Genomic DNA, 113,031 nt, shown 5'->3' with positions numbered 1-113,031 from the left:
TCGCATACAGCTCCTCCCGGAGCAGCAGCTCGCCGGCAACGTGACTGTGCTTTTCGGGAAACGGCGAAATAAACGCCAAATCGATTTCACCCTTCATGACGTCCCGGATCAGACTATTGTATGTTCCCTGCCGCAACCGAAATTTAACCTTCGGATGGTTTTTGCGAAAATGTGCAATCACGGTCGGAAGCAAGTATATACCCAGACTGTGGGGGAAGCCTACACGAATTTCTCCGTGCTCCGGGTCCAAATATTCATGAATTTCATTCACTGCGCGTTCAAGGTCCGTAAGCACAGCTTCGATTCGGCTTAAGAAAAGCTTCCCTACCGCGGTAATCTGCAGATTGCGTCCTTTTTGCACAAACAGCTGTACACCAAGCTCCTCCTCGAGTTGGCGGATTTGCCGGCTGACCGCCGATTGGGCTACATGCAGCTCTTCGGCTGCTTGCGTCACATGCTGTTTACGCGCCACCTTTACAAAATACTGCAGCTGTCTGAGTTCCACGTTGTGTTTCCTCCCGTATCCTAACTTTAATGCATATTGTTATTGGACAAGTTCTCTTATAAAAGCTTATAATATATTACGGTGGAATACCAATCATTCTCAATCCTTGAAGGAGGCCCCTGTATATATGGCACAAGCGACACTGAAAGGCAATCCGATTACGTTAGTCGGAACACAAGTCAAAGTTGGCGACAAAGCTCCTGACTTCACTGTGAATAAGAATCTGCTCGAAACCGCATCTCTGGCCGATTATGCAGGCAAGGTGAAGCTGATCAGCGTAGTTCCTTCCCTTGACACCGGCGTATGCGATGCGCAAACCCGCCGCTTCAACGAAGAAGCAGCGAAGCTTGGCGACAACGTAGTCGTGCTTACGATCAGCGTAGACCTGCCGTTTGCCCAATCCCGCTGGTGCGGTGCTGCCGGAATCGACAAAGTGATTACGCTCTCCGATTACAAAAACCACTCTTTCGGCAAAAATTACGGCGTATTGATCGATGAGCTTCGCCTGCTGATGAGATCCATATTCGTCATTGACGCCAACGACACGATCCAATACGTCGAGTACCTGAGCGAGATGACGGATCACCCGAACTACGAAGCGGCCATTGAAGCCGTTAAAAAATTGGTTTAATCCATTATCCGGATTGAGCGATGCTCATTTCAGACTTGTACTATAACTGATTCACAAAAAAACAGCGTGGTGCCAAAACAGGACTCCACGCTGTTTTTTTACATTCAGTTGTCTATTTTATAAGCGGCCAGCCGCTTATCTATATGTTTATATAAATCGAGGATCGTACGATAATTGGAGCCTAGATCCCCAAGAGATCCGCGGGATGCCGAATAAATATCAACAGCGGTTTTGAGCGGGTTGATACCGAACAGGGTCAGCGTGATGTCCTGTGTTCTTCCGGTGATGGTTTTACGCTCAACCACAATCTCCCCTACGCTGCGTACTTCATGAAGAAGCTTATACCCGTTTAGCTTTTTTAACAAGTTGATGATCTCATCCCAGGCCTGATCCATGGAGATTTTATAATAGCGGGTCTTTAAAGCCGGATCCTTCGCTTTCTCTCCTGTTGTCTCATGACTGCGGATGAATCCGACTAAGGTTCGCTTTAACAAAGCATTCCCTCCTTAATGAAGTAACAATTACAATGAAACACTATCTTTAATCATATCATTGTTTCCCTTGAAGAGAAAGAGGGGAATTCACAAATTATTCATATTTATGACCTCTGCTGCATGATCGAACGAATGACGGAGGATGCGGCTCCAAGAGCGCAGCTGTCTTCACCGAGCCGGGAATACCGGACTTGGACCTGATACGAACGGACATAGGAATATCGCGTTGAGAGAACCTCCTGCACTTGATCATTGATCCATGGACCGTATTCACTCATGGCATTGCCGACAACAATCATTTGCGGATTGAGCGCATGCATCATATTCCCGATGCCAATGCCCAGGTATATTCCCGCCTCGCGGATGGCCGACAGTGCGTCAGGATCCTTTTCTCTCAACTTGCGCAAAATCCTGTCCGTAATCCCGGGCGCGTATTGCAAATTCAGCTTGTCGGCTACCGCCCGTTCAGACGCATACCGTTCCCAGCAGCCCCGATTGCCGCAGGAGCAAGGCAAACCATTGGCTTCAATCGTCGTATGCCCTACTTCTCCGGCCAGGCCCCCGCTTCCCCGAAACAGCTCGCCTCCCGATATAAACCCTGCTCCAATACCGCCGGCAATACTTAAATACAGCATATCTCCGGCATGGCTATCGGCACCGGCTCCAAATTCGTGCTCTCCTAATGCGGCCAAATTCGCTTCATTGTCGAGAATCACCGGAAGTTGAAGCCGTGCTTCCATTTCTTCCTTCCAGCTCAGCCCTTTCCAACCGGTATGCGGCATAAATACAATGCGTCCGGAAGGATACTCCACAAATCCATGAACGCCGATCCCTGCTCCGACGAGCCCTAACGGCGTCTCAGGAAGCGCCTGTCTTTCCTTTTTTATGACTGCTACAATCTGCTCGAATAACTGGTCGGGATCGGAGGGGAAACCGCTCGTGCCCGTGTGGGAACGATATGGATGCACCGACTTGCGAATAATCGTCCCCTGCATATCGGTAACAATCAGCAGGATGTTGGTCATCCGTAAATCCAGTCCGATCACGCATCCCGCGCTGCGGTTCAGTTCAAGCATCATCGGCTTCCGCCCTCCGCTGGATTCACCGGTACCGGTCTCCACGACCCAGTGCTCCGCGATCAATTCCTCCACCAGAGCTGAAACCGTTGCCCTCGTCAGTTTTGTACTTTTGGCCAAATCCGCTCGCGAAAGCGGAGCGTGCCTTCGAATCAGATCCAGAAGCGTTGATTTGTTTAGCGTTTTAAGAAATGTACTATCACCAGAAACCGGTCCCTGCTTCAAATCCAGTCACCTTCCGAGCTGTGTCATTCGCTAACATTGTACCGCAAAATCAATGGATTTTCATCTGAAGCCACCGGAAAGTGTGCAGGATTTTACCGTTCCTCTGCGAATATATATAATCATATTTGTTTATCCGATAAACAAAGTCTGAAAGGCCGATAGCACTGTAATCCACAGATGGGGTGAGCGCATTGACTTATTATTTGGGGATCGATCTCGGCACGTCCGCGGTCAAATGTATTCTGGTGGACAATCACGGCGCCGTCAAGGCGGGCAGAAGCGTGGAATACCCGCTTTTTCAGCCGCAGCCGGGTTGGGCGGAGCAGGAGCCGGAGGATTGGTGGAACGGCACAGCCGTTTGCATCCGTGCACTGCTAAATGAAAGCGGGGTAAACGGGAATCAAATTGCAGGCATCGGTCTGTCCGGACAAATGCACGGCTCGGTATTTCTTGACCGCCGGCTTCGCCCAATCCGTCCCGCCCTGTTATGGTGTGACCAAAGAACGGAGGCAGAATGCCGGTGGATAGAACAAACGATCGGCAGAGATGAGCTTTCCAGACTTACAGGCAACCGGGCGCTAACCGGTTTTACGGCACCCAAGGCCGTATGGCTGCGGAATCACGAGCCGGAACATTACAAACGAACGGCACATTTAATGCTGCCCAAAGATTACGTGCGTCTCAAGCTGACCGGAGCCTTCGGCATGGACCTCGCCGACGCCAGCGGGACGCTGCTGCTGAATGTGGCCGAGCGCCGTTGGTCGAGCGAACTGCTCCAACGGCTGGACCTGCCGGAGGAATGGCTTCCTCCGCTCTACGAAAGCAATGAGGTGGCCGGGTATGTTCAGCCTGACGCTGCGGAAGCGACAGGCCTTGTCCCGGGCATACCAGTAGTGGCAGGCGGCGGCGACCAAGCCTGCGGCGCTGTCGGCGTCGGGGCGGTACAAAGCGGCATCGCTTCCGTTGCGCTGGGCACATCAGGCGTCGTCTTCGTCCATGACGATACTTATCAAGCGGATTCGGAGTGCCGTCTTCACACCTTCTGTCATGGAGTGCCCGGAAAGTGGCATCGAATGGGCGTTATGCTCTCCGCGGGGGGATCGTTCCAATGGTGGAAAAACCACTTTGCCTGCGAGGAGCTGGAGCAAGCGAAGGCGGAAGGACGGGACGTATATGAATATTTGACCGCTCTGGCGGAAACCGCTCCTCCCGGAAGCGAAGGACTGCTCTTTATGCCCTATTTAACCGGCGAACGGACCCCTTATGCCGATGCCAAAGCGCGAGGGGGGTTCATTGGCCTCAACCTGCGTCACTCCAAAGCTCATCTGACCCGAACGATTTTGGAAGGCATCACCTTCGGTTTGCGCGACTCCATGGAGCTGATCAAGGCATCTGGAATCGAAATCAGACAGCTGCGTGTGAACGGCGGCGGGGCAAGAAGCCGTTTCTGGAGACAGATGATTGCAGATATTTTCGGGCTGCCCGTCGTTACTGTGAACTCAACGGACGGTCCGGCTTACGGAGCCGCGCTCATGGCTGCTTCCGGAGTCCTTGGCCGGGATATCCCGTCATTATGCGGGGAATGGATTGACATAGAGGACCTCATCGAGCCCGATGCTTCAAGCTCTCAGCGCTACGACGCTTATTACAAGATCTACCGATCTTTATACGGTACGTTGAAGCAGACGATGCATCAATTAACGAATCTGGCCGCACGGCCATGAATGAACGAACCCGGCATTCAAACGATGCCGGGTTGTTGTTTGTTATATGTAGCTTATTAAAACGATGTTAAGTTGGCACCTTCCCAGTCTTTCAGGAACCGCTCAATACCAGTATCCGTCAGAGGGTGCTTGACCATCTGTTGAATCACTTTATAAGGTACGGTCGCGATGTCCGCACCGAGCAGAGCCGCATCGATGACATGCGTTGTCGTACGAACGCTGGCTGTAATGATCTCGGATTCAATACCGTGTACGGCAAAAATCTGGCTGATTTCCTTAATCAAATTCATACCTACCTGGTTGATATCATCCAAACGTCCGACAAACGGAGAAACATACGTTGCCCCTGCGCGTGCTGCCAACAAGGCTTGCGGAGAGCTGAAGATGAGCGTAACGTTCGTTTTGATGCCGAGTTCACTGAAGCGCTTGGTCGCTTTCAAACCTTCTTCTGTCATCGGCACTTTCACTACTATACTTTCTCCAAGTGCAGCGAGCTTTTTGCCCTGCTCCACCATTTCATCAGCTTGGAGGCTGATCACTTCTGCGCTGATCGGGAGATCGCCGACGATGGAGATAATTTCTTTAATCGTCTCGAAGAAATCTCTGCCTTCTTTAGCGATGAGTGAAGGATTCGTTGTTACTCCGGCGATGACGCCGAGTTCATGAGCTTTACGGATCTCTTCTACATTAGCGGTATCAATAAACAGCTTCATCTCCAAAAATCCTCTCTTCACATTTTTTTACGCTTACACAAGTGCACAAAAAAAACCCGCAATGCCGTCCGATTTTCTTGTTTCAAACCCGCTCTCGCAGGTGGGTGTCCGCAGAATCGGTTTTGAAGTCCCTTTTCGAGGGCATGTCAGCCGCGATTCTATGTAGGTCTCCCTAGAAACAGTCATTGGTTCAAAACAACTGAAAACCGAAACGCACATCGCAGGATTTTGTTGTAGTCTTATTATAGTGCACTTCAAGCGGAAAGTAAACCTGTTGCGTTTTTATCTTTGTGGAATCGGCGGGACATTATGGCTTTCCATTCTTACCTTGGTAATCCCCCTCTTCGATCGCTCCCGATTCACTAGGCCTCTGGCCTCTCTCCATCCGGGTCTCGGACTCCTGTTCCGCTCCTCCTTGCTTTCTATCCGCCTTTTCCTCATCCTGATCCGCAATCTCCTGCTGTTTTTCCTGCAGTTTGCCGAAAATTAGGTTGAAGTGCCAAAACGATACGATCGCGATGAAGCTCCCCATAAAAAACGGAATCAAAAACGTGAATATCGCGAAACTGACGTACAGGATGATGACGTTCAGCACCATCATCGATAACGAACGGATCGGATTGCCGATCGTGATCAGGATCGCATTTTTTACAATCTGAAACCATTTCATGTGCAAATGGGTCATGATGGAGAAAAAATGGAACAGCGAGATCATCAGAACCACTGTGAGCGATAATACCAGGAAGCGCAAAACTCCAAAGACTCCCGTTTGGCTGCCGTAAAACCGGAAGTTCGTGTACAAGATTACGCCGAGCAGTATATAGATGAATCCGCCGAGCATGCTCTGCAGGAAATTTTCTTTGTAACCGCGGAAAAAGGTTTTTAGCAGAGGAACATCCTCTTCACCTGTAAGCCACTTTCGGGCCACCGTGAACATGGCCGCTGTCGAAGGAAAAATCGTAAAGGGAGAAACGACCGCCATGAGAAAAAGGGTTTGCACTACCTGATCGCCCGTCTGCGATTGCAGCAGGACAAGCCCAAGCAAAAAGAAAGGGATGGCGCATATGACCCAAAGGATGTTAATGACCGAAAGACGCATGATCCACTCGGAAATGCGGTAAAACCCACCCATCATTCCACGAAACTCCAAAATTATGCCCTCCTTCATAATACAACAACTATTATAGCTTAATTCTCACTTTCAAGACAGACATCTATACCCAATACCTCAACGAACGGGTCTATAAAACCGGGAGCTAAATACTTGACGCTTCGATAAAAAAAGCAAGCACGCTACTGCCTGCGCGCTTGCTTTCATTCCATTATACCAAACTTCCCTCATTCGAACGGTTGGAAGGACGGGAATAGCCTTTTTGATCACGGCCGTCCGAACGTCCGCGATAATCGCGGTTATCGCGGTATCCGCCATCCTCACGGCGTCCGCGTCCATTCCGGTCACGATCGTAAGGCCTGTCGTTCCTGCGGGCACCGCCGGCCGTTCCGTAAGGACCTGCCGGTTTGCGGCCGTAGCTGCGAACATCCGGTCTTCTCTTTTTGGCGCGAATCGGATCCTCCGGAGTAAGCTCAATGGCTACATCCTTCTTCTCTCCGGTCAACAGCTTCAGCGCGGCCGCAAGCAAATGTACGGAGTCATGCTGCTCCAGAAGAGAAATCGCAAGGCCCTTGTATTCGTTATGCTCTTCTTGCTGCAGCACATCGAGCACGCGCTCAGCCGTCAATTTTTGCTTGCCTTCAATGGCTTCAGCCAAGCTCGGCATCGGCTTGCGGGTTATGCGGTGACGCGTAATTTTCTCGATGAAGTACAAGTGGTCGATCTCACGCGGTGTAACGAACGTGTAGGCAACGCCTTCTTTGCCCGCGCGACCGGTACGGCCGATACGGTGTACATAGCTTTCCGGATCCTGGGGCAGGTCGAAGTTGATGACATGCGTTACACCGGATACGTCCAAGCCGCGAGCGGCTACATCCGTTGCTACGAGAACGTCGATACTGCCGTCCCGGAACTTGCGCATCACATTATCGCGCTGGTTCTGGGACAAGTCGCCATGAAGTCCTTCTGCCGTATAGCCGCGCTTCTGCAGCGCTTCGGAGAGCTCGTCGACACGACGCTTGGTCCGGCCGAAAATGATCGCAAGATCCGGAGCTTCCATATCCAGCAAGCGGCAAAGCGCTTCGAATTTCTGACGCTCATGCAGCTCGATATATGCTTGATCGATCAGCGGAGCACTGACTTGCTTTGGAATGACGGATACGTGTTCAGGGTTCTTTAGGAACTGATCGGCCAGCCTGCGAATATTGGCCGGCATCGTGGCGGAGAACAGCATCGTGTTGCGCTCTTCGGGAACCAATTTGAGAATCGATTGGATATCATCCATGAAGCCCATGTCGAGCATTTCGTCCGCTTCGTCCAGAATAACGGTCTGCACATCATCAAGCTTAATCGTCTTGCGGTTAATATGATCAAGCAGCCGTCCTGGCGTACCGATGATAATTTGCGGCTTTTTGCGCAGTGCGCGGATTTGCTTTACGATATCCTGACCGCCGTAAATAGGAAGAGAGCGAATCCCTTTGAAGCGTCCCAGCTTCTCGATTTCTTCCGCTACTTGAATCGCTAGCTCACGTGTAGGGCACATGATGAGCGCTACGATGCGGTCTTCTTTTACATCGATTTTGTTTACGAGCGGAATACCGAATGCAGCGGTTTTTCCTGTTCCCGTTTGGGCTTGGCCAATCAGGTCGCGGCCTTCCAACGCTACTGGAATGGCTTTCTCTTGAATCGGTGTCGACTCCTCAAAGCCCATTTCCGTAATGGCGCGCAGCACCTTTGGCTCTAAGCCGAATTCACTAAATGTTTTCAAAAATTTCAATCTCCTTTGTACTAGGGTTCTTTTATTTGTCTATACCCTTAAGTGCGACTCCTATCTTTGCTTTATTTATCTCTTCATAAAACACTTTTCAAACGTGTCAGAAATGAACAGTTACGCCGTACTTAAGAATATCTTTAGTATTATACCACACCCAACATCCATATACCAGATAACTTCAAATTGAAACCCAAAAACATCAAATATCGTATATAATATTATAATGATGCTAAAGTCTTCGTGTTAAACCGTAAAAGGAGCGAAACACCCATGTCCATCTGGAAAAGAGTTGGTTCGATCATAAAAGGCAGCAAACCACAGCCGGAAGCGAAGCCGTCCAATCCTTTCGAGGATACTCAAGTGGGCGATATCGTAAACGTAGATTTAGAGGAATATGTCGTTTCCGGAAAAACCGTCTATTTCGACAGAGGATTCCCGCCGCACCGGTTTGCTTATTATTTGCAGAACGGCAAGCATATTTCCTGCCTCCTTGTGGAAAAAGGAAGAATCTATGAATGTTTCTTGTGTGAATTTGTGGAAGGATCGCTGGACGATCCCAATGACGTTCCGACCCGGCTTGATATCGGAGCCGAAAGCCTCTTTGAATTGGAGCATCATCGCAGCGATACGGTGAGGACAGAAGGCAATACGGATTTCCGCGGCAACGATCAGGTGCTGTTCTGGCGTTATATCGGAACGGGAGACCGTTATTTCTTCCTGCAATGGCAAGACGGCAAATACGTCGCCATGGAAGGTGCGCCCACTCCGGGCAGTCAAATTCAATTTTTGAAAGGCTCAAAGTAACCAGGCGAAAGCAAGTATAAATGAAGCTTTATGCAGGAGGTGACGGAACATGATGAGCAGGATATCCAAATGGCTTGCCGTCGTACTGGTATTTGCACTGCTGGCCGGCTGCGGGGATGCAAGCAATTATATAAAAGAGAATTATTCCTTAATTGATGTTCAAGGTCAAGGAAAAAGCACGGCCAAAATCTATTCTGTAGAAGGCAAGAATGTTCCGACTGTCGCCAAAGAACTCGCAGATCAAGAACCCCCTTTGGAAATCAGCAAAGAAGATGAGAACCAGATGTTCCTGGTCTACGACAACAAGATCATCAACATACAAAAAGACAAAGAAAACGAGAATACCACGCTGGTGCAGTTAGATTCCATAGAGTATGCGAAGGAACATTACGACTCTTCCTTCCTCCAGGGCTATGTGGCCGCCAGCCTGCTGCAGTCGCTGTTTGGCTCCGTCTGGTCCGGCGATAGCGGCGGCTATAGAGGCTACACGTCTACCAAACGGTACGAGGATTACGGCAAGCACCAAAGCGCTCCCCCCCCTTCTTCAACCACCGCACCTTCGACCAGTGAGCGTAAAGGCACCTTTACCACCTCGCCGTCCAAATCGGTGTCAGGAAGCAGCCAGTCGATCAGACGTAATGACGGTTCAACGAAAAATTATAAAACGCCTTCCCGCATCACCGGTTCGAAACCAAGTACAAGCATCCGCTCCGGTTCCTTTAAGAGAAGATAGCCGGAACGGAAACCAATCCAAGGGGCTGTCTCATAAGTAGTATCAAAACTACTGAGAAACAACCATAGTTTACAAATAAGCCAACGATTTAGTGAAAAAGAGCGAGTTTGGTGGTCAGATTCCCACCCCTACTCGCTCTTTTTCCTTCGTTGTTGCCCATTTGAGCAGATTATGGGCAAGGGAAAGCCACCCGACCTCCAGGCTCACTTTAGGCAAGCCGCGAAGCAGGAAACGCCGGAAGCTCCGGTTGCTTTTCATTTGTCCAAACACACTCTCGGGTTCAATCATACGACGAACGGAAAGCTTGTATCCTTCTTCACTTTGGAGCAGCTCTCGTGCCTGACCGCCAGGATAATGCCAAGTGTCGCTGGCTTCATCATATGACCAGTTGTCCACCTTGCTGATGTCCTGTTTTGGGACGGACCCTTTTTGGGATATACTACATGAAGAACTTAGGGAGGTACGCTCATGCTCTATTTCCAACGGTCCGTCATAGGCTCCGTGCTCATCTGTGTGCTCGGCTCCGCTTTAATCGCTGCCAGCTTTAATTTGTTTCTGATTCCCCATCAGCTGCTCAGCGGCGGAATCTCCGGTATTTCCATGATCGTAGGCTATTTTACAGGGCTTCATATCTCCCTCTTGTATTTTGTTTTCAATCTGCCTATGCTGATATGGGGCTTACTTACTGTTGGCCGTAAATTTATCATTCTCAGCGTGATTTCAGTTATCCTGACCTCCTGGTTCATGCACATGATTCCGGTTGCGGAAGTCAGTCGGGATATCATTATGTCTTCGGTCACCGGAGGCGTTCTTATCGGCTTAGGTTCAGGTTTATCCATGTGGGCGGGCGGATCAACCGGCGGCTTCGATATTTTGGGCTCCATCCTCACGCGCAAACGCGATTTTCCTCTGGGTACCTTTCTATTCGGGCTTAACGGCCTGGTCATTTTGGCCCTCGGATATTTCAAGAACGACTGGGATCTGGCCCTTTATTCCATGCTGTCCATCTATATCACGGGCAGAATGATCGATACAATCCATATCCGGCATCTGAAAGTGACGGTATTTATCGTAACCCGCAAAAAGAATCTGCTCCTGAAAAAAATGCAAAAGCTTCAGCGGGGCGTTACCGTTATCAATACGGAAGGATCCTATACAAAGGACCCTCAGCATATGCTAATGACGGTAACCACCCGGTATGAGCTGTACGACCTTCAAGGCCTGATCAGGCAGTGGGATCCGCAAGCGTTCGTGAATATTACGGAAACAGTAAATGTCATGGGTCTTTTCCGCCGGTAGCCCCGGGCTCATTCAACAATTGGCGGACTGATGCCAAATTTGGCATAAATAAACCAAGATTTTTTGTTTTGATTATGTTATAATATGAGCGTAATTTCATATCTTTTCACCGGCCTTACCTGTATTGCTCGTAAGTCGCACTTGCTCTCTTCAACACTAGATGATGACGGGAAGGGTGATGCTTGTGGAAACAGTAAAGTTGGCGACTATTGTTATGAAATTAACGCCTGATTTATATCCTACTTTAAAGAAACACGAGCTTGAATCAGAGATTGTCCTGCGCAATGGCCTGGCCGCTCTTGAAGCGGAGGATGCAATGGAAATTATTCAATACAGCATTTCTGAACATCAAAAAGACGCCTATCTTCATTAAGATAGGCGTTTTAATCTGTCGCAGCGACGCAAAAATGTTGTCTTTTCGTAATAATTGACCGTTCCTGCCGGCTTCATTTTCATGTTATGCTCGTGGTATGCTGTAGTAGAAAAAGTTTTCCGGAGGTGTTTACAATGGGCGCTTTGTCACCCATGCATATTCTATTGATAGTTCTCGTCGCTTTGCTTCTGTTTGGGCCGAACAAGCTTCCAGAGCTCGGACGCAGCTTCGGCCGCATGTTTCGGGAGTTTAAAGATGCTACGAACGGAAACAGCGGCAACAGCAGCGAAGCCATACATGATACGGAGCCGACCAAGAAAGAACTGACCGCTTCCAACGAAAAACCATCCGCTAATTAAGCTGGATGGTTTTTTTGCGATAATAAACATGGGTGCCAAGCAGCAAAATCGCGGCGATGCAAGTCATTCCCGCTCCGAACATATACATGCCCGCCCCGCTCCATTCATCCTTAATCCAACCTCCGACAAATCCTCCGGTAATGCCGGCCAACCCCAGAAATACCATGGAAAGCATGGATTGTCCCGTGGACTGCAGTTCAGGAGGAACCAGCCGAACCGCATACTGTACCGCTACAATCCAAAATACGGCAAAGGTGATGGAGTGCGTCACTTGAAGAACCATCAGCATGAGCGGATCCGTAATCCAACCGTAAGCCAGCCAACGGAGCGTGTACAATATGGCCACAATACCGAGAAGTGCAAGCTCGTGAAACTTGTGCATATAACGGCTTAACAGCGCGAACGTAGGGATTTCGCTGAAGGCGGCCAAGGCCCACGCCCAGCCCGCCATCGCATTCGTTGCCCCCAAATCTTTGAGATACAGCACGAACATGACGTCGTTCATCCGGTGCGGTACGGTTAGAATAAACACAAGCAGCAGAAACCAAAGAAAATGGCCGTTCCGAAACATGCTGGTAAAGGAACGGAACGATACCCGCGGCGCAGGGCTTCGTTCATCCTTTAAGAAAAGTAAAAGCACGAGCGGCAGCATCCAAATGCTCCAGTATAAATAAGGAATATTCTGAAGTCCGCCCAGCGCCTGCAGAATAAACCCGCTGGAGACGGCCAGCAGCGTAAAGCCTATGGATCCCCATAATCGGATCGAGCCGTAACTGGCCCCCGCCTGCACCGCAGACTTGATTGTTAACGTATCCAGCAGCGGTACCGACGACAGCATGAAAAAGTAAAGCAGCAGCATGAACAACAAAGCAAACGAATAGCCGGTCGTTGTAAAGATGCCTACGCTGGACAAAAGGGTCATCCCCCAAAGCCCGAATATAATCAGCTTCAGCGTCTGATAGCGGTCACTTAAATAGCCCCATATCGGTTGGGCGAAGATGGAGACGAAAGGCCCGATCATCATCAGCAGCCCGATTTGGGAAGAGGAGTATCCTCTGCCTTCGAAGTAAATGGGCAAGAACGGCATAAGCACCGCGCTGGTGGCATAGTATGAAAAGTTAAGTCCCCGCAGCATCCGCAGTTGATTCTTCATCCGATATCGATCCTTTTTACTCTAGTTTCTTGCGGGTTGGTCCTTCCAATCAACAACATACTTCAAAACTCTCTATCCGAATGACCTGCTATTCTATTATAATATCAGAATAAACTACAAATATATAGAATAACTGCCAAAGAGAGACAAGAAAATGGAATTATTGCTGGCCGCGTTTCTCCTCGCCTGGGGGGGTGTCAGCGCTGAACATCCGAATATGACGTTCGAACAGCTGGCGCAAGCATCTCTTGATTCGAAAAAACGCCGTTGTACAGCAGATACCGTCAAACGGCAGCCCCGAAAACCGATTGAGGCCGGTAAACAAGCAGGACCCTCAACCAGATGCTCCCAAGGTTAAGGGCGTCTACGCAACCGCTCACAGCGCCGGCGGTTCCCGGTTACATTCACTGCTGGAGCTGATGGATCGTACGGAACTCAATGCACTGGTAGTCGATGTAAAGGACGATTGGGGCTATATCACATATAACACCGGAAACCCGGATTTGCTTGCCATGGACACAACCAAGAACATTATTCGCGATATGCCTGCACTTATTAATTTGCGAAGTATGCCAGAGAACAGCTCAACCCGTTAGGCGTCCGCGTATCCGCAGATATATTCGGCTATGCCGCATCCGTGCCTGCTGCCGAAGGGATCGGCCAGGATTTTCAAAAAATATCGGAGCAGGTAGATGTCATTTGCCCGATGATTTATAGAGCAAATCCGCGCACTAAAGGATAACGGCATTGAAGAGTTTCTTCTATGGAACGCTGTGAACTCTTACACGCAGGGTGTAGAATACCAATAACAGGCAGGCCCGACTTCGTATATACCGGAATCGGGCCTTCACCGTTTGAATAACAGCTATCCGTTGGCCGCCCCGCTCCTGCCGATATTAGGAATTTGCCAATCGATCGGCGACCTGCCGATGGTTTGGAGGAACTCATTGGCCTTTGAATACGGACGGCTTCCGAAAAAACCGCGGTGAGAGGATAACGGACTCGGATGAACCGAACGTAGAATGCAGTGGCGTTTTTCCGTAATCAGCTCCAATTTTTTTTGGGCATGGCTTCCCCAAAGAATGAAGACTACCGGTTCCTCCCTCTCGTTCAGAAGGCGAATCACCTGATCTGTGAATGATTCCCAGCCCTTTCCTTTATGCGAGTTGGCCTCTCCGGCCCGCACGGTCAGCACCGTGTTGAGCAGCAGCACTCCCTGCTCCGCCCAACGAACCAAATAACCGTTATCCGGAATGGGGCAGCCCAAATCGCTTTGCAGCTCCTTGAACATGTTCTGCAGGGACGGCGGTGCGGGAACTCCCGGCTTGACGGAGAAGCTGAGGCCATGGGCCTGTCCGGGTCCATGGTACGGGTCTTGTCCCAAAATAACAACTTTCGTATCTGCATATGACGTATAATGAAGCGCATTAAAAATGTCGTACATGTTTGGATACACGGTATGCGAAGCATATTCCTGTTTTAAAAAATGCTTCAGCCTGATGTAGTAAGGTTTTTGGAACTCGTTTTCGAGCAGGTCCGCCCAATCGTTTTTCAGAATGACGCCCACCGACGCACGCCTCCTTTTATTTGAAATCATGATCAGACCGGACGAAATGATGCGCAAGCAGCAGCTTCCAGGCACTTGAACGTGACGCGCTTTCCTTGCAAGCGTTCACCGCAATCCGCTACAATGTAGCTGGATGCTGTTCATCTTTACTTGATGCAGCAAAGATGAGGGGTGATTCTTATGCTGGCTGTGGGTACAAGAGCTCCGTCTTTTTCGGCGGACAGTACACAAGGTGAGATTCGACTGGAGGAGACATTGGGCAAGCGTCCGATTGTTCTCATTTTTTATCCGAAGGACCATACGCCCATATGTACAAAGCAGCTGTGCGCTGTCCGCGACTCTAAAGAGCAGTACGCCAAATATGATGCGCTGGTGCTCGGGATCAACTCCGGGTTCCTGGAGGAGCACCGACAGTTCGCCAACAAATTTATGTACGACTTTCCGCTGGTTGCCGACAAAGGAGCCAACATTCAAAAGCTGTACGACGTCGGACACACCCTGTTTGGTCTTCTCGGTCAACAGCGCACCGTCTATGTCATCGGCCGCAACGGAACCATCGTGTACGCCATGAAAGGCAACCGCCCCACCGCCGAAATATTGAAGGCGCTGGAGGAGCATCGATAATTGTTGAAAAAATAGGCATTCTCTCCCCTTCAAAAGGAGTGAGAATGCTTATATTTTCTCCCTTATTACTGAGACAACCGTTTAGCCAATTCATAAAGCTCCATGTTGAATTGTTTTTTGGAGTTTACTACCAGATCGATATCGGTTACCGTAAGCTCTCCCTTGATGATGCCGCACGCTTTACCGGAGACGCCCTCCAGCAGCTTGCGCACTGCAAAATCGCCGAGGTTGCTCGCCAAAATCCGGTCGTTATGCGTCGGCGTACCGCCTCTTTGAATATGGCCAAGCACGGTCACACGCGGTTCGATGCCGTTGCGCTTCGTAATTTCCGCGGCAATATCTTCCCCTTTTCCTACCCCTTCGGCAACAATAATGATACTGTGGCGCTTGCCCATTTTGAAATTTTCGGACATCCGGTTCGCGATCTCATCCAGATCATACGGAACCTCCGGCACCAGAATGGTCTCCGCCCCGCTGGCAAGTCCCGAGTACAATGCGATATCTCCGCAATGGCGGCCCATGACTTCAACGACGGAAGATCGTTCATGGGAACTCATGGTGTCGCGGATCTTGTTGATCGCGTCCACGACAATGCTGACGGCCGTATCGAAGCCGATCGTAAAATCGGTAAAAGGAATGTCGTTGTCAATCGTGCCCGGCAAGCCCATCGTTTTGATCCCGAGCTTGTTGAGCTTGTTTGCCCCTTGATAGGAGCCGTCCCCGCCGATGACAACCAGACCGTCGATGCCCCGCTTGCGCAGGTTCTCCGCGCCGAGCTGCTGCCCTTCCGGCGTCAGAAACTCCTTACAGCGGGCCGTCTGCAGAATCGTTCCCCCGCGTTGAATAATGTCACCCACGCTACGCAGGTCCATCTCGCGAATATCGTCGTTAATCAGGCCGGCATAGCCGCGCTGAACGGCGAATACCTCCAGCCCGTGATACAGGCCGCTGCGAACGACAGCGCGAACGGCCGCGTTCATCCCTTGCGAATCCCCTCCGCTTGTAAGTACTGCGATTTTTTTTACCGACATGATGATTCCTCCTTGTTGATAAAGCACACCATTAATTATCGTTGGAATTACGAGTTTTTGCGAATCCAAATGCTGTTAACGAGGAAAAACATCCGCATCAGCGGACTGTCCTTCATCAACTGCCGGGAAACCCGTTTGACCTGCCGCTGCTTTCTGACCTTCGGATCGGACAAGTAAAGCGCAAGCAGCCCTTCGATGATCATCCGGTGAAATGCGGCATGCTCCAGCCTCTCCGATGTGCGTTTGGCCTCCTTCACAATCAGTGCAATCCGCTCAACGGTCTTGTCCATATTGTCATAATAGCTGCAAAAATTAAGATCCCCGCCAATCGCGTCTTCTTCCTGGTCGATCAAATAATCAAGCAAAATATGCAGTCCGCAAATATACGGAAAATAAGCGACATGGATGTTCCGCACGGTTTCCGGACTAAGTTCGGGCTCGGATGCCGCCAGGAACAGCACAAAAACGCCGAGAGTGGATCCCGTCGCAGCGGCAAATTCATTCCATCCTATAGAGGGATAGCGTTCCCGGTGCATCTCCCACCAAGACAGCAGCGCATCCTCGCGCAAAGGCTTGGCCATATGCTTGTAAACTTGCAGATCGCAATACAAGCTGACGAGTTCCCGAACGGAAGAAGCCGCCGGCGCATAGGACGGAAGCATGCGAATGCTGGCCTGGCATGTTTTGACAAGCTCATTCAGGTAGTTTCCGTCTTCCTGCTCCTTATGAAATTCGTAATAGTCGTGCAGCGGCGCGGACGGATCCACCGCATCCAGCATTGATTGATGCAGCCGACGGAAATCCTCCGGATCGAGCGATGTGCTCCGGTCGCACAAATTGTCCAAATAATCGCTGATCGTTTGAAAAGCGGCGATGAGCGGAATGAGTATATGCCGCATCGACAGGTTCGCCGCCGCATATACGGCTCCGCCTTCACAGTGAAACTGCTTTGAGGTTAAGCTGTTAATCGCCTGCTTGCGCAGCTCCGCATCCGGGATCTGTTCCGCCTTGGAACGCCAATGATCCAGCTGTTCCCGGACAGCGGGAAGAACGTGGCGATAAACGCGAAGCATAAGCTGCAACGGGCTTCTGGGAACTTGAGGATTGCGGTTCAAGAAAATCAGAATAACTCCCTTTCGCCGCCACTGAACGCATAACCATGCCGGAGGAGCTTACGCATTTCGATCCATTGAATATGCTTCAGCAGCTCCTCTCCCCGCTCGTCGTTAGCCTTCGTGACTTGATACTCCACCAGATCCGTGAACCGAACCGGATCATAGCCGCTTGCCGATAACCATTGTTCAAACTGCTGCTTGAGCGCCGCGCTTTGGATATCCTCCAAACCCGTTTGTCTTATATACGCGAACGCTTCTTTGGCCACATCATCATATACCGGATGAGCACCCGCCATGCGAAACCAGTATTTCGCATTGCTGTAATCCCCTTCCATCCGATGCATGATCGCGTGCCAATAGCTTCCGGTCGGCGTATCGATATCCTGAGAAATGGCGTGCGACGGTTCCAAACTTTCGTTAAACAAGTGCAAGCCCGCTTTAACGGAAAGCGCATAGGATCGGCGTTCGCCTTCGAATCCGTCCACGGAGAGCTTCGTTATCTTGACATCCGTCAAATCGTCAAGCTCCTCCGTCGGATACAGCGAAGGCTTGTGAGCCGTCAGCTTCGCTGCAAGCTTGTATAAGCTTTCGGTCCAGGTCAAGCTTCTTACCTCCTCTATCAATCAGCGAATGGAATCTATTAGTGATGAGCCGCTCCCACGGCCATGTCCTGATGAACCCGAAACCATAAATGAAGCTCATTGATCGTACTGGCCAGATCTGCAATTTCAGTATTCAGGCGGCAGGAAACCGCAAAATTATCTTCTACGTTAAGCTGATCCTGTCTGGCGATGATCATCGTCTCCAGCCGCTTGATCCGATCCGGGATCATTCCCCGGATTTCCTCCCAGCGAAGAAGAATCTCCGCCTGCTCCTGCTCGCTGTAATCTTCAAAATTTTTCTCCAGGTGAGGCAGCGGTATACCTATCCTCTCATCCATAATAAAAGAGTAAGACATTTCTGTTCCACCTTTCTGTTCCGGATCACCGCAAAAGGCGCTGACAGCTTATCTATATTAATGTATCACGAACGCTTCACTGCTTCCAGTAGGAAAACAAATTTTTCTCCCCTGCCGGTCCGGTTCATGGTATAATGTGTGACATGTGAAAAGAGGGAGCCCGTCATGAACGCATCGGAACAAACTCGCATCACGTTTCGTCAGCTGCTTGCCTTCTTCCTTCCGCTAGGATTTTCGGCGAGCTTGGTTACCATATCCCATGTCATCATTAACAGCACATTGGCGCGATCTTCCCATCCGGAGATCATCATTTCCGCCTACGCTTTGCCGATGAGCATACTAGGCATTACCGAAAAACCCGCCGTTTTGCTGCGTCAAACCTGCTCAGCCCTCGTCCGCGACAGACAATCGTTTCGGGCGATGTCGCTTGTGGGCTTTTATGTGCTTGGCTCGGTTTCTCTCATCGGTCTTCTCATCAGCTACACCTCTATCGGTCCGTGGGTGTTCGTGCATTTGTTCGGAGCAGAGGAAAGCATGATCGCCCCGATGGTCGACGTGTACCGGGTGCTGATGTTCGTCAGTATTTTTTCGGGCATCCGCTGTATTTATCACGGAATCATCATCTATAACATGCGGACGAAATGGCTTACGATCGGAATGCTGATCCGTTTGGCCGGCATGTACTCGCTCTCGCTGTATTTTATTAAAACCGGGGTTACGAGCGCTACGGTCGGTGCGATCATCTTCCTCACCGGGATGATCATTGAAGCGGCCGTCAGTTACTGGGAAGGCCGGTCGCTGCTGCGCAGCGTCATTCCGGAGAAGCATCCCGGGCATTCCATCGAGAAATCTTCGCAAGTATTCGGATTCTACAAGCCGTTAATGTACTCTTCGTTTATTGCGGTGATCTCCATCCCCGCCATCAATGCGTTTCTCGGCAAAACGACGGATATTCAGCTGTCCATAGCAGCCTTTGCCATCGCAGCCAGCCTGACGCAGCTCGTACAAAGTTTTTTTACTTACGTGCACCAGCTAGTTCTGAATTTTTACCGCAAGGATCCGGAGTCTGTGCTTCGCTTCACACTGATGATCTCGTTGATTCCCGGCCTGCTGATTGCCGTAATGTCCTATACGCCTGCCGGTCCTTGGTTTATGGAGCATGTGATGGGAGTGAACGAGAGGTTGCTGGAGGCGAGTCTTGCTACGCTCCGTGTGTTTATGATCATGACCTTGATTTTCCCTTGGCTGGATTACGGGAACGGACTGCTGATGCTGCGCAGCCAAACGAAGGTGATGGTTTGGTCTCAGGCTGCAAACGTGTGCGCCACCCTGCTGGCTTTATTTCTGTGCATCGCTTTTAGTCCCGGCTGGAACGGGATGATCGGCGCCTTGGCGCAGTCGCTCGGCACAGCCGCAGAAGCCGCCGTAGTCTGGTTCGTCATCCGGGAGACGGCCAAAATGGAGGGTAAAATCCCCGGACCGCCGCTTTCTGCCGCAGGAAACACAAAAGAATTGAGTGAAAATGCATGAGTGAGCGATTAATCAGAGGTAATGCTGCAACGCTTTGCTGCTTTACCTTCTCTATATATACGACGGTTGCCGTTATTACTTCTTATTTTCCGCTTTACTTTTTGTCCAAGGGATTCTCAACGGTCCAAATTGGCCTCTTGTATTCTGTCGGCCCGATGCTCGGTATCGTGTCCAACCTATTCTGGGGCATGGTGAGCGACCGATGGCAAACGGTGAAAAAAATAGTCATCCTGGTTCTGATCGGACAATGGCTTACCGCGGCTTTCATCTTCCGCACCGATGCGTTCGGTCTTCTGATGGTACTGATGGGGAGCTTTTATTTTTTTCAATCCCCGATGAGCTCGTTGAACGATAGCCAAATTCTGCTGACGATCAAAAACACCGGAAAGAGCTATGCTTCCTTCCGCGTTTGGGGTTCGATCGGCTTTGCCGCCGCTGCACTGGTCTTCGGCAAGCTGTTGAAAGACTTCGGCATAGAGCTGACGGCTGTATTGATGATGATAACGATCGGCTGCTCCCTTCTTTTATCCTTGATGCTGAAGGACGCCCGCCAGACGGGTTATAAGAAACCGGATTTCTCCGGACTCGTGCCGATTGTCACCTCCCGCTCGTTTCTCGCGTTCCTGCTCACGGTCCTCGTAATCTCCGTGGCACACCGGATGAATGACGGCTTTCTGGCCCTCTATCTTGAACGCCTTGGCGCCGATCAGACCATCGTCGGATGGTCCTGGATGGTTTCGGCCGTGAGCGAAATCCCTATATTCTTTTGGCTTAGCAAGCATGGCCATAAATACAAGGAGCTGCCTCTGCTCATCATTTGCTGCCTCGTATACTTGGCCCGCTTTTTATTGATGAGCGTTATAGACAACCCGCTGTGGGTTATCGGGATTCAATTCATGCACTCCGTCTCCTTCGGGATCTTTCTGTTCACCGTCATCCGCTATATTCAAAGCGTGGTGCCCGACCAGTTTCGTGCCAGCGGCCAGGCGCTGTTCGCCATCACCTGGTCCGGGCTGGCCGGTTTAATTAGCGGTGCTTTGGGCGGAACCGTCTTTAACTCCTGGGGACCGCACGCCATGTACGCCTTGGCGTCGGCATTGGCTTTTGCCGCGATGCTGGGTTTCCTGGGGCTTCACCTTCGAACCAGAGGGCGTACGGCCCTTCATGAGTTGGAACAGGGTCCCTCCTGATGGAGGGACGACCGCACCTGTCGGCAAAAGAGAAAGGCGAGCTTAAAGGCGGGCGCCGCATTGTGCAGATCGGCATGGAAACGATGGAGAAGACGGATCGTCTCCGGGATCGGCGAAGGCGAAACCGTTGAGTTGTCTTTTCCTCTGACGAACGGTATAATAAGGGATAATTTAGTACCAAGTACTAAGCAGTAAGCTGACGGCTTGCCATACGGAGAGGATGAACCATACATGACTGACGACATCATGACACTGCCCTATCAGGATTTCAAATCGATCCTGCTGGATCGACGCAGCATTCGCAAATTTACCGAGCAACCGGTTTCGATTGAAGATATTCGCGACATCATCGATTGTGCCAGATACGCCCCGAGCGATACGAACTCGCAAACCTGGGAATTTATCGCCGTTATGAATCGAAATAAAATTAAAGAAATCGAACGGATGACCTGGGAGCAGCTGCACCTCAAAGCCGCAGAAGCCGAACGGCGGGGACTTTCCAGGGAAGCGCGGCTGCTGACCAAATCCTTCGGACCTTATGCGACTGCTTTCGCCGATGCCCCGGTGCTGATTATCTGCTTGGCTACGCCCTACAACTCCAAGTTCCGCGAGCGGATTTTCGATCCGATCCAATTGGTTGATGACGCGATATGGGAAGAAGAAGGTATCAAGAGCAGCTGCTTGGCCGCACAAAACCTGATGCTCGCCGCACATGCCCGCGGACTTGCCACATGCCCAATGACCGGCCCCGTCCTGCTCGCCGGCGAGCAGCTTCGCGCTTACCTGGATATTCGCCCGGAGTGCCAGATCAATATGGTCATCGCGCTCGGGCATCCGGCAGAGCGTCCTGCACGGCTCGCGCGTAAAGAAATTGACGATATTCTTCGTATTGTGGAGTAATATCAACAGCAGCTTTTGCGGTAATCGAGTAGAAGAGGGCGACTAACCCCCGTCCTCTCACCTATGAAAACATGCAAATCCCTTGTTCAAAAAATATGTATTATGAGGGAATGCTCATCTGAAAATTCCTCTAAATTTTCAATCATGCTGAATAGCTCATCCATGGAAGCATCGTACTCCGCGGCTTGCTTTTGCATCTTCTTAAGCTTTCTCTCCAGCAAGTCCTTCCGCAGATCCCTATATTCCTCTTGCCTAACCAACACAGCCCATATGATGTGCAGTAACTTGCGAGCCGTTGCTACAATCGCAATCTTATGCCCTTTCTTCTCCTTCAACCCTAAGTAAAAAGCACGTAATTTCCCCTTGCTCTGAATGGCTCGCTGCGCGCATTGTACCAGAATCCATCGCAGTGTTGCTCGGCCCTCTTTCGTTATGTTCCCCGTATAACGCGTTTTTCCGGATTGATGAACGGATGGCACAAGTCCGGCATAGCATGCTGGCTTCTTTGGAGAAAGAAATCTTGTCACATCCCCAATTTCTGCAAGGATGGTTAAAGCACTCAACACCGATATGCCCGGTATACCCATAAGTAAGGGTACATTAGGGTTTTTCTTGGCCCTTGCAAACCAATCTGCTTCTAATGCGTTCATTTCTTGTTGGACAAAATCCAATAACTTCAGTGATGAACATAAAACGATTTGTTCCATTGCCGGCAGCGAAACCTTGATTTAGCAAAAAGAGCGGTTCTTGGATTTATTCCAAGAACCGCTCTTATCGGCTTGTTGTTGTGGCACTAACCTATAAGAAAACTACCTGCACATGAAAGGAGCCACCGCAAAGCAGCGGTACGTTTTCTTGTGAAATCAAGGAGCAAGTACTAGAAGCCAGTCATTTGATTTCCAGAGAAACATTATATCATGCTAACCCGTAAAGGGTAGTTATAGTTTAGTGTTAAGCTTACAGCTTTTGAACGTTAGCCGCTTGAGGACCACGGTTTCCTTCAACGATTTCGAATTCAACGGATTGGCCTTCTTCCAATGTTTTGAAGCCTTCGCCTTGGATTGCGGAGAAGTGAACGAATACATCGTCGCCGCCTTCTACTTGAATGAATCCGTAGCCTTTTTCTGCGTTAAACCATTTTACTGTACCTTTCAATGAAAACAACCTCCTAGATGTATCGCCATCAAGGGCGAATGGTTCAATTATAGCACCCTTATAAGGATAAATCAACACAATGAAATTTATTCGAAATCGCTTTTTTGTATACGCAATAACTGGTTCGATCCGGGGATGAATGGAAGCGATGAAGGCATCAAAGTTAGCTTCTGCTCCTCCCCTTCCAGCTCTTTTAAAAGGCATTTAAGGAAAGGATACCTCTCCCACCCGAGTGTGACTAGCGGATACAAACGAATCTCACCGCCCGGACGGCAAACGCGAAGCATCTCCTTTATCGCCTCCAGATGAAAATCATAATCAAACTGCTCGTGATACAAAAACAAGAAGTGGCTGCACAGCACAAGTCCCTGTGAATTGTCCTCCACCGGCAGCTTCGGGAGCATCCCTGCCATATAATTTTTCTTGCCGCGGGCCTTGTAGTCTTCAATAAAGCGGCCGAGCGACGCTTCACGCATGGATCTGTGATTCCTGAGACTTCCGTAATACGTCCAGTCGCAAACCCTCTCCAGCCCGGCAAGCTTGTGAGTAGAAACCTGAATTTCCTTCTTTCCGTGTTCAAACAGCTCTTCAGGCGTCATGGCGTACAAGGGATCGACTGCGGCCGCTTCCCACCCGCGATCTGCCGCCTCAGCCACAAAGGATGAAGCCCCTGCGGCAATATCCAGGATAGGGCCGGCCCCAAGCACCTCTTCATCCAGTGAGAACATGCGCTCATATTCCACATAGGAACGGCATGTCATGGCAACGCCTGCTTGTTCGTACTTTCTTGCTTCTCCACTCATCTCAAAATCCACTCTCCTCATCTGTTCCGGATACGCTTCAGCGTCGGACGGAGGGCCGGCGCTGAAGCGTATCCGGAATTATATCATACACCAACAAAAAGCGTCATTGTTTCTTTTCCTTGATTTTCCCTTACAGCTAAGGTATCATTTCGCGCATAGACGGTGTTCAAATATATCATAATAGAACGGAGCTCTTGAAAATGATCAAAAAACACACAATTTACAAGAAGGACAAATGGAATATGATGACGGTAGAGGTTAACGGAAAGCAGCTGATCCTGCGGGAAATATCCGAAGATTGGGGAGAAGAATGCCACACATTCCTGAGCCGTCCGGAGATGATGAGCTGGGTTCACGAGCGATTCCCCAAAGACCGTTTTCAAGGCACGGAAGAAGAGTATGAGGCTTTAATCGAGGCTTTCCGTCAAATATAATTCCATAAACGTTACGACATGAAACCGACAAAATTAGGCTTGACTTGCAGCTTGTCCACTCGTTATAATGAGGGCAATTACATAAGGATGTCCTCCAAAGGGGAGTAGCTGTCACAATAAAGTCGTCAGTTCGGGTTTTTGATAAACCCCGGCTTTATTGGCAACGAAACGTTGTTAGCAAGACCTTTACCGTATCGGTAGAGGTCATTTTTGTGTAAAAATCATTTGGATGAAGGAGTGGTATTTAAAAATGGACTTCCTTACACTGGATTATTTCATCAAATTGTTCAACATCATCTTGATCGATTTGGTGCTCGCCGGGGACAACGCCATTGTTATCGCATTGGCCGCCCGAAATTTACCGAAAGAACATCAGAAGAAAGCGATCATTTGGGGAACCGTAGGCGCCGTTATCATACGGATCGCCGCTACGTTGGCCGTTGTTTGGCTCCTGCAGCTGCCTTTCCTCCTGCTCATCGGAGGCGTACTGCTGGTATGGATCGCGTATAAACTGCTCGTGGATGAAAAGGAGCATAACATCGAAGCGAAGCCTCAGCTCTGGCCCGCTATCCGAACCATCATTATCGCCGACGCAGTCATGGGCTTTGACAATGTCATCGCCGTGGCAGGCGCAGCCCACGGCAGCTTCGATCTGGTAATCATCGGATTGATCGTCAGTGTCCCTATCATGGTTTGGGGCAGCACGCTGTTCATTCGTTTGGTCGAAAAATTCCCTGTTATTATTACGATCGGTGCCGGGGTGCTCGCGTACACTGCAGGTTCCATGCTGACGGGGGATCCTTTTGTCAAAGGCTGGTTTGATGAAAATCCTGTAATGAAGTGGGCATTCATCGCCATTGTCGTCATCGGCGTCATTCTCGCCGGTTACTTAAAGAAGCTGTCAAAAAACTTCATTTCCATCAATGAACAAGGACAACTGACCATCCCTGACAGTATAAAAAATGAAGCTCAAATCGAGGCTAATGACAGCTTTGAAGCAAAAGTCGATGATCAAGGCCGCATCGTATTGGTGAAAGTCGCCAAATCCGAGGGCTGACCAATAAAACAATCCGGCGGTATTCTCGCCGGGTTGTTTATTTTTTTCCAATGAAAACCATCGTCTTCGGGCGTATTATATTTTCGCATCCTGCAGCCGACTCTCCCCTTCCTGATTTCAGGTATATCTTGCCTATGGAAACGCAGGAATTTCAACCTTTGTGGCGAAACTACTTAGCAAGAGGTGATTCTGTTGAGCAATGCGGCATCCGTTGTTACGTTTATGATCTTGTCCTTTTCTTTGGCACTCGTATTAATCATGAAAAGAGATACGCTGCCCCCCGGAGTGAAACGTCCTCTGGCGATCATCGCACTGGTGCTGGTTTCTTTTTCCTTCGTGCTGATGATATTCAGCTTTTTTGCCGCCCCCGCTTAGAGGCATTAGACTTCCTTCCATGATTTTCATATACTAATATTTAGGCCTCGCTCCGGTCATACTAAGGAATGCTTTCCAGACCAACCCCTATTTTCCATGGAGCGTGAGCAAATTTGAGAATCATGCCTTTGCTGCTGTGCGGCATGCTGTTGTCCGGCTTGCTGAGCGCATCCGCGATGCAGACGGATGCAGCGGCCAAACCATATCATATGACAAGGAGGGCTCCCATGAATCAACTGCCAAAGCGTAAGGACGTAGCCTTGGAACACCGCTGGAACCTGGAAGACCTTTTTCCAAATCAACAGGCTTGGGATAAGGAGTATCAACTGGTCAAGGATGACCTGAAAGAAATCGGGCGTTTTGAAGGTAAGCTTAACGACCCGGCTGCGATAAAAAAATGCTTCGAGCTGGAGGACAAAATTTCCCTACATACCGAACGACTGTATGTATACGCCAACATGAAGCACCATGAAGATATGGCGGATCCTACATATCAGGCCTTATCCGATAAATCCAAAAAATTAAGCGTCGAAGCCAACGAAGCCATGTCGTTTATTTCCCCGGAAATTTTGAGCCTGACAGACGAACAGCTGCATAAGCTCGTCGAAAACCCAGAGCTTTCCTTTTATAAGCGCACGCTGGAGGAGATGATCCGCCAAAAGCAGCATGTGCTCAGTAAAACAGAAGAAGCGCTGCTCGCCCAAGTAGGCAATCTTTCGCAGGCTCCGGGAACCATCTTCGGCATGCTGAATAACGCCGACTTAAAATTCCCCAAGGTAAAAAATGAGCACGGCGAAGAAATCGAACTGACACATGGAAGATATATTCAGTTCCTCGAAAGCAAAGACCGCGAGGTCCGCAAGCAGGCTTTTGAAGCGATGTATTCCACTTACGCTAAGCAAAAAAATACCCTTGCCGCTACGTTGGCCGCGAACGTGACCAAGAACATCTTTTATGCGAAGGCGCGCAAATACCCTTCCACGCTGGAGATGTCCCTCTTCGGCGATAATATCAAAAAGGAAGTTTATACGAACCTGATCGACGCCATCCACGAATCGCTGCCTTTGATGTACCGTTACATGGAGCTGCGCAAAAAGCTGCTGAAAGTGGACGAATTGCACATGTACGATTTGTTCGCTCCGCTCGTCGACGAGTACAAAATGGATATTACGTTTCCGGAAGCGAAGCAAATGGTCAAAGAAAGCTTGAAGCCTCTAGGCGACGATTATCTGGGCATCCTGCAGGAAGGCTTCGACAACCGCTGGATCGATATTTACGAGAATGAAGGCAAGCGCAACGGCGCCTACAGCTGGGGAGCTTACGGGACCCATCCATATGTGCTGCTGAATCATAAAGACAATCTCAACAGCATGTTTACATTGACGCATGAAATGGGTCATGCGCTTCATTCGTATTTATCCGATGTCAACCAGCCTTACCGTTACGCGCAATATACGATTTTCCTGGCGGAGGTCGCCTCTACGCTTAACGAAGCGCTGCTGATGGACTATATGTTGAAAAAGTCGACGGACAAAAAGGAAAAAATGTACCTGCTTACCTACTATATGGACCAATTCCGGACGACTGTCTTCCGCCAGACGATGTTTGCCGAATTCGAGAAAATCATTCACGAAAAAGCGGAGCAAGGCGAATCGTTAACGCCTCAGCTACTCAGCCAAATTTACTACGATCTGAATGTGCTGTATTACGGCAAAGGCATGGTCGTAGACCAGGATATCGAGATGGAATGGGCGCGGATTCCGCATTTCTACAACAGCTTCTATGTGTATAAATACGCTACAGGATTCTCCGCAGCCACCAGCTTCGCCAAACAAATTCTGGAGGAAGGCGAGCCGGCGGTGCAGCGCTACATCGGTTTTCTGAAAAGCGGCGGCAGCGACTATTCGATTAACATTTTAAAACGGGCCGGCGTGGATATGTCCTCTCCGGAGCCAATCAAGCAAGCCATGAGCGTATTTAAAGAGCTGCTCGAACAAATGGAGGCACTGGCGAAATAACCATGCGCCGCAGGCTGAGACCGGTTCTCCCGGCTCAGCTTTTTTAAGCCTTATTATAGACACTCATGTAAAGGGGAGGGACTATGAAAGCACAGTGGTTTCTCATGTTCATACTTATTTTTGCCCTGATTACCGCCGTATTTGCAGTGATTAACGTAGAGCCGGTTCAGGTTAATTTTTTGTTCACGCAAGCGGATATCCCTCTCATATTGGTGATTATCGGCTCCACTTTTCTCGGAGGACTGATTGCCCTTTTTATCGGATTCATGAGACAGTTCAAGCTGCAGCGGACCATCAAGCAATTGGAGAAGCGGCTCGCAGAATCCGGGAACGGACAAGCCCCGGAGGAATGGAAGGACTCATCTTTATCCCCGGGGGATCGTGAAATCGTTCTCCCAAAGGAATCGCTCAACCCAAATTCCGAGGATTTTAAATCGTAAAAATCAAGTTTTAGTCAAATGCATTTGAAAATGAGCATTTTTCAACATTCCTCATTGAACTGAATGACGGCATTCATTAATATAGTACTATTAGCAGGGCGAAAGTCCTATACTATGAAGGAAGGATGCCGTCATCATGGATTTTCAATGGGCGGAAATTCAGGAAAAAGAGTTATTGGCCAGCTCATTTCACCAATCGGCTTTAAGTATGGCCCTTGTATCTGCTGATGGCTTTTTTATTCATGTGAATTCTTCATTTTGCTCACTTCTCGGATATGCGGAGGAAGAATTGTCCGATAAACCATGGAAATCGGTCATTCATCCCGATGACCGCGATCTCCTGTATTCGTTCCTGTCGGACAGTCCTGCCAACGATCGGTCGTTGAAGCAGCATGAAATCAGATATATCTGCCGAAATGGTGAAACCTTGTGGACTTGCGTCAGCATTTCTCAGATTACACCGTCCAACGGCATCCGTCCTTTATATTTCAAGCTGGTTCAGGATGTGACGGAGCGCAAACGCAAGGAGGACGACGCCAAGCAGGCTTGGAACGCCTTACTCGAAAGCGAACGAATGTACCGGATGATTGCCGATCATTCCACGGACATGATTTCAAAGCACGACAGGTCGGGCAGGTTCTTGTACGTCTCTCCCGCCTGCCGCAAGCTTCTCGGGTATGAACCCGAAGAACTGGTCGGCATCATCGCTTACGAGATGCTTCACCCGGAGGATCTGGATGCCGTTCCCCAACCGCAAGACATCGTCGATGGCCGTTCCGATATTGTCCTTTTTTCATATCGTTTCCGCCGTAAGGACGGCAGCTATGTCTGGTTTGAAACCACCGGAAGTATCCTGAGAGGCGACGACGGGGAGTTTAAAGAAGCGCTGTGCACTTCCCGGGACATCTCTGCCAGAAAAAAATTGGAGCATCAGCTGCTTCAAACGAACGAATTGCTGCAGCAAATATCCAATATCGATGCATTGACCGGTGTGGCCAACCGAAGAAGATTCGATGAATGCTACGCGCTGGAATGGCGGCAGGCCCTTCGCTTCTCTACTCCGCTAACCGTCATACTAATCGATATCGACTATTTCAAAAAGTACAACGACACCTATGGGCACCAAAAGGGAGACCTTTGTCTGCAGCAAGTAGCCAATGCGCTGCGTGCGGCTGTCAAGCGTCCCGGCGATATCATTGCCAGATACGGCGGTGAAGAATTTGTCATCGTGCTTCCTTTTACGGATAAGCGCGGGGCACAGACGGTGGCCGAACAATTGCGCAGAGAAGTGGAAAGCCTGTCCATTCCTCACAGGCAATCCGATGTATCCCCCGTGGTGACAGCCAGCTTGGGAACGGCGACGGTCATTCCTACTCTGGAGATGACCAGCCACGAGCTCCTCCTGCAAGCGGACAAGGCGTTGTACCAGGCCAAAAAAGACGGACGAAACCGGGTCAAAACCTATGAACCCTCCTAAACGCAGCTGCGCCCTTTTCTTTATTGAAGAAAAGGGCGTTTTTATATTGAAACAAATCGGGTGTGGTTTGCGTCAGTAGAGTTGAAAGCAAATCATGGAAATACATAAAAACGAATGGAGGGACTTATGTGAGAAAAACAACCCTGCTCTCATGCATGGTCGCGCTCACGCTGCTTGCTTCTAGCGTACCGGCTCAACAAATGCAGGCCGAAACGGAAAAGACGGTCGGCTTGAGCTTGAACGGAGAATCGGTCCGTTTCTCGATCCAACCCCGCTTGATCCAAAACACGCTGATGGTACCGCTGCGGGAGCTTTCGGAAGCTCTGGGTGTCACGGTGCAGTGGAACGAACGCGAACGGACGGCGATAGCCAGCAAAGGAGAGCGAAACATTAAGCTGAGCCTGGACAGCAACCAGGCGTATCGCGGCAGCACACCCGTAACGCTGGACGCGGCACCGGTATCGGATAACGGCTATATGCTTGTGCCGCTCCGTTTTTTCAGTGAATCTTTTGATTTTAATGTGTATTGGGATGGCGCCAACCGATCGGTGGACATCGTGGACGCGGACAAAAGCCTGCCCACGGTCGGATCGCTCGAACGAATGGAGGAGCTGCTGAAGGATTCCGCTGCGGTCCATGGCGGCATGCGTTTAATGGTTACCGATAAATTGGCTTCACAATCCGGTGCCGCCAAAACACCAACCAGTGAATCCGCCTCTACGGCTCCGACGTTTTCTGCAGCCCCCTCGCACTCCGGTACTAATGTACAGGTGGAAGGCGTGGATGAGGCGGATATCATCAAGACGGACGGCAAATACATTTATCAGGTAAACCGTGACCGGGTGATCGTATCCCAGGCCTACCCTGCCGATAGTATGAGCGTCGTCAGTACGGTGTACTGGGCCGACCCCCAATTTTACCCGCAGGAAATTTATGTCGACGGCAAGCATCTCGTGGTGATCGGCAATACCCATTATCCGATAAACGATAAGATAAAACCGTCTAATTCGGCCGCGCCGGCTGCGAGCGATCCCTCCACCCCGGTCAGCAGTCCGGCGGTGGATGCCCCAGCGACAAAAAGTATCAAGGTCGCGCCCGTACCCGAGTTTATAGAGCGAAAAAAAATGATCTGGCCCGCGCCTCAACGTTTCACCACCAAGGCGATCGTATATGAGCTGGGCGACCGTACGGAAATGAAACCTGTCCGAGAAACGGAACTCGAGGGAAATTACATTTCGTCGCGTAAAATCGGCGATTCGCTTTACATCGTCACCAACAAAGGGATGGATACGTATTGGCTTATGGACAAACAGATCAGCCCTGCGGAAAAGAAAGCGGCCCTCTCCACACCGGCTTACCGTGACTCTGCGGCCGGGGACTCGTTTATCACCATCGGCTACGAGGACATTCGATATTTCCCGAAAGCGGTGGAGCCGAATTATTTGCTCGTCGGCGGACTCAACCTCAGCAAGCCGGAGCAAAAAATGCAGGTGACCAGCTATCTCGGTTCCGGCCAATATGTGTATGCATCGCAAAACAATCTGTATATTACAGTGAATGAATACGAACCCGTTAAAGAAGAACCTGAACAATCGTCAAAGGCGGTTCCCGGAATCGGGCAGGAAATTATGCCGATCCGGCCGGTACCGGTCGAAACGAGCAGCGTCATTTATAAATTTGGCATGGATAACGGCACGGTCAAGTACCTCGGACGCGGCAAAGTGCCCGGACACCCGCTGAATCAATTTTCCATGGATGAACACGACGGCTATTTCCGCATCGCAACCACCAAGGGAGACATGTGGCGCGACGATGAATTTACTTCAAAGAACAATATGTATGTTTTGAACGAAACGATGAATGTCGTAGGCAAAGTGGAAGATCTGGCCCCAGGCGAGCGCATTTACTCCGTACGTTATGCCGGAAGCCGGGCTTATATGGTTACCTTCAAGAACGTCGATCCTCTGTTTGTTATCGATTTGAAGGATCCTCAGGCGCCCAAAGTGCTGGGTCAGCTCAAAATACCGGGCTACAGCGATTATTTGCACCCCTATGACGAGAACCATATCATTGGCTTCGGCAAGGACGCCGTAGTAGTGGACAACAAAAACGGTTCCGGTTTCGAAGGCGGTCCTACTGCATATTATCAAGGCATGAAGCTGGCGCTGTTCGACGTATCGGATGTCGCCCATCCGAAAGAGCTGTTCAAAGAGTCGATCGGCGGCCGGGGCACGCATTCGGAGCTGCTGAACAATCATAAAGCCCTGCTGTTCTCCAAAGAGAAAAATTTGCTCGCTTTTCCGGTGACGGTTATGGAGGTCAAAGACAAATCCTCCGGCGGTGCTCCCGCAGATGCGACAAAATACGGCGAGTTCACGTTCCAGGGTGCATACGTCTACGGGCTGGATCTGCAAAATGGCTTCCAGCTTCGGGGCAGGATTACCCATTTGAGCGATGAAGACCTGCAAAAGGCCGGGCGTGAATGGTACAGCAGCGACCGCAACGTCGAACGGCTGCTCTATATCGGCGATACCCTGTATACCGCTTCGCCGGATATGCTGAAAGCAAACGATTTGTCCACGTTAACCGAAATCGGATCGCTCAAGCTCCCTCCATGGAAGCCGCGCCAATAACGGGCTTGGCAGCGGCTTCCTCATCGGGTACAATTACAAGTGTCAAATCCTATATGGAGGTAAGCCTATTTATATGGTAAACACCATCATTACCATCTCCGTCATTATTGCATTGGTTGTTTCGGGACTAACGATCTACGTTACTTACAAAGCCTATTCACGCAAACAAGACTAAACAATCCAATGCCACATGGCCAAGGCGATCAGACCTCCGAACGCGGAACTTAGGGCGTTAACCGTATCGTTGGTCATCAGCGCATGCCCACGGATTCGAACCGCCGCTGCCTCGCAGTGGCGGTTTTTTTCGATCTCTTTGCCGCACACCCGGCAGCGGTACATGACTTGGCAAACCGCACCAAACCAGGAGTCCGCCAACGACCCGGCCAAACCGCCGAGCAGGCCGATGAAGCACAAGGCCGCTGCGGACGGGAGAGGCCCTTGCGGCGACAGCAGCAGGAGCGGCCAAGCTGCGGCTCCGATGAACAGCCCGCCGGCCGCCGAGGCGGCGAGCCCAAGCGGTGTCACGCCACCGGATGTCCCGGGCTCTACGGTGCGCAGGCTGACGATGGACCTGGGAGCCGAGCGGCTGACGCCGCCGATTTCCGTTGCCCAAGTGTCGGCGGTAACCGTTGCCATGACACCGACAAAAGCGGCCCACCAGAGCGGGTGCGGAAACAACCAATATCCGATGCACAGCGCAAGCCCCAGCCCGCCGTTAGCCCAAACCTGTCCTGCATCACGCCTCCCCGATTTGGCATAGCCGCTTTCCGCGGCCTCTTTTCTTCGGCTTTTCCATTTGGACCATGCCGATGAGGTAATAAAAAAGGCAATCAGCGTCCCAAACCAGGGAAGGCTTCCTAACGCATACATCAAGGTGCCAAGCAGTACAGCCGCCGCCAGGCCTGAAATCGTCAGCGACTTTTTCCAATAGGCCGCTCCTGCGATAAGCAAACTCCCGGCAAGTCCAACCAGCAGATCCGCCATTTGTACTTCAACTCCTCTTCCTGAATAAAAAACACATTCGATCAATGTTTGACAGCAGCTTTTCTTGCGAAAAGGAATATTCCCGTCGAAGTCCTTTCAAGGATGCCGGATCATCATCCCGGTTTTACTTAGCGCTTGACTGAACTTACTCATTGTGCAGCATCAAGAAAACCCGGCCGCCGGCCGGGCAATTCTCTAGACGGGTGGGTATGGGGCCAATGATGCTGCTGTGGAATCACTACAGCTTCAAAAGAGGCTCGTTAAAATCTCCTGCCCCGTAAGAAGACGGTAGTAGCAGGTGGATCTAGGGACTTCGCCGATCTTAAGAACCGTCCGAACCGGGTATGTTTCCCCTCCCAATCCAGCGATGGGCTACTTTGAGTCGGGTGATCTCTTCTCACCCAACAGTTTTTTCATCGCTTGCTCGTATTTCTTCTGCACGTCCAGGGTCTCTTTGGCCAATAGTTCTGCTGGCTGTTTCTTTTTTGCCAAGTCAGCTTCCACCTCATCCCACTATTGACGTACCCATTTCTGAAGCCGGAGATCGCCGACCACGTTTCTGCCTACCACACGCCGGCCACTGCGTTGAAAATCAGTCTTATGGAGCGTCTTTTTTCATATGTACGGATTCATATGTACGGATCTATCATGTTCTGCTGCAGACTTTCTTTTGTGCCGATCCTGGGCCGGTTTGTATTTTCCTCATGGCCATTCTTTTGTTTACTCACCGGAAACAGGTTCTCCGGACTCGGCCGTACCTCCCGGATTGGTTTGGTTACCGGTTTGCCCGGATTCGCCCACATTCGGTGTCCCGCCGGGTTTGACGGGATGATTTGTTTTTGCCGGTTCATCTGAATTAGGATTCGCGTTCGATTTCGACGTTCCGTTCGATTTCGACGCTTCACCCGGTTTGGTCGTTCCGTTCAATTTCGGCGTTTCATTCCGATTCGCTGTGCTTCCGGATTTGGCTGATTCGCTTTGCTTTGCAGTATTGCTATCGGATTTGTTGCCCGGGTCCGCCTTGCTTCCCGATCGAACAGCCTGATTGGATTCTGCCGGCTTCTTGGTCTCGTTCACCGATGACTTCACTGCCGCCTGCCCCGTTGACGGTCGGGATGCTGCCGTAACCCGCCCTTCCTCATCAACCTGGGCATTAACCGAAATAGCAGTCAATTTGTCGAACAGCTTGCGGCCTTCCTCCTTTACCATACGGATTGGTTGAGCCCATTTGGTCAAGATAGGCACAAGCTGCAAATCGCAGCTTCCTTCTTTCGAGCAGGACGCTTCCAGTATCATACTTTCCCACGTAGCCGAATTTGCGTTGGTCGTAAAAATAAAGTTGCCGAGGCTGTACGCAATCCACTTGCCCTTATACTGCTCGAAGCCCTGCAATACATGCGGATGGCTCGCGATAACCAGATCCGCACCTTGATCGATATACTGTCTGGCCAGATCGGTTTGCACCTTGATCGGTCGGTGATTTCGTTCTTCTCCCCAATGGGCGATGACGACAACGAGGTCGGCCTCTTCCCTGGCTTTGGCGATCGCCTGAAGCGGCAGCTTTGTCGTATAGGTTTCAGCAAGCCCCGGCTTGTTTTTACCCGCATACCAGCTTGCGGAATGAATCACCCGGCTGAACCCGAGAAACGCGATGTTCATTCCGTTATGCTCCATGATGACGTGACGGTACGCTTCTTCGCTGTCTCTTCCGGCCCCGACCCGCCTGATCCCCTCCGCATCCAGGTAATCCAAAGTATCGAGGAGACCCTCCACCCCATAGTCCATGCTGTGGTTGTTCGCCAAATTGACGAGATCCACCCCTGCTTTCCTGAGCTCGGAAAGGGCCAACGGCGACGAACGGTAAGCATAGGTCTTATCCTCCGGCGTGCCTCTGGTCGTAATGGGCGTCTCCAGATTGGCGACGGCAATATCCGCCTTCTCCAGATAGGAACGAACATATTTGAACGGATAATCATATCCGTGCTGCTTCAGGAGAGCCTCCACTTTACCCGCGAACATCACATCGCCGACAAAGGACATGTTCACACGATCCGCTGCTTTATCGTTACCTGGTGCGATATTCGCCTGTTCGTTTTCATTCACCGCCGGCGGCTTGTCCGCATCATCCTGCCGCGGCTGAACTCCTGCGCTAGGAGCTGGCGGCGTTTTGGCTCCTGACGCCGCTTCACCTTCCACCATACCATGAGGCCGATCAAGCTCCTGCATTAAATAGGCGAAGGCACCTATCGTCAAAACTGTCAACAAAGCGATCTTCAACCATAACATGCGATTCATTTTTTTCTCTTTAAGACGCTTATGTTTTTCTGTACGTGATCTAATCGCAACCTACCCCTTTTTCCTCCCAACTGCCGGCAACCTCCGTGTACCATTATACCAAAAGGCCCTCCCCCGGTCATGGGCAATTGTACCAAAAATATGTTGCCGTTCCCCGCTGCCTTCTGGTATGATAGATATCCTTTCGATTTTCAGACTTACTCACCCCGAGCGGACTTAGGCATGATTGCACGAACCCATTCACTTCTCCACTGCCGTTACCAGTTGGAGAGAGTTTGAAACCTTGGAGGTGCCTATGCTTTTTCCCGTATTGGTTAAAAAAGCGTTCTCGCGAAACCTGCAGTACCGTTCCTCGCATGCGATCAATACCGTCGCGAGCGCCATGTTCGGTCTTATTTACGTTTCCATCTGGAAAGGAATCGGCGAGCCCGCGGGGATGAACGGCTACAGCCTGCAAAATGTCATCCATTATGTTGCGTTCAATCAGGCGGTATTGTGGATCACCTTGTTCATCACCAACGGACTTGGCATCGAACGTTCCGTTCGCAGCGGACATATCGCCCTGGACCTGATGCGCCCGGTTCATCTTTTCTATCAGTTGATGGGGCGGGAATGGGGACAAATCGGCTATCAGCTGATATACAAAACGGTGCCCATCTACTTCATCTATATCTGGACGATCGGTCTGCCCGTCCCTACAGACGCGGCAACATGGATCTTTACATTAACGTCGCTGGCATCCGCCTCTTATATGAACATCTGCATCAACTACCTCATCGGCGTCACGGCGCTTTGGACCACCGAGTCCAACTGGCTGTATTGGGTCCATTTTTCCGTCTCTTCCGTCCTCTCCGGCTTTCTGGTCCCGATCGAATGGCTACCCGACTGGCTTTCGCGGATAAGCGCTTGGACCCCATATCCCTATATGCAGCACGTTCCAAGCAAAATCTATTTAGGCCTCGCTCCCCCCTCCACCATGTGTGGCGGTTTTTTGTGGTGCTCGTTGCTTACGGCGCTTTGTTTGGCAGCCACCGCGTTCGTTCGGCGCAAAGTGGAGGTGCAGGGCGGATGAACACGCTTCGAATGTATGTTCTGCTAATTAGAGCAAGCATCCGCAGCCGAATGCAGTACAAATTCAACTTCTGGCTGTCTACGCTGCTGGCCGCTGTAGTCAATGCGACCGATTTTTTACTGATTTCGATCATTTTATGGAAGTTCGATAACATCCAAGAATGGTCCCTGTACGATATCGGCTATCTGTATTCCACCATACTGCTGTCCAAGGCGCTCTATCGCAGCTTTGCCAACGATGTGCACCATCTGGAAAAATATTTGGTGTCGGGCGACCTCGACGGCCTGCTGATCCGACCGGTCCCCGTTCTGCTCGCGCTGATGTCGCAAAACTTCCGGCCCATGTTCGGCGAGTGCATCCAGGGTGGGATCATTCTGACGCTTTGCTTAAGCCACATGATGAGCATAGGGCAAGTCACATGGCTGGCGGTTCCTTTAACGCTGCTCATTCTTGTCACCGGAGCGGCCCTGCTGTTCGCGATCGGACTTGGCACCGCCACCTTCGGCTTTTGGATTACACGCATCAGCGACCTTCAAAATCTGACGGAAGACGCCGCCCGAACCGCCGTTCAGTACCCGATGGATCTGTACCCGCTTTGGCTGCGAACCGTTCTGCTTACGCTCATTCCCGTAGGAATGGCCAACTACATTCCCGCACTGTATGTGCTGAGAGGGGAATTCGGCTGGTGGCTGCTGCCCGGCGTCATGCTGTTTACCGTTGTTTTTCTGGGGCTTATGCTGCGTTTCTGGAAGCTCGGCCTTACCCGCTATCAAAGCACGGGAAGCTGATGCAAGCCTGCATCCTTCCATAAATATAGAGAGGAGCTGCCGTTTGAATGATCGAAGTGAGAAATTTGCATAAAAGCTTTCGGCTCCCCCCGAACCATCCAAGCAGGTGGGAGCGGTTGAAGTCGGTACTCTCCGGGGCGGGTGCGGAAAAAATAGCCGTCCGCGAGATTAACTTCACCATAGAGCAAGGCGAATTTGTCGGATATATCGGACCGAACGGCGCCGGCAAATCGACCACCATCAAAATGCTGGCGGGTGTCCTTCATCCCTCCTCCGGGGAAGTCCGCATCGGCGGACTTAATCCCCATAAGGACCGGCGGCGGGTAGCCTCCCGGATCGGCGTCGTATTCGGACAACGCAGCCAGCTGTGGTGGGATCTGCCCGTTCGCGATTCGTTCGATATTCTTGCCGCAATGTACCGCATTGACCCGCGCCGTAAAGCAAAGACGCTTGGCGAGCTGGACGAGCTTCTCGAGCTGCGCGATTTGATGGACGTCCCTGTTCGCAAGCTGTCCCTCGGCCAACGGATGCGTGCCGATCTGGCCGCCGCCCTGCTTCATGAGCCCGAATTGCTGTTTCTGGACGAACCGACGATCGGGCTGGATATTCTGGCCAAGCGAAATATCCGCAAGCTGCTGTCCACCGTTAACCGGGAGCTGGGAAAAACGGTGCTGCTCACGACTCACGATATGGATGACATCGAGCAGTTATGCAGCCGTGTGATGGTCATTAACCACGGGTCGCTCGTTTATGACGGAACGATCGGTCAGCTCCGCGAACGTATCGGGCTTCCTACCCTCCTTCAGGTTACCTTCACCTCGGAAGCGGACGTTCCGGGCCCGGATGCGTTACCCGAATTCAGCATCGCAAAGACGAGCGGCCGCGGGCTTGCGATTCATTTCAACCGGCGGGATATCCCTGCGATGGAAGTGCTCCGGAAGCTGGAATCGTTCGGTACGATCATCGACGTTCATATGGAGGAGCCTGATTTTGAAGAAGTGATTCATCAAATATACTAGCCCGGTATGTGGTATAATGAAAAACATATGAAAAAATGGAATAACAGGAGGCCATGGGTGACAATGGACAAAATCGCAGTCATTTCAGACATCCACGGTAACCTGGAGGCATTGGAAGCTGTTGTGCGGGACATCCGCTGCCGCGAGATCCGGCGCATCATTTGTCTTGGCGATCTGGTCGGCAAAGGCCCTCAGCCTTGTGAGGTGGTGGATCGGATTCGCGAGCTTTGCGAAGTGACGGTGCTGGGCAATTGGGAACACGGAATCAACCAGCCTCAGGATAAGGAATCCGGCTTGTGGCAGCAGGAACGGCTTGGAGCGGAACGGCTCCGTTATTTGCGGGAGCTGCCTTTTTTCGTGGATCTTCGGATGAGCGGCAGGCGTATCCGGCTGCTGCACGCTTCCGCGAAAAGCGTCTATCATCGCGTACCGCAAAAAGCGGACAAGAAAGAAAAGCTGGCGATGTTCGAGAACACCGAGCATACCGGAGGATTCCTGGGAACGGAGCATACGCCGGATGTGATCGGCTACGGGGACATTCACATCCCGTTCATGCAGACGCTCAAATCCAAACAAAGCAAAGGACTTTTGCTGTTCAATACGGGCAGCGTCGGCGCTCCCTACGACGGACTGGCGCAGGCCAGCTACGTGATTCTGGAGGGTGTGGCGGACCTTATGGAGGAAGCCCCGTTCTCCGTACAATCCGTACGCGTCCCTTACGATATCGAGAAAGCCGTCGCTATCGCAGAGCAGGTCGGACTGCCTGAGCTGGAGCGGTTCCGTTATGAACAGACAACCGGCCTGGAACGTTGAAGCGCTGTAAGTTATCCATCCAAGCAAGGAAAGAAGGAACCTTTTTTGGAACGTTGGAAAATCAACTTAATCGTACTCTGGTTTGGACAATTCATGGTCATGTCCGGCATGACCATGATTATTCCGTTCCTGCCCCTATACATACAGGAAATGGGAATTCACGATCCGCATGAAGTGGCCGTGTGGGCGGGCTTGATCTTCGCCGCCAACTTTGTCTCATCGTTTATTTTTCAGCCGATCTGGGGAGGACTTGCCGACCGGTTCGGACGAAAGGTCATGCTCCTTAGGTCAGGCTTCGGCATGGCTTTTGTCATGATGTTCATGGGCATGGCCGCTACGCCTCTGCATTTGCTGCTGCTTCGTTTGGCTAACGGCGTTATATCGGGCTTTATGCCGGCCGCCGTCGCGTTGGTATCCGCGAATACGCCCCGTGAACGGATGGGCTTCGCCATGGGTACTTTGCAATCCGGCAGCGTGGCGGGCACGATTCTCGGACCTTTGTTTGGGGGAGTATTGGCGGAATGGGTCGGCTTTCGCCCCATTTTTTACATCACCGGGGGATTGTTGTTCGCCGCTTCCGTGCTCGCCGCGTTCTTGGTAAAAGAAAAATTCGACATCGAGCAAGCCAAAACCAGGCCAAAAATGTCGGTGTTCAGCGGGTTTCGCGAGCTGATCCGGATCCGCCAGCTGCCGGCTCTGTATTCCGTTACCTTCCTGATCCAGTTTTCGATTCTTAGCTCGATGCCGCTGATTCCCTTGTTCGTACAAGAGCTCCACGGCAGCGGCCAGCTGCTGGCCTTTTATGCCGGACTTGTCGGTTCGGTGACCGGCTTTTCGAACATGATCGCATCACCGCTGCTGGGCAGACTGGGGGACCGGCTGGGATCGCAGCGCATTCTGGCGATCGCTTTGATCGGGACGGGTCTGGCCTTTATTCCCCAGGCCTTTGTCACCAACATCTGGCAGCTGCTCGCCTCGCGTTTCCTGTTGGGCGTTTTTATGGGAGGGCTTCTCCCTTCCGTGCAGACCTTAATACGCCAGTATACACCAAGCGGCATGGAAAGCCGGGCCTATAGCTTTAATACGAGCTCCCTGGCTTTGGGCAATATGCTCGGACCGGTCATCGGGGGAGCCGTATCGGGGTTGATCGGCATCCGGGGAATCTTCATGACGGCCGCCGTACTGCTGCTGCTAAACGCTTTATGGGTCAGGCTCTCTCTATTCCCGAGAAATCAAGTGCAGAAAACAGGTTCGTAGCTTATCGCTAATAAAGGGCATCCCATTCGGGTATGAATGAGGATGCCCTTCAGATATGAAACCTGACGAGGAATGTACAGCAAAACAGCCTGTTACCCCATAGAGGTACCAGGCTGTTTCATTTAAGACTTTAGCAGCGCCGGATGAGCTCGGCCAGCAACGCGGTGCGCAGCGGTATCTCGTCAATCCGGACGTATTCATCCGGAGAATGGGCAAAGTCGCCTCTTGCGCCCAAACCGTCCAGCGTCGGTGTGCCGACGGCGGCGGTGAAGTTTCCGTCACTCACACCGCCGGTATGCGTCTCCGCCAGTTCGATTCCGTGATCCGTCCGGGCGATTTCCTGCGCCAAGGCGAACAGGGCCGCCGTACGGTCGGTACGTTCCATCGGAGGGCGCATCATCCGGCCGGTAAGCGTAAGCCGGGCTTGAGGGAGCGCCGGAATAAGCCGGGCAAGCTCCGCTTCGATGCGCTCCGCTTCGGCTGAGGTAGCCACGCGCACATCGATTTCTCCTTCAGCATGCTCCGCAACGACATTGCTCCCGATACCGCCCCGGATCACGCCGACGTTCACCGTAGTCCCCCGCGAAAGGTCCGTAAGCGCATGAAGACGCTGAATCTGACAAGCCAGCTCATGAATGGCAGATACACCTTTCTCCGGATTTACCCCGGCATGCGCCGAGATGCCCTGTACCGCAAGCTTATAGCGTCCGCTGCCTTTGCGGGACGTCTTGAGCGCACCGCTTGGCTCCATCGGCGGCTCCAATACGAAAGCGACAGCCGACAGTTTCGCCTGCTCCTCGATCAAAGCACGGGACGTCGGACTTCCCAGCTCTTCGTCGCTGTTCATGAGCAGTACGACTTTCTTATCCTCCGGAAACCGTCCGGAGTCCAACAGCGCTTTAAGTGCGAATATGGCCTGCAGCAAACCGGCCTTCATATCGTAAACGCCGGGACCGTAGGCTCGCCCGTCCTCGATGCGGAACGGCCTTCGGGCAGCTTCTCCCAGCGGCCAAACGGTATCGTAATGACCCAACAGAAGAATCTGTTTTTCCCCGCTTCCGACTTCGCACAAAAGGCGGTCGCCATACGTTTCGTTCGGAACCCGAATGACCCTGCCTCCGGTCAGCCGTTGAAATTGACGCGTAAACCAGTCGGCCATCAAATCGTTCTGCCGCTTGTCTGTAGACGGCGAATCGATATTCACACTCTCCTCCAGCAATCGGAGAATGTCAGGCATATACCCTTCAATTTGTTCTTTTATTGTCTGTAACTTCACCAAAGCAGCATCTCCGTTAGTGCGAATGCGATTTCGAACCGAACAGCCGGTCCAAACCATACACACGTTCCAATAAAATAATAAATACAAGACTTAATAAAATGACGACCGATGAAATCGAGGCTACAAGCGGGTCAAGTGTTTCCTGCATGTAGCTGAATATCGCCATCGGGAGCGTTGTCGTCGTCGGTGAGACCAGAAAGAGAGACACCGTGACATTGTCAAAGGAGGTCAAGAAGGCGAAAATCGCTCCCGATAAAATAGCCGGTTTAATGATCGGCATCGTAATATCCCAAAAGACGTTGATCGGCTTCGCGCCCAGAATGTATGCGGCACGCTCCAGGGTATAATCGAAGGAGCTGAGTCCTGTCAGCACCAGGCGCACGACATAGGGAATCGAAATTAAGATATGCGCCAACAGGAGGCCGGTGAAGGTGCCCGCCAGTCCGATCCTCGTGAAGAAGAGCAAAGCCGCAATGCCGATGATCAGCGCCGGCACGGTAAGCGGCGACAGCAAAAGTCCGTTAATGACGTCTTTTCCGGGAAACTTGTACTTATGCAAGGCTAGACCGGCAATCGTTCCAATCAAGGTTGAAAGCACAGCCGAAAGTGCCGCAAGCTGCAGACTGAACCAGAAGGATTCGACAAATTCGGGGCGGTCGAATATTCTTTCATACCAGTCCAAAGAAAAACCGACCGGCGGAAAAGAAAGATACTTTGCCGACGTTAAAGAGGTTGGAATAATGATCAGCAGCGGCGAGATCACAAACAAAACGACGAAAAAGGTGATGACTCCCAGCGGAGTGATTCGTTTGATCATGAAGAAAACACCTCTTTATACCGCTTTGTCTCCATAAGCCGGGTAAACAAAGTGACAAGCGCAATCGTCGATCCGAGCAGCAGGAACGCAAGCGCAGCACCGAGCGGCCAGTTCATCTGAGCCATAATTTTCTCATAGGCGATCACAGGCAGTACCTTGACGGACGTACCGCCCATCAGAGCAGGTGTCACAAATGAGCTCATCGACAAGCTGAACACGAGAGTCGTTCCCGCCATGATGCCGGGCAGCGTGAGCGGAAGCGTCACAGTAAAGAATGTGCGCAATTTGCCGGCGCCGAGAATTCCGGCCGCCTTATACAGCGATTCGTCGATCTGATACATGCTGGTGGCGATCGCCAGAATCATGTAAACGATCAGCGAATCGGTCAAGCCGATGACAACGCCAAGCTCGTTATACAGCAGCTTGATCGGCTGATCGATCAGACCGAGCTGCATGAGCGTGTTGTTAATCCAGCCCTTTTCCCCCAGAATGATGACCCAGCCGAAGTTTCGGATGACTACGCTGATCAAGTGAGGGGAGATGATCAGGAACGTGATCAAACCGCGCATTTTGCCCGAGCACTTAGCCATATACATGGCGACCGGATAGCCTAAAATGAGACAAGCCAATACCGTCAGCAGCCCCAATTTGACCGTTCTCCACAAAATTTGCAGATAATAGGGATCCTGGACAAGGAGCGCATAATTCTCGAATGAAAATTGTCCGTCACCATCCTGGAAGCTGAGCATAAGAATATACAGCATCGGCAGCAGGAATACGCCTGCCACGACGGCAAGGCTCGGGGCAAGAAGGAAAGCGGCCGAACGCACAGAGGACAAAGCGCCTTTACCCATGAGCCTCATTCCCCTTTCCCGGGAATACGAATACATCCTCCGGCTTCCACTGCAAGTTCACTGTATCGCCGGCCGTCCATATACGGTTCTGGCTGTCCGAAGGCATCCGCACATGGATGACCGTATTCCCGAGCAGGACTTCACTTTCCGCGTAGGAACCCAGGAACGAGATCTGGCCTATGCGTCCCTGTGCTTCATTGCGACTTTCCGCCTGCAAGCCTCCCCCTGTACCTGTAGAAAAGGCAATTTTCTCCGGACGCACATAGATCGATACCGCCTCTCCGGACTGGAATGTCCGGCCTTTAAATGACGCACGAAGCGCTAGTCCTTCATTGGTCCTCAGAACGATTCCATCTCTCTCCGAAGCCGATATGACGGTACCGTTCAACCGGTTCGATTTGCCAATAAAGGTATGAACGAACTCTGATGCAGGCAAATTGTAAATATCCCACGGGCTGCCGATTTGCTCCACTTTACCGTGGTCCAGTACAACGATCCGGTTCGACAGGTACATCGCTTCCTCCTGATCGTGCGTTACGAAAATCGTCGTCACGCCGATCTCCTGCTGCAAACGCTTTAACTCGTCGCGCAGCTCTTCGCGGAGCTTCGCATCCAGATTGCTGAGCGGTTCGTCCAACAGCAGCAGGGAAGGCTCGGTCACAAGCGCTCTTGCTATAGCAATCCGCTGGCGCTGACCGCCCGATAATTGCTTCGGATAACGGTCCGACACATGCGGCAGCTTCACAAGCTCCAGCACCTTTTTCACGCGCTCTTGAATTTCCGTCTTCGGCGTTTTGCGCAGCTTGAGGCCGTAGGCTACATTCTCAAATACCGTCATGTGCGGAAATAAGGAGTACGTCTGAAACACCATGCCGAGCTCTCTTTTATTGGATGGAACGCCATTCATTTTCTTTCCTTTAATGATGAGTTCGCCCTGATCTGGCTCAAGGAAGCCGGCAATCATGTTGAGCGTAGTCGTTTTGCCGCATCCCGAAGGACCGAGGAAAGAGACGCATTCTCCCTGCTCCACCTGCAGGTTGAAATTTTCTACAACCACATTGGAACCGAATTTTTTCTGAACGCCTTTCAATTCTACATCAATCATTTTCGACACGAGGATCACCTATTTCCCTACTTTTGGTGCGATTTCTTTGTTGAAGCGATCGAGCCATTTGGAAGATTCGCTGCTAAGAACGGCATAATCGAATTTCACGGCTTTGCTCATATCAACCTTCAGCTTATTAGAAATATCGTCCGGAAGTTTGACATTTGTTGCCGGGTTATAATAAAGCTTTGTGGCAAACGAGGTTTGTACTTCATCGGACAAAAGGAATTCTACGAACAGCTTGGCTGCGTTCGGGCTTTTCGTTCCTTTGACAACGGAGGCTACCGTCGGAACCAGATTGGAGCCTTCCTTCGGAATGACGAATTGGAGGTCGAGCCCGGCGTCTTTCTGCACTAAGCTGCGGGCCATCGTCCATGCGGTATAAGCTGCGGTTTGATTTTGCAGGTTCTGCTGCAATTGAGCCGCATTTTTGGCAAATGTGGGCATATAGCCTGCAATAGTTTCTAATTTTTTGAAGCCAGGCTCTATATCCTTCTCTGAACCGCCGTTGGCATAGGACAGCATGATCAGCGCCGAACGGCCGAAGTTGCTGGATATTTCGCTCAACGTAAGGTTGCCCTTCATTTCCGGCCTGGCAAGATCGTTCCAGGATTCAGGCACCGGCAAGCCTTTGGATTGCACAAGGGCGGCATTATACGAAATGCCCATCGGTGTAAAGTTGACGGCTACGCCGCTGTTTTCATTGACTTTGAGCTCAGGCGACACTTTGGAAATCGATGGGACATCTTTTTCTGTAATCGGTTCCCACAAACCCTCTACACGGCCCGCTTCCTGCTCGCCTGCTTCGATTACCGTAACGTCGATCTGAGGAGAAGCCTTTTGCGCTTTGACTTTTGCCACAATTTCCGTAGCCACGCCGGCTACATAAGTTAATTTCACGTCAGGATACTTTTCATTGAATTTCTTGAACACTTCGTCTTTCATCAGCTGCTCAACCGTTGCCCCGTTACCGGCGACAACCAGCTTTTTTTCCACAGCCGCCGCAGACTGGTCCTGTCCCCCCGTCCCTGCGGCGGGAGCCGGGTTTTCCTTGGTCGAAGAACCGCATGCTGCCAATACCGTTCCGCACAAAGTCAATACTGCCAATATCCCCGCTTTTTTGTTCATTGATTTTCCTCCTTTTGTTGTGTTATCGTTCTCTATATGAGAACGACGTTTTCTATGTGTAAAACATATTGTGATTTTAGCATGCAGCATTAGGTTGTGCAATACTCTTTTTTAAAAAAACTCTCTTCCATGGAAGATTACATCACATAATTTGAAGGATATGGGAAGAATTCTCGGTTTGTGTTACACTAACTCTAATTTCATTATGAATCCAAGCTTATTATCAACATAAGGAGCACATTTACTATGGACAATTATTTATCTTCGGTCAAAAATAGCTGCAAACTGCTGAAAATATTTTTGAATGCACCCAAAGAGCTCGGTGTGAGCGAATTAAGCCGAAAGCTTGAGCTATCCAAAGGCGCCGTACATAAGCTGTTAATGACGCTCGAAAGCGAGGGGTTTATCAAGCAAAACCCTTTAAACAAACAGTACTCGCTAGGATATACTCTATTGGAGCTTGGAAACAAGGTGTTGAAGAATCATAATCTGGTGGATTTCGCCAAGCCCTACTTGCAAAGACTTTCGGAAAAGACGAAGGAACTCGTTTGCCTGTGTATTATCGACGGCAAAGATGCAATCTATGTGGACAAAATCGATTCGAAGCATCCCATTCGTTTCAACGCGGAGGAATACCGGAGATTTCCCTTGTATGCCACTTCCGCAGCCAGAGCGATACTGGCTTTTCATGACCGGGAGTTTATCGATGAGGTGCTGGCCGACGATTTAATTACATTCACGCCTTATTCCATTACCGAATCGCGAATGATGCAAGACCGGCTTGAGGAAATCCGGAAAAACGGCTACGAGATCAGCTCCAATCTGCGTAACGTAGGGGCGACAGGGATTGCGGCCCCCATTTTCGACGCTTACGGTAAAGTGCCGGCCTCTGTCAGCGTCATCGGGCCAACCGACCGTATGACGCCTTATCAGGAGCAGTGGGTCCGGGAGCTTTTGCAGATTACACGGGAAATTTCCCAAGAACTGGGGTATCGGGAGGGCAGGTAGAAACAAAAAGAGGCTGCGTTAGGATTGGAATGTCCGGGTCTTTCAGGAGCTAAAAAAGACTTGGCCGGTGTACAGGCCAAGTCTTTTTCTCATTTACTCTGTCTTATCGGTCAATAAAGAGGCCCCCGCAATCCCGGGATTGGTCATTTCATAAGGATCGAGAATCAGATTCAATTCCTCTTCCCTGAGCACATCGTACAGCAGGCATAATTCCCGCACGGAGCGTCCGGTCACAATAGCTTCGCGGGCAATGCGCGCCACCGTCTCGTAACCGAGATGGGGATTCAGCGCAGTGATCACTCCCACACTTTTTTCCACGTATTCACGGCAGCGTTCCACATTAGCATCGATGCCCTGCAGACAGTGCTTGTTAAACACCTGAAACACCTGATCCATCATGCTGATCGATTGCAGCAGATTGAACACCAGGACCGGCTCCATCACATTCAGCTCGAGCTGTCCTGCTTCGGAAGCCAACGAAATGGTGTGGTCGTTGCCGATCACCTGGAACGCCACCTGATTGACGACCTCACACATCACCGGATTAACCTTGCCCGGCATGATGGAAGATCCGGGCTGACGGGGCGGCAGCATAATTTCACCGAGGCCGGCCCGCGGCCCGGATGCCATCAATCTTAGATCGTTGGCGACTTTGGACATATTGATCATGCACACCTTCAAAGCCGAGGAAACCTCCGTATACGCATCCGTGTTTTGGGTGGCGTCGACCAGATGCTCGGCGGTGACCAGCGGGAGCCCGCTTTCTTCCGCCAGAAGCTCGACCACGCGGACTATATATCTCGGGTCTGCGTTGAGTCCGGTTCCAACCGCCGTGGCTCCCATGTTGACCTCATACAAATGCCGCCGGGAATGCGTAATGCGTTCGATATCCCGAAGCAGCACCCTTGCGTAGGCTTCGAATTCTTGACCGAGACGGATCGGGACCCCGTCCTGCAGATGTGTCCGCCCCATCTTGATAACCCCGTCAAATGCCCGGGCTTTTTCCACGAAAACGGCATGCAGCTCGCGCATCGTTTCAAGCAGTTTCTGAATGGAGGATAGGGCCGCGATATGGATGGCTGTTGGGAACGCGTCGTTCGTCGATTGAGCCATATTGACGTGGGTATTCGGGCTGACCATGAAATAGTCCCCTTTCGTTCCGCCCAAAAGCTCGATCGCCCGATTGGCAATCACTTCGTTCGCATTCATGTTCAGCGAAGTGCCTGCTCCTCCTTGAATCGGATCGACAATAAACTGATCGTGCCACTGCCCTTCAACAATTTCCTTTGCCGCCTGAACGATAGCCTGCCCGATGCGCGGATTCAGCTGTTTGATTTCCATATTGGCGGTGGCGGCGGCTTTCTTCACCATCCCCATCGCGCGAATCAATTCGGAATGAATTTTATAACCGGTGATCGGAAAATTCTCCACTGCCCGCAGCGTCTGAATGCCATAGTAAGCTTGAACCGGAACCTCCCTGGAGCCCAGAAAATCTTTTTCTAACCGCACCTGTGTCAAACTTCTCATCCTCCTATCGATGGAAACGCATGGAAAGCAGCATGTTCCTGTTTCCCTAACAAGATATGAAAACAACGGCTCCTCTTATAATGATTATTCCCTCACCCTTGCTATGGCTAAACCGTCGTAGGCAGGCAGCAGCACGCCTTCGAGCCTGGGATCCCGAGCCACCGCTTCCGTAAACAGCCTCATTTGGGTAACCGCATTCCCCTTTGCCTCCGGGTTTACGGCTTTCCCGCGCATAAGCAAATTGTCGCCCAGGATGATAGCCCCCGGCCGGGCCAGCTTGATCGCCCATTCCAGATAATTCGGATAATTGCCTTTATCCGCGTCAATAAAAAACAGGTCGAACTTCCGTCCCTCCGCATCGAGCGCCTTCAGACTGTCCAGCGCCTCACCGATCCGATACTCCACGTTCCCGCCAAATCCTGCTTCGCTTACATGCTTGAAAGCCAGATCCGCATATTCCTGCTTCAACTCCAGCGAGACCAGTTTGCCGTCATGCGGCAGCCCCCGGGCCAGACAAATTCCGCTGTATCCCCCAAGCGCTCCGATCTCCAGCACCTCTTTGGCCCCTGTAATGCGCACAAGCATAGTCAAAAGCCGCCCGTAACCGGCGGCTACCGAGATTTCCGGCATATCGTTGGCCCGGATGCCTTCATTAACCCGCTCCAGCAGCTCATCCGGTTCAAAAAATCCTTCCAGGTACTGCTCTGCCGTTATTGATGTTGTCATGGTTTTCCATCCTTCCCGTTTTGGGCCGGCCCGCGCCCATGCACGATGGTTTGCGCCAATAGGCGAAACCCTGCAATGCGGCGCCAATACCCGCCATTATGGCTTTGTGTCATTGTATAATCACCGTCAATCGCCTATACTAATTAATTGTATGGCTTTTCCAGACTTAGTTCAACCTGCTGATATTCGGAGTTTTCCCTTTCATAACAGATACGGAGTGAGTTCAACATGTCGTCAGATTCCATTGAAATCATCGCCACCTCCCCTATGGGGCTCGAGGCCGTTGTAGCCAGAGAAGTGCGCAATCTCGGCTACGATCAAGTCACGGTTGAGAACGGACGCGTAACGTTCGTAGGTGATTATTTAGCCATATGCCGCGCCAATTTGTGGCTTCGCACGGCCGACCGCGTACTCGTCAAGATGGGCCAATTCAAAGCCGCTACTTTCGACGAGCTGTTTGAAGGCGTCAAGGCGCTGCCTTGGCCGGACTGGATTCCCGAGGACGGGGAGTTTCCTGTGGAAGGACGGTCGCACAAGTCACAGCTGTCCAGTGTTCCCGCGTGCCAGGGTATCGTCAAGAAAGCGATCGTCGAAAGCATGAAACGGCGGTACGGTACGGAGTGGTTCCGCGAAACCGGCGGCCGCTTCGTCATCGAGGTGTCGCTGCTCAACGACATCGCTACATTGACGCTGGACACAACCGGCCCCGGACTTCACAAGCGCGGCTACCGCAAGCTGGTCACGGAAGCCCCGCTGAAAGAAACCATGGCCGCAGCCTTGGTGCTGCTGAGCCGGTGGCAGGCCGAACGCCCGCTCTATGACCCCTTCTGCGGGTCGGGCACGATACCCATCGAAGCCGCAATGATCGGATGGAATTTGGCCCCGGGCTTAAGACGCAGCTTCAACGCCGAGAAGTGGCCGCTCATTCCTAATGAATTATGGTCTCAAGCCCGCGAAGAAGCTTACGATCTTGTAAAGGATGACATCCCGCTCCAGATTACGGGCTCCGATATCGACCGGAAAGCGATCGATGTCGCTTTGGCCGCCGCGAAGGCGGCCGGCCTGGCAAAGGAGCTGACCCTGCAGGTGCTCCCTGTTGCCAAGGTCATGCCGCGGGGAGATTACGGATGTATCATTACGAATCCGCCGTATGGCGAACGTCTGGGCGACCACGGTGAAGCGGAACGGGCTATTCGCCAGTTCAGCCATTTATACGGGCAGCTGCCTACATGGTCCGCCTTCATCCTGAGCCCGAACAAACAGCTTGAGCATCATATGGGCCGTAAAACCGACAAGAAACGCAAGCTGTTCAACGGCCGCATCGAATGCAGTCTTTACCAATATTTCGCCCCCGGCGGTTTATACGGTTGGCGCAGCAACAAGGCGGCTCCTTCCGAACAATAACATTCGGGACCTTGCCGTACTGTGATCGTCTTAAGCTTCTTCATCTTTCCATGTTTATGCTGAAGCAGCCCGGACATATCATATAAGCATGCAAAAGAACCGCTTCAAAGGCACTTCGCCTTGTCCGCGGTTCTTTTTGCGATATCGGTTATTCTTCTATTCCGGCAATCAGGCGTGACGAACCAGAGACTCCCTGCAGCTCAAATAATCGAATAGCGGCATGAATATGTCATTATCCGCTTCGCATCTTACAGACAGCTTGACTTCGCCGCGCCAGTAAAAATTCACGATCTGATGGCTACGCCCCTTAACCATTTCGACGTCCCAGCACGGCGCCATCAGTTCGTAAACCTCACGGTTAATGAACATCTTCGGACCTTCGTTCGACAAAAACACGCCTACGAAATCATTCCCTACTTTCGTGTAAAAGCCTTTTCTTGACATGATGCTCCGATCCTGACCCTGCATCCGTTTCCACTCCTTTTTCAAAAACAAAGAGACTCTCAACCTACGGGTACAGGAGTAGCAAATGGATGCGTCGCTCCTTACCTTCGGCAACTGGCTGGCTTGGCGCCGGAATCAGCGCTTTAGCCCCTATAGCTTTGCGTGCCCAGGCTTTCGCCTGGTTTGCCTTTATCGAGTTTGCTCGAAAAATGTCTTCAAATAAACTTCATTTCCTTAAGAATAAAAGATAAGACCTAAGAGATACATAATTCAAAATTCCTATTTTCACCAAATACATTGAGTCTTTGGAACTATTTTCAATATATAACAGCCCAATTTCTCCTATAAGGAACCGATACGGGCCAAAATGATGAGGTACTTAACTCCTTAAAAAGACGGATGATAAAGAAAAAAAGCGGACTCCGAACGCTTATAAACCCGCAGCAACCTGCGGTCAGGACCTGACCTGAACATAAGCGCGTAGGTATCCGCTATGAAGTCACTTCACATATTTACTGGCCTTTTCGATCGCTTCGTCCTCCGTCTTGCCGGTAACGTACCGGCCATTGACGAAGATGAAGGCAAAGCGCGAACAGGGCCCGCAGTACGATTTGCACCCCACCTTGATTTCTGCGTCGGGGGCCAGCTTCTGCAGCTTGGGCAAAGCCGTTTTTAATCTCATATGCTTGCATTTATCGCAAATACGTATATCGTTGGCCATACGGGGGCTTCCTTTCTATTGCATTAACCCATTGCGGAACCCGCTAAACAATCAGTGGTCGCCGTGGTTGCCTTTGCCCGGATTGGTCACCGAAAAGCCTTCCTCAGGCACATAGAAGTAATCGATGCGAATACCGTCCAAAAACGGCTCGTCCTTCTGAAGAATCACATCGATGCCTTTGTCGGTCGAGACGACGACATCGTTTTCCGTAGGCTTGTCCAATTTCATACCGTAATGCGCATGATCTCCGTGCGAATGCGTCACGTATACGCGGAGCTTCAATTCTTTGTCTTCCTCTTTCTCTATTTCGGCCAAAAGCACTTTGGCGGCATTGCGCGAAATTTTGCATTTCATGATTTCCATCTCCCAGCACTTATCGTTTTCACCTTATTGTATAGAAACTTGGTGGTGAAAGCAACTTTCACGTATCATGATCTCACGCTGCTGCGTCCAGCCGGGAACCGGCTTCACCCTTTTCATACGCGCTTTCTCCCTATCAAACGGTATCGCCGCTGCATTTGCTATTCTACGGCTTGTTATATAAAATGGAAAGGAGTGAAAAAATTCGGATATTATTACATTTTCCTATCATTACTTACCACAAGGTTACTGCCTCTCGGCATCTACACAGACATAGCCATACGGAAAGGATGAGAACCATGTCCATGCGGGAAAACGAGCAGCTCAAACAGCGTCAGTCCAGCAGTTCTATTCCGGTGAAGCCGGTTCATATCGAGTGCTCCATCGAAAAAGCGCTCGATGTTATCGGAGGCAAATGGTCATTTCTCGTCATTCGCGAATTGTTCGGCGGTACCAAACGGTTTGGCGAGCTTCAGCGCAAAATCAAATCCGTCAGCCCCAAATCGTTAACGGACACGCTTCGTCACCTGGAGGACAACGGCGTATTGGAACGGACCGCCTATCCGACGGTTCCTGTTACCGTGGAGTACAAGCTTACACCCAAAGGCAAGGATTTGCACCGCATGTTAAAAGAGATGAAGCTCTGGGCCGCCAAATGGTGTGCGCAAGCCGCAGAGGATTGACGAAGTCCGAGGTGACCGAATGATTAGTTTTTACCGCAAATATTACAAAACCATCTTCGATATTGCGCTCCTGATTTTGACGGTGTATTTGTTTATGTACATCTTCAGTCTCTTGTATCGGATCGCCACGCCGATTTTCTTTTCGTTCGTCATTTACATGATTATCGAGCCGCTCGCGAAATTTCTGCACCGCAGAGGGCTCAAGAAATCGATTGCTTCCGGCATCTCGACCATTTTGTTTATTCTGGTTATCCTTGGGGCGATTACCGGACTCGGCGCCATTTTTACAACGCAGATTTTACACCTTAAAGATAAGTTTCCCGAATATACGGCCGTCATGGAAAGGGAAATCATTCAGCGGTCCGAAGCTCTTCAGAATTACCTGGGTCCGCTGCCTATCCAGGATCTGATTGAACAGGCCAAAGAATATTCGACGGTCATCACCGGTAAAATAACCCAATTCGTCACCGGTTTTCTTACGGGAACTTTTACGGCATTAACCTCGGTTTCAACCTTTTTGATTAATTTCGCCATCGGGATCATTTTGGCCTATTTCTTAAGCATCGAAATCGAATCATGGAAGCGTATGGCTGAAGAGAAAACGCCCAAAACCTTTAAAAAGGCGTTCCATTTTCTGCGCGAAAACGTATTGAAGGGAATCGTCACCTACATCAAGGCACAGGCCAAGCTGATCACGCTGACGTTTATCGTCGTTTTCATATCGCTGCTCTTGTTGGATGTGAAGAACGCTTTCTCCATCGCACTTTTATCGGCGGTATTTGACGTGCTGCCGCTTCTCGGCGTATCTACGCTGTTTATCCCGTGGATCATCTACCTGTTCATCGTCGGACAAACAACGCTGGGGATCTGGCTGTCGGTGCTGCTTGCCGTTGTCATTACAACGAGACAAATCCTTGAGCCCAAAATTACTGGTGATTCGCTCGGCGTATCGGCCTTTACCATGCTGGCGTTTATCATCATTTCACTTTCGCTTTTTGGGGTCGCGGGTTTGATTTTATCGCCGATTCTGATCATTCTGATTAAAGCGCTGTATGAGCAGGGATACTTGAAAAGATGGATTCGCATGCCTGCTGAAGAATATGAACAAGACCCCGGTGCCTCCCGTTAGGCATAACGGCAAGAGCCGCCCGCTTGGGCGGCTCTTGCCGGTTAGGCGCCATATTTGCGCTCTGCCCGTTCGGTGAACCAGTTCATCAGCAGCATGATGACGGCCACATCGTCAATAGGCAGCGCCGGCAGCACGTCAGGTATGATCCAATACACCAGCGCCGGAACGGCGAACAACAGCTTCTCACGGAAAGGAATTCGCGAAGAGCGCAGAAGCGGCACAATCCGGCGGAACACATGCGCCCAGCGCCTTACCGATAATAATCGTCTCCACATGATGCTCTCTCCTCCTAGTGCTCTTCCAGCTCTATATTCCATTATACACCAAATGCCCGGCATTCACCCCAACAGCATGCAGCAAAAAAAGACGAGCCGGCATCTGTCATAACAGAGCCGGCTTGCCCCTTGACGAAAGGATAGGATTTGTCATTTACGATTTGATGGAAACCGACGCCAGCCCCTCCAGAAGTAAAGGAGCGATTTCGCGATACATTTCCCCAAACTGTGAAACGGGCAGCGGGTTAACCCCGAGGCCGGCTTCCACAGTGAAGCCGGGACGCCGAAACTCTTGAATAAACCAATCCTTGTATCCCGCATCACTATCATGGAGCTTAACCGCTTCATATCCGCTCACGCTGGCCAATCGGCATGCTATCGCTTCCGATTCACGGGGCTCCAGATCGCGGTAATTCCAATAGATTTCTTTCCCCTGAGTATGCAGCGCCGCGACGAGTTGAAAGTTACGGCTTTTCGTAAATTCCGCCATCGCCAAAGCTTCCGGTTCCGACAGGGGAGCCATACCGGTATAATCCCGCGGGCCCGGCCCGGGTATGCCGCGGCGGTCGCGCTCGATCTCCCAGTGCGCGGGGAACTGGTCATTGAGATCAACGCCGCGGATGTTGGCCTTCCAGCCCGAGAAATCCTGCAATCCGCAGTTCCATTCCATCAGCTGCCTGTAATAGGGGTTTTCCCTTGAAAGGCCCCGCAAGACAAGCTCCACTCCGTCCGGATTCACCATAGGTACGATCCAAAGCGACGTTTGTTCGAACAGCGGCCGTACATCCCATGCTCCAAGCGGCGCACCATTCACATAGGCTGAAGCGTAGTCCTCAATGAACTTCATCAACAGCAGGCTTGTAATCCATTCATTCGCATGAAATGAACCGTTGTAGTGCACCTCCGCGGGTCCTGATCCGATACGGATGGAGGGAATGGTCTTTCCAAGCACACTCCGGCCGATCGATTCGACCGCCAGGAACGGATACCTTTGCTTCAAGAGCCCCAAATCCTCCATCATGCGCTCATAATCATAGGGGTTGGCCGTATCCACGGCTTCCATCGTCCTGCCAGGCGCCACAGCAACGGTTTGTCCGATACAGATACAAGGGCGATGCGGATCACCGCCCGGATTTGCCGCGATCCGGTCCGCCACGTTCCCGCCTTTCCTCGCGGCCAACCGGAATAACGGTTTTCCATACCGCACCGTATAAGGGAATATCATCTCATTTCCCCCTTCAAGTTCAAATGCCTATCCGCTTATAAAGGGCCGATAGCCTAGCTAATGCATATGAACGGGAATTAGATAATATTCGGAACCTGCCAAACCACAGGCGTTACTTTAATATGCTCGTTCAGCCATGATTGGGCGATCTTCCTGAACAATACCGGGTCGCCGCTGCAAAAGAACTGATGTACGGGTACGGTACCCGTGGTCGCAAGTTTCCCCTTATGATACAAGATCGTGCTGATTTCTCTGGCCGTTTCGTCCGCAGAACTGATCAGAGTCACGTTGGGTCCCATAACCTGGGAGATGATATCGGAAAGAAAAGGATAGTGCGTACAACCTAAGATCAAACAGTCTATAGGCTTCTTCCTCAGCTCGGATAATGTATCCGCCACAACCTTCCGCGTCTCTTCAGCATGGAACAGACCCTGCTCCACCAGCGGTACGAACGATGGGCAAGCCTGGCAGATTACCTGAATTTGCGGCGATATTTGGCGGAGAGCGTACTCGTAAGCACGACTTTTGATGGTGCCTTCGGTACCGATGACCCCGACTCTCAAATTCCTGCTCGTTTTGATCGCTGCCCGGGCCCCCGGATGAATCACACCGACGACGGGGATCGGCAGTCTGCTGCGAATCTCTTCAAGAGCTACCGCCGTTGCCGTATTGCAGGCGATAACAATCATTTTGGGATGAAATTGAAGCAAATAATCGACAATCTGGCGGGTAAAAATCAATACCTCTTCCGCAGGCCGCGGGCCGTACGGTGTACGGGCCGTATCCCCGAAGTAAATGATCTTTTCTTGCGGCAATTGACGCATGACCTCCTTGACCACGGTCAATCCTCCAACCCCTGAATCCAGTATGGCTATCGCTTGCTGCACGTGTTTTCGCTTCCTTTATGTTGGTGTGTTGAAACGATGTATGCTTTTCCAGTCTATGAATGAAGGAAACAATTGGTACCTGGCGTATACTGTAACCGCACAAGTTATTCTATATTAACAGACCCCTTGTCCAAAGAAAACCCAAACCCGCTGCTCTCCACGAATGCGCCCTTTATTTGCGTTCTGCGGCCCACATCAAAATCTGCAGAACAGCAATGATTACAAATGCGGTTAATGCCATAAAAGGAATGGTGATAAATCCGAAATAATTCACATAGTCGACATCGCATGGAATCGGACCGCAGGCTTGCGCGCCGCTTGTAAACCATGATGTTTTTTGCATCAAATAATGATAAAGCGAGATGCCGGCGCCCCAAATGGACATAGGGAGCGCATATATGTACATATGTCGTTCCTTGCGAACGGCAGCAATGCCCAGGATAATGACGAGCGGATACATCAAAATACGCTGATACCAGCAGAGCTTGCATGGAATGTAATGCAGAATTTCGGAAAAATACAGGCTGCCGAGGGTGGCGGTCAACGCCACGAACCAGGAAAGATGCAGCCCGTTCTCGCGGATGGTGTTCCTCCAATTCATAACTCTTTCTCTCCCTTCTATTAATCTCATCATATCAGAACCGGCGGAGGTGTTCCATCTTACGAAAGTCCGCTCATTCCGCAGAAACAAACCAGCGAGCCTGGCCCGTTCAGGCACAGCTCGCTGGTTTCACCGTTCTTTCTCTACACCGAAAAGCAGAGATACCCCAAAAAAGGCCGGCCAGCAGGCCGGCCTCTGAACACCGGTTTTCATTATCTTTTCTTTCTTCCGTTCTTCACAAGAGTCATTCTTCGGCTGTGCCTAAGCCATGAATAATACGCCTTCAAATCGCGAAGCTGAATGTCTTGAGAGACGCGGCCAAGAAACGTCACTACGATCATTTTGTGCAAAGGGTTGCCGGCAATGTCGATCTCATCTTTTATTTCGACAAACTCTGATACCATCACCAGGTCCTCGTCAATGAGATAAACGTCCTTCTCATTCGCATAATACGGTTGAATTCCGCCGTACTTCAATTTATTCCATAAAAAACTGCAAATATGCTCAATTCCGCCCTTTTCGTCTTCCACACGCTCGGACCACCGGTTTTGTGCGTGGCTGGTGATTACGATGTCGGCTATTTTATATCCGTTAAATGGTACATGGAAGGGTTCATATGTACTCCAACGACTCATTATTTTATCTCGCAATAGTGATTCTCCCCCTTCACACTGAAAAAGACTGCTACATCTAATGTAGTATCGATATTACAAACCGTCAAGGGATACTTTGTCAGATGGCGCAATGTAAAGAAAACTATTTCTTTTCCCGCATTTGTCCATTACAATTAAGTACTAGAAAGGAGTGAACCGGGATGGGACGTCCTATTCCTGATTTTGGAAAATTTCTTGAAGGTCTTCGAGGATCCATGTCTTTGAGAGAAGCGGCTAAGAAAAGCGGTCTTTCTCATGCTTATATCAGAGATTTGGAACTGGAACGAAACCGTTCGACCAACGACAAAATCACCCCTTCGCCCGATACGCTGAAGAAGCTCTCGGCTGCATACGGTTATTCTTATACGGAATTGATGATCAAAGCGGGACATCTGCCGGGCGGCGATACCGATTCGCAATCCAACGGCAACCGATTGGATATGGATCTCAATCACGTGTATTTTATCGAAATCGGCAGGAAGGACATCACTTATCATACAGAGGGCTCGAACATTGTCCATAGCATCGATTCGCTGCTGGATTTCAGCACGTTTTTAGACGAACTGGAAGAAAACGACTTCAAGAAAATGGATACCGATCTGTATGTTAATCTAAATCACATTCGCGAGTATGACGAACGAAAGGGACTGCTTTTTTTTCATGAAGACGGCACCGGCCCCCGCGTAACCATCTCTGCGATCCGGCAGAAAAAGTATCACGACCTGATTGCCCGCAAAGTAGCGGCCAATACCGAGAAGAGCCTTGAATTTTCATTCGGCAAAAGCGGAAACACCCCGACGTTTTCCGCAGCCAACAAACACATTTAACTTAAATTGGCGCTGGCAGCAATGGGCAGACATAAGATGAGAGACATCACGGGACACGTTTACCCTGCCCTGATCTGGAATCTTAATCTTCATACAACCGCCGCCTACTGGCCCGTCTGCGCGATCATGTGCTGCGGGCTTGTTTTCCATGTTTGGGCGCTAAGCATATAGCGAGAGCCATAAACCATTGGAGCATCCTTACTTCAATACAATGTCCAAGTAACTACCCAAGGAAAGTTGGTATATTATGAGGGTGTTATATTTAGTTCCCTTATTTTTTATATGTTGGCTGTCGATGATTGTGTTAGCTTTGGCAGTGTTTCGTCAGCGGCTTAAAGAATACCGGAAACAGATTGTTGTCAGCGCTGTTGTACTGACGCTTATATCCGTTTTTGTCCAAACGACACATTCAGTCATAGGCTTAATTTTGCAGCCTCTTTTTGTTATCTTATGCTTTTACATGATTTTCAGACTTCGTTTTATATACGCTTTGATCGTTAGTGTAGTGGTCTATCTGGTGGATACTACAACGGAACTGGGATTCTTCTTGATGATTAGTCGGCTTACTTCAGAAGATTTTTATAAGATCGCGCAGGAAAGCATGACGATGCCCGTCATTTCTTTGTTCTTGCTGAATTTGTCCGCCGCCTGTATCCTTAAAAAATTCAGACTCGGCTTTTCATTCGTGCCCTTTCATATTAACTGCAAAGACCACATTCACCCCCGCTTTCACAAAGCCATGTTTTTTATCATGAGTACCGGTCTGTTGATCATTACCCTAACCGTATCCTCCATATTTTATTGGAAGGCCGAAACTGCGGTCATTCAATTCTTTTCTGTGCTGCTGTTGATCGGGATCATACGCATTTTTTATGAAAAGGAATTGTCGGATGACTAGGTTCAAAACTCAAATGCGCATTTTTTATGATCAAAACGGATGGTTCTTAAGTCCCGGTTATTTATAAGCCAATCGGCACTGCGAACCTGTTGTTTTTCTTCATTACTTTTTGCACTCCTGTCCTGCGCACAATAGAATCGCACATTATGCGCCTTGATTCCAGTACATAAATCAATATAGGGAGAGATTCAAGTTATCAGCAAAATTCGACATAATTCGCTTGTCACCCTACTTAAAGTGTATTAAACTAAAATACAAGTAAATTTTATACAACAATAATGAACATGGATCAGCATGAGTCTATTTAACTATGTACCAAGTTCTAATTACCCTATAGAATAGAAGACAAGGGAGCCCATTCCAATGAGTTTTGCTATAAAAGTATTTCTTTCCTCCATCGAACTAAGCGCTATGATCGTGCTCTCTCTAACGATGTTTCGTTTTCAGTATTATTACTATTTACATAAGATATACGGTACCGCATTCATCATGTCTTTGATCACGTTTTATTTCAGGGATATCGTCGAGTTAGGCACTTTTGCCGTAATTTCCGCCCTGTCTGCTGAAATCATATTAATCATGATCATTTACAGAATTCCCTTTTTCTACTCTCTTCTTGTCAGTGTAACCGGTTTTATCGCCGGAGTCATTATCGAATCCGCCGTCATGCTTTCCGGCATCAAGCTGGGGTTATTTGACCCGGTACAAATTCAGCAGTCGGTTGCGGTGCTCGGTTCTATACAATTGATTACCGCATTCATCATCAGTTTGATCATCTATCCTCTGCAAAGAAGAAAGATCGGATTCTTGTTTAAAACCAAGTATTTGGCATCCCGCACGGCACTTAAAGGATATAATTTTATCTTGTCGGCTTTTTTAGTTTTGAGCATTGTCCTAGCTCAGCTCGAATTGATCTCTTTTTACAATCATTCTATGAATATTGTAAGTTCTACTTTTATTGCCTTCATCTTTCTGATTGGTATATATGTCGCTTATATTCACAACAAAAAAATCATTAGAGAAACTTATGAAAGGCCTGTGAGAGATGAACTTGATCGATCGCTCAGCAATGAGCATAGCAAAAGCAATCCGAAATAATTATGCCGATGCCGCATCCGAGAAAGTTCTGTTTTATTCGCTCAGTTTATTGATCAATACATCCCTGGCTATTGCTGCGACTTTAATCATCTGTACGTTTACGGGCCGCCTGCCCGAGGCGGTTATAACGATTTTTTCTTTTTTGTTCCTTAGATACTTGAGCGGCGGCGCTCACCTCAGTTCCTCGCTGGGGTGTTGCATCTTTTCCTTGACGATTTTAACTTCCTTGGCCCATATCGATTACGCTTACTTTCATACCGGGTTGATTCTTAATATACTCAGCTTCATAATTTTTTTGATCAAGGCACCGGAAGGGTTGGAAAATATAAGCCGCATCGATCCCAAAAACTACCTTTACTTAAAAATCATATGTTTAATATTTATAGGCAGCAATTTTTACTTTCAATCCTCCCTTTTATCCGCCGTTTTTTTTGCACAGTCCGTTACTTTGACCAAGCCGGGATACTTCTTGTTTAAATTAATGGAAAGGAGGTGGTACAATGAAACTGAAAATGGCAAAAGTAGCTAATAGCGTTGCTGTAGTACTTGCTTCATTCTTTGTTTTCACCAACACCATCATTGCGAATCGTCCGGAAACTCCGCAAGAACTCTTGAAAAAATAAGAACATCGTAGCACTTTAGGGCTGACGGGCCATGGCGCGTCAGCCTCATCCTTTTCCATGGAGCTGAACATTCATGCAGAAAATTCCCGTTACTCGCGATGGCAAAAGGGGTTCCGAGGCACTTGTAGTCGATGCATCCGATGTAATCAAGATCGACCGCATTCGGGACCGCGAAGTCATCGTTCATACCAAAGACGAACAGTACTATTTGGATTTTTCCTTTGACAACTTAGAAGAATGGTTATTCGAGGACGGATTTCGCCAGCTGGACAGCACCAATATCGTGAATATGAATCATGTCGATCGATACGACTCCAAAAAAGGCCTGGTGTATCTGACATCAAACCGGGCAAGCCATATAACCGCATCCGCCGCAAGAATTCACAAAGAACACATCGAGAATGCGATACAGCTAATTAAAACATCCAATTCCGCTTCCGCAGAGCATAATCCTACGCTGCATGAGAAACTGTTCACCAAAATCACAAGCGAAACCAACGATTACCAGCTGCTCCGTTCATATGCTACCATTCGTGCCGTAAATGAACGCAAGCTAGCAGAGCAAAAAATTTTGCACATGGCCTACCATGACTCGTTGACCAACCTGCCTAACCGCACGATGTTCGACGAGAAGCTGAAGGACTATTTTGAAGAAGCGCAGCGCACCGGTTCGATGATGGCGGTTATTTTTCTTGATCTGGACCGCTTTAAAGTCATTAACGATACGCTCGGACATCATATCGGAGATCAGCTGCTTCAAATGCTGGCCCGTAAGCTTCAGGAATATGTTAAAGGCGAAAACATCGTCGCCCGCTTCGGCGGTGACGAATTTATCATTCTTCTTACGGATGTGACTCAAGCGGAAGAAGCTGCGCAGTTTGCCGGAGGAATATCGGATTTGCTCAAGGAACCGTTCGTTATTGAGGACAACGAGCTTTTTGTCACGTCCAGCATCGGCATCAGTATTTACCCGCAGGACGGCACCGAAGTGGAGAGCCTTTTAAAAAATGCGGATATCGCCATGTACCGTTCCAAAGAGAAAGGGGGAAATTCATATCATTATTACCACCCGGATATGAACAAGCGATCCTTGCACCGTTTGAACCTTGAGGTGCATTTGCGCAAAGCCCTGGAGCGCGGAGAGTTTGAAATTTATTATCAACCGATCGTTGATCTTCGCCATGGGTCCGTGATCGGCATGGAGTCTCTCGTCCGTTGGCAGCACCCCGATTGGGGCATGGTATCCCCCACGGAATTTATTCCGCTGGCCGAGGAAACCGGTCTGATCATACCGATCGGCAACTGGATTTTGAAGCAATCGTGCATGCAAAACAAAGAGTGGCAGCAAAAGGGCCTCCCCCCTCTGGTCGTATCTGTCAATATTTCAGCGATACAGTTTCACCAGTCGAATTTTGTGCAGACGGTGATGGATACCCTGCAAGAGTCCGGCTTGGCCCCCGATCGGCTCTGTCTGGAAATCACGGAAAATGTAGCGATGAATAACGTCCCTTACATTATCGAGACCCTGCAAAAGCTGAAGGTGCTCGGCGTACGCCTCTCCATTGATGACTTCGGCACCGGATATTCCTCCTTAAGCTATTTGAAACGGTTCCATGTACATACGCTGAAAATCGACCAATCGTTTATTCGGGATATTTCTTCCGATGAAGACAATGCTGCGATTGTAACGGCCTTGATCGCCATGTCCCGTCAATTAAAGATCAAGTCATTGGCGGAAGGCGTAGAAACCATGGACCAACTTCATTTCCTGATTGCTCAAGGCTGTGACGAGATTCAAGGCAATGTATTCAGTAAGCCGATCCCCGCCAGCGACTTTGAACATTTAATTAAAAATAACAAGCAACTGTATGTAAACATCTGAACCAAGAAAAAAGGCGGTCTGCGGCTGCAACTTTTTTCTTTTTTTTTCGTCAAATTATGGTAGTCCAGCTCATTCGGAAAGGATTTGAACCATGCCTGCTCCTCTATCCCGCAGCTCCCGTTCGTCATCGCGGCCTTCTTACAGCGCGGTTCCCAAGAGAAAAAAAAACGTTAAAAGCCGCAGATTATCCGTTTCGGTAACATTATTTTTCTATACTCTGTTTGTATTGTTTATCTTCGGCTTATTTTTCTTACTATGGTTTTTTCTAACCGAATCAGGCACCAACCTTCGATATTTGATGGCCGATACGCTGATTACAACCCAGCACCGCCACTGGGCCAAATATATTATCGGCAATGATGAGCTGGAAAAGCGGGTTCATCGATACTGGTCGCAATTCGACACCTATTCGGAAGTCCAGGATCAAGGGCTCGTCCATGTGGACGGCACAAGCACTTCCACGATAGAGAAGCAGTCCAAGCCGCCTATTGAGATTGAAGATATTCAAGGTACGAATTTTAAAGGTAAGCTTCTGATTGTCCATGATCCGACGATGCTGCGTATCGCTGTGCCCGGAAAAGCCGGAAAGGGCGAGAAGGTTTCCGATATGGTGCAGCGTCTGGATGCGCTCGCCGGCGTGAATGCGGGGGGCTTTGTAGACCCGGAATGGAAAGGAAACGGCTTCCAGCCTACAGGGCTTGTCATGTCCGGAGGCCAAATCTTTTATAATGACGGCGGCATGAATACGCCAACCCATATCGTCGGTATCGACAAAGAGGGGCGTATGGTAGCAGGTAAATATTCTCCGTCCGAGCTTCTGAAAATGGGCGTACAGGAAGCGGTCACGTTCGCTCCCAGGTTTATCGCAAACGGTGTCGGGCTGATTAAGAGCAAAGCCGACGGCTGGGGCATCGCTCCCAGGACCGCGATGGCCCAAAAGGCCGACGGAACGGTAATGTTCGCCGTTATTGACGGGCGTCAACCCGGACACAGCATCGGCGCCACGCTTTACGACATCCAGAATATTTTTCTAGAGCGCGGTGCAGTCACTGCGGCTAATTTGGACGGCGGCTCATCCTCAGTACTGGTGCTGGGGAATCAGGGAAATCAGGATGCCGCAGTGTCCGCTTCCACCAATAAAACAACCAAGGCCGTCATTGTAAACAAGCCCTCCAGTGAATATGGCGAACGATATTTGCCGACATCCTGGCTTGTTTTCAAGGATCCGAAGAAAGCGAACATTCGCAATATTTGGGAGGGACTGGATCCGAGTAAAATCGACCCGTCCAAGTGGTAAATCCATCTTCAACTATATAACGGAACGGGACTTGGAGTAAAAGCCAAGTCCCGTTGCCTATGTTATGCTTCCTCGCGTTCCGCTGTTGTAGCGGCGACGGAAGCTTCTGCAGCAGCTATGTCGTCCTGCCGTTGAGCGGCTTTATCTTTTTTCCAGGATTTCACTTCTTCCCCTACATGAATCGCCACTTCCTTGGCTTTGCTTGCCCATTCGGAAGTATGCTTTCCGATCGTCTCTACTGTCGTTTGGGACGTTTCCGATACGGCGGAAAAGATTTGCTTCGATTTCTCGGCGACATCCCCCGCCAGCCGCTGTGTCTTCTCACTGACCTGCTGATACCCCTCTGCAATATCGTTTCTTAGTTCACGACCGGACTTGGGTGCCAGCAGCAGCGAGGTTACGGCGCCCAGCACACTGCCGATCACCGCTCCAATGATCAAATCCTTGTTTTTTTTGTTTGCTGTCATCTTCTCTTCACTCCTTGGATTGATTTGATTTCGAAGCTTTCAGTCGATGCCAGAGATGAAGACCGGCTGTCATGAGCTCTACCAAATCCTTAGCGGTGTCGCGGTTGTTAAGGACAGCCCTGCGGGCTTCCGATACCGTATCTTCCACTGCCAATGATACAGCCTTGACGGAACGGGACATCCGGTCCACCGCTTCACCCGTTTCATTCGCAGCAGCAAACCAGAAGTCGACCGTACCCAGCTTTTTCTGCACATCTTCCATCACTTCGGTGGAAACCTTAACCAGCCGCTCCGATTCCTCCGTCGTTCTGCGCACCTGCTCCTGCATAAATTCGAGCTTCATTTCGCTGCGCTTCAGCACCTCTGTTGCCGTTTGTATCAACCTGACAGCGAAAAATAAAAATAGAAGGAATGCGAGCATGCAGAGCAAGAGTCCCCATTGCCACCACATGGCCGTCACCTCCGATCCATCAAGCTTCTGGACGAATGCCTATGAGATACTACAGTATAAGACGCCGGGTGCCATTTTGACACAACAATTGAAAAAAAAGTATGGCAGCAGACCTGTCCGAACGCAAAACAATCATAAGCAGTTCATGACGTCAACCTGGTTGGCAAGAAGAAAAAAGAAGGTATAATGGAGAGAAGTGGATGCGTTTTCTGATTCTCCTGATTACATAAGAAAGCGGTGGACTCATCGATATGAACAGAGAGCAAGGCTTGCAGCGAATTGAAGAGGTCAAAATCATAGCTATCGTACGAGGTGTGGAAGAACAGCACATTGTCGGCGTCGCCGAGGCGCTGTTGGCGGGGGGCATTCCCGTCATGGAGATTACAATGAATACGCCCGGAGCGCTCAGGATGATCGGGAAGCTGCAGGAGCAGTTCGGCGACCGGATGTATATCGGAGCCGGGACCGTATTGGATTTGGACGATGCCCGTCAAGCCCTGGACGCGGGCGCATCCTATTTGGTCACGCCTAATATGGAGGAAGAAGTCATCTCTTATGCGGTCCGCCGTGACGTTCCGATCTTCCCTGGAGCGATGACGCCGACGGAAATCGTCCAAGCATGGAAAGCCGGGGCGACGGCTGTGAAAATTTTTCCGGGGTCCAGCCTTGGCATGGGCTACATTAAAGAGCTGATGGGACCTTTGAATCACATTCCTATGATGGCCGTCGGCGGGGTTAACGAAGACAATATAGTCGAGTTTATCAAAATAGGGTGTTACGGTGTCGGCATCGGCGGCTCGCTTGTCAATTTAAAGGAAATTGCCGCCGGAAATTATGGATGGATTCAGGAAAAGGCATCGCGGTTAACGGCTCGTTTAAGAGGCTGAGCCCGCTTCATCCAAAGAGAACAAAAGCCAACAGCGGCTGCGGCAGTCATAAGCGTTAAACCAAAAAAGGCGGCCTTTAGGCCGCCTTCATCTTCACTTAACCTTTTATGACATCGTGGTCCACGTAGCGTTCACCGTTCAGTTCGCTGATTACGTTAATAGCCACTTTGGCGCCGTCCCCGGCTGTAATGATCGTATGCACACTTACTCCTGCAGCCGTCCCGGCCGCCCAAATACCTGGTACAGCCGTTTTGCCGTCACTGTCCGCTTCAAAGACCGTTTTGATCCGGGGCTCCGTACCCGGCTTGGTGGATACGCCAATCTTTTCCGCGAGTTCGACGGAAACACCCGTGGCAAGAATGACATGCTTCGCCTCGTAGGTTCCGTTTTCCGTTTCCACCTGGAAGACATCACCAGTCTTTTTTACATTTACCGCCTTGGATTGCACCAGTTCTGCGCCAAACTTGGCAGCTTGCTTCTTGCCGATCTCGACGAGATCCGGGCCCGAGATTTCCGTTACCCCGTAGTGGTTCTCAACCCATGCGCGTTTGGTAATGCTCTGATCGTTATCGATAACCACTGTCTTCTTCCCGGCTTTGGCGGTAAAAAGCGCTGCACTGGCTCCGGCTGGTCCTGCTCCGATAATAGCAACATCGTAAGACATGATTTCATTCTCCTTTCCAGTATGTCGGACACGCAAACAGAGAATTGGTCCGCCGCTCCAAAATGTTTACATATGCCAATCTGCTTTGTAACGTAAAAAGTAAATCGTATTCTATTTTATTCTATTATCCTCCAAATTATGGCATATGTCAACTTCTCACCGTTCTCGCTGCCGCTGCCTGCTCTAAAAAAATTTTCACATGCTTTTCGTCGAAAATTTAATATTTTTGTAACATTTTACCCATCAATATACGTTATTATGATAGATAGTGCATATTTTACCTTATCGGGAGGAACTACGGATGTTGTCACCGCGCAAAAAGAAAAAAAACCGAAAAATACTGCGTACCGTCATGCTTACCCTTGGAATTTTCGGTATAGGGGCAGCCAGTTATGCGGGTTATTTAATACATAAAGCTGATAAAGCTCTGGAGCAAATGTCCGTATCCGCCGCAGGCGCACATCAGTCAGCCGCTGTTGAAAGCAGCGCGCAGCTGAAACCGATGAGCTTTCTGCTGATCGGTGTGGATAACCGAAGCGGCAGCGGAGGAAGCATGAATAGCGACGTGATGATGCTGGTCTCGCTCAATCCTGAGACGCGTTCAGCCACCATGGTTTCCATCCCTCGCGACTTGCAGCTAAAGCCAAGAGAATTCGGACTGTCCTCGCAAAAAGCCAACTATTATTACGCTTACTATTATAATAAGGACCGCGAAACGGCCCTCGCCCATACCAAAAAATTCTTTAGCGGCATGTTTGACGTTCCGATCGATTATATAGCGGTGATCGATTTTGACGGGTTCCGCCAGGTGATTGACGAGCTTAACGGAATTACAATTGATGTCGACATGGATATGCGTTATGTAGATAACTTCGACGGTACGAACATCAATCTGTCCAAAGGGCTGCAAACACTCAACGGCAAGGAAACGCTTGATTTCCTGCGTTACCGCAAGTCCAACCGGGGCACGCAGGAATCCTCCGACATTGCCCGAAACGAACGGCAGCAGAAGGTCTTGTCTACGCTGCTTGATAAGATGACCTCGTTTACCGGAATCACCCAATGGGGAGGATTGCTCGACATTGCCGGCAAAAATGTGCAAACCGATATTCCGCCTGACCAGCTGCGCAAATTCATCCTGTCCTTTCAGAAGCTGAAGCCCGATCATATCGAATCGATTCCTTTGGATGGGCGATGGGATAGCCCCTATATTGTGCCCAAAGAAGAGGATCTTAGTGCCGCCATCGCCGCGCTTCGGACGCAGCTGGGCCTACCATCGGAAAGCAGCACGGTTACAGGCGCGACCTATAGCGTACTTTCAAAGCGCTTCGGTATAGACCCATCCGTCACCGACCTCCGGGACAAAAACATAACCCAGACACATTACAGGACTTCCCGATAAAGGAGGTCCTGTCAGCCATACGATCAAGCGTTCACACGGATTACAGATGTCTCCTGAAGATTTGGGTGGCTGCCAGAGATGGCGCAGCATCATCCATTTCTTCATCATATTCCTCGTCATCCGGATGAACGATTTGCTCATTTAATATTTCCGCCGCTTCACCTTCCGTCAGTTGTCTGCCGAACTGCAGCTCCAGCCGGCTTTTTTGTTCGTTCTCCATGCTTTTCCCTCCGCCTCAGTATAGGGATTATTTTTTTCTAATCCGCCGCTTTTTATGAAAATAGCAAAAAACCATCTTCAGCCGTATTACGGTTTACGGTTTCTGAAGATGGTTTATTTAGGTTGTATAACGTAAGCGCACTTGCTGCCTCCCTTGGCCAGACATTCCATTCGCTCCACTCTGGCTTCTTTGCCAAGCAAGCTTTTGAACATCTCCAGCTCACAACTGCACGCATGATTGTATTGGTTAGCCACCTGCGAGATGGGGCAATTATGCTCGTTCAGCAGAAAGGACCCGTCTTCTTTCCGTTCCAGCTCCACCATGTAGCCGTTCGCATTCTGAATGTCCGAGAGCTCCAGTACCCGGTCCACCAGGGATTTACCTTCCATCCGATTCTCATATCGTCGGATCAGGCGCTGCTTCCGGCGTTCGAACAGCAGGTTCACCTTATCTTCCCCCAAAGCGGATTCCAGCTCTTCCAACAAATCCAACGTGAGATGCTGGTACTTCTTCGGAAACAAGTCTTCTGCATGCTCTGTCAGCGAATACTGATTCATGGGTCTTCCCATCGCTTGCCGAACCAGCTCCGATGCGATGAGGTTATCTCGTTCCAGCGTGTTCAAATGACGCCGTACGGCCATTTCCGTAATGCCCAGCTCTCTGGTTATCTCGCTGACGCTCAGCGGTCCCTTGGTTTTAAGCATGGTTAAAATCATTTTTCTCGTGGATACGTCCGCCCCGTGGTTCATCCGGTCTCACCGTCCTTCTTGTTAGCCGAGCGCCGCTTGTTCATGCCGCTGCCGGGTTATGTCGCCGTCTGAATACAACACATTGTAAACGAAAATAATCCATAAGTAAATGAATGTGCTCAAAGTTATAAGAACCGGATATGAAAAACGAGAACGGATTTACAGAACAGGATTCACGTCTTTTACCCGTTGCAGCACCGCCTACAGCATTTCCTTACGAATGAAAGCCGGAACCGCTTCGGCGAATGCTTCGAGTGCTGCCGGGAGCCTGCCGATCATGGGATGCAATCCTTTGTGCCTGACCGCAGTGTAATCCTGTGTTAACGGTCGGCGCAGCAGAACCAGCTCCTTTAGCGTTGCAGCCGTGTCCTGGTCAAAGACGCCTTCATCGCCTAAAATGTCGATAATGTCCTCGTAGCTGCTTGCATCGCGCATCATAAACGCATCAATGAGCAGACTGCCTACATCCGTTACCGTCTCGATAGCCAGATGAAGCGTCCGCTCTTGGGCAAAATGAAGGAGAAGCGGTTTTTCCTTAGCCTCCCCCTGTACATCTTCCGGCCAGGCTTCTCTTAATTCGGTGCAAGCCTGCAGCAGCGTAGGCACAAATGACAAGCGCAGATCGATTTGTTCCTGGTTGACATAATACATGTGGTTATCTCCGTTTCTTATTTCTCCGTTTAGACCATATCAGGATTGCAGGGAATGAAACAAACAACAGAACGATAAGCACGACGGCCTGCATCAAATATTCGTAGCTCATCTTTATTCGTTCTCCCTGGAGGGCGCACCTTCGCGCGAATAGGCCCAATGATTCGTCGGTCCGTGTCCTCCGCCAATCCCCAGTTCATGGCGGATCGCCAGCGTAATGAAGCGCTTGGCCGTATGCGCGGCTTCCAGGAGCGGCTTCCCTTTTGCAAGCTCGGCACATATCGCTGCGGAGAAGGTGCAGCCTGTCCCGTGCGTATGGCGCGTCTCATAACGTTCCCCCGTCAGCAGGTGGAAGCTTTCTCCGTCATAGAGCACATCGGTAGGATCGCCGCTGCGATGACCGCCCTTCACGATGGCTGCCGAAGCGCCAAACTCCTTCACTATACGTACAGCCGCCTGCTTCATGTCCTCCAGCGACGACACGGTCATCCCCGTGATGACCTCCGCTTCCGGAATATTCGGCGTTACGACGGCTGCCAGCGGCAGCAGCTTTTGCCGCAGCGCGTCCTGGGCGTTCTCGGCAAGGAGGCGGGCACCGCCTTTGGAAACCATCACAGGATCTACCACCAGCCGCCGCAGACCGGCTTTACGAATACAGTCCGCCACAAGCTCAATGACCTCCGGCTGCGAAAGCATGCCTGTTTTGGCCGCATCGGCTCCGAGATCCGATAAGACCGCCTGAATCTGCTTTTCGATGCCTTCGAGCGGGATATCGTATATTCCATGCACACCCAATGTATTCTGTGCCGTGACGGCCGTGATGGCGGACATTCCGAACACGTCCAGCATTTGAAACGTTTTGAGATCGGCTTGAATCCCCGCACCGCCGCCGCTATCCGAACCGGCGATGGTCAGAGCTTTAGATATGACCATTCCTACAATCTCCTTATTCAATAAGATAATACGCAGTGTCTAGAATTTACCTCAGTTTAAGTTTAGTCTTCCGTCGGTTTACCGTCAAGAAGCCCGGGGGGACGGGGTTGTTTCGTTTGGTGATCATTTTATGACAACTGGAATAAACGCTTTGACGCCGTCAAAGCGAAAGCGTTATGATGAAGTTAACGAAAGAGTTAAGGAAAGGGTCCGATCTTTGATGATCAGTAGACTGCATGCGCTGCACATCATCACCACGGGACGGCAAGAGCTCGAAGAGGTTGCCGCGATTCTGAAGCGGTGCCCTGTGTCGTTCATCGATGTGCTGCATATACGCGAGAAGCACCGGAGCGCACACGAGCTTGTGCAATGGCACGCGATGCTGAAGCCCCTGCTCCCTCAAACAAAGGTAGTGCTGAACGACCGTATGGACGCTGCGCTTGCAGCCTCGGCGGACGGGGTGCAGCTCACTGGGAACAGTCTGTCGCCTGCAGAGGCACGGGCTATCGCCCCGACAGGCATGACTATCGGCTGTTCTGTGCATTCTGCCAATGAAGCGGCGGAAGCATCCCTCCAAGGCGCGGATTACGTCATCTTCGGCCATGTCTACCCTACGGGCTCGAAGCCGGGAATCCCCCCTAAAGGCATTGCCGTCCTGAGACAAACTGTGATTGCCGCAAACGTGCCGGTCATCGCCATCGGAGGCATCGAGCCGCAGACCGTGGACGACGTTCTGTCCACCGGTGCCGCAGGCGTAGCTGTACTGTCTTCCGTCCTGCTGCACTCTGACCCTGTCGGACAAGTATACGCTTACCGTGAGGCGCTTGATCGGACCAAGCACAAACCAAGGAGAGGATTTACATGAGCACGGCAGCACAACAAACCGGCGGCAGGACATCGGCCCCCACCGCAATCATTATCGGAGGAGGCGTCATCGGCTGTGCAGCGGCCTTCGAACTGTCCAAGGCCGGTTATGCCTGCACCCTTCTCGACAAAGGGGCTATTCATCAGGAAGCGTCTACTGCCGCCGCAGGTATGCTCGGGGCCCAGGTGGAAATACATCAGCCCGGTCCGTTCTACGAGCTTTGCCGCCAAAGCCAGGAGATATATAAAGCCTGGATCGATGAGCTTGAGCAGATCGGCGGCGTAACGGCACAATACATCGGTAAGGGAATACTTCGCGCCGCCCTGACGGAAGAAGACGAGCTTGAGCTTCGCAGCCGTCTGTCGTGGATTCAGAACGCCGACTGGATGAAGCCGGAGGACATGCGGCGGATAGAGCCAGAGCTTTCCGCTGAAGTGCGGGGAGGATTACATTTTCACGCCGATCACCAGGTCCATCCGGTCTGGCTCGCCAAATCACTTGGCGCAGCCATTGTACGGCAAGGCTGCCGCATCCGCGAATGGACGCCCGTATTCAAGCTGCTGACGGAGCCCGGCACCGGACGCATCTGCGGCGTTCAAACCTCGGAGGGCCCCCTGTATGCCGACATCGTCGTGCTTGCTTCCGGAGCCTGGAGTCCGGCATTGACCGGGCCGCTGGGCATCAAGCTTGATATGTTCCCCGTAAAGGGACAATGCATATCGGTCAAAACGGGAGCTCCGATCATCCGTTCAACCGTATTTACTCATGGCTGCTATATCGTACCGAAGCTGGACGGCAGCTATATCATCGGAGCGACGCAAGCGGAAGCCGGTTTCGATAAGCAAGTCACCGTAAAGGCCATAGCCGAGCTTCACGGCAAAGCGGCCGCGCTGCTGCCGCGAATAGAAGAGGCCGAATTTATAAGCTCCTGGGCAGGTCTGCGCCCCGGGACACGTGACGGGCTGCCGTATCTCGGCGAAACCAGTGAGCTTCCCGGATTGATTTTCGCCACAGGTCATTATAGAAACGGGATTCTGCTTGCTCCGGTCACTGGCAGAATTGTTGCTCAGATCGCGGCAGGAGACAAGCCTCTTGAGGATCTCAAGCCCTTCTCGCCAATGAGAGATTCCGCAAAAGCAACGGCATCATTATGATTTCAAACGGGCAAGCAGCGCCCAACGGCGTTCATGGCGCCGTTTGTATTTCGGAAGCCCCCGGTACAGTTCTACCGCCTCGCGGAACGACCGGCGGGCTTCTTCTTCTCTGCCTAACTTGCGGTATAATTGACCTAGCAAATAGTACGCTTCGCAAGAGGAGGAATTCACCTCACGGAACCGTTCCAGATATCCAATCGCTTTCTTTGCATCCGTATCCGCGAAGGCTTCGCCCAGTTTAAGATAAGGATCGCCGTATTTTACCCTGGGATTCAGCTGCACCGCCTGCAGGATCAAACGCTCTCCTTCTTCCACCGCTCCGAGCTTCAGTTTGCAGATTCCCTTCTCGCTCAGCACATCCGCAGAATCCTCCATGACCTCGCCTACCTGATCCAGCAGTTCAAGCGCAGCAGCGTATTTTTTTTGTTCCATATAGATTCTGGCAATATCCAGCTTGGTCGATGTATGGTGCGGACTCAGGCGAAGCTCCTCTTTAAGCTTCGACAAGCGCCGCGATCTCTTGAGAGGCTTGAGCACGCTCGGTGTCATTCCAATAAAGCGGCGATCCAGCAAATAAAAAAGGATGATAACCACAATAATGGCCACAAAAGGATTGCCCAGAACCCACCACAACAAGGAAAAAATCAATAATTTGCCCATTCTTCATCACTTCCTGCCTTCATATCATTTTAGCCGATTGTACCATATTTTGCTGTAAAGTGAACAATACACGAACGCTGGCGCGATCCGCCATCCCAAAACCCTTTATTTTGCAGTATAAGCATGATATGGAATAATGATAAAAGAAACGGCAAAACATTTTAAAATTACCCGGCTTACCTGTGAACGTTCTCTGAACATGCAGGAATTCGGTGAATGGGTCGCGAATGGATGAGCTTATAAGGCAAGCCGATCAGGAGGACCGAAGGAATATGAATAAAGCACAAGCCGGCAAATGGCGGAAAACAAGGCAAATGGGAAAAGCGAAATATGTAATGTATTACGGAGTAGTGACCTGGGGACTGCTGCTGACCTTTCTCTTTACGGCTGTCGAATGGTTCTCCCAACAGTCTTTCAACGGATCATGGTTTACAATTCGTCTCGTGGTGTTTAGTATCGTCGGATTCTTCATTGCCAATTTTCGCTGGGATGCCAATGAAAGAACATTTTTGACCAAAGATGCAGAGTAAGGAGCCGGTTTGAGGCAAAGAGCTATATATAAATAATTCGCTTGACTTTAGTAAGTGACATGGTTTATTATACTTACGTTAAGTAAGTTGTTGAACATTTAATTTCTTCATACTAAAGGAGGCTGCATCATGTCTAATGTATTATTTATCAAAGCGAACGACCGCCCTGCCGATCAGGCGATCAGCGTAAAGCTGTACAATACTTTTTTGGAGAGCTATAAAAAATCCCATCCGGCGGATCAAATTACGGAGCTGGACCTGTTCGCGGAAAATCTTCCTTATTACGACTCCACTTCCATGACCGGTATGTACAAGCTTGCTAACGGTATAGAGCTGACTGCCGAAGAAAAGCAAGCGACCGACATCGTTAACCGCTATCTGAACCAATTCCTGGCTGCTGATAAAGTGGTTATTGCTTTTCCATTGTGGAACTTCACTGTCCCTGCACAGCTGATCACATACCTGACATACCTCTGCCAAGCAGGTAAAACGTTCAAATATACCGCTGAAGGCCCTGTAGGACTTGCCGGCGACAAAAAGGTAGTCCTGCTTAACGCTCGCGGCGGCGTTTACTCTGAAGGTCCGGCGGCTCAATTGGAAATGTCGCTTAATTACGTCAAAACCATCATGGGCTTCTTCGGAATCAAAGATATTGAAGTAACGGTTATCGAAGGACACAATCAATTCCCAGATCGCGCACAATCCATCGTGGAAGAAGGACTGAACCAAGCTTCCAAGCTGGCTGCTTCCTTCTAAGGATACGCAAACGAAAAGACTCCCGGTCCGGTACGCCGAGCCGCGGAGCCTTTTTTATCCTATGCGCAAAAAAATAACCCGTAATCGTTTGGATTACAGGCCGTCAAGGGATATATATTAAAAAGGGGGTCGATATTTATTATAGACCGGCAACATTAATATCAAATAAAAGACAGATTACAGTTTTGTTACAAAACAGCCGGGAAAGTCATCCTTTGGTGGACGCAGGCTCTCCGCCCGTTTTCTTTTTCATGACGAATTGGGCGAAAAACAGCAGCACTTCGTTGTTTACAAACGAAATCAATAATCCGAACAAGCCGAACATGCGTGAAAAATGGTGATCCGGTCCTGCAAACACCGACGCCCACCACCAGCAGGCAGGAAATGTAATGATCATGTTAACCGCAGTTCCCGCCAAAAAAGACCAAAGAAGCTTCCCGGTTTTGATCATGGAGCCGATTCCTACCAGACCTGTCAAAATACACCCGGCCCCCAGGATGAGCCAATATATGGAGTCATATGTCAAGGCGATTCACTCCCCAAAGTTGACCTAACATGCAGCGCTTCAACCACAAGATTACCATGAAAACGTTGGCCATACAACCAGCCTTCTCCGATTGTCTTGAAACTGTCATTAGTTTGGGGACAATGTCGATGATCATCATCGCATTACAAAAACCGTTCGCATGTTTCACGCAAACGGTTTGTGTTTGAATGGACAGATTCATACCGGCATGCTCCAGACGATTTGGAAAATTCGGACATAAACCGGCTTTCCGTCAGCTTGCTGCACCACGACATGATCCGGCTTTACATCCCTCAAGTCTCCGGAAACACTCCCCCTGATCGTCTCAACCACCAGCTTTTTGCCGAGGACAGCTCGAAGCGCTTGGACGACGAACGGGTCTACCTGAAATACCGGCTGAGGCTGGACGACATGCGGTTGGTTCATTATGTATAAATCCTCCTCATATCATTTACATTCTCTTGCACATATGCTTCGGGAATTTAGGCTATTCGTGGTACAATAGTTTATATAGACCGGTGAATGAAGGGGGATTCCATGACAAGCCGTCAAGACTTATATGAGTTGGAAGAAACATTCAGACAATTATTTCGCAGGATAAGAACAAGCTGGTCCCGATTTGAAGAACAGGGTGTATCGGCTTCCCAAGCGATTATTTTGGAAAAATTGAATAGCGACGGGCCGCTCAAGGTGTCCCAAATCGCCGAGGCGCTGTGGATTACTTCCGGTGCCGTTACAACGTTATCCGACAAACTGATTGCCGGAGGCTTTGCCAAAAGAACCCGGTCGGAGGAAGACCGCAGGGTTGTCATGATGGAGATTACGGATAAAGGCCGGGAAGTCATCGAAGCCTTGAGAGCTCATAAGAAGAGAGTGGTCGAGGCTTATTTCGGGGATTTACCCGAAGAGGATGTCCGTCATTTAACCCGCATTTTCAAACAGATATTAAGCAGGGAAGAAATATTATAACCGCTGGCCGCTGCCGCATCTAAGAATTACTTAAGAACGCAGTTTATTAAGCAGCGGTACACGGTATCTGTTGAGAATGGCCAGAATAACATAGTAGCCTATAACAGAGAATACGACGCTGTTGATCAAGGCGCCCACTGTAAAATCAATGCCTATCTGTGCCCGGCTTTGAACGTTCTCTGCAGCTTCCATATACTCCACTTCATCGATTTCGATTTCCGCAGGAGTATGTCTGCTGAAGAGCAAAGATACGAGCCCGCCGATTTTATAATTGAGGTAGAACAGGGCCGGCCAAAGAACGGAACCGACGGCGGCGGATGCCAGAGCGGCCGTTACACTGGCCTTAAACAAGCGCGCGAGGGCGGCTGAAAGAAAGGCTCCTATGCCGAAAGTAGGCAGCCAGCACGGAACAAAACCGACAACAAGTCCAAAGGCGACATGACGGTCGGCCGATTTTACCCGGAGCAGACGGATCAGGGTCAATCTCCATTTTCTTGTCCATTTCATCATTCCGTCTCCATAAGATCTGATAAAACGAATAGGAGCCATGGTTTACCGGGCTCCTATTCGTTTTAGCCTTTTTATGATGTTCATTTCCATTATAGCCGCCCATTCGGCCGCTGACAAGGATTAGCCATCATAAATTCCGCATCATCGGGATCAACTCTTGGAGGAACGGTTCATACGATAATAGCAACAAAACCGAAAGGGAGCGTGTCCGTATGTACCATACGATTCAGCTTCTGATGTGGTTGGCGTTGTTCGGAGCGATCCTCATTGGATTTATCGTCGTTTTACTTCAACTTCTTGCGAACGATTCAACGGAGTACGATATGGAATTTTTGTGGAATCATCGGTATACGCTGGAAGACTTGCATTTGAATCAAGATGACAATAAAAATGAATGAATGTCGGAAGACGGCCCTGCTGGCCGTTTTTTGTTTACTGCATAATAAGCATGATCAGATACGCTCCAATGTTCGCTTCGCTTGATTGATCGGGGAACAGCCCTGCTTATCCCCCGGAGTCTTGGGCCGAAGCCGATGAGCCGTCTTTTCCTTCCACCGACCGCGAAGCTTGAAGCACCAGAACAAACATCAGCGCATAGAACAGAACCAATGCCCACAAGGCCTGTTGTATGGACAGACGTTCCATAAGCCATCCCGTCAGCAGTGGAACGAGTGCGCCGCCAACCCCGCCTGCCGCGATCAGCATGCTGGTGATCCGTTCCTCCCTTCCACGGAAGAACTCGTTGGCATAAACAAGCGCAACGGCAAACATGCCTGACATCACAAGTCCAAGGAGCAGAATCAGCGTAAAGCTGGCTGCTGCTCCGCTTGCCATGTTAAATCCGGCCAAAATTACGGCGCCTCCTAAAGACCCGAGCAGTAAATAACGGGTTTTGCCTACCTTCTCCGCCAGTTGAGCGGCAAATAATCTCCCGACGGTTATTGCGCCCCAGAAACAGGTTGCCCCGAGTGCTCCGATCTCCGGTTTAACCCCGACATTCTCAACAAGTATGGACGGCAAGAAGTTGGCCACGCTCATCTCGGTCCCTACATAAACCACAAATACAAGTAAAAACAGGATCAACAGCGTCCAGGAACCGCCGCTCATTCTCAGCCGGGTACGGGCTTCTGCGGCCTGTCCCCCGTCCTGCCGTCCCATCAAACTCTGCATTCTGCCCAGAGGCAGCTTCGCCCAAAGAACCAGTACGATCACGGAAAGGAGGCTCAAGCTCAGGAAAGCGCCCCGCCACCAGCCGGCGGCGATGAAGGCGGAAGAGAAAAGCGGCATCAATAGAGCGCCTAAGCCGAAAAATACCTCCAGCCTTGCCATGGATGACGTTTTTTGACTGTCCTCCATATATTGAATCACTAAAGCACCGATAATGGTCTCCACCATTCCGAATCCGAAGCCGGCCACGGGTGCGACGGCGAGCACAAGCCCCCAGGCCGGCAGCGAAAAAAAGACCAGCTGCGCTGCACTCAGGCAGAACAGACACATCAGGATAGCTCCCCTTTTCCCAAGCTGTCGGGCGCACCATGGGCCTGCGAGCACACCGATCAGAAACCCCATGAACTGAAACGATACCAGAAGACCGCCATCGCTGTAATCCTTGTTATAGTAAACCAACATTTCAGGAAGAAGAGATCCCATAATGACATGGGCCAATCCGATCAACAGATACGACAAACAACCGTTCCAAAAAAACGCCCTCATCTACTCCACCCGTTCTTAAGCTTCTTTTGATTGTATCTGACTTGCAGCTGCGTTTTAAAGCAAACATCTTTGCGGCAGCGCGTACCGGCTCGTGAAAATTTAGTCAAGCATAAAACCTCTTGAGCTCCGCCATGCTAAAAAAGCAAGACCACTTTATTTAACGTGAAGCAAAGGAGCTGACAAGGGATGAGCCATTCCAAACGACGTGAGGAAAACCAATGGAAAATCCGTAAGCAAACTCAGCGGCCGCACGGTAAAATCAAGTCTCTTGCACAATACTCGGCTGAATACGATGCGGAACATCCGAAAGAGTAACCGAGTAAGAGAGGGCGGCTAACCCCCGTCCTCTCACCTATGAAAAAGTGCAAGTCCCTTGTTCAAAAAATATGTATTGCTTGATTTGGATCGAAAAATGGCAATAACAAACTGGACCGGGCCATTTTCGTTTTTTGACCCTGCCTGCATTTTCCCTGGTTTGCTTAATAACCAATCATAACCTAAGGTCGGTTTTTGTCAAGGCGCTCTCCCTACCAGAATCCATCGCAGTGTTGCTCGGCCCTCTTTCGTTATGTTCCCCGTATAACGCGTTTTTCCGGATTGATGAACGGATGGCACAAGTCCGGCATAGCATGCTAGCTTCTTTGGAGAAAGAAATCTTGTCACATCCCCAATTTCTGCAAGGATGGTTAAAGCACTCAACACCGACCCTTGGCTAACGGTAGACGCTCGCCAGCCCCCGTTCGGGACTTTCACCCTAGAGATGACGCCCATGCTGGGCGTACACAGCCGAGGATACCACCGTGGCGAGGCCCGTGGGGTCCTTAGATTTTTTATCTTGCCGAAACACAATTGCGTCCGTTTTTTTTGGAAGCGTACAACGCTTGATCCGCACGCACCAGCAGCGCTTCCGCCGTATCGCCTTTTCTTAAAGAAGAGATGCCAAAGCTCGCCGTGATCCGGTAGGAATCCAGCGCTTGCCGTTCCACTTCGCTTCGCAGCATCTCTGCCACGATCATCGTTTCATTCATGTCGAGCCCCGGGACAATAACCGCAAATTCTTCCCCTCCGTATCTGGCGAACACCATATGATCCGGCAACATTCTTTGCACGATACCGGTAACGTGCCTCAACAGCCTGTCGCCTTCCGCATGACCATAGGTATCATTAAACCATTTGAACCGGTCGATATCCATCAGGATCAGGCTGAACGCCTCTCCCTCCGATGTTGCCCGTTCGAATGCCAAATCAAGAGATTCATCAAAGTAACGCCGGTTCCCGATGCCGGTTAAACCGTCCAGATACACCTGCCGCCGGCTCTGTTCAAAATGCTCCTTCAGCATCAGCCGCATATGTTCGATATGATCGAAAAGCTTGCCAAGCTCATCATTTTTTTTCAGGGACGGCACAGGCACATCAAACTTTTGCCGGGCATATCCTTCGACAGCGGAGCTTAACTCTTTGATCGGCCGGATAATCCGCCGCAGCTTCTGAACCACATCGGTTACGACCAGGCCTATCACCAGCGCACAGACGGCAATGGACGTATACAACATTTTTGTAATCCCGGATGTGTAAGCTTTGGATACTTCCGATTGCTTGGCGTGAAGCATACGGGAAATTTCCATGGACCGGTTGCGAAAATCATCGGCGATCGTTTTTCCTTCGAGCAGCTCCCCGGTCGTCAATGTTTTGCCATTTTTCAAGGCTTCCAGTGATCCGTATTTGTCCTGCCAATGCATGCCCGCTTCTACTAATTTCCGGATAGGTTCGAGAAATTCAGGATAAGCGGTGACAGCGTTTTGCAATTCCCTCACCGATTGTATGTAGTCCGATGATGAACTCTCAAAAGACTGCAAAAACGCTGCGTCTCCGGTCAAATGATAACTTTGCCGGGCGGTTACCTGATCGATAAACGCTTTTTGCAAAATAAGCACATGTCTCGAAATTTTCTCCAACTGCATGATTTCTTCATTCAATCGGTTCAGGCAACCATTGATCCATATGATCATAAACAGAAAAAATAGTCCCAGAATAAAAATCATGCGAGTCAGACTTTCAATTATATCGGAACCAAAATGATGCTTCGGAAGGAGTCTGCGCCATACTTTGTACATGGAAAACTCCTCCCTTGTCCAAGACTGTAGTATATATAGTCCTATCATAAGATTTCATTATTTCTTTTTCAACAAATATTGTAAAAAAAAGAAAAAATAAAGATAGGCCGTCAACCGGAAGGCCCATCATTTCATTGCTTGCGCCTTCTGACGTTCTGCTCGTCAGAAGACGCTCTGAAGGCCCGGTTACCGTTTCGTCAACTGCTCCTGGGCCATGCGGATCATTTCCCGTACCATACGTCCGCCGATCTGGCCTCCGATTTTGCCTGCCTCCTCGGTGGATAGGTTTCCGTTATTCGCGGTCTGCAAGGGAACGCCTAACGAACGGGCCACCTCGTATTTCACCAGATCGGGGCGGTCCCGGCTCACCGAATATCCTGCACGCTGCATCACTTCCGCCTTAAGCATATCCAATCCATGTCCAGCCCCCGGTACAAGAGGCCTTCTCCCTCTTCTTCTCACCATCTTGTTATGGCTCCTTTCTTTCGTCAGTAAGTTTGACAGAACAAATGTTCCGTTTTATAATTCGTTTATAGAACATATATTCCTATTTCAGGTGAAAGGATGGATGTTAAAGTGGCTTTGCCAACAACCTTTGAACCGCTTCATGCCAAGCAGGTGCTGAATCCGGTTAAAGCCCCATCCATGCCGTTTGACTGGTCTATTAATCCTTACCGCGGCTGCCAGCACGGCTGCAGCTTCTGTTATGCCCGCTCCACTCATTCGTTTCTGGGCATGGATGCGGATGATACGTTTCAGCATCATATTTTATATAAAAACAATGCCCGCGAGGCTCTCGAAGCTCAGGTTGTACGCATGCTCCGCTCAAAAAACGGACGGGGAAAGCTGGGCAAAGTGGCCATCGGCACGGCAACGGATCCTTACCAACCGCTCGAAAGCCGTATGCTGCTCACCCGCCAATGTCTGGAAGTGCTTGCGGCTTACCGGATTCCAGTCAGCATTACGACCCGTTCCCCGTTGATTTTGCGCGATCTGGATATCCTCAAGAAGCTTACCGGCAGCTCCGTCAACATCAGTCTGAACACATTGGATAAGGAAGTGTGGCGTCATTTTGAACCCATGACTCCCTCGCCGCAGCGAAGGCTGGAAGCTTTAGAGCGCTTAACCGGGGAAGGTGTGGAAGCCGGCATTTTTATGGCGCCAATCCTTCCCTTCTTGACGGATGGCCCGGGTTCAATGGAACAAGTCGTTAAGAATTCGTCCGAGGCGGGTGCTCATTTTATTATGGGATCGGTGCTCCGGCTGAACACGAATGCCGTGAAGTCATGGTTTTTCGGTACGCTGCGCGAGCATTATCCCCAAATGCTGGAACCCTTTGCGAAGCTATACAGCCGCTCTCCATACGCTCCAAAGCAGTACAGAACTGAAATCATGGACCGGCTTCATGCGCTGCTGCAAAAATATCGCGTGCCCGCTTACCGGCCGTTCCTTCAAGAAAACGGCGGACCGGCGGACCTTGATCCAACATCGTCCGAGCCTGTCCAATTATCTTTTACATTCGACTAGATGAGTTAACCGGAACGCTGCTTCGCCTTGATTGCGTGACGCCATGGATGGGCTAACTGTTTCTCATCGCCCGCTTAAACCAGCGGTACGCAAAAACCAAAATCGCTCCCCAAAACAGCAGCCCGAGAATCGAGAATATGCCGTACGGCGTACCGAACCCGTACCCCCAGCCAAAGAAGCCGAACGGATTCAGAATACTGCCCAGGATAGCGCCGGCAGCCAATCCGCCGAACCATCCGCCCAAGCCGGTTCCTGGTCTGGGGGCCGCTGCGCCTCCTCCGGGGGGAACGGCGGTTCTGGGGTTGTTTCTTGCATAATCGCCGGGCGTCCTTGGAGCGGTTCCCGTGCCGGGCGCAATTCCCCCGGTTCTTCCGCCCGTATAAGAGCCTCTGCCCGATCTATACCTGTTGGCCTCATACCTGCCGGTATCATCCGTACTCTGCCATTGTTCTTCATAGGGTACAACGCTCTTGGCTTGAACAGGATGGATTGCAAAGAACAGCAGTAAGATCGATGCCAAAAGATAAAGCTTTTTCATAATACCTCCCTCAGAATATACAGACATCTTAAGGTAAGTATTCATCCGTACGGCAGATGCTATACAAGTTCAGCTTTGCGAGGATTTGACAGCCCGCCCAAGCACGCTCAACCACTATATCGGAGAACCGGGACAGGCCTGGGCGATGATCCAAAAGGTTTTTCCCACTCGCTTAATAGTTGGACCTGATTACTTGATAATCCACAATTTTGCGGGTGGCTGAATCCAGTGTGTACATGACCTCGACATCATCGCCGGCTATCGTCATGCGAAGCCGATTTTCGGCTGAATCCTGTTCCCGCTTCACTCTCAAGTCATCTTCGATCATGGCGATGGATACATAGCCGATCGGAATGGGTTCATAGCCTCCGTCTACCGGTCTGTTCTGGTTGGCAAACATCCGTTCAGCCATTGCGGGATCATACACTTCCTGAAGCCTGCTTGTGACCAGCTGCTTATCGCATTCGTTCAACCATACACCTTCAGGATAAATCCCGGCCGTTTGCAGAGTCCACTTTTCGATATGCGCAAACTTCTCCCACAGCTCTTTATCCGGCCGTTTAAGATCCTCTGCGCTTACGCTAACATCCGGACGGATCAGCCGGAAGCCTTCGAGTAATTGTCCGGAACTTTCTCGCATCGCTGTAGCATCGGCTGCTTCCTCTGCAGGCAAATCCGCCCCTCCACTCTCTATCGCATACCCGTAAACCCAACCGTTATGCTCCCGCAAACGGACAGCCGTCCCTGTCCCCGGCCATTCCTTCTCCGTATACTGCTTGATGGTAAACAGAAGTGCCTTCCGATCAGGCTGGGATGGCGAAATATAAAAAAACGAGACTTCATCCGGACCTTCCTTTATCTCAAGCGGCTTGCCGAGCCAAACGTCCGGAAGCTGCACGTCAAACCCATGGGCTTCGCTTACATAACGCCGCAGTTTGGTAGAATGCGTGGTCAGGCTGTAATAAACGCTGTCCGATACGGATGCCAATCTCGTCGACGAACCGCTTTCCGTCTCCAATCGCCCTTCCTTCCATATTCCTTCTGCAATGACCTCCCCGAACAGGGACGCCAGCTTGCCTTCCCCCTCTGCCCGACCTCCCGAGAAGGTGCCGGTAAACATGACTCCGTTCGGATAAATAACGGTTTTCCGCTGTGATAAGGCTGGCGCCTCCCGGTCCGGAACCCATTTTATTCCGTTGCTTAGATAGGAAAAGCCCCCCGGTGTTCGTTCTCCGTAAGAAAACATTCCCGCGTACTCCAGCGTACCGTCAGCTCTGTACGCCTTACCCCATCCATGAAACTGGTCATGTTTAAAGCTGCCGCTGTATTGTAGTGTTCCGTCTTTGTTGTACAGCTTTCCTGAGCCGTGAGCGAGCCCGTTTGCCATTTCCCCTTCATAAATCAAACGACCTTCCGCGCTGTACAGCTTTCCCCGACCGTTCGGCACACCTCCGAACAATTCACCCTCATACCGGCTTCCGTTCAAATATACGAATGTTCGCGCTTCCGGAGCCTCTTCAATGATCAGGACGCGCTTGGCTTCATCCCAATCCAGCTTCATATCCAAATGCTGCAGGGCGGTTGCCGGAAGGTAAGCGGTTCCGTCCACCAACCTCGGAGGGACGGGCAGATCGAGCATATTTCCATTAAAGGCCCCGCGGCTATAACCGATACTGACCTTCAACGAATGATTTTGGTTTCCGGTTTGCTTCTCTGCCGTAATAGTCTGATCCTCATCGTACCAGGTGATCTTCCATCCGGACGCCTCCAGCACTTCACGCAGAGGAATGAGAAAGCCGGCCTTTTCTTCGATCGGCGCATGCTGCAGCTTCAAGTTTTTCCCATTCAAATGAACGGCTGCTGAAGACGCCGGAGCGTCCGCTTGTGCTGATGCGGGAATCAGTAAGCCCAGCAAGGTTATCCAAGCAAGCATTTGTTTACTCTTCATACCCAGTCCCCTATCATCCCGGATTGCCTTTCTTGTTCATTAGACGTATCCAGGGAGATGCAGGTTGCAGTATATTTACCCAAAAATACAAAAAAAAGGAGCACAGCCAACGATTGTTCTAATTGGCAGCGCCCCTTTCTGGTGTTTGTTATCTCGTTTCCCGATGAAGCGTCACTTTGTTCAGACGCGGGCAATATTTTTTCAGCTCCAGCCGGCCAGGGTGGGTTTTCTTATTTTTGGTGGTCGTATAATTGCGGTCCCCGCATTCGGTACACGCCAAGGTTACGATAACTCGCATATGAACAGCTCCTTTTTGTTTGATTTTCAGATATCACTGCTGGGCAAATGCCGCTTCCAACTGCTCGGAGGAAGCGTTCGGCAGCTCATCCTTCAGCTTTTTCCAATCGGATTTCATCTCTTCCGGCGTCAGCAGGCAGGCATCCAGCTCGGAAGCAAAGCGCTCTTGATCCATGCCGATACCGATAAAGACCACCCGGTTTATCCGGTCACCATACTCGGCATCCCAATGCTCCAAAAGCTCAGGCTCCTCGGCAAGCACCGCTTGACGCTCCGTTTCGGGCAGGGAAGCGACCCAGTATCCTGCCGGCCCGAATTGGATGGACGGGCCTGCCTGACTCAGGCTTTGTGCGAGCTCATTACGGCTTGCCAGCCAGATCGTCCCCTTTGCGCGAACGATTTCCCCGGGCCAATCGGCCATCCACTCGGTCAGTCTCTGCGGATGAAACGGCCTGCGGCGCTCATAGACGAACGACGATATGCCGTACTCATCCGTTTCCGGTGTATGCTCCTCCTTTTCCAGCTCATGAATCCATCCGGCTGAGGTGCTGGCCGCATCAAAATCAAACAAGCCGGTGTTCAAAATGTCATGCGGGTCCACTTGGCCGTAATCCGTCCGGATCAGCTTGGCGCGCGGCTGCAGCTTGCGCAGTACCTGTTCAAGCTCATTCAGCTCCTCGGGCTCCACCATGCCGCATTTGTTCAAGATCAGCACATCGCAAAATTCGATTTGACTGATCAATAAATCGACCACGTCACGCGTATCGTCTTCACCTACCGCCTGCCGGCGGTCGAGCAGCGTTTCGCCGGAAGAGAAATCGTGCCAGAACCGGTAAGCATCAACCACCGTGACCATCGTATCGAGACGGCAAATTTTCGACAAGTCAATGCCGTGCTCCTCATCGATGTAAGTGAAGGTTTGCGCCACAGGTACCGGTTCGCCGACGCCCGTCGATTCGATGAGAATGTAATCGAAACGACCGTCCCGCGCCAAGCGCTCCACTTCCTTAAGCAAATCCTCACGCAGCGTACAGCATATACAGCCGTTCGACATTTCCACGAGCTTCTCTTCCGTACGTGAAAGACCGCCCCCGTCCTTAATCAGCTCCGCATCGACATTCACTTCGCTCAGGTCGTTCACGATGACCGCGACCTTCAGCCCTTGGCGGTTATTCAATACGTGATTCAATATCGTAGTCTTACCTGCGCCCAGATAGCCGCTCAATACCGTAACGGGAATTTTGTTTTTTCTTTCAAGCATACTCAGGCTCCTTTTATACGTAATTATTACAATTAAATATATTGTATATCAACAACACCTATGTGTAAATAGTATTTTTTACGATTATGAATTATGATGCGTTATCTGTTTACCGCATGAAGCACACAGGTTCTTCGAATGGACGCACTTCGCCTCCCGGATGGTTTTGTGGGATCGGAACTCCCGGTTAAACCAAAAGGAGCCGATCGTCCCGATCGGCTCCATGTGGATGTATGGTCGTTGAAAAAATGGTATTCTTTTTGCCGTCTGCTGTTCTTGCCCCTTCTTGATTGAGCCGTCTTAATCTAAAATCGATACGGTCGCGGATTAAACTACCTCGTAGCCTTGTTCTTCAATCGCTTCCTTAATGGTCTCAATAGTTAACTTGCTCTCATCGTAATCCACGGTAACCGTCTTGCCGCTCAAATTTACTTTCCCCTCGGCACCCAGCTCTTTTATGGCTTTTTCAATAGAGTTTACACAATGATTGCAGGACATTCCTTCCACCTGCAGCGTTGCCTGTTTCATCCTTACCACTCCTTCTTATTTCATCAGTTTATTCATGGTGACCAAAATTTCGTCAATGACTTCATGATCGCCGGATTGGATACGCTCGATAACGCAGCTTTTCATGTGATTCTCAAGGAGTAGCTTGCCGACACCGTTCAAGGCCGATTGAATCGCTGCAATCTGATTCAGTACATCGTCGCAATACGTGTCTCTCTCAATCATACCTTTGACACCCCGGATTTGCCCTTCGATCCGATTTAAGCGGCTGATCAAATTGCTTTTCGTCTTGTCCGAGTGATGACTCCTGCGCTCCTCTGTATTGGAACAGCACGAGATGTCTTCAGTGGCTCCATTTAAATGATCCATGGCGTACCTCCTCACACCAATAGAATATAATACCCCTATGGGGTATGTCAAGCCGACGCCCTCTTCAGCTCACCTCGATCAGCCCGGACAAAGAAATAACGTTTGAATCCCGCCTGCTGCCGAGAATTCAAACGTTATTTCATTTACGCACCCGGGAAGGCGCAGAACCGATTTACCGGGACCGTCCCGCTTCCTTCAGCGTCTTCAACGTCTTCATCACACGATTTCCGCCGCGGCCGAAGTAGTCCTGCAGCCGGACGTATTCGCGATACAACAGCTCATACGTTTCCGTGTGCTCCAAATTCGGTTCATAGGCCTCCTCTCTGACCCTTCCCATGGCTGCGGCGGCTTCCCGTACGCTGTCGTACCCGCCGGCCGCCGCCCCGGCGGCAGCGGCTCCATAGATGGCCGCGCCAAGCGCAGTCGTTTGCGAAGAGGCCGCAACTTTGATGGTACGCCCGGTGACATCGGCGAATATTTGCATCAACAGCCGGTTGCGCTCCGGCAGACCGCCGCAAGCATAGAGGTCGCGCACCTCGACTCCGCCTTCCTCGAACGTATCGATAATGCGCCGGGTTCCGAATGCCGCCGCTTCCAACAGGGCACGATAAATATCTTCCGGCCTCGTCGATAGGGTGCATCCGATCAAGCAGCCGGAAAGATCCGCATTCATGATCGGCGAACGGCTGCCGTTCCACCAATCCAGGGCCAACACACCGCTTTCGCCGGGCGCCAGCCGGGAGGCTTTACGCTCGAGCAGGGCATAAACGTGCAGCCCCTCGGCCTCCGCTTCAAGCTTCACATGCGCTGGAACCGCCTGATTCACATACCATGCGAACAAGTCTCCGACCGCCGGCTGTCCGGCTTCGTAGCCGAAAAACCCAGGCACAATCCCGTCCTCGACGACGCCACATATGCCCTCCGCGTACACTTCCTTCTCGCTAAGCAGCATGTGGCACAGCGAGGTGCCCATGGCCAGCACCATGCTGCCGCCGCTGACCACGCCGACGCTCGGTACAGCCGCATGAGCGTCGATGACCGCTACGGCTACTGCCGTTCCCGGACTCAGCCCGAAACGGCTTGCAGCCTCTGCGCTCAGGATTCCCGCCCGGGAACCGATCGGCTTGACCTCTCCCCGCAGCTTGGTCTCATACAGATGCTCAAGCCGGGGATCCAGCGCCTTCAGAAATTCCCGTGCAGGGTAACCGTCCTGCTTATGCCATATTCCCTTATAGCCTGCATTGCAGCTGCTGCGGGTCAGTTTCCCGGTTAACTGCCACACAAGCCAATCCGCCGCTTCCACGAACAAATCCGCCGCATCATACAGTTCGGGAGCTTCATTCAATATCTGCATCACCTTGGGCAACATCCATTCCGAAGAAATCGTTCCGCCGTACCGGGCAAGAAACGGCTGATCGGTTTGTTTCGCCAGCTCATTGATCCGATCCGCCTCCGGCTGCGCGGCATGATGCTTCCACAGCTTCACCCAGCTGTGCGGCTCAGACCGGTACTCCTCCTTGCGGCACAGCGGAATGCCGCAGCTGTCGACGGGAAGCATGGTGCAAGAGGTAAAATCAATACCGATACCGATCACATCCTGCGGATCAACCCCGGAGGCTCGCAGCACTTCCGGAATGGAAAGCGAAAGCACCTCCAGATAATCATCCGGATGCTGCAGCGCCCAATCCGGCTCCAAGGGCTGTCCCCCGGGCAGCCTGCGGTCCATGACACCATGGGGATACACGGTCACATGAGTGCCCAGTTCCTCGCCGGTAGCTGTGTTAACCAGCAGCACGCGGCCGGATTCCGTTCCATAGTCGACGCCTAAAACGTACTTCCCGCTCAACGTCCCCGACCTCCCGCATACAGCGGCCCATAAGCCGCGCACGCCCGAAAATCGGCTCCTTCCGCATCCGCCGTGCCGAAGGCGCTCCACGCGCTTGGGCGGAAGCATTTCTCCGCAGGCACATTGTGCATGCTGACCGGAATGCGCAGCATCGACGCGAGTGTTATCAGGTCCGCCCCGATATGACCGTAGCTCAGCGCACAGTGGTTGGAGCCCCAGTTATTCATGACCGAATATACATCCTTAAAAACGCCTTCGCCCGTCAGATTAGGCACAAACCAGGTGGTCGGCCAAGTCTGATTCGTACGCTGATCCAGGATATCGTGAACATCCTGCGGAATGTCAACGGTGTAGCCTTCCGCCAGCTGAAGAACAGGTCCCAGCCCTTTGACGAGATTGATCCGGGCCATCGTTACCGGCATTCCACCCTTCGTTTGGAAATCCGTCGAAAAGCCGCCGCCACGGAAGAAATCGACGGCCGGACACCACTTTGTCGCCTGAAGACACTTCTCTACTTCTTCCCCGGTAATTTCCCAGAACGGCTTCATCGCAGGCGCTCCGTCCTTTGTTTGCTGTCCCGTGCCGTCCAGTGCCGCCGGACCTGAGTTAATCAAGTGGATGATACCTCCCGCGGCCATGCCCTCCAGCTCTTTGCCCGTCACACGCTTCACCGCTTCAGGACTCCAATACGTACGGACATCCGCAAAAATCTGAGCCGCATCCGTAAGCAAATGCCCCAGCAGCATCGTCACCGCATTCAATGCATCGTTCTCGGTAGACATGATATACGGCTCCCGAATCCCGTTCCAGTCAAAGGATGAAGTCAGAATCGCTTCCATAAAATCCCCGTTTGGGTAATGATCCGTCCACTGACGCTGGCCTTGAAATCCTGCGGCAATAGCATGGTGTCCGAGCGCTTCTTCTCCGTAACCCATTTCCGCGAGCTTCGGATTGCCGACCATCAGGTCGCGTGCAATCAGCGTCATTTTCACAACGGTCTCCCAATCGCGGTCCTTCTGCTCGCGTGTCCGCTTCTGGTGATCCGGGTTCACATCCTCGCCTTCCCTGCAGTGCTCCTTCACCCAACGCAGCGCCTTTTCGTATTCCTCCTTATCGTAAATTCCGCGTTCCATGCGGCGTACAAACTCGGTCATATCCACATATTCGTTGCGCATGCCCAAATATTCATGGAAAAAGCTTTCGTCAGCGATACAACCGGCGATGCCCATGGATACCGAACCCAAAGACAAATACGCCTTCCCGCGTATCGTGGCCACCGCCAAACCGGCTTTGGCAAAGCGGATCAGCTTCTCCTGCACGTCGGCCGGAATCGAGTCATCGCCAAAATCCTGTACATCTTTACCGTAGATGCCAAAGGCCGGTAAGCCTTTCTGGTTGTGTGCCGCCAGCACGGCAGCCAGGTACACCGCTCCCGGGCGGTCAGTTCCGTTAAAGCCCCATATCGCTTTCGGGATCAATGGATCGGTATCCATCGTCTCCAGAGGATAGCACCAGGAAGGCGTCACCGTAATGGATACGCCGACCCCTTCGCGGGCGAACTTCTCTGCGGTTTGCGCCGCTTCCGCCACACCTCCGATGCAGGAATCGGCAATCACGCATTCCACCGGCAGGCCGTTCGAATGGCGTATGTTCTCGGACAGCAGCTTGGCTACGGCATGAGCCATGTTCATGGTGATGTCTTCGAGCGACTCGCGAATTCCGCCCCGACGACCGTCTACGGTCGGACGGATTCCGATTTTGGGCATTGGGACATTCAGTCGGTTTACGATGGGTGTACTCATGATGACTTGGGCCTCCTCATAATAAATAGAATATTAATGCGCTTTCACATGATAAAATCATGTGTTAACGTTTACACATCAGATAAAGAAAAGCGTCCTTCTTCATGCCTGATCACAAGGACAGCTTATTCTTTTGCACAAATTTCGGAATGATGATCCGGTTTTCCATAGCACTCTTCTGATGCAGAAGCTTATCCAGCAGAATGCTTGCCGCCGAATCTCCAATGCTTTCCGGATGCTGCATGATGACCGAAAGCCTGTGTTTAAACAGAGATGAAAAATCCAGATCGCCGAACGACACCACCTCCACCTCGTCCAGTCCGATGCCCATCTCCTGCAGCCCCAAATACAAGCCAAAGGTCATCTCATTATTGGCGGAAAATACGGCCGTAGGCGGAACGGGCAGCTTCATCAGCTTCTGAATCGCCTGCTTGCCTGACTTTCTGGAAAAATCCCCTGAATATACATACTCTTCGCCAACCTGAAGACCGGCTTCCTGCAGCGCCCGTACTGCGGCTTCATACCGCTCGAGCGCCGTGCTGATCGTTTTGGGCCCATGGATCATACCGATATGGCGGTGTCCCGCGCTTACCAAGTATTCCATGGCCTGCCGTACCGGACCGCGGTTATCCTCCATAACCAAATCGGCGGAAACACCGGGCACACAGCGATCCACAAGCACAACCGGGATGCCGGAGCCAATCAGCTGCCGGAGCTGTTCCTTATTGCCCCCGGTACCGGCAAGAAGCAAGCCTTCCACACGGTTGCTCAGAAGCGCATCCAGCGCCTCACGCTCCTTGTCAGGGTTTTCATCCGAATCCATAAATAGCAGGCGGTAGCCTTCAGCAACCAACCTTTGCTGAATCGTGCGGGCAATCGTCATAAAGTAGGGATTGCTCATATCAGGCAGTATCATCCCAATACTTCGCGATTTCTCCTGCTTCAGGCTGCGGGCGATCGCATTGGGCCGATAGTTCAGCTCCTTGACCGAAGCCAGCACCTGACGCCGTACATCCTCGCTCACATAACCGCTGCCATTCAACACCCGGGAGATTGTCGCGGTGGAAACTCCTGCATGCTTTGCTACGTCTTTAATCGTCAGCTTGCGCAATCCACAGCTCTCCTCCGCATTCCAACTCATGATAGGTTAACGTTTACACATTTAATGTATCATGAAGTCGAATGGGTTTCAATATGAAAATGTCGTCCAAATCAGATGCAGCCCATGACAGCTTTTACCAAACGTCTTTTTTCCCTTGAATCCGACTGGTTATATTCCAATTTGGCCATGTCTTATATAATGAAGCTGTAGAATATCTCTTTCACTTTTACTCACAGGAGGAGAACATGGGACACGACGCAAAAGCTTATGCAGGAACATATCAAGGAGAAAAAGCCGTATGGCTTAAGTCAGGCTGCTACGAGGCTGCGGTTCTGCCAGAAATCGGAGGCAATCTGATCGCCTTTCGGGACACGGAAAAGAATTACCGTTTTTTGCGCGAGCCTGCCATGGACGAAATGGACTCGTTTAAAGCGAAGCCGATCGTTCACGGCATTCCCGTGCTGTTTCCCCCGAACCGCTATGAAGACGGTACATTTCACTGGAACGGAGCGACATACCAATTTCCGGTGAACGAACCGAGGACAGGCAATCATCTGCACGGATTCGTACATAACATTCCTTGGCAGGTCGAACGGTTCTCGGCCGATGATGCGGAAAGCCATGTGACTCTGGCGCTTAAGGTGAACAAGGACCATCCGGTTTACCGCTATTTCCCGCACGCCTTCACCATCAAAATTCGCTACACGCTTAGCGGGCTGGGATTGTTTCAGCATGTGACCGTACGCAATGACGGAGAGGACCGGATGCCCTGCCTGCTTGCATTTCACACCGCCATTAATGCACCGTTCGCCCCCGATAGCACCGCGGCGGATTGCCGCTTCAAGATGACCATTGGCAAGCGCTGGGAGTTGAATGAGCGAATGCTCCCGACAGGACAATATCAGCCGCTGACCCCGGAGGAAGAACGGATGAAAGAAGGCGGACTGTCGCCGTATTTTGAACCCATGGACAACCATTATACCGCCGCGCCGCAAAACGGTCGCAACCGGATGGAACTGACCGACATAAAAGAAGGAATCACATTGGTCTATGATGCAGGAACGGCTTACAAGCAATGGATGATTTGGAACAACAATGCAACGGAAGGCTTTTTCTGCCCTGAGCCTCAAGTCAATCTGGTCAATGCGCCCAACCTGAATTTTCCTTTAGATCCCGAGCTGATCGGTTTGAACAGCCTGGAGCCGGGAGACCTTTGGGAAGAAACAAGCCGGATTTACATCAAGGCGCAAAGCAACGCATAGAGATTCGTACTGGGGGGCCGGTCTAAAACGGCTCCTTCTTTTTTAGGAAATTAAAGGAAAATTAGAACGGGGACAAACAAGACATGATAATCCTGTTAACGTTTGGAGGGGTTACCATGCAAAAATGGAGAATATCCATCATTGTCGCCGCTTGTGTCATGGCCACGCTATGGAATCATGCCGAGGCGCAGCCGCCAACCAAAGGGCGCCATTACTATGAAGCACGAGGAGAAATCGTTTGGGAAGTGCCGACCGACGAAAAAATAATCGCTTTAACGTTTGATGACGGTCCTGACCCTGCGGATACTCCGGCGATATTGGACCTGTTGCGCCAATATGAAGCCAAAGCCACCTTTTTTGTCATTGGCAAACGTGTTGAAAAGCATCCTGAGTTAGTAAAAAGGGAACTTAGGGAGGGCCATGAAATTGCGAACCATACCTATAGTCACCCTTATTTCAAACAGAAAATTGCCGGGGAGAAGATCCGGGATGAAATTTTAAAAGCGGAACGAATCATTCTTGATGCTACGGGTCACAAACCCAGTCTTTTTCGCCCTCCCGGCGGTTATTACGGGGATAATTTGGTCGATGCTTCCAAAAAATCGGGGTATCTGGTCGTGATGTGGTCATGGCATCAAGATACGGAGGATTGGAACAGGCCCGGTGTCGCCAAAATCGTCAACAAAGTACTCAAAAACGCCAGAAACGGCGACATCATTCTGTTTCACGATTACGTTGAAGGAAAAAGCCAAACGATTGAAGCGTTAAAACAAATCCTTCCTCAATTAAAAGAGAGAGGCTATCGATTCGTTACGGTATCCGAATTGCTTCATTACCGTAAATCGACGACCGTAAAAAATTAACCAGCCCAAAAAAACCTTATTCTTGCAGAGTAAGGTTTTTTGGCTATGAGGGACAGGTCATTGGGCCTCCGGTTCCAGCTCGACCCAATCGGCAGACCACTTTTCGATTTCTCTGATGACCGGTTCCAGGGCAAGACCTTTTTTTGTTAATGAATATTCTATTCGAACGGGAGTTTCCGGGAAGACCTCCCGTCTTACGATCCCCTCATGTTCCAGATCCTTCAATCTCTCCGACAAAAGCCTTCCGCTGATGTTGGGAAGCGCGTCTTCAATCGTACAAAAACGCTGGGGACCTGACAGCAGTTGATGAATAATTAAACCGATCCAGCGCTTGCTTATAATCTGCATACCTTTCTCAAATCTGGGGCATAAAGAAGATTGTTCCATTTTAATCACCACCTATACTTTTATTATAACAAAAATTGTCCCGACAACAAGCTCACATAATACAATTTATTTCTTTATTTATATTTAATTACTATAAGTAATTGTTATTTCCCTTTGGTTAAAAGCGCCGGCAAGCCTGATTTTAGAGATTAATTATATTTAGCATTCAATTGTTTATGTATAAAATATTTTTTGGTTGACTAATTATCTGAATTTTTTTACAATATTCACATAACGGACAAACTTTTGGACAGAAATAGGAGAGGATTCATTATGGGAATTATAGAAGCAGTGAAATCGATCGCTAAAGGCATAGGTTTTGCTTTTATTTCTATCGGCGCATTACCTTTTCTGGTGATTAAAAGCTTTGTCGAGATTTTCCATTGAACTTATACAGTGATTTTGCGAGGCGATCTTACGGGGTCGTCTTTTTTACTGTTTCACCTTTTTGAAGTTCGTTGAAAGCGTTAGACCGAATTTTTCCTGTGTCATTCGTCTAATTTTATAGGGCAAGCATCACGATCAATGAACCATGCATAAGTTGTATCATCCCATCCTGAGAGGAGCTGATGAGATGGCTTATACGCCTTTTGGTTATGGCTATAATCCTTATTATCCGATCACTGTTTATTCGACTCCCTATTCCTCCTACTACCCCGGAGTACATTCTATCGGCGGTTATTACAGCGGTTATACCGGCGGTTACCATCCAGGCTGGCCTGGTGTTCACGGGGTTCACGGCGCACATGGCGTACATGGGTCACATGGCGTACATGGCACACATCGATCAAGCAAAAGCTAAAAGCAAAACGCCACCCTGCGGCATCATCCGTGAGTGGCGTTTTTTGTAACCCGGAACAGTGCATTGCCCGGAAGCCGATAACGGATCGAATGATTATCAGCGTTTCAGCCGCGCAAATAACGACAAAACCTCTTATTTTACATCTGTTTCCAATTATATTTCTATCATGTATAATATATTCTCGCAGCCCCCTATACCGTAAAAAGGAAAGGAAAGATGTATATTTTATGACCAACCTCACATTGGAAAATCTGTATTTTATTGAGAGGCAGTGCTTGAATCCCCAGGATGCCATTATCATCCGACTGCTCATGGAAGGGGTAGAGATTCACGAGATCGTGTATTTGAAAAAAGATTCTTTGGATGGTTCGAACCGAATCCTGACCGTAATAGATTGTCTGGAGCAAAAAAGAACTATAAAAGTCAGCGAACGGTGCGCTGAACTCTATCAAAATGCCGTGAAGCAGACCCATTACTTTTTTTACAATGATGATGACCCCGCCCATCGAACATCAGTCACCTTAAAAGATAGCCCCTATCTCATCCGAGTTTGTCTAAAGGATTACATAGCTAACGAATCTATGATTATTGAGCTGGACTCTGTCATTTTGCGCACCATATACACCAGACTTCGATCTTTGGCTTCCTTCTTTTCCCTTCCTCAAATTTCATATTTAACTACGGTAAGACTGGACATGGCACAAAAAGTGTTTGCTTAAAAAGAAAACGCCACCTGGCGGAAAAATGGTCCGCTAAGTGGCGTTCTTGTTCATAATGCATATGATATGTTGGCTTTGCTTCATAATATCCAAGCCCTGTCTCATAAACATATTTTGTATGCCTAAAAGCGGTTCGTACATTCATTCAATGGAGGAAACCTGATTACCATGAATACTCCTCACCCCAATAACGGTAAGCCATTTATCGTGCCCCAGCCGATTCGAAGCGACGGTGCCGGCGGGCCTGATTACGGTCCTCGCGATATTATGAGGGACCTGGAAAATCCGAATATGTTTGTCCCGCCGGTCACGGATTCCGGCTTGCTGCCCAACCTCAGAATGTCTTTCTCCGACACTCATATGAAACTGAATCAAGGGGGCTGGTCCCGGGAAATCACCGTTAGGGAATTGCCGATCGCCACAACCCTTGCGGGAGTTAACATGAGCTTAATGCCGGGCGGAACGCGGGAATTGCACTGGCATCAACAAGCGGAGTGGGCATACATGATTTGGGGCAGCGCACGAATAACGGCTGTCGACCAAAACGGACGAAACTTTATTGCAGACATCGGCCCGGGTGATCTCTGGTATTTCCCGGCCGGATTGCCGCATTCCATTCAGGGATTGGAGGAAGGATGCGAATTTTTACTTGTTTTCGATGACGGACACTTCTCCGACCTGAACACGTTGTCTATCTCCGATTGGTTTGCTCATACCCCAATAGACGTACTGTCAGCCAATTTCGGCGTTCCTGCCAGCGCATTCGATTCCATTCCCCCAGACCAGGTTTATATCTTTCAAACCCGTGTTCCAGGTTCACTGGAGAGCCAGGAAGTCCAATCCCCTTATGGCACAGTTCCAATCAGTTTCAAGCATCGGCTGTTAGCCCAAACTCCGTTGGTTACGCCGGGCGGAAGCGTGCGTATCGCGGATTCCTCCAATTTCCCGATTTCAAAAACCATTGCTGCGGCGTTGGTCGAAATTCAACCCGGCGCAATGAGAGAACTGCACTGGCATCCCAATAATGACGAATGGCAGTATTACCTTACCGGACAAGGACGGATGACCGTTTTTGGCGGCAACGGAGTGGCGCGAACTTTTGATTACCGAGCGGGAGATGTCGGTTACGTGCCTTTCGCCTTTGGCCACTACATACAAAATACCGGGACTGAAACGTTATGGTTTTTGGAAATGTTCAAGAGCGATCGGTTTGCCGATATTTCCTTAAACCAGTGGATGGCGCTAACCCCTCGGGAGCTTGTCCGGGATAATCTTCATGTCGGTCCGGAATTGCTTGATGCTTTGCGAAAGGAAAAATGGCCTGTCGTCAAATATCCCGGCCAATCCCAGGGCTCGAAGTAGGGCGAAGTGTAAGCATTACTTCTTATATTTTAACAAAAGCAAAATTGACGTTACGGCCTCGGCCCTGGTTGCGTTGTCATTCGGTGCGAAGTGGTTGTTGTCTCTGATGTTCATTATGCTTTTTTGGGTTGTTGCCGCAACATAAGGATAAGCCCATTCCGGAATCTGACCCTCGTCTGCAAAGGATAGCTTTTGGCTCGTTTCCGGCTGAAGCCCCAGTGCGCGAACCAGCATAACGGCAATTTCCGAACGGGTAATGCTGCGGTCCGGACGGAAGGTGCGGTCTTCATAGCCGCTAATAATGCCTGCGCCAACCGCCTGCTCAAGATGAGCTTTGGCCCAATCCGGAATTTGGTCATCATCGGTATAATTTAATTCCGCTTTCTTGCCTTCCAGCTTCAACGCACGTCCGATTAAAACCGTAAACTCGGCACGGCTTATCTCTCCGTCCGGATTAAATTTGCCGTCCTCATAACCGTTGGCAATACCTGATTCCGCTGCCTGCTCAATGAATTCTTTAGCCCAGTGGTTATGAATGTCCGAAAAGGACGGTTTTGGTGCTTCTACAGGTTTGGATGGATCATCGGAAGCCGGCAGGCCCCGATCTTCCTGCACCGTATCCCCATCCGCCGCCGAATCCGCATTGCCGGCCGGTTCCGCGCTCCCGCTAATTTTTCGGGCACTGTCTTTATCGATTGAAATGTCTACATAGTAATCATGAAAGTAATTCAATTCGGCCCATTCAATTTTAACCCAGGCTTTAACCTTCTTGGACAAATCTTCGACTTCAAACTGGACATCGCGCGTGTTTTTTTCTTCGTTTGTGCCAACGACCACTGTATCCTTCAAGGAGCCGTTAATCTCGGTTTTAAACGCCGTAGTCTCTTTGCTTTGTTTAATTGTCATAGTGAAATATTGCTTGCCGTCCACCACGGTTAAAGTCCCGGGGGTAACGACATAATCCTGCATAACGGACTTCTGTTCGGTACCGAATTTCTTTACCATATAATTAATAGTATATTTGCCGTCCTGCAGTACGGCCGAACCGGAGCCCGGTTGGGCTGCGGTTACTGCGGGCGGCGCATCCGCAGCCCATGCTGCCGGGATGGGAGCGGCTGACACCAGCAAAGATGCGATACAGACACCGGACATCAGTTTCTTCATGGGTCTTTTCATATTCTTCTCCTTCACAGCAAAAATAGTGGAGGACGCCGGTTGCCCGGTATCCTCCCGTCAACTTCATAATCGGATAAAAACCGACTTCAAACATCCAGGTTACTTCACTTCATCAAGGAGCGACAAAATTAATTTCACGGCCTCAGCCCTTGTTGCATTGGCATGAGGAGCGAAAATATGGTTGTCCCGTCCATTAATAATCCCTTTCTTGGAGGCTGCGGCTACATGAGCATAAGCCCAATCCGGAATTTGCTCCGCATCGGCGAATGCTGCAGTAGCTTCTTCGTCAAGCGGAAGATCCAATGCACGGGCAATGATGACCGCGATTTCCGAACGGCTGATGCTGCGCTCAGGTCTGAACGTATGATCCTCGTAGCTTGTGATAAGGCCTGCGGCTACCGCTTTCTCCAGATGGGATTTCGCCCAATCCGGAACCTTGTCCAGATCGGCAAAATTCAGTTCTCCACCCTTGTCCAGTTGAAGTGCGCGGGAAATGAGAACTGTAAACTCGGCACGGCTGATTTCGCCATCAGGACGGAACGTTCCATCCTCATATCCATTGACAATGCCAAGCCCTGCTGCGCGTTCAATGAGTGCTTGGGCCCAGTGATTCTCGATATCTTTCAGTACTTGAACCGTTGGTTTCGACTCCGGAGTTTGCCCTTCCGCAGTCGTTTGGCCGCCGGTCAGCTGTGCGTCGTCACTCACCTTTTGAACGTTTTTCGCATCAAATGAAATTTCGGCCTGGATCTCATCCGAATTGATTTTTGCCGAAATTTTTAATTTGGATGACAAATCTTTAATCTCGAATTGAACATCGCGCGTATTATTCTTCTGATCTTCAGCAATCACCTTTACATCGGTCCATGCGCCGTTAAGCTCTGTTTTTAAAGAGCCGATTTCATTGCTTTGTTTCAACCTGACCGAGACAACCTTTTTGTTTCCGGAAACCGTCAATAATGCCGGTGTCACGACATAATTCTGAAGAATTGATTTTTGATCCGTGCCCACATTATGGATTGCATAATTTACGGAGTATTTCCCGTCCTGAAGCGTGCTGATCACCGCAGCGCCTCCTGAAGAGCCTCCTACTGGGTAGATGATTCCGCTATCATTGCTTCCAGAGTCAACCGGTGCGATGGGCTCGTCCGGCATAGGTGTGATCACACTAACGCTTGTTACCGGCTCAATGGCACCAAACCCGACTTTGATGGTTGCATCCTGGCCGTCTTTCACTACACCGAATGCATAGGTGGCCGTCAAATCATCCGCTGCTTCAAATTGAACGCTTTGACCTGCAGGTTCATCGGCAAGCACCCGAACAAGCCCCGAAGCTTTAGCCGAATACGTTGGCGTGATGACTTTATTGGTCGTACCGTCGGCATTAAGCAGCAAAATTTCATAAAGCGTTACTCCGCTCTTCAATTTCACTGTTGCTAGTTTTTTGCCGTTTTGTACGTTAAGTCTGCTTTCCACGATGTAATCTATGACCGGAGGCGCTGCCGGATCATCCGATCTTGGGGCGAGGCTGACATGGTACTGGCCGTCTTTCACCGGTTTAGTCAAGTCCAATTGGATCTTGCCGTATCCGATTTGTACATCGTAATTTACTTCTTGTGCATCGGAAGTCAGAAGCTTGACAAGACCATATTGCTTATTGATCGACAAATCCTGTACTTCGAATTTGATGTTTTTGGTATCCGCCGTATCGTCTTTGCTAACCACTTCCGCTTCGGTCAAGGCTGAAGTTGAGTTCAGCTTCGTCTGGAAGGAGCTCACTTCCTTAGCCCGATTCAATGTGAACGATACGTACTTTTTACCGCCTTCAACGAGCAATTTGCCGCTGCTTGCATCAACATAGTCCTGAACGGCCGATAGCTGCTCCGTCCCTGCTGTGAAAATATTGAACTGCAATGAATACTCTCCATCGGGCAGTTGGGTAACAGCATCTTTATACTGCGCAGAGCTGAACAATTTTACGGCTGCCTGCAATGTTTTTACCGCTTCATCCACTTGCGCTTGCGTTGCTTGGGTATTCGCAGCCACAGCTTTTACCGCATCGAGCGATTTTTTAAATTTATTTTTGGCGCCGGCCAAATATTGACCTAACGCCGTTCCCTCGACTGCGGCATCATACTTGGCTTGAGCGTCGGCGATGGCGGCATTTAATACGGTTTTGTCTACTGTCACCGGTCCGCCGGTATTAACAGAGTTAACGAACGCCGTTACCGCTGCTTGCAGCGCGTTATGCGCTTCGTTCACCTGCTGCTGTGTGGCCGCCGAGTCGGCAGCTACCGCTTGTGCTGCAGTAATCGCCGTTAGCAGCTTGGCTTTCGAACCTGCAGGATACTGCCCAACTTGCGTTCCTTCCACTGCCGCCGCATGTTTCGCTTGGGCGTCGGCAATCAATGTGTTTAATGCGGTTTTGTTGACCGGATCGGGAATGGCCGGCAAATCGCTGAATCCGATCTGAACCTCGTACTCATGATCGTAAATGCCGATCGGAGGCCCTAAATCCCAATAAATTTTTACCCATCCGTCAACTTTTTTCGTTAAATCCTCCACTTCGAATTCAACCGTTCTTTGGTTAGCTGCTGCATCGGTATTTATTGTAGTGGTTTCGATTAACGGCGAGTCCGCGTTTAACTTTGTTTTGAAGCTTACAATTTCTTTACTTTGATTTAGGGTGAACGACACATATTTTTTGCCGTCTCTTAGCGTTAATTTGCCGCTTGTTTTATCTACATAGTCGTACATAACCGATGGTTCATTGGTATTCACTTTGTAGATCGTGAAACCGATAGGATATTGGCCGGGACTGGAAATCACAGACGCCTTGAACGTATTTAATGCTTGCTGCAGCGCCAGCAGCGCTGCGGCTGTCTGTTCCGGCGTGCCCATTACTCGTGCTGCTTCGGCACCGGCAGCATCGATTGCGCTCTGAAGAGCAGCCTTGGCCGCTTCCGGGTATTGGCCCGGCTGTGTACCTGCCACCGCCGCCCGATGTACTGCAGTCGCATTGGCAATAGCCTGGGACAACGCAGTATTGTCTACATTGTTAAAGTTCAAACGAATGTCATGGGTACTCTCATAACCTTGCGCCGGCACGACCACACGCACCTTCGCATCAAGAAGCTCCTGCAAATGATCAATCTTGAATTTAACGACCCTTGTATTCGCTGCTGTATCCTCGCTCACCAAAGCGGCTTCCACAAATTCGCCGTTTTGCTTAACTTTGAATTCCGGTATGCGTGAGCTGTCCTTAATGGTTACAGATGCATAGACAGCGCCATCCTCTTCTGTAGTCACGACCGCCGGCTTCACGAAGTAGTTATCCATGGAAGAGAAAGCGTCCTTCGTTGCATGAACGGCCGAGAAATAGACCGTACGCGCAGCCGTTGCCTGGAATGCTTCCACTGCCGTTTGCAAAGCGGTCGCAGCCGCAGCGATTTGCGGTCTTGGAGCGGCAAGGTTGCTTCCGGTAACTTCGGCAAGCTCAATGGCTTGCAGCAGCTTTGCTTTGGAGCCTGCACTATATTGTCCTGGCGCCGTACCTTCCACAGCCGTATGATAGATCTGCTTGGCGGCATCAATGGAGGCGTTTAATGCGTCAAGCTGCTCCGCATTGTAGCTGATAAAAACGGTTTTGGTAACACCGTTGACCGTGTACCGCAGCCCCGACAATCCCCTCCATTTGGAATCATCAGCAGTTTGATATCTGATGCTCACCTGGTACGTTTTATTGTGCTCGTCCGAGCTGTTCCGCACCGGAACTCCACTGAGGCTGAACGAGGTTGGAGTATAGTATCCTGCCGAATTGGGATTGGTTCGTTTGACATCCAATTCGCCTGCAGGATTGACAAAAGTAATGTTAGCGTAGGCTTGGTAATAAGGCGCTTCCGCTTGATGGAGTATGGTCGCCGTTGGCTTGAACTCATTGGCATAAACGGAGTAAGTAGTGGTTACGGTATCCGTATCCAGAACCATAATTCTCACTGTCGAAGCCAGAAACTGTCTTTTCTCGATATCTTTAAATCCGACTCGGAGCGAATCACCGTTATACAACAAATTATATTGATTGGCCACATCTTCCGGAGAAGCATTGGGGTCAGCTACAACATTCGATGCCTCTGCAAGTCTGTTTACAAAGCTGCTGACTGTGGGATAGGCATATTCTTTATCAGATATGGCAAAGGTAGTTGAACCGCCCGGACCGCCCTCAGCTGTTCCGCCTTCCTTGGCTGTTTCCGTAAATAACCTTATTTGTTCTATTAATTCAATTAAACTTGTCTTGTTAACGACAATACGCAAAGATTGATAATGATTTAATGCTTCGTTTAAAATATCGTAGGCTGCCTTCAACAGCACCTGGTTGCCCCCGGCACTCGCTGCGATGCTTTCCGCTGTTGTGATGCTGTTATATAATGCCGTTTTGGATCCGACAGGATAGAAACCATCGCCCGTTCCTTCGTAAGTGCTTTCATAAACGGAACGTGCCACTGTAACCAGATTATTAAACATTTCTAAAGTAACTGGTGTACTGTCACCGCCACTTCCGCCGTCTCCACCGTCTCCACCGTCTCCACCGTCTCCGCCGGTTCCGGGAAGACCGCTTATATCCAATTCCAAACCGACATTATACCAATAGTTATAAGGCTGCGGTAATTGATAGATATTATCCTTATCGTGAATATGCATTAAAATATCTTGTATCTTCCCGATTTCCGCTATTTCGATCTGGACAATCACATGATTGCCGTCATCGGTCAACCGGGTCGCAACCGGTTGATAGCCCTCAATGCCAATAATAACCGGTTCCTGACCTACGGTTTCTTGAATGACAGCCTTATCCCTGCCAGCCATACGCGAACCGAAATATTCAAATAAAGCATAGTTTTCCTTCGAAATCTCATTCTCGAATTTCGCCTTTCCGTTCTGCACAATTAATTTCCCTGTGCCCGGAACCATGTATGAATTGGATACCGAGGTTTGCGTAGGGTTTTTATCCTGAACATACCGGAATTCGATCGGGTATACCCCGTCGGGCACGGTAGCCGGACTTTCTTCCGCCGATGCCGGCCCTATATGTATGGCAGACAGAAACAATACGAAGGTAAGAATCATCGCCACAGTTTTCCTAAATTGATTAGCCAATTGAATTACTCTCCTTAAACATTCGGTGTTTGCATAACAAGCGAAGAATGGCTCCGGTAACGGCAAGCCATTCTTCACTCCTTACATGATTAGCAGTTGCCTTTAGCCGGCTAACTGCGGATTATAATAGCCATTCGATGAACAAATCCAGGTCTCCGCTATGAGGCCCAGCATTCACACCAAGTTTAACAGGCAGATTCGTATCAAAGTCATTCACATCAAATGTGAAATAAATATAGCTGCCTGATACCGTACCGGGAATTGTATCATAGAGACCTGTGGCGGCATTATAGACCTTCAAGCCGTAGACGTATGCACTATCGTAATGGACGGTCACTGTCGATCCGGAAATCACCGCATCATAAGTGAAAGCAGTCGCATGTGGAGAGTAATTCCCGTTTGCATCCAAAAATTGATAGTTCGTAGCCGCAGCAAAAGCAGGTAATGCCAACACAATGGTGAGCATGAACACCAGCATCAGCATGGAGAACGTTTTTTTCACCGATAATTTCATCTTGGAATACACTCCCTTAGTTTGGTTTTGTACTTTCAACTTGACGACTGCTTAGGCCTAAAGTATTTCTTGAAGCAGGAATGCCTGCCGCAGAAAAAATAAATAAAAATGATAATCATTATCAGTAATAACGCAAAAAAAATTACTGACAGGCGTCCGATGAAAGCAATAAGCCAATCAGACTAAGCTTTAGAAATGAGACCGGATTTCATTCCTCCTTTCCCGCTTGCTTGAAATTGATGCCACAGTACAAAGGAAGTATATAGATAATGACAACGATAATCATTATCAATCATGTTGTAAAAAAAAACCTGTGGCAGAGGTACATAAATCTTCAGGCCGTGTACCTCATTTTGCAGATTATCGATAACGTGTACATCGTTCATCGATACCAAAATTTTATACTCGAATTCTAAATTATGTCAATCCCTATTTCCAACTATTAAATTTTTTAATAGATGAATCCATTTTATAGTTGGACTACAATCCTCCCCAAATCGGCGGCTTCATCTAGCGCACGTTTATTCGGGGTGCAACATAAGATATCCCATCAGTCAAGTGCCTATTTTAAAATGAAGGGAAGAAAAAAAAGTGTCGGTTTCATATATGGACTATACTTCGCCATCCGTTCAATTTTCGTTTGATTTAAACAACAATCTTTTTTTTAAAAAGGATAATCGGAATTATATTAACGGTCTTTCCATCCACCAGCTTAACACATTAGGAAATGTATCCCTGCTGGACATTTATCTTAGTACGGGAAACGTCATCGAGCCCCATATCCATCAAAATGCCTCAGAATTGGTCTATTGTATTTCAGGCGCCGCTGTTGTCTCCTTGATTAACCCTTTTACCAAAGAGCTTCTCCATTTTCCCATCCAGCCGGGCCAGGTCGCCAGTGTGCCCCAGGGATGGTGGCATTATGAGATAGCCTCGGCCGACAACACTCATTTATTGGCCATTTTCGATGCGCCAATTCCTGAGTTCATAGGTGCTTCCGATCTCTTGCGATTAACGCCGGCGAATGTATTTGCTCATACGTATTGCCTCAATGAGGCAAAAGTGAAGGATGCATTGGCGCCTATTACAAAAACCGTTGTTATCGGACCACCCAGCGATTGCATGTCAGATCAGGTCCAAAGCCAAGCTGCGGCCAATCCGGCCAATACGAATCAGACATACTACAACCGGGCATATGGCTACCCGCAGCTTCAACATGATGCATACTGGCAGCAGCAGCCCGTTATCGGCAATGGATGGGGATACTATCATAACGGTCTCTGAATGATTGCGCATTAACGAAAAAAAACGGGATCTGCCGCATCCCCGGGAAATGTCGATTTCATTTGTTGTTGTCAAGCAGGGAAACGACGCAAGCTGCCGAACAGGGCGGCTTTTTTTTGCGTGACTGGTAATTTACCGCAAGCGGAGTGTGGATTAGATGAACTATTTACAGAAAAATAAGATAAATGTAGAAAAATAGACTGCATCGCCAAAAATCATGACCGGAGGCTCATCTACGCGGCGGACAAAAATGGCATTTTACTCTTCACGTAACTTACTCATATCCATATATAACGCATTCCACCGATGTCCATCCAAATCAGCAAAACCGCAGCCGTACATCCAGCCTTGATGCTCTGCGGGTTCACTAAAGATCATACCGCCTGCCTCTACCGCCCTCTTTGCGATTTCATCAACTTCTCCCCTGCTCTCCGCATCAATGGAAAACAATACTTCGGAAGATTGCTTTGGATCTGCAATTTCATTCCCTGTAAAATTTTTAAATACAGGCTCTGGAAAAAGCACGATGAGAACACGATTCTCACCAATGACTAATTCCGCTTGATTACTGCTATGTTGCTGCTGGGATTGCTGACTTGGAGAACAACGAGAATTCCAAGTTCCTTATCCGGATGCAGATGAATCATTTCTTCCTAGTGATCCAGGCACCCCAAGCCAAGCATAGACTGAACCCTCACTATAGAGTTGCTTACGTGTAATTGGAGGACACCACGCAAGGCGTAACTTTTGGGTTATGCCTGGTATGGTGCCCTTTTTGATGCACCAGAGAGGAGGTGATGCCAATGGCTCAGAGCAGTCTTGTCTACAACATTGAACTCAGCAAGATATACATCCAACAACGACTGGCCGAATCAATTGCAGAAAATCTTCGCAGACAATTCAACTTTGATGTAGCCTCCTATGTTCAACTCTGCAAAGACGTTCTGCTCGAAGCCGGCCTAGATGCTGAGTTCATCCGTGACCTGATGTGGAATGTAATCAACGATGCATATGTACTTCATTTAGAATATTTACGCACGGGTATTTACACATACCACAATGCTTCAGGTCAGCATCCGTATTTGCTCGTGTTCAAGCAGGCACAGGATTTAAGTGCGCTGATTCGATTCTCGACACGGCAAACATTGTAAATTGTTCCATGATTGGGGAGATTTCAAGCTTTGCACAAAGCTTAAAATCAAGCCCGCAGACTTTTTAAAAAGAAAATAAAAGCGAAACGGTAAGAGAATGACCTTATCGTTTCGCTCTTTTATAAGGAATCTGCCTTCCGAAAAGAATAGGTTCGAAACTAGTGTGTCATCGTAACCATACCGAAACATACGTATCTTAAGTAATATTACATAACATAAATTTGATTTTTATAATTTTTCCCAAAATCTAATCTTTTATGGTATTATATATAACATATAAAGATAGAAAATATCATTTGTGAGGGGTGGGTACATGTTTGATTGGTTAGGTTTTAAAAAGGGGTTTCCGCTTTGGCGCTCTTATCGTTTGAATCACGACTTGAAAATGGACGTGGAAGAAATTTTTGAAGGAATCGCCGAGACAAGAATGAATGTCCTCATGTCTTGGACGGAGGATTATTGGCGGCATCTGGATCGTCTCCTCGATCTGATGAGGTCTGCTGCTGACGGCGCTTCGCTGTTTAGCGGACAGCCATCCGCGGTTTGGGATCGTTTGTTTGCCGACTGCTACAATCGGGGAACCGATTTCACAGAACTGTTCTTGTTGGACGACAAGCGCAGCGTCGTGTACTCGACTTTTCCGCAGCATATCGGGAAAACCTATGCGGAGCAGGAAGCGTTCTGTCCCGGTATAAGCTATTCCGCTTCGGCCGAAGAAGGCAGGAAGTGCCTGTTCGGGCCGTATGCAGACAAGCTGACGCTCCAGATCGGCCCGAGATCGTCCTCCTTCCACGACAAAATGACGCTTTTATTCATACAGCCCGTCGTGGAGGACGGACGCTGGCGCGGGGCGATTTGCGGCAGAGTGCCGAACGATGTGATCGGGGACTTGATCCAGCGGGAATCCGGTCACGTTTACCCGGATTCGGGGGACAATTACATATTTATGGCGAAGCCTGAGCTGAATAAGCACATCGCGCCGGGTACGGCGCTGTCCAGAAGCCGGTTCGAGGACCGCACGTTTACCCACGGCGAAAACTTGAAGGACGGTGTGACGACCGAATGGGGCGTTGTCAGCGTGAAGGAGCATACTGAGCTGGAGCTGGTATTCACCGATCCGGCTACCGGACAGCTGCACCCGGGCGTCGCCAATACCATACGCAACGGCAGCAACCTTTTTGTGGAATTTCCGGGATATTCCGATTATCGTCACATTCCCGTCATTGGCAAGGGAGTGACGTTCCGGCTCCCGCACTGCCCGGATTTGTGGGGAATGATGTGCGAGGGCGATTTGGAAGAGGTGTACCGGATCCGCAGCATAAGCTGGCGGCATTTCAAGCTCCACGCGTTGTTGGCCGTTTGTTTCGCATTCATAGCCGGGTTTCTGATCTATTTCATCGCCGCCCGGACTCCTCTCTGGATAACCGGCACGATGGCGGCCTTTTTCCAGCTGCTGTTCGCTTTAACGGCCGCCCGGATGCTTCACAGGAAAGAGACAAGTAACGTTGTCGATCGTCTGCGCGCCATCAACCGGTTCATCCGCATCAATGCGGAAGGTAAAGGGGATTTGACACAGCGTCTAAAACCGAATGAGTTCGAAAACGATGAGACCCGTGAGCTGGCCAAATGGATCAACAATATGATCGATTCGCTGGAAAGCATTATGCTCCGGGTCAAATCTGCAGCGAATGACGTGTTGACCAGCCAGCACGTATTAAACAAATCCGCAGGCATCACAGCCGACTCGACCGAGCGGGTAAGCCTCAATGTACAGGAAATGATCCGCAGCATACGAAGCCAGCTCAAAGACATCGATATCGCCAAGGACGTTGCAGGGGAAATGCGGCTGCAACTTCGTCAGATGGAGATGGAAGCCGCGAGGCAAATTGCGACGGCCCAGAGTGAAGTCGAGCGGATCGGGGACAAGATGCACCACATCTCCTCCAAAGTACAGGAAACCAACGAATCGATCCGGACGTTCATGCATACGGCCGAGCAAATCCGCAGCGTGCTGATTGCCATTGAAGAAATATCCGCACAAACGCATCTGCTGGCGCTTAATGCCTCTATCGAGGCGGCGCGCGTGGGCGAACACGGCCGGGGCTTCGCCGTAGTGGCGTCGGAGATCCGCACGCTGGCGGAAATGACGAAAAAATCGACCGGGGAAGTGCATGAAATCATCCAGCACATTTATCAGGATGCGCAGCGGGCGTATCAATCGATGGACGAAGGCACACAGGTGGTCAAGGAAGGCAATGAGCTGGTTGCCGCCGCTTCCGGAATGCTGACCGCCGCTACGGCGGAGGATGAGCGGAAATCCCAGGTGGTCGACGAAGTCGTAACGCTGATGGAGAAGATTGCGGCCGTCAGCATCGAGAACCGCAGCATTTCAACCGAAGTCGAGTCGAAGGTGCAGGAGCTGATGAGCGAAATCATGAGCGTCCGCCAAACCTCGCAAAGCGTGGAGGCGATTACCGTCCTGCTGCAGCAGCTCGTAGGCCAATTCAAGCTGAGTGAATCCCGGGTCCGCTGACCCGAATCGAAGAATACCTATAACCGGGAAAGCAGCGTCTAATTCAAAAACGAAGAAAACCGACCTTTTTGGATCGGTTTTCTTCGTTTATGTAGCCAAGGGAGATCGAACCCCTCCGAAATAGCTGCCGGTGGAGAAATGGAGTTTTGTATGTAAGGGAAAGAACAGAGGAAAGCTTTGTGGATCAATGCTTTTTGAGTTTTTGTTTCTATGTTCGAGTGTGCCGGGGGCTCAGAAAAGAAATGAGCCAAGAACAGCTGGCACTTACGTCTGGCTTAAACACTTCATATCTTGGACAAATTAAGTTCGGCGGGAGTAAGATACCGATCAGAATTTATGCAGCGCTTGATTGTTAAGCTTTTCGGCTGATTGCGATACTTTTTAGTGGCCGTACCGATTTCCTCAATGACTATGACGAGGGAACGGAGATCCTGCTTGTTCGCTTGCAATTCCTGAATGTTATAATTCATGGATTCGAAGGTGGCTTTGCTTTTTCCAAAAAATGATGTTCAAAATCGGTAAGCTGGGGAAAATGAAGCTTCTTTTTAATCCACATATGGGTCACTCCTAATTATGTAAAGAATGATTACGGATGTTCTAAAAATCTTGAAGCTATTGTTGCCGGCAAAGGTCTACTTATCAAATGACCCTGCATCATATCGCATCTCAAATGTTTCAGACATTCCAACTGTCTTACCGTTTCCACGCCTTCAGCGATCACTTTCAATCCCATACCGTGCGCCATATTGATCATGGCCTGCGTGATCACGGCGTCTCTCTCATCCACGTTGATATCCTTTATAAAACATTTGTCAATTTTCAAAATATCGATGGGAAAGTGTTTCAAATAATTGAGAGCGGAATACCCTTTTCCAAAATCGTCAATCGCACACGAACTCCGATCTTCTTCAGGTCATTGAGGGTGCAAAGTATAGAATCGATTGGTGGATACTGATACTTTCCGTGATTTCAAATACTAAACAATCCGCATTTAGGCCCGTTTCCATAATAATGGAGCGAATTGTACGGATGAGATGATTGCTGCCAAATTCTCTTGCAAAGATGTTAATAGCAATACTCGGAACGCGATAACCCCCAGACTGCCATAATTTGATTTGCTTGCATACTATCATACCGCAAATCACCGTAAAAGACGAAAACCCAACGAATCGACGCCATTTATTCGAGGAGGATCATGAGGATGAAAACGAATATTCTCGTTATTACCGGACATCCCTATTCGCAAAGCTTCTGCTCGGCTTTATCTGACGCTTATGCGGAAGGGGCTTCGGGTAACGGCGGGCAAATCCGCAGAATTGATTTAAGCAAGATCAGCTTTGATCCGAACTTAGAATTTGGTTATCACAAAAGAATAGAGCTCGAGGATGATCTGAAGGAGGCACAAGAGATGATCTGCTGGGCACATCATCTCGTCTTCGTCTATCCTACGTGGTGGGGCACGATGCCAGCCATCCTGAAAGGATTTATCGACCGCGTCTTTCTGCCGGGCTTCGCTTTCAAATACCGTGAGCATTCTTCGCTGTGGGATAAGCTTTTAACCGGCAAATCTGCACATCTCATTGTTACAATGGACACCCCGTCCTGGTACAATAGATAGATCTATAAGCATGCGGGACATCGCGTGATGAAACGCAATATTTTGCAATTTTGCGGAATCACACCCGTACGCGTTACCGAAATCGGCCCGGTTAAACCGTCATCGGAGGCGCTACGCTCCAAATGGCTGGATAAAGTAAAGCGGCTCGGGTCAATGTTAGCTTAATGAGTACTACATTCCGCGATAGATAATAAATAATCGACTGTGAATCTGTCATCGACTCAATCCGTGATGTCCCACTCTGGATTCCACACCACTTCCCATAAATGCCCATCCGGATCTAGGAAGTGGCCGGAATATCCTCCTGGGCCTAAAAGCTTCACTCATTGTACAAAATGACTTTCAACGCTTTTTCTTTGGCTGCATTGCCAAATACTTCATATGCTTTTATAATATCTTGCAGTGGAAAACGGTGTGTAATCAGCTCTGCCGGATTAATCTTATCAGACTGAACAGTTTTCAATAACATCGGCGTCGTAGACGTGCTCACCAATCCGGTTGTAATCGTTACATTTCGAATCCACAAATCCTCCAAATGTAATTCGACAGGCTTTCCATGGACTCCAACGTTGGCAAGTCGTCCACCTGGCTTGAGAATACGTTGACATATATCAAAAGTTACCGGGTATCCGACAGCCTCAATGGCAACATCGACCCCTTTCCCATTCGTCAAGGCCAGTACGTTTTCAATTACGTTACCTTCAGAACTGTTTACCGTTTTAGATGCCCCGAATTTTTTGGCTAACTCCAATCGGTGTTCATCAAGGTCGATCATGATGATCTCTGCAGGTGAATAAAGCTGAGCTGTCAGAAGTGAGGACATTCCGACCGGACCTGCCCCGACGATGGCCACGACATTGCCTGGCTCCACTTTCCCGTTGATCACACCGATTTCAAAAGCAGTTGGCAAAATATCACTTAACATGACCAATGCTTCTTCATCGCTCCCATCAGGAATATGATACATGCTCGTATCTGCATAAGGAATGCGAACATATTCGGCCTGAGTGCCATCGATCAAATGACCTAGTATCCATCCTCCGTCTTCACAATGAGCATACATCTGCTTTTTGCAATAATCACAGCGACCACAAGCAGTTACACACGATAGCAACACATTGTCTCCCGGTTTGAAACGGTTCACTGCTGAACCGACTTCCTCCACAATGCCCACACCTTCATGACCAAGTATACGACCAGCGGTCACGGCAGGTACATCCCCGCTTAAAATATGCAAATCCGTACCGCAAATCGTTGTTTTCGTGATTTTTACGATCGCGTCGGTCGCTTTTTCAATCTTTGGCTTTTCTTTATCTGTCCACTCCTTCTTTTGCGGTCCAAGGTAAACAAGTGCTTTCATACGTATGCCCCCTGATAATTTCTAGTGTTGGTGAGAAGTCTGATCAAGATAACTTACCGTTTAAGCTTCATTCATCGCCGCTAAAAAGTTTTTCCTAATTAAGAAAAAGTATTCATCATCAGCTTTTATCCGGACACACTATGCCATTCAACAGCAACGCGACGATAATTGTTATTTCTGTCCAACGCTTCTGGATTTTTCTGTTCGGGAAGTTGCTCGAACAGGTACATCAAGTACTTGAACGGGTTAAACTGGTTCTCTTTTGCCGTTACGATCACGCTGTAGATGATCGCGCTGCTCTTCGCCCCACGCGGCGTGTTCGCAAACAACCCATTCCCATGTGGTCGCCGGAGTAGCGTCTACGTGCAGGTAGCCGCTGAATCCCCTCAGACAGTTCCGGGAATGCTCACCGCCGCGCGTCGGCCGATAGTCGTACAGAAGGCGGCCCCATGCGGGCAAACTGCTACTCTTGCCGATACAGCGGCTGACTGTCCACATCCATTACACTTGCTTATATACCGGACTAGCGGCAACGACGCTATGCGTCAACACCTTGCCGTACTGCGCCGCATCCGGCGAATTTACCCCTTAGCCTCGGCATGCTGTGGACGAGCCAACCAAATTAGTCTTTACGATTTACATTACTAAAACCATTTATTTAACTTGTATAACGATTTCAGTATATAACTCTTTATTTTGATTAGTTGAAGTTTGAGTAAATAATGCACGAACTCCTATGGTGTATTCACCTGGATTTAACTTCCATGCCTTTCTTGTTTGTTGAAGAAATTGTTCAGGACTTGACATTTTACTCTTTTGGAAATTAAATGATTCAGAAAGATATAATGGAGGTTTTGAAGTATATTCATTATTGGGACTAAATGTTTCTTCCAGCAAAACGGTTCTTATACCCATCTCCTCATAATTACCATTGCTATCTTTTATTGAATAAATAAGCAAGGGGTCGCCATGGGTGATCGTTATTTCGTCTTCCCCTATATATCTTAATGTTCCCCACATATTAATAGGTTCTTTACTATCGTAAATCTTTTTTTCGGAATTTAGTAAAAGGTGAAAGTTTTCATCTTTTATTAAGGAAGTTACTTCTGATTTTAATGGATCGGTATTTTGATATTCTATATCTATATTTTTAGTGGAACTGTCATAATCTACTTTACCATTTGTCTTTTCTACAATAAAACGTAATGGTAAATAAGCATCGCCATTGTAATTTAAAATCGGTTTATACAAATTTTCAACACGTTCTCCATTAATAGATAAAGATACAGGGAATAAAAGAGCCTGAATAGAATCAGACGAATATGCTATTGATGAAAATAAAAAACTTAATACTAATCCTGGTATAACTATCTTTTTTTTTCTACGACTGACCAATTAACTAACAAGGATTTCCAAAGCCTCTGTCGAAATAGTTAATAGCTAAATTTGACGGAGGTTTTCGTTGATG

120 protein-coding genes, 1 other RNA gene, 4 pseudogenes and 1 riboswitch (1 of these 126 only partly in view) are annotated in these 113,031 nt (G+C 49.9%); of the genes and pseudogenes, 56 read left to right on the top strand and 69 right to left on the bottom strand.

From position 1 onward, the window contains the following. Positions 1-505: the 5' portion of a glutamate biosynthesis transcriptional regulator GltC gene (gene gltC / locus BLT35_RS10555; RefSeq protein WP_054819029.1), read on the bottom strand. Its footprint begins 389 nt before the window's first position; 505 of the gene's 894 nt are visible here — the first part of the coding sequence; it begins with the start codon at positions 503-505; its stop codon lies off the left edge, out of view. A gap of 127 nt (positions 506-632) precedes the next feature. On the opposite strand from gltC, the gene tpx reads away from it, so the two are divergent. After that, positions 633-1,136, top strand: coding sequence for a thiol peroxidase (gene tpx / locus BLT35_RS10550; RefSeq protein WP_054819028.1), 504 nt, complete (start codon positions 633-635; stop codon positions 1,134-1,136). A 104-nt stretch (positions 1,137-1,240) separates the two neighbouring features. Here tpx and BLT35_RS10545 read toward each other — a convergent pair whose 3' ends face one another. Both BLT35_RS10545 and BLT35_RS10540 read right to left on the bottom strand, forming a co-directional pair. Next, on the bottom strand, positions 1,241-1,630 hold the full coding sequence (locus BLT35_RS10545; protein WP_062407148.1) for a DUF1499 domain-containing protein: 390 nt from the start codon (positions 1,628-1,630) through the stop codon (positions 1,241-1,243). Positions 1,631-1,734: 104 nt separating this feature from the next. Continuing rightward, on the bottom strand, positions 1,735-2,826 hold the full coding sequence (locus BLT35_RS10540; protein WP_254777540.1) for an ROK family protein: 1,092 nt from the start codon (positions 2,824-2,826) through the stop codon (positions 1,735-1,737). Between the two features lie 296 nt (positions 2,827-3,122). On the opposite strand from BLT35_RS10540, the gene xylB reads away from it, so the two are divergent. Further along, positions 3,123-4,655 carry a xylulokinase gene (gene xylB, locus BLT35_RS10535; protein WP_062407144.1) on the top strand — a complete coding sequence of 511 codons (1,533 nt, stop codon included), beginning with the start codon at positions 3,123-3,125 and terminating at the stop codon, positions 4,653-4,655. A gap of 56 nt (positions 4,656-4,711) precedes the next feature. Here the strand turns inward: xylB and fsa are convergent, their stop codons facing one another. From fsa to cshA, 4 genes are all read right to left on the bottom strand, one after another. Further along, positions 4,712-5,368 (bottom strand): fructose-6-phosphate aldolase, encoded by a 657-nt coding sequence (fsa, locus tag BLT35_RS10530; protein ID WP_062407143.1) that lies wholly within the window; start codon positions 5,366-5,368, stop codon positions 4,712-4,714. 49 nt (positions 5,369-5,417) lie between these two features. Continuing rightward, a non-coding RNA gene (ssrS, locus tag BLT35_RS10525) (6S RNA) lies at positions 5,418-5,598 on the bottom strand. Positions 5,599-5,675: 77 nt separating this feature from the next. Then, complete coding sequence (locus tag BLT35_RS10520) at positions 5,676-6,518, bottom strand: YesL family protein (protein ID WP_074727871.1); 843 nt, start codon at positions 6,516-6,518, stop codon at positions 5,676-5,678. A gap of 172 nt (positions 6,519-6,690) precedes the next feature. Beyond that, entirely contained in the window at positions 6,691-8,247 is a 1,557-nt protein-coding gene (gene cshA, locus BLT35_RS10515) for a degradosome RNA helicase CshA (protein ID WP_062407141.1), read from the bottom strand. A gap of 276 nt (positions 8,248-8,523) precedes the next feature. Here cshA and BLT35_RS10510 point away from each other — a divergent pair, with 276 nt between their 5' ends. Next, positions 8,524-9,057, top strand: a complete 534-nt coding sequence (locus BLT35_RS10510; RefSeq protein WP_062407138.1) for a DUF4178 domain-containing protein — start codon at positions 8,524-8,526, stop codon at positions 9,055-9,057. A 49-nt stretch (positions 9,058-9,106) separates the two neighbouring features. Then, the gene (locus BLT35_RS10505) at positions 9,107-9,790 is read left to right on the top strand and encodes a DUF4247 domain-containing protein (protein WP_254777538.1); all 684 of its coding nucleotides are present in this window, start codon (positions 9,107-9,109) and stop codon (positions 9,788-9,790) included. A 114-nt stretch (positions 9,791-9,904) separates the two neighbouring features. On the opposite strand, the pseudogene BLT35_RS10500 reads toward BLT35_RS10505, so the two are convergent. Next, positions 9,905-10,303 (bottom strand): annotated as a pseudogene (locus BLT35_RS10500) (transposase); the annotation flags it as partial. On the opposite strand from BLT35_RS10500, the gene BLT35_RS10495 reads away from it, so the two are divergent. The 3 genes from BLT35_RS10495 (at position 10,259) to tatA (ending at position 11,821) form a co-directional block, all read left to right on the top strand. Continuing rightward, on the top strand, positions 10,259-11,089 hold the full coding sequence (locus BLT35_RS10495) for a YitT family protein (protein ID WP_062407136.1): 831 nt from the start codon (positions 10,259-10,261) through the stop codon (positions 11,087-11,089). The pseudogene BLT35_RS10500 and the gene BLT35_RS10495 overlap by 45 nt on opposite strands. A gap of 178 nt (positions 11,090-11,267) precedes the next feature. Continuing rightward, positions 11,268-11,462: a hypothetical protein gene (locus tag BLT35_RS10490; RefSeq protein ID WP_054819026.1), complete on the top strand. Its 195-nt coding sequence runs from the start codon at positions 11,268-11,270 to the stop codon at positions 11,460-11,462. 134 nt (positions 11,463-11,596) lie between these two features. Then, positions 11,597-11,821 carry a twin-arginine translocase TatA/TatE family subunit gene (tatA, locus tag BLT35_RS10485; protein WP_054819025.1) on the top strand — a complete coding sequence of 75 codons (225 nt, stop codon included), beginning with the start codon at positions 11,597-11,599 and terminating at the stop codon, positions 11,819-11,821. Here the strand turns inward: tatA and BLT35_RS10480 are convergent. Continuing rightward, positions 11,814-12,974: an MFS transporter gene (locus BLT35_RS10480; protein ID WP_074727868.1), complete on the bottom strand. Its 1,161-nt coding sequence runs from the start codon at positions 12,972-12,974 to the stop codon at positions 11,814-11,816. The two genes, tatA and BLT35_RS10480, sit on opposite strands and share 8 nt — an antisense overlap. Positions 12,975-13,222: 248 nt before the next feature. On the opposite strand from BLT35_RS10480, the gene BLT35_RS28040 reads away from it, so the two are divergent. Together BLT35_RS28040 and BLT35_RS28035 are read left to right on the top strand one after the other, a co-directional pair. Next, on the top strand, positions 13,223-13,570 hold the full coding sequence (locus tag BLT35_RS28040; protein WP_062407132.1) for a putative glycoside hydrolase: 348 nt from the start codon (positions 13,223-13,225) through the stop codon (positions 13,568-13,570). Between the two features lie 20 nt (positions 13,571-13,590). Next, complete coding sequence (locus BLT35_RS28035; protein WP_375162528.1) at positions 13,591-13,716, top strand: putative glycoside hydrolase; 126 nt, start codon at positions 13,591-13,593, stop codon at positions 13,714-13,716. Between the two features lie 123 nt (positions 13,717-13,839). On the opposite strand, the gene BLT35_RS10465 is transcribed toward BLT35_RS28035, so the two are convergent. After that, positions 13,840-14,541, bottom strand: coding sequence for a uracil-DNA glycosylase (locus BLT35_RS10465; protein WP_235594239.1), 702 nt, complete (start codon positions 14,539-14,541; stop codon positions 13,840-13,842). A 180-nt stretch (positions 14,542-14,721) separates the two neighbouring features. Between BLT35_RS10465 and BLT35_RS10460 the strand changes: the two genes are divergently transcribed. Further along, complete coding sequence (locus BLT35_RS10460) at positions 14,722-15,165, top strand: peroxiredoxin (RefSeq protein WP_062407130.1); 444 nt, start codon at positions 14,722-14,724, stop codon at positions 15,163-15,165. 65 nt (positions 15,166-15,230) lie between these two features. On the opposite strand, the gene pfkA is transcribed toward BLT35_RS10460, so the two are convergent. The 4 genes from pfkA to BLT35_RS10440 are packed head-to-tail and all read right to left on the bottom strand — an operon-like array spanning position 15,231 to position 18,269. Beyond that, positions 15,231-16,196: a 6-phosphofructokinase gene (gene pfkA / locus BLT35_RS10455; protein WP_054819022.1), complete on the bottom strand. Its 966-nt coding sequence runs from the start codon at positions 16,194-16,196 to the stop codon at positions 15,231-15,233. Positions 16,197-16,243: 47 nt separating this feature from the next. Continuing rightward, complete coding sequence (locus tag BLT35_RS10450) at positions 16,244-17,269, bottom strand: tetraprenyl-beta-curcumene synthase family protein (RefSeq protein WP_054819044.1); 1,026 nt, start codon at positions 17,267-17,269, stop codon at positions 16,244-16,246. A 47-nt stretch (positions 17,270-17,316) separates the two neighbouring features. Further along, positions 17,317-17,913, bottom strand: coding sequence for a hypothetical protein (locus tag BLT35_RS10445; RefSeq protein WP_074727866.1), 597 nt, complete (start codon positions 17,911-17,913; stop codon positions 17,317-17,319). Between the two features lie 38 nt (positions 17,914-17,951). After that, positions 17,952-18,269, bottom strand: coding sequence for a hypothetical protein (locus BLT35_RS10440; RefSeq protein ID WP_054819020.1), 318 nt, complete (start codon positions 18,267-18,269; stop codon positions 17,952-17,954). Between the two features lie 165 nt (positions 18,270-18,434). Here BLT35_RS10440 and BLT35_RS10435 point away from each other — a divergent pair, with 165 nt between their 5' ends. The 4 genes from BLT35_RS10435 to BLT35_RS10425 all read left to right on the top strand — a co-directional run bounded on the left by BLT35_RS10435 (position 18,435) and on the right by BLT35_RS10425 (position 21,889). After that, entirely contained in the window at positions 18,435-19,799 is a 1,365-nt protein-coding gene (locus BLT35_RS10435) for an MATE family efflux transporter (protein ID WP_074727864.1), read from the top strand. Then, positions 19,796-20,989, top strand: coding sequence for an MFS transporter (locus BLT35_RS10430; RefSeq protein WP_074727861.1), 1,194 nt, complete (start codon positions 19,796-19,798; stop codon positions 20,987-20,989). The genes BLT35_RS10435 and BLT35_RS10430 overlap by 4 nt, the downstream gene beginning before the upstream one ends. Next, positions 20,989-21,120: a hypothetical protein gene (locus BLT35_RS27805; protein WP_256380586.1), complete on the top strand. Its 132-nt coding sequence runs from the start codon at positions 20,989-20,991 to the stop codon at positions 21,118-21,120. Before BLT35_RS10430 ends, BLT35_RS27805 begins: the two co-directional genes overlap by 1 nt. A 100-nt stretch (positions 21,121-21,220) precedes the next feature. Then, positions 21,221-21,889 (top strand): nitroreductase family protein, encoded by a 669-nt coding sequence (locus BLT35_RS10425; RefSeq protein ID WP_082660649.1) that lies wholly within the window; start codon positions 21,221-21,223, stop codon positions 21,887-21,889. An 86-nt stretch (positions 21,890-21,975) separates the two neighbouring features. Here the strand turns inward: BLT35_RS10425 and BLT35_RS10420 are convergent, their stop codons facing one another. The 3 genes from BLT35_RS10420 to BLT35_RS10410 form a co-directional block, all read right to left on the bottom strand. Next, the gene (locus BLT35_RS10420; RefSeq protein ID WP_074727860.1) at positions 21,976-22,596 is read right to left on the bottom strand and encodes a transposase; all 621 of its coding nucleotides are present in this window, start codon (positions 22,594-22,596) and stop codon (positions 21,976-21,978) included. Between the two features lie 250 nt (positions 22,597-22,846). Next, on the bottom strand, positions 22,847-23,044 hold the full coding sequence (locus tag BLT35_RS10415) for a cold shock domain-containing protein (RefSeq protein ID WP_062407120.1): 198 nt from the start codon (positions 23,042-23,044) through the stop codon (positions 22,847-22,849). 86 nt (positions 23,045-23,130) lie between these two features. Beyond that, positions 23,131-23,847, bottom strand: a complete 717-nt coding sequence (locus BLT35_RS10410; protein ID WP_139170803.1) for a class I SAM-dependent methyltransferase — start codon at positions 23,845-23,847, stop codon at positions 23,131-23,133. A gap of 200 nt (positions 23,848-24,047) precedes the next feature. Between BLT35_RS10410 and BLT35_RS10405 the strand changes: the two genes are divergently transcribed. The 3 genes from BLT35_RS10405 to BLT35_RS10395 all read left to right on the top strand — a co-directional run bounded on the left by BLT35_RS10405 (position 24,048) and on the right by BLT35_RS10395 (position 25,713). Then, a complete protein-coding gene (locus BLT35_RS10405; protein WP_054820221.1) occupies positions 24,048-24,281 on the top strand; it encodes a hypothetical protein in 234 nt (77 codons plus the stop codon). A 229-nt stretch (positions 24,282-24,510) separates the two neighbouring features. Continuing rightward, entirely contained in the window at positions 24,511-25,338 is an 828-nt protein-coding gene (locus BLT35_RS10400) for a TerC family protein (RefSeq protein WP_254777537.1), read from the top strand. 183 nt (positions 25,339-25,521) lie between these two features. After that, a complete protein-coding gene (locus BLT35_RS10395; protein ID WP_235594237.1) occupies positions 25,522-25,713 on the top strand; it encodes a hypothetical protein in 192 nt (63 codons plus the stop codon). Between the two features lie 61 nt (positions 25,714-25,774). Here the strand turns inward: BLT35_RS10395 and BLT35_RS26895 are convergent, their stop codons facing one another. Further along, positions 25,775-25,912 (bottom strand): hypothetical protein, encoded by a 138-nt coding sequence (locus BLT35_RS26895; protein WP_175471978.1) that lies wholly within the window; start codon positions 25,910-25,912, stop codon positions 25,775-25,777. Between the two features lie 28 nt (positions 25,913-25,940). On the opposite strand from BLT35_RS26895, the gene pepF reads away from it, so the two are divergent. From pepF to BLT35_RS10375, 4 genes are all read left to right on the top strand, one after another. After that, entirely contained in the window at positions 25,941-27,731 is a 1,791-nt protein-coding gene (gene pepF / locus BLT35_RS10390) for an oligoendopeptidase F (protein ID WP_082660971.1), read from the top strand. Between the two features lie 83 nt (positions 27,732-27,814). Then, the gene (locus BLT35_RS10385; protein WP_062407112.1) at positions 27,815-28,171 is read left to right on the top strand and encodes a LapA family protein; all 357 of its coding nucleotides are present in this window, start codon (positions 27,815-27,817) and stop codon (positions 28,169-28,171) included. Positions 28,172-28,307: 136 nt separating this feature from the next. Further along, on the top strand, positions 28,308-29,648 hold the full coding sequence (locus tag BLT35_RS10380; RefSeq protein WP_074727855.1) for a sensor domain-containing diguanylate cyclase: 1,341 nt from the start codon (positions 28,308-28,310) through the stop codon (positions 29,646-29,648). 128 nt (positions 29,649-29,776) lie between these two features. After that, positions 29,777-32,281, top strand: coding sequence for a beta-propeller domain-containing protein (locus BLT35_RS10375; protein WP_074727853.1), 2,505 nt, complete (start codon positions 29,777-29,779; stop codon positions 32,279-32,281). A gap of 171 nt (positions 32,282-32,452) precedes the next feature. Here the strand turns inward: BLT35_RS10375 and BLT35_RS10370 are convergent, their stop codons facing one another. Beyond that, entirely contained in the window at positions 32,453-33,265 is an 813-nt protein-coding gene (locus BLT35_RS10370) for a DUF92 domain-containing protein (RefSeq protein ID WP_074727851.1), read from the bottom strand. Between the two features lie 720 nt (positions 33,266-33,985). Next, positions 33,986-35,560 (bottom strand): CapA family protein, encoded by a 1,575-nt coding sequence (locus BLT35_RS10365; protein ID WP_074727849.1) that lies wholly within the window; start codon positions 35,558-35,560, stop codon positions 33,986-33,988. Positions 35,561-35,855: 295 nt separating this feature from the next. Here BLT35_RS10365 and BLT35_RS10360 point away from each other — a divergent pair, with 295 nt between their 5' ends. The 5 genes from BLT35_RS10360 to BLT35_RS10340 all read left to right on the top strand — a co-directional run bounded on the left by BLT35_RS10360 (position 35,856) and on the right by BLT35_RS10340 (position 40,509). Further along, positions 35,856-36,632 (top strand): ABC transporter permease, encoded by a 777-nt coding sequence (locus BLT35_RS10360; RefSeq protein ID WP_074727847.1) that lies wholly within the window; start codon positions 35,856-35,858, stop codon positions 36,630-36,632. Then, on the top strand, positions 36,629-37,420 hold the full coding sequence (locus BLT35_RS10355; protein ID WP_062407100.1) for an ABC transporter permease: 792 nt from the start codon (positions 36,629-36,631) through the stop codon (positions 37,418-37,420). The genes BLT35_RS10360 and BLT35_RS10355 overlap by 4 nt, the downstream gene beginning before the upstream one ends. Before the next feature lie 47 nt (positions 37,421-37,467). Beyond that, positions 37,468-38,439, top strand: a complete 972-nt coding sequence (locus BLT35_RS10350) for an ABC transporter ATP-binding protein (protein WP_074727845.1) — start codon at positions 37,468-37,470, stop codon at positions 38,437-38,439. Between the two features lie 63 nt (positions 38,440-38,502). Further along, positions 38,503-39,252, top strand: a complete 750-nt coding sequence (locus tag BLT35_RS10345) for a metallophosphoesterase family protein (RefSeq protein WP_074727843.1) — start codon at positions 38,503-38,505, stop codon at positions 39,250-39,252. A 45-nt stretch (positions 39,253-39,297) separates the two neighbouring features. After that, positions 39,298-40,509 (top strand): MFS transporter, encoded by a 1,212-nt coding sequence (locus BLT35_RS10340; protein WP_074727840.1) that lies wholly within the window; start codon positions 39,298-39,300, stop codon positions 40,507-40,509. Positions 40,510-40,639: 130 nt separating this feature from the next. Here BLT35_RS10340 and BLT35_RS10335 read toward each other — a convergent pair whose 3' ends face one another. Genes BLT35_RS10335 through BLT35_RS10315 form a run of 5 tightly spaced genes read right to left on the bottom strand, consistent with a single transcriptional unit; the run spans position 40,640 to position 45,692 of the window. Continuing rightward, positions 40,640-41,746 carry a M20 family metallopeptidase gene (locus BLT35_RS10335; protein WP_062410833.1) on the bottom strand — a complete coding sequence of 369 codons (1,107 nt, stop codon included), beginning with the start codon at positions 41,744-41,746 and terminating at the stop codon, positions 40,640-40,642. A 55-nt stretch (positions 41,747-41,801) separates the two neighbouring features. Further along, on the bottom strand, positions 41,802-42,605 hold the full coding sequence (locus BLT35_RS10330) for an ABC transporter permease (protein WP_054819085.1): 804 nt from the start codon (positions 42,603-42,605) through the stop codon (positions 41,802-41,804). Continuing rightward, entirely contained in the window at positions 42,602-43,459 is an 858-nt protein-coding gene (locus BLT35_RS10325) for an ABC transporter permease (protein ID WP_062407094.1), read from the bottom strand. Before BLT35_RS10325 ends, BLT35_RS10330 begins: the two co-directional genes overlap by 4 nt. Next, positions 43,452-44,573, bottom strand: coding sequence for an ABC transporter ATP-binding protein (locus BLT35_RS10320; RefSeq protein WP_074727937.1), 1,122 nt, complete (start codon positions 44,571-44,573; stop codon positions 43,452-43,454). Before BLT35_RS10320 ends, BLT35_RS10325 begins: the two co-directional genes overlap by 8 nt. A gap of 9 nt (positions 44,574-44,582) precedes the next feature. Continuing rightward, positions 44,583-45,692, bottom strand: a complete 1,110-nt coding sequence (locus BLT35_RS10315) for an extracellular solute-binding protein (RefSeq protein ID WP_074727838.1) — start codon at positions 45,690-45,692, stop codon at positions 44,583-44,585. Between the two features lie 246 nt (positions 45,693-45,938). On the opposite strand from BLT35_RS10315, the gene BLT35_RS10310 reads away from it, so the two are divergent. Continuing rightward, complete coding sequence (locus tag BLT35_RS10310) at positions 45,939-46,700, top strand: IclR family transcriptional regulator (protein ID WP_074727836.1); 762 nt, start codon at positions 45,939-45,941, stop codon at positions 46,698-46,700. Positions 46,701-46,793: 93 nt separating this feature from the next. Here BLT35_RS10310 and aspA read toward each other — a convergent pair whose 3' ends face one another. Further along, on the bottom strand, positions 46,794-48,227 hold the full coding sequence (gene aspA / locus BLT35_RS10305; protein ID WP_054819083.1) for an aspartate ammonia-lyase: 1,434 nt from the start codon (positions 48,225-48,227) through the stop codon (positions 46,794-46,796). An 84-nt stretch (positions 48,228-48,311) separates the two neighbouring features. Then, positions 48,312-48,953 (bottom strand): O-methyltransferase, encoded by a 642-nt coding sequence (locus BLT35_RS10300; protein WP_054819082.1) that lies wholly within the window; start codon positions 48,951-48,953, stop codon positions 48,312-48,314. 228 nt (positions 48,954-49,181) lie between these two features. On the opposite strand from BLT35_RS10300, the gene BLT35_RS10295 reads away from it, so the two are divergent. Then, on the top strand, positions 49,182-50,357 hold the full coding sequence (locus BLT35_RS10295; protein WP_062407088.1) for a THUMP domain-containing class I SAM-dependent RNA methyltransferase: 1,176 nt from the start codon (positions 49,182-49,184) through the stop codon (positions 50,355-50,357). 168 nt (positions 50,358-50,525) lie between these two features. On the opposite strand, the gene BLT35_RS10290 is transcribed toward BLT35_RS10295, so the two are convergent. The 3 genes from BLT35_RS10290 to BLT35_RS10280 form a co-directional block, all read right to left on the bottom strand. Next, entirely contained in the window at positions 50,526-50,825 is a 300-nt protein-coding gene (locus BLT35_RS10290) for a hypothetical protein (protein ID WP_062407086.1), read from the bottom strand. Positions 50,826-50,907: 82 nt separating this feature from the next. Next, positions 50,908-50,999, bottom strand: a riboswitch (cyclic di-GMP riboswitch). A 301-nt stretch (positions 51,000-51,300) separates the two neighbouring features. After that, positions 51,301-51,522: a YuzB family protein gene (locus tag BLT35_RS10285; RefSeq protein WP_054819080.1), complete on the bottom strand. Its 222-nt coding sequence runs from the start codon at positions 51,520-51,522 to the stop codon at positions 51,301-51,303. A 51-nt stretch (positions 51,523-51,573) separates the two neighbouring features. After that, entirely contained in the window at positions 51,574-51,876 is a 303-nt protein-coding gene (locus BLT35_RS10280) for a hypothetical protein (protein ID WP_054819079.1), read from the bottom strand. Between the two features lie 305 nt (positions 51,877-52,181). Between BLT35_RS10280 and BLT35_RS10275 the strand changes: the two genes are divergently transcribed. Together BLT35_RS10275 and ytvI are read left to right on the top strand one after the other, a co-directional pair. Continuing rightward, entirely contained in the window at positions 52,182-52,565 is a 384-nt protein-coding gene (locus tag BLT35_RS10275; protein ID WP_054819078.1) for a winged helix-turn-helix transcriptional regulator, read from the top strand. Between the two features lie 19 nt (positions 52,566-52,584). Beyond that, positions 52,585-53,694 (top strand): sporulation integral membrane protein YtvI, encoded by a 1,110-nt coding sequence (gene ytvI / locus BLT35_RS10270; protein ID WP_054819077.1) that lies wholly within the window; start codon positions 52,585-52,587, stop codon positions 53,692-53,694. Between the two features lie 41 nt (positions 53,695-53,735). Here the strand turns inward: ytvI and BLT35_RS10265 are convergent, their stop codons facing one another. The 5 genes from BLT35_RS10265 to BLT35_RS10245 form a co-directional block, all read right to left on the bottom strand. Then, positions 53,736-53,969, bottom strand: a complete 234-nt coding sequence (locus BLT35_RS10265) for a hypothetical protein (protein ID WP_054819076.1) — start codon at positions 53,967-53,969, stop codon at positions 53,736-53,738. Positions 53,970-54,123: 154 nt separating this feature from the next. Then, positions 54,124-55,194, bottom strand: coding sequence for a M14 family metallopeptidase (locus BLT35_RS10260; RefSeq protein WP_074727834.1), 1,071 nt, complete (start codon positions 55,192-55,194; stop codon positions 54,124-54,126). Between the two features lie 77 nt (positions 55,195-55,271). Next, on the bottom strand, positions 55,272-56,081 hold the full coding sequence (gene racE / locus BLT35_RS10255) for a glutamate racemase (RefSeq protein WP_054819075.1): 810 nt from the start codon (positions 56,079-56,081) through the stop codon (positions 55,272-55,274). Between the two features lie 172 nt (positions 56,082-56,253). Then, the gene (locus tag BLT35_RS10250; protein ID WP_054819074.1) at positions 56,254-56,682 is read right to left on the bottom strand and encodes a disulfide oxidoreductase; all 429 of its coding nucleotides are present in this window, start codon (positions 56,680-56,682) and stop codon (positions 56,254-56,256) included. A 212-nt stretch (positions 56,683-56,894) separates the two neighbouring features. Then, positions 56,895-57,332: a hypothetical protein gene (locus BLT35_RS10245; RefSeq protein ID WP_062407082.1), complete on the bottom strand. Its 438-nt coding sequence runs from the start codon at positions 57,330-57,332 to the stop codon at positions 56,895-56,897. 164 nt (positions 57,333-57,496) lie between these two features. On the opposite strand from BLT35_RS10245, the gene BLT35_RS10240 reads away from it, so the two are divergent. The 7 genes from BLT35_RS10240 (at position 57,497) to BLT35_RS10215 (ending at position 63,960) form a co-directional block, all read left to right on the top strand. Then, positions 57,497-58,162 (top strand): helix-turn-helix domain-containing protein, encoded by a 666-nt coding sequence (locus BLT35_RS10240; protein WP_074727832.1) that lies wholly within the window; start codon positions 57,497-57,499, stop codon positions 58,160-58,162. 460 nt (positions 58,163-58,622) lie between these two features. After that, positions 58,623-59,060, top strand: coding sequence for a hypothetical protein (locus BLT35_RS10235; RefSeq protein ID WP_175471977.1), 438 nt, complete (start codon positions 58,623-58,625; stop codon positions 59,058-59,060). Between the two features lie 363 nt (positions 59,061-59,423). Continuing rightward, positions 59,424-60,158 carry a hypothetical protein gene (locus tag BLT35_RS10230; RefSeq protein ID WP_054819071.1) on the top strand — a complete coding sequence of 245 codons (735 nt, stop codon included), beginning with the start codon at positions 59,424-59,426 and terminating at the stop codon, positions 60,156-60,158. Beyond that, positions 60,106-60,687: an accessory gene regulator ArgB-like protein gene (locus BLT35_RS10225; protein ID WP_082660644.1), complete on the top strand. Its 582-nt coding sequence runs from the start codon at positions 60,106-60,108 to the stop codon at positions 60,685-60,687. The genes BLT35_RS10230 and BLT35_RS10225 overlap by 53 nt, the downstream gene beginning before the upstream one ends. Beyond that, positions 60,659-60,781, top strand: a complete 123-nt coding sequence (locus BLT35_RS26465; protein WP_137669923.1) for a cyclic lactone autoinducer peptide — start codon at positions 60,659-60,661, stop codon at positions 60,779-60,781. Before BLT35_RS10225 ends, BLT35_RS26465 begins: the two co-directional genes overlap by 29 nt. 73 nt (positions 60,782-60,854) lie before the next feature. Next, entirely contained in the window at positions 60,855-62,663 is a 1,809-nt protein-coding gene (locus BLT35_RS10220; protein ID WP_062407076.1) for a putative bifunctional diguanylate cyclase/phosphodiesterase, read from the top strand. Between the two features lie 91 nt (positions 62,664-62,754). Next, positions 62,755-63,960, top strand: coding sequence for a phosphodiester glycosidase family protein (locus BLT35_RS10215; RefSeq protein ID WP_074727830.1), 1,206 nt, complete (start codon positions 62,755-62,757; stop codon positions 63,958-63,960). A gap of 62 nt (positions 63,961-64,022) precedes the next feature. On the opposite strand, the gene BLT35_RS10210 is transcribed toward BLT35_RS10215, so the two are convergent. Further along, positions 64,023-64,427, bottom strand: a complete 405-nt coding sequence (locus tag BLT35_RS10210; RefSeq protein WP_054819069.1) for a YtxH domain-containing protein — start codon at positions 64,425-64,427, stop codon at positions 64,023-64,025. Positions 64,428-64,434: 7 nt separating this feature from the next. Further along, positions 64,435-64,878: a DUF948 domain-containing protein gene (locus BLT35_RS10205; protein WP_062407071.1), complete on the bottom strand. Its 444-nt coding sequence runs from the start codon at positions 64,876-64,878 to the stop codon at positions 64,435-64,437. A gap of 251 nt (positions 64,879-65,129) precedes the next feature. Between BLT35_RS10205 and BLT35_RS10200 the strand changes: the two genes are divergently transcribed. Then, positions 65,130-65,765, top strand: a complete 636-nt coding sequence (locus BLT35_RS10200) for a bifunctional 4-hydroxy-2-oxoglutarate aldolase/2-dehydro-3-deoxy-phosphogluconate aldolase (protein ID WP_074727827.1) — start codon at positions 65,130-65,132, stop codon at positions 65,763-65,765. A 97-nt stretch (positions 65,766-65,862) separates the two neighbouring features. Here BLT35_RS10200 and BLT35_RS10195 read toward each other — a convergent pair whose 3' ends face one another. After that, positions 65,863-66,429 (bottom strand): FAD-dependent oxidoreductase, encoded by a 567-nt coding sequence (locus BLT35_RS10195; protein WP_062407067.1) that lies wholly within the window; start codon positions 66,427-66,429, stop codon positions 65,863-65,865. A gap of 301 nt (positions 66,430-66,730) precedes the next feature. Between BLT35_RS10195 and BLT35_RS10190 the strand changes: the two genes are divergently transcribed. Beyond that, a complete protein-coding gene (locus tag BLT35_RS10190; RefSeq protein ID WP_082660642.1) occupies positions 66,731-67,831 on the top strand; it encodes an LCP family protein in 1,101 nt (366 codons plus the stop codon). Positions 67,832-67,871: 40 nt separating this feature from the next. Here the strand turns inward: BLT35_RS10190 and BLT35_RS10185 are convergent, their stop codons facing one another. The 4 genes from BLT35_RS10185 to thiD all read right to left on the bottom strand — a co-directional run bounded on the left by BLT35_RS10185 (position 67,872) and on the right by thiD (position 70,384). Beyond that, positions 67,872-68,051, bottom strand: coding sequence for a hypothetical protein (locus tag BLT35_RS10185; protein ID WP_054819064.1), 180 nt, complete (start codon positions 68,049-68,051; stop codon positions 67,872-67,874). 113 nt (positions 68,052-68,164) lie between these two features. Then, positions 68,165-68,800 carry a helix-turn-helix transcriptional regulator gene (locus tag BLT35_RS10180; protein WP_074727825.1) on the bottom strand — a complete coding sequence of 212 codons (636 nt, stop codon included), beginning with the start codon at positions 68,798-68,800 and terminating at the stop codon, positions 68,165-68,167. Between the two features lie 201 nt (positions 68,801-69,001). Then, positions 69,002-69,451 carry a DUF86 domain-containing protein gene (locus BLT35_RS10175; protein ID WP_074727823.1) on the bottom strand — a complete coding sequence of 150 codons (450 nt, stop codon included), beginning with the start codon at positions 69,449-69,451 and terminating at the stop codon, positions 69,002-69,004. 114 nt (positions 69,452-69,565) lie between these two features. Then, on the bottom strand, positions 69,566-70,384 hold the full coding sequence (thiD, locus tag BLT35_RS10170; RefSeq protein WP_074727821.1) for a bifunctional hydroxymethylpyrimidine kinase/phosphomethylpyrimidine kinase: 819 nt from the start codon (positions 70,382-70,384) through the stop codon (positions 69,566-69,568). A gap of 220 nt (positions 70,385-70,604) precedes the next feature. On the opposite strand from thiD, the gene BLT35_RS10165 reads away from it, so the two are divergent. Then, a complete protein-coding gene (locus tag BLT35_RS10165) occupies positions 70,605-71,249 on the top strand; it encodes a thiamine phosphate synthase (RefSeq protein ID WP_062410830.1) in 645 nt (214 codons plus the stop codon). Beyond that, the gene (thiO, locus tag BLT35_RS10160) at positions 71,246-72,403 is read left to right on the top strand and encodes a glycine oxidase ThiO (RefSeq protein ID WP_074727819.1); all 1,158 of its coding nucleotides are present in this window, start codon (positions 71,246-71,248) and stop codon (positions 72,401-72,403) included. The genes BLT35_RS10165 and thiO overlap by 4 nt, the downstream gene beginning before the upstream one ends. Here the strand turns inward: thiO and BLT35_RS10155 are convergent. Next, the gene (locus BLT35_RS10155) at positions 72,398-73,063 is read right to left on the bottom strand and encodes a tetratricopeptide repeat protein (protein ID WP_054819059.1); all 666 of its coding nucleotides are present in this window, start codon (positions 73,061-73,063) and stop codon (positions 72,398-72,400) included. The genes thiO and BLT35_RS10155 overlap by 6 nt on opposite strands. Positions 73,064-73,335: 272 nt before the next feature. Between BLT35_RS10155 and BLT35_RS10150 the strand changes: the two genes are divergently transcribed. Next, the gene (locus BLT35_RS10150; protein WP_054819058.1) at positions 73,336-73,593 is read left to right on the top strand and encodes a hypothetical protein; all 258 of its coding nucleotides are present in this window, start codon (positions 73,336-73,338) and stop codon (positions 73,591-73,593) included. 129 nt (positions 73,594-73,722) lie between these two features. Then, positions 73,723-74,349 (top strand): FMN-dependent NADH-azoreductase, encoded by a 627-nt coding sequence (locus tag BLT35_RS10145; RefSeq protein WP_062407061.1) that lies wholly within the window; start codon positions 73,723-73,725, stop codon positions 74,347-74,349. A gap of 208 nt (positions 74,350-74,557) precedes the next feature. Here the strand turns inward: BLT35_RS10145 and BLT35_RS10140 are convergent, their stop codons facing one another. Together BLT35_RS10140 and BLT35_RS10130 are read right to left on the bottom strand one after the other, a co-directional pair. Beyond that, positions 74,558-74,875 carry a hypothetical protein gene (locus tag BLT35_RS10140; protein ID WP_074727817.1) on the bottom strand — a complete coding sequence of 106 codons (318 nt, stop codon included), beginning with the start codon at positions 74,873-74,875 and terminating at the stop codon, positions 74,558-74,560. 198 nt (positions 74,876-75,073) lie between these two features. Next, positions 75,074-75,301 (bottom strand): DUF2642 domain-containing protein, encoded by a 228-nt coding sequence (locus BLT35_RS10130; protein WP_074727815.1) that lies wholly within the window; start codon positions 75,299-75,301, stop codon positions 75,074-75,076. A gap of 111 nt (positions 75,302-75,412) precedes the next feature. On the opposite strand from BLT35_RS10130, the gene BLT35_RS10125 reads away from it, so the two are divergent. Beyond that, a complete protein-coding gene (locus tag BLT35_RS10125) occupies positions 75,413-75,844 on the top strand; it encodes a MarR family winged helix-turn-helix transcriptional regulator (protein ID WP_062407057.1) in 432 nt (143 codons plus the stop codon). Positions 75,845-75,874: 30 nt separating this feature from the next. Here the strand turns inward: BLT35_RS10125 and BLT35_RS10120 are convergent, their stop codons facing one another. Then, complete coding sequence (locus BLT35_RS10120) at positions 75,875-76,393, bottom strand: DUF2062 domain-containing protein (RefSeq protein WP_054819055.1); 519 nt, start codon at positions 76,391-76,393, stop codon at positions 75,875-75,877. Positions 76,394-76,566: 173 nt separating this feature from the next. Here BLT35_RS10120 and BLT35_RS10115 point away from each other — a divergent pair, with 173 nt between their 5' ends. Continuing rightward, positions 76,567-76,752: a hypothetical protein gene (locus BLT35_RS10115; RefSeq protein WP_062407055.1), complete on the top strand. Its 186-nt coding sequence runs from the start codon at positions 76,567-76,569 to the stop codon at positions 76,750-76,752. A 106-nt stretch (positions 76,753-76,858) separates the two neighbouring features. Here the strand turns inward: BLT35_RS10115 and BLT35_RS10110 are convergent, their stop codons facing one another. After that, a complete protein-coding gene (locus BLT35_RS10110) occupies positions 76,859-78,040 on the bottom strand; it encodes an MFS transporter (RefSeq protein WP_175471976.1) in 1,182 nt (393 codons plus the stop codon). 213 nt (positions 78,041-78,253) lie between these two features. On the opposite strand from BLT35_RS10110, the gene BLT35_RS27530 reads away from it, so the two are divergent. After that, entirely contained in the window at positions 78,254-78,382 is a 129-nt protein-coding gene (locus BLT35_RS27530; RefSeq protein WP_235594236.1) for a DUF6254 family protein, read from the top strand. 198 nt (positions 78,383-78,580) lie between these two features. Here BLT35_RS27530 and BLT35_RS27895 read toward each other — a convergent pair whose 3' ends face one another. The 3 genes from BLT35_RS27895 to BLT35_RS10095 form a co-directional block, all read right to left on the bottom strand. Further along, positions 78,581-78,838 (bottom strand): transposase, encoded by a 258-nt coding sequence (locus BLT35_RS27895; RefSeq protein ID WP_074727808.1) that lies wholly within the window; start codon positions 78,836-78,838, stop codon positions 78,581-78,583. 59 nt (positions 78,839-78,897) lie between these two features. After that, positions 78,898-80,181: a sensor domain-containing diguanylate cyclase gene (locus BLT35_RS10100; RefSeq protein ID WP_074727806.1), complete on the bottom strand. Its 1,284-nt coding sequence runs from the start codon at positions 80,179-80,181 to the stop codon at positions 78,898-78,900. Between the two features lie 186 nt (positions 80,182-80,367). Further along, on the bottom strand, positions 80,368-80,646 hold the full coding sequence (locus BLT35_RS10095) for an alpha/beta-type small acid-soluble spore protein (protein ID WP_074727804.1): 279 nt from the start codon (positions 80,644-80,646) through the stop codon (positions 80,368-80,370). Between the two features lie 111 nt (positions 80,647-80,757). Between BLT35_RS10095 and BLT35_RS10090 the strand changes: the two genes are divergently transcribed. Next, complete coding sequence (locus BLT35_RS10090) at positions 80,758-81,708, top strand: SPL family radical SAM protein (RefSeq protein WP_254777536.1); 951 nt, start codon at positions 80,758-80,760, stop codon at positions 81,706-81,708. Positions 81,709-81,760: 52 nt separating this feature from the next. On the opposite strand, the gene BLT35_RS10085 is transcribed toward BLT35_RS10090, so the two are convergent. The 9 genes from BLT35_RS10085 to BLT35_RS10045 form a co-directional block, all read right to left on the bottom strand. Next, positions 81,761-82,246, bottom strand: a complete 486-nt coding sequence (locus BLT35_RS10085; protein WP_074727801.1) for a hypothetical protein — start codon at positions 82,244-82,246, stop codon at positions 81,761-81,763. Between the two features lie 172 nt (positions 82,247-82,418). Beyond that, the gene (locus tag BLT35_RS10080) at positions 82,419-84,194 is read right to left on the bottom strand and encodes a copper amine oxidase N-terminal domain-containing protein (protein ID WP_074727799.1); all 1,776 of its coding nucleotides are present in this window, start codon (positions 84,192-84,194) and stop codon (positions 82,419-82,421) included. A 148-nt stretch (positions 84,195-84,342) separates the two neighbouring features. Then, entirely contained in the window at positions 84,343-84,492 is a 150-nt protein-coding gene (rpmG, locus tag BLT35_RS10075; RefSeq protein WP_062407044.1) for a 50S ribosomal protein L33, read from the bottom strand. A 33-nt stretch (positions 84,493-84,525) separates the two neighbouring features. After that, the gene (locus BLT35_RS10070; protein ID WP_074727797.1) at positions 84,526-85,752 is read right to left on the bottom strand and encodes a GTP-binding protein; all 1,227 of its coding nucleotides are present in this window, start codon (positions 85,750-85,752) and stop codon (positions 84,526-84,528) included. A gap of 327 nt (positions 85,753-86,079) precedes the next feature. Further along, positions 86,080-86,280: a copper ion binding protein gene (locus BLT35_RS10065; protein WP_074727795.1), complete on the bottom strand. Its 201-nt coding sequence runs from the start codon at positions 86,278-86,280 to the stop codon at positions 86,080-86,082. 15 nt (positions 86,281-86,295) lie between these two features. Beyond that, complete coding sequence (locus BLT35_RS10060; protein ID WP_054819715.1) at positions 86,296-86,628, bottom strand: metal-sensitive transcriptional regulator; 333 nt, start codon at positions 86,626-86,628, stop codon at positions 86,296-86,298. A gap of 172 nt (positions 86,629-86,800) precedes the next feature. After that, positions 86,801-88,474, bottom strand: a complete 1,674-nt coding sequence (locus tag BLT35_RS10055; protein WP_062407039.1) for a ribulokinase — start codon at positions 88,472-88,474, stop codon at positions 86,801-86,803. Beyond that, entirely contained in the window at positions 88,471-90,276 is a 1,806-nt protein-coding gene (locus BLT35_RS10050; protein WP_074727793.1) for an L-fucose isomerase, read from the bottom strand. The genes BLT35_RS10055 and BLT35_RS10050 overlap by 4 nt, the downstream gene beginning before the upstream one ends. Positions 90,277-90,388: 112 nt before the next feature. Continuing rightward, positions 90,389-91,417 (bottom strand): LacI family DNA-binding transcriptional regulator, encoded by a 1,029-nt coding sequence (locus BLT35_RS10045; protein ID WP_083351264.1) that lies wholly within the window; start codon positions 91,415-91,417, stop codon positions 90,389-90,391. Positions 91,418-91,623: 206 nt separating this feature from the next. On the opposite strand from BLT35_RS10045, the gene BLT35_RS10040 reads away from it, so the two are divergent. Both BLT35_RS10040 and BLT35_RS10035 read left to right on the top strand, forming a co-directional pair. Beyond that, entirely contained in the window at positions 91,624-92,640 is a 1,017-nt protein-coding gene (locus BLT35_RS10040) for an aldose 1-epimerase (RefSeq protein ID WP_074727789.1), read from the top strand. Positions 92,641-92,756: 116 nt separating this feature from the next. Beyond that, a complete protein-coding gene (locus BLT35_RS10035; protein ID WP_062407032.1) occupies positions 92,757-93,503 on the top strand; it encodes a polysaccharide deacetylase family protein in 747 nt (248 codons plus the stop codon). A gap of 57 nt (positions 93,504-93,560) precedes the next feature. Here BLT35_RS10035 and BLT35_RS10030 read toward each other — a convergent pair whose 3' ends face one another. Further along, positions 93,561-93,890, bottom strand: a complete 330-nt coding sequence (locus BLT35_RS10030) for a winged helix-turn-helix transcriptional regulator (protein ID WP_062407030.1) — start codon at positions 93,888-93,890, stop codon at positions 93,561-93,563. A 574-nt stretch (positions 93,891-94,464) separates the two neighbouring features. Between BLT35_RS10030 and BLT35_RS10025 the strand changes: the two genes are divergently transcribed. The 3 genes from BLT35_RS10025 to BLT35_RS10015 all read left to right on the top strand — a co-directional run bounded on the left by BLT35_RS10025 (position 94,465) and on the right by BLT35_RS10015 (position 96,773). Continuing rightward, positions 94,465-94,692: a hypothetical protein gene (locus BLT35_RS10025; protein ID WP_137669906.1), complete on the top strand. Its 228-nt coding sequence runs from the start codon at positions 94,465-94,467 to the stop codon at positions 94,690-94,692. Between the two features lie 89 nt (positions 94,693-94,781). Further along, positions 94,782-95,411: a phage lytic cycle repressor MrpR family protein gene (locus BLT35_RS28110; protein ID WP_496559580.1), complete on the top strand. Its 630-nt coding sequence runs from the start codon at positions 94,782-94,784 to the stop codon at positions 95,409-95,411. A gap of 168 nt (positions 95,412-95,579) precedes the next feature. Continuing rightward, on the top strand, positions 95,580-96,773 hold the full coding sequence (locus BLT35_RS10015) for an oxalate decarboxylase family bicupin (protein ID WP_074727786.1): 1,194 nt from the start codon (positions 95,580-95,582) through the stop codon (positions 96,771-96,773). A 15-nt stretch (positions 96,774-96,788) separates the two neighbouring features. Here BLT35_RS10015 and BLT35_RS10010 read toward each other — a convergent pair whose 3' ends face one another. The 3 genes from BLT35_RS10010 to BLT35_RS10000 form a co-directional block, all read right to left on the bottom strand. Continuing rightward, complete coding sequence (locus tag BLT35_RS10010) at positions 96,789-97,949, bottom strand: S-layer homology domain-containing protein (RefSeq protein ID WP_074727784.1); 1,161 nt, start codon at positions 97,947-97,949, stop codon at positions 96,789-96,791. 99 nt (positions 97,950-98,048) lie between these two features. Next, entirely contained in the window at positions 98,049-103,103 is a 5,055-nt protein-coding gene (locus BLT35_RS10005) for an NEAT domain-containing protein (RefSeq protein WP_139170801.1), read from the bottom strand. Positions 103,104-103,224: 121 nt separating this feature from the next. Further along, positions 103,225-103,617: a hypothetical protein gene (locus tag BLT35_RS10000; RefSeq protein WP_062407020.1), complete on the bottom strand. Its 393-nt coding sequence runs from the start codon at positions 103,615-103,617 to the stop codon at positions 103,225-103,227. A gap of 591 nt (positions 103,618-104,208) precedes the next feature. On the opposite strand from BLT35_RS10000, the gene BLT35_RS09995 reads away from it, so the two are divergent. Then, the gene (locus tag BLT35_RS09995; protein WP_062407018.1) at positions 104,209-104,901 is read left to right on the top strand and encodes a cupin domain-containing protein; all 693 of its coding nucleotides are present in this window, start codon (positions 104,209-104,211) and stop codon (positions 104,899-104,901) included. A 258-nt stretch (positions 104,902-105,159) separates the two neighbouring features. On the opposite strand, the gene BLT35_RS09990 is transcribed toward BLT35_RS09995, so the two are convergent. Next, entirely contained in the window at positions 105,160-105,426 is a 267-nt protein-coding gene (locus BLT35_RS09990; RefSeq protein WP_074727780.1) for a VOC family protein, read from the bottom strand. 278 nt (positions 105,427-105,704) lie between these two features. Between BLT35_RS09990 and BLT35_RS09985 the strand changes: the two genes are divergently transcribed. Together BLT35_RS09985 and BLT35_RS09980 are read left to right on the top strand one after the other, a co-directional pair. Continuing rightward, positions 105,705-106,052 (top strand): hypothetical protein, encoded by a 348-nt coding sequence (locus tag BLT35_RS09985; protein WP_074727778.1) that lies wholly within the window; start codon positions 105,705-105,707, stop codon positions 106,050-106,052. A gap of 313 nt (positions 106,053-106,365) precedes the next feature. Continuing rightward, positions 106,366-108,585, top strand: coding sequence for a methyl-accepting chemotaxis protein (locus BLT35_RS09980; protein WP_074727776.1), 2,220 nt, complete (start codon positions 106,366-106,368; stop codon positions 108,583-108,585). A 586-nt stretch (positions 108,586-109,171) separates the two neighbouring features. Here BLT35_RS09980 and BLT35_RS09970 read toward each other — a convergent pair. Next, positions 109,172-109,471 (bottom strand): EAL domain-containing protein, encoded by a 300-nt coding sequence (locus BLT35_RS09970; RefSeq protein WP_083351263.1) that lies wholly within the window; start codon positions 109,469-109,471, stop codon positions 109,172-109,174. A 315-nt stretch (positions 109,472-109,786) separates the two neighbouring features. Between BLT35_RS09970 and BLT35_RS09960 the strand changes: the two are divergent. Further along, positions 109,787-110,368, top strand: a pseudogene (locus BLT35_RS09960) (NAD(P)H-dependent oxidoreductase). A gap of 56 nt (positions 110,369-110,424) precedes the next feature. Here BLT35_RS09960 and BLT35_RS27525 read toward each other — a convergent pair. From BLT35_RS27525 to BLT35_RS09940, 4 genes and pseudogenes are all read right to left on the bottom strand, one after another. Continuing rightward, a pseudogene (locus BLT35_RS27525) lies at positions 110,425-110,508 on the bottom strand (VOC family protein); the annotation flags it as partial. A 14-nt stretch (positions 110,509-110,522) separates the two neighbouring features. After that, the gene (locus BLT35_RS09950; protein ID WP_074727768.1) at positions 110,523-111,563 is read right to left on the bottom strand and encodes a zinc-dependent alcohol dehydrogenase family protein; all 1,041 of its coding nucleotides are present in this window, start codon (positions 111,561-111,563) and stop codon (positions 110,523-110,525) included. A gap of 125 nt (positions 111,564-111,688) precedes the next feature. Then, a pseudogene (locus BLT35_RS09945) lies at positions 111,689-111,898 on the bottom strand (transposase domain-containing protein); the annotation flags it as partial. Positions 111,899-112,217: 319 nt separating this feature from the next. Continuing rightward, a complete protein-coding gene (locus BLT35_RS09940; protein WP_139170800.1) occupies positions 112,218-112,958 on the bottom strand; it encodes a stalk domain-containing protein in 741 nt (246 codons plus the stop codon). Positions 112,959-113,031 lie beyond the last annotated feature (73 nt).

Origin of the sequence: Paenibacillus naphthalenovorans (assembly GCF_900099895.1) — a bacterium.
Classification (GTDB): domain Bacteria; phylum Bacillota; class Bacilli; order Paenibacillales; family NBRC-103111; genus Paenibacillus_G; species Paenibacillus_G naphthalenovorans.
Note: the sequence above shows the minus strand (reverse complement) of the source record. Positions and strands in the feature narration are given on the sequence as shown.

What these genes read in the sequence shown, in the direction of transcription:
- BLT35_RS10120 (WP_054819055.1), bottom strand. Translation starts at nt 76,393, where the DNA reads ATGGCTCCTATTCGTTTTATCAGATCTTATGGAGACGGAATGATGAAA.
- BLT35_RS10030 (WP_062407030.1), bottom strand. Translation starts at nt 93,890, where the DNA reads ATGGAACAATCTTCTTTATGCCCCAGATTTGAGAAAGGTATGCAGATT.
- BLT35_RS10285 (WP_054819080.1), bottom strand. Translation starts at nt 51,522, where the DNA reads ATGGCCAACGATATACGTATTTGCGATAAATGCAAGCATATGAGATTA.
- BLT35_RS10025 (WP_137669906.1), top strand. Translation starts at nt 94,465, where the DNA reads ATGGCTTATACGCCTTTTGGTTATGGCTATAATCCTTATTATCCGATC.
- BLT35_RS10295 (WP_062407088.1), top strand. Translation starts at nt 49,182, where the DNA reads ATGTCGTCAGATTCCATTGAAATCATCGCCACCTCCCCTATGGGGCTC.
- BLT35_RS10335 (WP_062410833.1), bottom strand. Translation starts at nt 41,746, where the DNA reads ATGCCTGACATTCTCCGATTGCTGGAGGAGAGTGTGAATATCGATTCG.
- BLT35_RS10505 (WP_254777538.1), top strand. Translation starts at nt 9,107, where the DNA reads ATGATGAGCAGGATATCCAAATGGCTTGCCGTCGTACTGGTATTTGCA.
- BLT35_RS10350 (WP_074727845.1), top strand. Translation starts at nt 37,468, where the DNA reads ATGATCGAAGTGAGAAATTTGCATAAAAGCTTTCGGCTCCCCCCGAAC.
- BLT35_RS09950 (WP_074727768.1), bottom strand. Translation starts at nt 111,563, where the DNA reads ATGAAAGCACTTGTTTACCTTGGACCGCAAAAGAAGGAGTGGACAGAT.
- BLT35_RS10325 (WP_062407094.1), bottom strand. Translation starts at nt 43,459, where the DNA reads ATGGGTAAAGGCGCTTTGTCCTCTGTGCGTTCGGCCGCTTTCCTTCTT.
- BLT35_RS10430 (WP_074727861.1), top strand. Translation starts at nt 19,796, where the DNA reads ATGAGTGAGCGATTAATCAGAGGTAATGCTGCAACGCTTTGCTGCTTT.
- BLT35_RS10185 (WP_054819064.1), bottom strand. Translation starts at nt 68,051, where the DNA reads ATGGAGAACGAACAAAAAAGCCGGCTGGAGCTGCAGTTCGGCAGACAA.
- BLT35_RS10315 (WP_074727838.1), bottom strand. Translation starts at nt 45,692, where the DNA reads ATGAACAAAAAAGCGGGGATATTGGCAGTATTGACTTTGTGCGGAACG.
- BLT35_RS28110 (WP_496559580.1), top strand. Translation starts at nt 94,782, where the DNA reads ATGATTATCAGCGTTTCAGCCGCGCAAATAACGACAAAACCTCTTATT.
- BLT35_RS10410 (WP_139170803.1), bottom strand. Translation starts at nt 23,847, where the DNA reads ATGAGTGGAGAAGCAAGAAAGTACGAACAAGCAGGCGTTGCCATGACA.
- BLT35_RS10330 (WP_054819085.1), bottom strand. Translation starts at nt 42,605, where the DNA reads ATGATCAAACGAATCACTCCGCTGGGAGTCATCACCTTTTTCGTCGTT.
- BLT35_RS10220 (WP_062407076.1), top strand. Translation starts at nt 60,855, where the DNA reads ATGCAGAAAATTCCCGTTACTCGCGATGGCAAAAGGGGTTCCGAGGCA.
- BLT35_RS09985 (WP_074727778.1), top strand. Translation starts at nt 105,705, where the DNA reads ATGGCTCAGAGCAGTCTTGTCTACAACATTGAACTCAGCAAGATATAC.
- BLT35_RS10195 (WP_062407067.1), bottom strand. Translation starts at nt 66,429, where the DNA reads ATGTCTTACGATGTTGCTATTATCGGAGCAGGACCAGCCGGAGCCAGT.
- tpx (WP_054819028.1), top strand. Translation starts at nt 633, where the DNA reads ATGGCACAAGCGACACTGAAAGGCAATCCGATTACGTTAGTCGGAACA.
- pepF (WP_082660971.1), top strand. Translation starts at nt 25,941, where the DNA reads ATGAATCAACTGCCAAAGCGTAAGGACGTAGCCTTGGAACACCGCTGG.
- BLT35_RS10495 (WP_062407136.1), top strand. Translation starts at nt 10,259, where the DNA reads ATGCTCTATTTCCAACGGTCCGTCATAGGCTCCGTGCTCATCTGTGTG.
- BLT35_RS10265 (WP_054819076.1), bottom strand. Translation starts at nt 53,969, where the DNA reads ATGTGGAGACGATTATTATCGGTAAGGCGCTGGGCGCATGTGTTCCGC.
- pfkA (WP_054819022.1), bottom strand. Translation starts at nt 16,196, where the DNA reads ATGTCGGTAAAAAAAATCGCAGTACTTACAAGCGGAGGGGATTCGCAA.
- BLT35_RS10085 (WP_074727801.1), bottom strand. Translation starts at nt 82,246, where the DNA reads ATGAAAAAGCTTTATCTTTTGGCATCGATCTTACTGCTGTTCTTTGCA.
- BLT35_RS10095 (WP_074727804.1), bottom strand. Translation starts at nt 80,646, where the DNA reads ATGGTGAGAAGAAGAGGGAGAAGGCCTCTTGTACCGGGGGCTGGACAT.
- BLT35_RS10310 (WP_074727836.1), top strand. Translation starts at nt 45,939, where the DNA reads ATGGACAATTATTTATCTTCGGTCAAAAATAGCTGCAAACTGCTGAAA.
- BLT35_RS10045 (WP_083351264.1), bottom strand. Translation starts at nt 91,417, where the DNA reads ATGAGTTGGAATGCGGAGGAGAGCTGTGGATTGCGCAAGCTGACGATT.
- BLT35_RS10360 (WP_074727847.1), top strand. Translation starts at nt 35,856, where the DNA reads ATGCTTTTTCCCGTATTGGTTAAAAAAGCGTTCTCGCGAAACCTGCAG.
- BLT35_RS10175 (WP_074727823.1), bottom strand. Translation starts at nt 69,451, where the DNA reads ATGTATTATGTCAACCAGGAACAAATCGATCTGCGCTTGTCATTTGTG.
- BLT35_RS10210 (WP_054819069.1), bottom strand. Translation starts at nt 64,427, where the DNA reads ATGACAGCAAACAAAAAAAACAAGGATTTGATCATTGGAGCGGTGATC.
- BLT35_RS10345 (WP_074727843.1), top strand. Translation starts at nt 38,503, where the DNA reads ATGGACAAAATCGCAGTCATTTCAGACATCCACGGTAACCTGGAGGCA.
- BLT35_RS27530 (WP_235594236.1), top strand. Translation starts at nt 78,254, where the DNA reads ATGAGCCATTCCAAACGACGTGAGGAAAACCAATGGAAAATCCGTAAG.
- BLT35_RS10060 (WP_054819715.1), bottom strand. Translation starts at nt 86,628, where the DNA reads ATGGATCATTTAAATGGAGCCACTGAAGACATCTCGTGCTGTTCCAAT.
- BLT35_RS26465 (WP_137669923.1), top strand. Translation starts at nt 60,659, where the DNA reads ATGAAACTGAAAATGGCAAAAGTAGCTAATAGCGTTGCTGTAGTACTT.
- BLT35_RS10405 (WP_054820221.1), top strand. Translation starts at nt 24,048, where the DNA reads ATGATCAAAAAACACACAATTTACAAGAAGGACAAATGGAATATGATG.
- BLT35_RS10080 (WP_074727799.1), bottom strand. Translation starts at nt 84,194, where the DNA reads ATGAAGAGTAAACAAATGCTTGCTTGGATAACCTTGCTGGGCTTACTG.
- BLT35_RS10165 (WP_062410830.1), top strand. Translation starts at nt 70,605, where the DNA reads ATGATCAGTAGACTGCATGCGCTGCACATCATCACCACGGGACGGCAA.
- BLT35_RS10365 (WP_074727849.1), bottom strand. Translation starts at nt 35,560, where the DNA reads ATGAATCGCATGTTATGGTTGAAGATCGCTTTGTTGACAGTTTTGACG.
- fsa (WP_062407143.1), bottom strand. Translation starts at nt 5,368, where the DNA reads ATGAAGCTGTTTATTGATACCGCTAATGTAGAAGAGATCCGTAAAGCT.
- BLT35_RS10460 (WP_062407130.1), top strand. Translation starts at nt 14,722, where the DNA reads ATGCTGGCTGTGGGTACAAGAGCTCCGTCTTTTTCGGCGGACAGTACA.
- BLT35_RS10275 (WP_054819078.1), top strand. Translation starts at nt 52,182, where the DNA reads ATGTCCATGCGGGAAAACGAGCAGCTCAAACAGCGTCAGTCCAGCAGT.
- BLT35_RS10290 (WP_062407086.1), bottom strand. Translation starts at nt 50,825, where the DNA reads ATGCAGGGTCAGGATCGGAGCATCATGTCAAGAAAAGGCTTTTACACG.
- BLT35_RS10190 (WP_082660642.1), top strand. Translation starts at nt 66,731, where the DNA reads ATGTTGTCACCGCGCAAAAAGAAAAAAAACCGAAAAATACTGCGTACC.
- BLT35_RS10250 (WP_054819074.1), bottom strand. Translation starts at nt 56,682, where the DNA reads ATGAATTGGAGGAACACCATCCGCGAGAACGGGCTGCATCTTTCCTGG.
- BLT35_RS10065 (WP_074727795.1), bottom strand. Translation starts at nt 86,280, where the DNA reads ATGAAACAGGCAACGCTGCAGGTGGAAGGAATGTCCTGCAATCATTGT.
- BLT35_RS10215 (WP_074727830.1), top strand. Translation starts at nt 62,755, where the DNA reads ATGCCTGCTCCTCTATCCCGCAGCTCCCGTTCGTCATCGCGGCCTTCT.
- BLT35_RS10150 (WP_054819058.1), top strand. Translation starts at nt 73,336, where the DNA reads ATGAATAAAGCACAAGCCGGCAAATGGCGGAAAACAAGGCAAATGGGA.
- BLT35_RS10240 (WP_074727832.1), top strand. Translation starts at nt 57,497, where the DNA reads ATGGGACGTCCTATTCCTGATTTTGGAAAATTTCTTGAAGGTCTTCGA.
- BLT35_RS10115 (WP_062407055.1), top strand. Translation starts at nt 76,567, where the DNA reads ATGTACCATACGATTCAGCTTCTGATGTGGTTGGCGTTGTTCGGAGCG.
- BLT35_RS10300 (WP_054819082.1), bottom strand. Translation starts at nt 48,953, where the DNA reads ATGACAACATCAATAACGGCAGAGCAGTACCTGGAAGGATTTTTTGAA.
- thiO (WP_074727819.1), top strand. Translation starts at nt 71,246, where the DNA reads ATGAGCACGGCAGCACAACAAACCGGCGGCAGGACATCGGCCCCCACC.
- tatA (WP_054819025.1), top strand. Translation starts at nt 11,597, where the DNA reads ATGGGCGCTTTGTCACCCATGCATATTCTATTGATAGTTCTCGTCGCT.
- BLT35_RS10435 (WP_074727864.1), top strand. Translation starts at nt 18,435, where the DNA reads ATGAACGCATCGGAACAAACTCGCATCACGTTTCGTCAGCTGCTTGCC.
- BLT35_RS10380 (WP_074727855.1), top strand. Translation starts at nt 28,308, where the DNA reads ATGGATTTTCAATGGGCGGAAATTCAGGAAAAAGAGTTATTGGCCAGC.
- BLT35_RS10280 (WP_054819079.1), bottom strand. Translation starts at nt 51,876, where the DNA reads ATGAAATGCAAAATTTCGCGCAATGCCGCCAAAGTGCTTTTGGCCGAA.
- BLT35_RS10040 (WP_074727789.1), top strand. Translation starts at nt 91,624, where the DNA reads ATGGGACACGACGCAAAAGCTTATGCAGGAACATATCAAGGAGAAAAA.
- BLT35_RS10180 (WP_074727825.1), bottom strand. Translation starts at nt 68,800, where the DNA reads ATGAACCACGGGGCGGACGTATCCACGAGAAAAATGATTTTAACCATG.
- BLT35_RS10400 (WP_254777537.1), top strand. Translation starts at nt 24,511, where the DNA reads ATGAAGGAGTGGTATTTAAAAATGGACTTCCTTACACTGGATTATTTC.
- rpmG (WP_062407044.1), bottom strand. Translation starts at nt 84,492, where the DNA reads ATGCGAGTTATCGTAACCTTGGCGTGTACCGAATGCGGGGACCGCAAT.
- BLT35_RS10260 (WP_074727834.1), bottom strand. Translation starts at nt 55,194, where the DNA reads ATGATATTCCCTTATACGGTGCGGTATGGAAAACCGTTATTCCGGTTG.
- BLT35_RS10450 (WP_054819044.1), bottom strand. Translation starts at nt 17,269, where the DNA reads ATGCTTCGCGTTTATCGCCACGTTCTTCCCGCTGTCCGGGAACAGCTG.
- BLT35_RS10205 (WP_062407071.1), bottom strand. Translation starts at nt 64,878, where the DNA reads ATGTGGTGGCAATGGGGACTCTTGCTCTGCATGCTCGCATTCCTTCTA.
- BLT35_RS10155 (WP_054819059.1), bottom strand. Translation starts at nt 73,063, where the DNA reads ATGGGCAAATTATTGATTTTTTCCTTGTTGTGGTGGGTTCTGGGCAAT.
- BLT35_RS10425 (WP_082660649.1), top strand. Translation starts at nt 21,221, where the DNA reads ATGACTGACGACATCATGACACTGCCCTATCAGGATTTCAAATCGATC.
- BLT35_RS27805 (WP_256380586.1), top strand. Translation starts at nt 20,989, where the DNA reads ATGGAGGGACGACCGCACCTGTCGGCAAAAGAGAAAGGCGAGCTTAAA.
- BLT35_RS10200 (WP_074727827.1), top strand. Translation starts at nt 65,130, where the DNA reads ATGAACAGAGAGCAAGGCTTGCAGCGAATTGAAGAGGTCAAAATCATA.
- BLT35_RS10490 (WP_054819026.1), top strand. Translation starts at nt 11,268, where the DNA reads ATGCTTGTGGAAACAGTAAAGTTGGCGACTATTGTTATGAAATTAACG.
- BLT35_RS10070 (WP_074727797.1), bottom strand. Translation starts at nt 85,752, where the DNA reads ATGCTTGAAAGAAAAAACAAAATTCCCGTTACGGTATTGAGCGGCTAT.
- BLT35_RS10480 (WP_074727868.1), bottom strand. Translation starts at nt 12,974, where the DNA reads ATGAAGAATCAACTGCGGATGCTGCGGGGACTTAACTTTTCATACTAT.
- BLT35_RS10035 (WP_062407032.1), top strand. Translation starts at nt 92,757, where the DNA reads ATGCAAAAATGGAGAATATCCATCATTGTCGCCGCTTGTGTCATGGCC.
- BLT35_RS09980 (WP_074727776.1), top strand. Translation starts at nt 106,366, where the DNA reads ATGTTTGATTGGTTAGGTTTTAAAAAGGGGTTTCCGCTTTGGCGCTCT.
- ytvI (WP_054819077.1), top strand. Translation starts at nt 52,585, where the DNA reads ATGATTAGTTTTTACCGCAAATATTACAAAACCATCTTCGATATTGCG.
- BLT35_RS10440 (WP_054819020.1), bottom strand. Translation starts at nt 18,269, where the DNA reads ATGTCTTACTCTTTTATTATGGATGAGAGGATAGGTATACCGCTGCCT.
- BLT35_RS27895 (WP_074727808.1), bottom strand. Translation starts at nt 78,838, where the DNA reads ATGGGCGTCATCTCTAGGGTGAAAGTCCCGAACGGGGGCTGGCGAGCG.
- thiD (WP_074727821.1), bottom strand. Translation starts at nt 70,384, where the DNA reads ATGGTCATATCTAAAGCTCTGACCATCGCCGGTTCGGATAGCGGCGGC.
- BLT35_RS10000 (WP_062407020.1), bottom strand. Translation starts at nt 103,617, where the DNA reads ATGAAATTATCGGTGAAAAAAACGTTCTCCATGCTGATGCTGGTGTTC.
- BLT35_RS10385 (WP_062407112.1), top strand. Translation starts at nt 27,815, where the DNA reads ATGAAAGCACAGTGGTTTCTCATGTTCATACTTATTTTTGCCCTGATT.
- BLT35_RS10230 (WP_054819071.1), top strand. Translation starts at nt 59,424, where the DNA reads ATGAGTTTTGCTATAAAAGTATTTCTTTCCTCCATCGAACTAAGCGCT.
- BLT35_RS10370 (WP_074727851.1), bottom strand. Translation starts at nt 33,265, where the DNA reads ATGGCGGATCTGCTGGTTGGACTTGCCGGGAGTTTGCTTATCGCAGGA.
- aspA (WP_054819083.1), bottom strand. Translation starts at nt 48,227, where the DNA reads ATGAGAAGTTTGACACAGGTGCGGTTAGAAAAAGATTTTCTGGGCTCC.
- BLT35_RS10145 (WP_062407061.1), top strand. Translation starts at nt 73,723, where the DNA reads ATGTCTAATGTATTATTTATCAAAGCGAACGACCGCCCTGCCGATCAG.
- BLT35_RS10420 (WP_074727860.1), bottom strand. Translation starts at nt 22,596, where the DNA reads ATGGAACAAATCGTTTTATGTTCATCACTGAAGTTATTGGATTTTGTC.
- BLT35_RS10130 (WP_074727815.1), bottom strand. Translation starts at nt 75,301, where the DNA reads ATGAACCAACCGCATGTCGTCCAGCCTCAGCCGGTATTTCAGGTAGAC.
- BLT35_RS10010 (WP_074727784.1), bottom strand. Translation starts at nt 97,949, where the DNA reads ATGAAAAGACCCATGAAGAAACTGATGTCCGGTGTCTGTATCGCATCT.
- BLT35_RS10355 (WP_062407100.1), top strand. Translation starts at nt 36,629, where the DNA reads ATGAACACGCTTCGAATGTATGTTCTGCTAATTAGAGCAAGCATCCGC.
- BLT35_RS10050 (WP_074727793.1), bottom strand. Translation starts at nt 90,276, where the DNA reads ATGAGTACACCCATCGTAAACCGACTGAATGTCCCAATGCCCAAAATC.
- BLT35_RS10125 (WP_062407057.1), top strand. Translation starts at nt 75,413, where the DNA reads ATGACAAGCCGTCAAGACTTATATGAGTTGGAAGAAACATTCAGACAA.
- BLT35_RS10510 (WP_062407138.1), top strand. Translation starts at nt 8,524, where the DNA reads ATGTCCATCTGGAAAAGAGTTGGTTCGATCATAAAAGGCAGCAAACCA.
- BLT35_RS10225 (WP_082660644.1), top strand. Translation starts at nt 60,106, where the DNA reads ATGAACTTGATCGATCGCTCAGCAATGAGCATAGCAAAAGCAATCCGA.
- BLT35_RS10015 (WP_074727786.1), top strand. Translation starts at nt 95,580, where the DNA reads ATGAATACTCCTCACCCCAATAACGGTAAGCCATTTATCGTGCCCCAG.
- BLT35_RS10100 (WP_074727806.1), bottom strand. Translation starts at nt 80,181, where the DNA reads ATGTACAAAGTATGGCGCAGACTCCTTCCGAAGCATCATTTTGGTTCC.
- BLT35_RS10235 (WP_175471977.1), top strand. Translation starts at nt 58,623, where the DNA reads ATGATTTTCAGACTTCGTTTTATATACGCTTTGATCGTTAGTGTAGTG.